This is a genomic window from Paenibacillus sp. FSL M7-0420 (assembly GCF_038002345.1).
In the GTDB taxonomy this organism is placed as follows: domain Bacteria; phylum Bacillota; class Bacilli; order Paenibacillales; family Paenibacillaceae; genus Paenibacillus_AQ.
In genome coordinates, this window is the sequence record NZ_JBBOCJ010000001.1 from 7,378,269 (window position 1) to 7,493,611 (window position 115,343).

Genomic DNA, 115,343 nt, shown 5'->3' on the forward strand with positions numbered 1-115,343 from the left:
AGCTTTATAGGTTTGTTCCAAAACCCTCTTCCCCCTTTCAAATTAGAAGTCCGCATTCCAATTATACCAAACATTTGTTCGTATGTTAACATAAAGAACTACGGAATCGCTTTTTTAAGGGCTATCATGTAAAAACTACCAGTACATATTATACGAGATTCAGGTTCCAAAAGTTTCTTGATTGTGTTTAATGTTGGAAAAATTTGATCGATATTATTTGAGTTAAAGTAAACTTGACCTTAAACATCTCTTGTATCATTTTCAGTTGGTCTAGTATTACTAGAGGAGCGATCTTTCTCCAATATTTTCAATATTAATGTCATGGTCTTATTAAGTTGCGTCAAGCGCTTATCTAGGGAATCTAGTCTTTTGTTAAAGCTGCCGAGCAGCGTTCTTAACAAGATTAGTGCAATCAAAATCGGAAACCCTATATTGCCAATCAACTCGGTATAATTGGTAACATCTAAAATATCCACGAATCCCCTCTCCTTTCCTTAAATTTACATACTTATATTATATTATATTGCGTTACGATACGCAATATAATATTTGTCTCAACAAAAGCGGCTCCGGGCAAGTATGCCTAGAGCTGCTTTTGACCGATACTTTCGGAATGTGCCTTTAGTATATCTAAATGGAAGAAAGTTGTTTATTTCGGGGGCATGCTGAAATCTAATTCTGTGATATAAGTTCACGAAGATTTTTCCTAGCTCTTTGCAATCTCTTAAAGGTAGCAGCTTCTGTTATATTCACGATGACACCAATTTCTTTAGAACTTTTTTCATCTATATAGAACAGTTCAACCATTTGGCGCTGGTCATTATGTAATTCTTCGATGGCACTATATAATTCCTCACGCATCCATTTTTCTTCTAACAGTGCTTCTATAGTGAAGCAACCATTAGAAGTTTCGTAAAGAGGGCCGAGGGCATTTAAAATTTCAGCTTCTTTATTTGCCTTCCTTATAAAATCAATTGCGGTAGTGATAAATAGAACCATTTATTATCCATCATTGGCGCACTCGCCCCCATTATGTGGTGAATGGTTTTTTATCTTAGTGTTCAGTGAGTAGGATTATTAACTGCAACACATCAAGTATATCTGACATGGAAAATATTTGGAATAAAAGGTCGGGATTCTCCACTTACCATCGTTATATATCATAGGAGCAGTTTAGAAGCTTCTATTTGCTTCCTGTACAGCTGGAAATGAATTTCTTCTGAAGGAGGTTGGGTGTTGAAAATTTTAGGGTTTGGAAACATTTCTCTCGGATGGATCATTTAGAATAATGAGACAATGATCCACTCCATTCCTGTGCAGGTAAACACTCAAAGGAGGATGGGGTTTCTTATGAAGGCTAAGAAAATACGTTTTGGAAAGAGCTTTACAATTGTAACGTTGATGTCAGCTTTTCTCGTATCAACATTTCCGACGCAATCAAGCGCATATCTTACTCACGGTGGTAAATGGAGCAGTCCGGATATGCTAACCTATTGGATTGATAGCTCAGTGGCGTTTATTGGTTTTACAAGTGCCTCTGATCATGGTGGAGTGGCTTGGAACAGCTCGCCATGCGTATGGTTCAGCAAACAAAATAGCGCTACAGGAGCGCATATTAAATTTTATGGTAGTTCAACCGATATTGGGGATGTGTATGCTGACACGTTGAACTATTCTTGGGGAACTCCAAGTTGGACAGGCAATTACTCAAACTCAGTTATTCGCTGGAATGAACCAAGGGCTAAATCCCTGGAGCCAGCACGTGCTAAAGAAACGGCTACCCATGAAATAGGACATTCATTAGGACTCAAACACTCTAATACAACGAATGCCATTATGCGTCAGTCGGGCTGGATTTATGGTACCTATCCTCTGCAAGACGACTTTGATGGTATAAAGGCGATTTATCAATAAATTTTACGGAGGGGAAGCATTGTGCTGAAGGTGTTGAAACCAAAGTTTTTAATTACCGGACTTTCGATCGCATTAGTCGCTACAGTTCTTGTATTGATTCCCGTATTTGCTAAACAAGGGGGAGTAGATACAGCAAGAGCGAAATCGATTCCTTACGCAATTTCCCAAGGTAGTGCTATTAGTTTCGAAACGTTTTCCGAAATGGACTCTCAAACAGACATTGTTGTTAAAGGAATAAAGATCGGGGTTGAAGAAGTGATTATGAAGAAAGATGTGGACGGACTGGCTATTGACTATCGCACATTATCAAACTTTGAACTGAGCGATGTGTTTAAAAATAATACCGATCAAAAGTTGTCCAGTGGGGAAACCATCATAGTCCAAGAGAATGCAGCGGTCGACTCATCAAGAGTTTACAGCACATTAGGATATCAGTTGATGAATGAAAACGAAGAATATTTGTTGTTTCTAAGAGAAAGCCTCACTGATCCTGGTGTATACATTATCCGTGGTGTTGTTTATGGTAAAGTACCGACTACGAATATGGGCATGTTATCTAAAGATGCAACCAATGCACAATTCCAGGGAGACGAAGATACGCGGGAACAATTAGAGGTTATTTTTGAGGTTGCACGCGAAGCATATTTAAATTGAGTTAAAATTAAGGTTGTATAAAATGTGGTTTGGGCTAATGAGAGAAAGCGATGTTGTAAAAGTCGTCTTCTCTATTTTTTGTGTCTCGAAAAGCATGCTTTTACGAACGAAGAAAAACCAATAGAAAATAGTTCGCAAAAGTCTTATTTAATCATTTACGAACGTTCGCCAATGATTTACACTTTTAAGTACACCCATGAAGGGAGAACTTAGAATGGTAGATATAGCTTATGGGCGAGTTTCAGCCAAAGACCAAAACCCAGAACGACAGCTCCAAAAATTTCGGGAGCTGGGCATTGAAGATCGTTTTACTTTTGTAGATAAGCAGAGCGGGAAAGACTTTGACCGAGAACAGTATAAGGCTATGCGTCTTGTGCTGAGAGAAGGAGATTTATTATACCTGGATGCTCTGGATCGGCTGGGCAGAGACTATGACGGCATCCTCCGGGAGTGGAAATATATCACACGGGAATTAAATGCTGATATTGTATGCTTGGAAAACGAAAGCTTATTCGACAGTCGCCGGTTCAAGGCCCTGGGTGATATGGGGAAGCTGCTGGAAGATCAGTTCCTTAGCATGTTAGCCTGGGGAGCTGAACAGGAGAGGAAAAAGAATCGTATTCGTCAAGCTGAAGGTATTCAAGTTGCTCAAACGAAAGGTGTGAAATTTGGTAGACCAAAGCTTGAAATTACAAAAGAGTTTATACAAACGTATTCAAAATGGAAGGCTGGGAGTATTCCCGCAATCGTTGCCATGGACGAACTAAAGATTTCAAAAACCAGTTTTTATAAGCTGGTCAAAATTTACGAGTCTGATCTTTCGGGAAAAATTGAATATGCACAGTAAGCATCTGATCCTAAGTCTATATAGCAAAAGGCATGACTCTTTATTAATTGAGTCATGCCTTTTTTGGTTGTCAAAATGATTAGCTCATAAGTTCAATTTTCACGCTGTTTGCTCCAGACGGTTTACCAATGCCTACCCATGCACGATACGTCAATTCCACTCCACGATTGGCAGGCGCGGTATCGGTTACCCGAACAACGATAGACTGGTTGTTGGAAAGGTTTGTGACTTTAATATACTTATTACGGTATGTGCTGCTCCAACTATTAGTCGATGTCATGGCACACGTTAAATCGACAGGGTGAAGCACTTCTCCGTTACCTACAGTGGTATTTGAAATATTCTGATATGCACTCAGGTCGCTGTATCCTGAACATGATGGAGAGGTTGTGCCTGCCGCAGTACCTTGGCAAGGGTGTCCGTAAAAATCACAACGAGCACTGGAAGAAATGACGCTCTGCACGGAAGCACCTGTATTTGTCGGAGCGACGAGCGCTTTAAGTGGATTGTCACCGGCTGCGCTGGCAAAGTTCGGATTAACTGCCGCACGAATTTGGTTGGCAGTCAAAAGGGCATTATGCCAAGGCATAGGGCCAGATGCTGTCATGATTGCCGTTTGGGTGGTACTTGCTCCTGAGTTGCTCCAGTGGGTCGGTTCATAGAGTTTAGACGGATGCTGTTTCCAACCATCACTGCCGTTTGTGTCGTACAGATAAGTGACCTGGCCTACATTTCGGCGTACACGTGGACAGCTAATGACATATTGTCCGTTCTCATATGATGGAGTAATAAAGTCAAGATCCCGGTTAGGATCGGCAAAAATGTAATTCAAACGCTGTTTAACGGCATCTACACGAGAAAACGTATCACCAACAATATATTTTCCGTTAATGTACAAACCATATACGTCACCAGTAATTAGATTAACAGTAGCAGTATTAGCCATGAGAAAATCCCTCATTTCATTTTAGTATGAAAGAGGTGGGACATTTAAAATAAGAAGGGTCCCGTCCTTCTCATTTCAAATTCTCTTTCTGTTTATATATTATCATGTTGCGTAACGTTACGCAATGTAAAATTACAAAAAAAGCCCAAAGGCTTTTTAATAACTGGGAACTAGAAGGTTATTTTCAATCTTCCATTCTGAAACCTCGCCTTTGGTTACTTCTGCTTTGAAAGTGTTAGATTCCTGGTCATACATCACTACTGCGGCATTCATGGCTTCATTAAGATTTACGCTTACCAGGGAATCCTTCTCTATTTTATAGATGGACGTTTCCGCTGCTGTACCCACGGTAGCAACGATTTCTTTAATTCCGTCTTGGTCCACATCAGCCTCAACGGTATTGGCTTCTATATGCAACACTGTTGGGGTCGAAGTGCTGAGTGACACATAATTAGAAATTGGGGCACTAGCTCCAACAGATCCGGTCACTTTAACGTAAGATTGACCCAAAACATCAACTGTACTTGTCGAATAGTTGCTGGCCCCTTCATAGCCGATCTGTCCCATATCATAAGTTCCGTCTTTGGATTGAAGTGCAGCATAAATTTTCTCTACATCATCCTTCTTTTTATAAGTTATAACCTTGGATTCATCAACTGCTTGACTCTTCAATTGTTTAGTTTGCTCTACTGTATTAATTTTGGTCAGTGGCTCGGCAGTTAAAGACGTTGTATACTTCAACTGAAACTGCTTTGCTTCAGGTGCTACTACATTGGTAGCAGGCTGCTCCGTTGCACTGGTAGTGCTATTGGTTGTTGAAGGAGCATCTGAAGACGGGGTGCTGCATCCTGTAACCACTCCTAATAAGATTAATGCTGCTACTGTTTTTTTCATTTGAAAACCAACTTTCTTTAGTATTTGCTTGGATCTTTGACACAGATTTCAAGCAGTATAGTTTCACCTTTATAGACGATAACATTCGCATATTTGTTGTGAAAATATCCAATTTTTTTAAAAAACATCTCGAAAATATACATAGTTGAGAACAGAGGTTTAAAATTGAAAGGAAGTGTAGTGTATATGGATTTACAGTATATCGGTGTGAATAGTAGATCCGGTCGGAAAGAATGGATTGAACGCGAGCTTGCGCGTCCTTACCGGCCAGATGGTATGGTCATGAAGAAATGGAAAATGGAACAGTACGTACCATTCATGGAAACCATTCAGGATTGTATCGGACGATGCCCTACAAAAGAAGAGCATGATACGATTGCATGGTTATCCAGCCTTGATCCGAGTACAATTGATAGTATTCTGAGCATAATCAAAGCTGCAAAAGGTGGCTGTATGTAAATTGCTTCGATGAACCAATCAAGCAGATAGTTCCCAGAGCTAAGGGAAATGAGTTAGGGGCGTTATTTTTCTTGCTTCATTTCATGCAACTTAATAAAGACGGCATACTCTTGAAGAGTGGAAAACCCGCAACTATATCTGATATCGCTGATAGATTGGGCAAAAAAGAAAGGCGAACCAAGGAAATTATAGGTAAGCTAGTTGACCTTGGTTTGATAAATAAAGGCGGAAATAACACAAGAAATACTACCTATAGCATAAGCGAGGACTATTTCATTATGGGCGGATTTGAAGGGGGAAGGGATGGTAAAGGTATGTTCTCAAGGTTATATCAATTACAATCCAGGGGACAGTTAAAGAATATCACCTTAGAGGATGCGGATATCTTACTAAGAATACTCCCGTATTTTCATTTTCAAAAGTATTATTTGTGCAGTAATCCGTATGAAATGGATGCGGACGAAATCCATCATCTAAATGAAACTGCACTTGCCGAATTAATTGGAGTGCATCGAAACACGCTAATCAATCGTATGAAGTGCCTTGTGAGGGCGGGGTATATCTTCAAGGGTGTAGGTATTGGAAACGCTTATTTCTTTCAAGTAAATCCAGATATTATGACAAGAGAAGTAGACCCAGATTCACCTGATGCCCGAGTATTAAGACAGCACTTTGCAGAATTAGCAAAGATAGACGAGAAGGAACAAATGTTAAAGGAATTGAACTTGAATTAAGCCCTATCCATATTGCACAAAATACTGCACTAATGTTACACAAAATACTGCACTAATTGAAAGTGCTACAAACCCTTGTGGCTGTAAGGCGGAAACCAGTTTTTAAGCAATTTGGATTATATATTATATATGTTGTTGTATAGGATTTCTCCTGTATTCGATTGGCAGAGACAATAGGGTATGAATCAAATCAAATGTTTTCGTCAGGAAGCGAAGCAAGTAATCGTCAACCTTTAAGAGTATATTCACTGACTTAGATTGACGATTCAAATTATAGGCATTAGCAAAGAATATATAGCTGATAGAACCTAATATATGATTGAAGTACCCTGCCATCTGAAATGAATGGTTAGGGTACTTGCCGCCTGAACTGGAATGACATATATGCGGCATGTATAGAATCAAATTTACATTAGCAGAGCAGTAGACAATATGACGTATTAATATCAAAACTATACTCTGCTTGCCAATGGATAAAATATATCTTATGCAAGTCGCCGTCTAAATCTAAGCGCTTACCTAATCACTCCTATTGGTGGTGGGCGCTAAGATTCAAATAGAAGAATGTTATGAGCTTATCAAAATATTGCCAACCAGAATAATGCCAACCAATATGTTGCTTAGCAGAATATTGCTTAGCAGAATGTTGCCGCTGGAACCAATGGATTCATAACAATGATTTTACTTTACTCAACTAAAGTGTTCGTAGTAAACCAGAGTTTTTTTGTGTGACCCTGCGTAGCCCTAACTTCCTCGTTCTCATTCCGTTCCGGCGAATATCCCCCTCCCCCACTTCAGATAAGGTATACTATCAGTAATTAAAGTTCGTATAGGATTTTCCTTCGACCTCAGCACCGTAAACTTGAAATTGTGTACTGTATAAGTGAATTTGTATATTATATCGGTTTTAGCTAATTCCTTTACCCAACAGCAGGAATACGGCATTTACTGTCGAACTATTGAAAGAAATATGTTTTTCCAATTTTTGCTGTGAAAAAAAATAATTGCTAATGGTGAGATAATGACAAAGAATGAAAAGTATATCGCTAGGGTTATGTTTAAGCTAAAATTATATGAATCAGATGGTCAAAAGTTTGAGGACTTGTTTGTAAAGGTTATGTGCAAGGCAAATCCAAACTTCAAGCCTGTGAAAGCATATGGTCAGATAGGAGACATGAAGAACGATGGGTTTGACAGAACTACAGGAACTTACTATCAAGTGTTCGCTCCAGAGGATGTAAAAAAGGGTAGCACTATCTACGATGCAGTAGCAAAGGTTAAAGAAGACTTTCAGGGTTTAAAAATAAAATGGAATGATATTTGTCCCATTAAAGAATTTTTCTATGTGGTTAATGATAAATATAAGGGTATACCAGCACCTATAACACAGGAACTCATCAAACTAAACAATACGAACGCAGAAACAAAATGTGATACATTTGCTTCCAAGAATTTAGAAGATAGTTTTATTTTACTTAATGACGACGATATTATTGATGTTATAAGCTTTATACCTGACGAAAATATCGGCGCTCTTGACTATTCTGTACTTAATGAAGCAATTATCTATATCAGAGATTATACAGGTTCAAATGGACCGGAGGATAAGTTAGTCGTTCCCGATTTCGAAGAGAAAATTGAGTTCAATCAATTAAGTGATAGGGTTAATCACTTTTTGACTTTTGCAAGTTACCAGATTGGTGATTTGGAAGAGTTTTTTAAGGTCAATAGTGATTTTGTAAAAGCTGAGCTTCAGGCAAGTTTTAAAGAGATTTATGAAGAATCAAAATCTATAATACCTGATACTATTCCGAACTTTAGTGATGAAAGATTTTTTTATATTTTAAAACAGGCTAGTGCACGTAAAGAAAAGGCATACAGAGATGCTGTACTGGTACTTATGGCATACTATTTTGAATCCTGCGACATCTTTGAAGAGCCAGTAAAGGTAGGCGCGGTATGATACTTCCACAGAAGCATGTTTCCATCTCTGAATCAATGTTCGGATGACAATAAGCCTGGTGGAATTAGAATTACTAATAATGAAGGTGAAAATACCTTAAGATACAATATTACTGCCAAGATTCAAGATGATTCCTCTGACGGTGTAAACGAAGTGAAAATCTTTTGTTTCGATATGACATTATTACTGCTTCAGTTAAATCATAATGTAAAATTTATTTTTCACGACAGTAGATTATTTAGTAATATGGACTCACGGCAGAGGTATACTCTTTTTAAATTGGCATATAGAAAGTCACAAGAACATGATTTGCAATACATTGCACTGTGAATGAGGATACAATAGAATCGTTTAGGGATTTAATGAGTGAAGAAGAATATAAGGAAATTGTTACAGACAATATAATTTTGACCCTGACTGATGAATCAGAAAGTAGTAAACTTTTAGGAGTAAAAGTTGATATGGAATACGGGAAATAAGGTTTAAATTGAATAAATTAAGCATATCCGAGCTTAACGTGTATTTTAATGAAAGGTTTTTTATTTTGGAAGTTGATTTCTTGTTTCTACGATAATAAACTGAGCTTACCCAACGGTCACGAACCGAAATCAACGTTTTAACTCAGACCGCTGTAGCGGTTCAACGATAAATTGCCATGAAGTCAATCAGCGTAAGGGATGGCGGGTTTTTACAGCTAGGGGCGGTCTTGAAAACCGTTAGGGTGCAAGCCCACATGGGTTCGAATCCCATCCTCTCCGCCATTCCTTTACATCTAAATAAGTGCAGATAGAAGCCGTTCTCTCAGGAGGGCGGTTTTTTTGTTTGAAATATAAGAATTTATATGTCTCACGCTATAAATTATCCTTCTATTTCTCGCCGAAACGGTACCGTCCTTGTAAAGGACGGCAATGCCGTTTCCACTTGCTAAGGCCTCTTTTTCACAGAAGCTGTTTAAGCGGGAATAAAAAGCCGGCTTTCTCCGCAATGTATTAGAGAAGGAGGCTGATAATAAAGATGGACCGACAATTGCAAGTAGATCAGCAGAGTCTGGTGTCTGCCTGGCAGGAGCGGCTGCCGGAACTGATGGACAATGGGGACAGCTTCAGTGTGCAGGGGGATGCGGCGAACCAGAACAGTCTGCTCATCCATTTCAATGCAGCGGGACGGCAGGGGTATTCTCTGGATTTCCGCTGCACCTATGTGGATAGCCGCGAGGTTGCTGTAGATTTGCTTGACGCCGAACAGGCCGGGGTACACGCGGATGAGCAGTTAGATGCTGTCCAGCTGTTGGCGCAGCAGTATACGAGACAGATTCATGAGTGCGCACAGGCCCTTCAGGGCTTAACTAATCCATAGGAGGTAATCGAAGTGAGCAAACCCAAGAGCATGCCTGTACCCGGCGTACAGCAGGATAATCAGGAGCCCCGCAAGGAGCATCATTCATCGGGTCCTGAGCCGTTGTCCGGGTCTAAAAAGGTGAAACAGGCCAACCATGTGGACCACAATAATCCTCAGGGCTGATAGGCTAATGGAACGAAATTACTGAGAAATGTTTCTCATAATTGCCAAATGGTTTATCATTAGGGAGGGGAAAAAGTTTTTTACATGGGAGAGGAGAAAAATAATGAACAAAAAGTGGGGGTTATCCGCTGCCGCGTTACTGTTAACTGCTGCAGTAATTCTGCCGGGATGTGCAAAGAAAGAGGAGCCGAAGGAGGCTCTGACTTCAGCTGCAGCCAAAGCTACAGCTATGACATCTTACGAAATGAAGACCAAATTAGTTATTAATGATCTGTCGATAGACACAGGCACCAATGAAGCGGATGCTTCAACGGGACAGATGCTCAGCATGCTTAAGAACGCCGAGCTTACCATCGATGGAGTCTACCAGGCAGAGCCAATGCAGACAGAAATGACAACCGTTCTGAATCTGAAGGGGGACATGGCCATGTCCTTCACGGTTCCAATGGTAATGACCGGACAGAAGCTGTATGTCAAAGTACCTTCAATTCCGTTCCTGCCGATTCCTGAGACGATCGTGAACAAATTCGTAGAGCTGGATCTGAAGCAGCTGGCGGAAGAGCAGGGTGCTGAATTCAATCCTGCACAGATGGATGCACAGAAGGTGCAGAAGCTGTCGAATGAAGTGATGAATACCTTGCTGGGTGAATATGATGAAGCCAAGTACTTCAATAATATCAAACCGAAGGATGCCGGCCTGCCTGAAGGCGTAGAAGCCAAGCAGGTAGTTCAGTTCCAGGTTACCAACGATAATGTCAAAGAGGCACTCACCATTCTGGTGAACAACGCTATGCCTAAGATTATTGATATTCTGGGCAAAGAAGAATACAAGGATCTGCTGCAGATTGAGCCTGCCAAGCTGGCCGAAGCCAAGGAACAGCTTCAATCCAGTGAAGCCCGTGCAGAGTTCGACAAGAGCCTGGCTGATCTGAATAAGTATCTCACTATTAACCAGTTCCATCTGAATACCGCAGTCAACAAAGATGATTATCCGGTATACCAGGATATGCTCATGAACATCAAGGTTAATGATCCTGACAAGGGTGAGAATGTTACCTTATCTATGAATGCAAGCAACCAATACAGCAAGATCAATGAGAAGCAGACCTTCAAGATCGGCATTCCGCAAGGCGATGATGTCATCACTCTGGAAGAGCTGCAGCAGCAGTTCGGAAGCACAGGTACGGGTACTTATTAATACCATAGTTCCGCAAGCCAAAAACCCGTATGAGCAAATTGCGCTCATACGGGTTTTTGTGTGGACATATGAAGGTTAAGGGGATTCCTGTCCCTCTGGCAGGAACTCCTCAGCCAGAATGGCGTAGGTACGGTGATCCTGCCATTCGCCGTTGATCCGGATGAAACGGCGCGCGAGTCCTTCGGCCTGGAAGCCGTTCTTTTCCAGCACTCTGCGTGAACCGGTATTATGAGGCAGGATGGCAGCCTGTACCCGGTGAAGGCCCAGAGAGCGGAAGGCATACCCGAGGATCAGGTGTACGGCGGCACTGGTATAGCCTTGCCCCTGCTGCTCATGATCGATCATATAGCCGATATCGCAGAATTGTCCGACTCCCCGCACTACATTGGAGATCGTAATCTGGCCGATCAGCTCGCCGCTGAGCAGATAAATCCCGAACATATACGCGCTGTCCTGCTGCGCATCCAGGATACGCTGGTTAATCAGCTGCCGCTGGCTCTCCAAGGTGAAGTAGTCTTCACTGCGCAGGGGTTCGAATTGCTGGTGGGCGATGCGGTTACGCAGACGGAGGCATAGCAGCTCCTCAGCATCCGTAAGCTCCAGCAGCGAGAGATAGATCCCCTGTGCGTTGTTATACAGCTTGTAGGACATCTGGCATTCTCCTTATGAGCATAATAAGTGTTGATGGGCGTTCAGAGCTTCGCAGGCCGCTTCCGCAGCTTGCGGAAGAAGGAGGTTAGCAGCTCCGCGCATTCCTCCTGCAGCACGCCCTGGATGACCTCTGTACGGTGATTAAAGCGAGATTCCTCCAGCAGGTTCATCAAGGTCCCTGCACAGCCGGCCTTGGGGTCTGGAGTGCCATACACGGTGAGCGGCACCCTGGACTGCACCATCGCTCCTGCACACATAGGACAAGGCTCCAAGGTAACATAGAGCTGGCAATCGAGCAAACGCCAGGAGCCCAGGGCTGTACTGGCTTCCCGGATTGCTACCATCTCCGCATGGGCAGTGGAGTCGAGCGTCGTCTCACGCAGATTATATCCGCGGCCTATAATTTGGCCTTCGTGGACGACCACGGCACCAATCGGCACTTCGCCCAAGGCTTCAGCCTTGCGGGCTTCTCCTATCGCTTCTGTCATCCAATGTTCATGAATGGCCCGCTCCTCCGCCGGCAGTTCTTCAAGCCTGGTATTCAAATGCATCTTCCCTTCTTCTATGCCCATTGTACAACGAACAAATATTCGTTCTTAACAAATTGTGGACAACTCTGTGGATAACGACCGACTTATACACAAAATTGTGCACATCGCAATTTGGCGAAATGTTTATATGTGCATAACCTGTGGATGGTTTCTTACCTATTGTAGAGAAACTGCCCCGATAATTCAATATCTGCCAGCACCCGGCTGTGGGGAAAGGCCTTTTCAAATGGGAGGGCAAAAGGTATGATTATGTTGAATGCCCGCTAGGATTTACCAGCGGATAAGAGGTGAACAATACGCTTGTCCATAAAAACGAAATTATCAGCGATTATATTTGGCTCGGTGCTCCTAATCTTGATGCTTAATCTTACACTCAATCTGTATGCTGCCCGGAATAATCTGCGTAATGAGAGTGTAAGCAACATGAAGATCACTGCGAAGCAGGTTGCCGTATCGGTGGAGCAGAGCGGCTACAGCTCGAATTACGTGCAGGATAAAATTGCCCAGAACCTGCGCTTGACCGCCATTCTGGCGTCCTATGAGCTGGACCCGGATATCAGGAATATTACCAATCAACAATTGAAGGCGCTATCCACCAAGCTGGGGGTGTCGAATATCTCGCTGCTGGTGAAGACTGCGGATGATATTATCGTAGCCAAATCTTCAGATCCTGCAGAGATTGGACTTTCGACCAGAGGCATGGGTTTTTGGTATGTGGCTTTTCTGGAGCTGTTTGCAGGCCAGCGGGTATCTGTCGATCAGGGGCAGTCCCTGGAGAATTTCTGGTCCGGGCCGTTTGAATATTCAACCTCCAATCCGGAGTATATTGATAAATGGGGCTATTATTATGACGGGGCCCGCAATTATATCATAGATCCGTTCGTCCGGAGCACAGCGGTAAGCGATTATGTCAAAATTATGAGTCCCGATGAGATCATCCAGGAATCCAAAGCTGTAAATCCCGGAATTCTGGAGATTACGGGAATCAATCCGAAGACCTTCGGGGCCTCAAGCATGCTGCCTGACGGTGCAGATCCCAAGAACACGAAGCTGCGGAACCGCCCTATTCAGTACGGTACTTATTCCTACGGCAATATTGCAGAGGACAAGGCGGCAATCCGTGAAGCATTGAACAAGGGCGAGCCGGTAACGCTGGATACGAAGGCATTGGGTAAAAGAGTGCTCAAAAGCTTCATTCCGATTGAGCGGCCGGGAGCCGCAGATTATGTGATCAGTGTAGTCATGGACTATCAGGCGATCTCCTCAGTCATCCGCGAGCAGCTGTTCAATAATATCACCACCTCGGTGCTGCTGCTTATTATCTTTCTTCTGGCCAGTTATGTGCTGGCCGGTGTAGTTACACGTCCGATTCAGGATATACTGGCTAAGGTCAATGATGTGGCCAAGGGCAAGTTCGAGCCCCCGCTTAATGTATCCAGCCGCGATGAGCTTGGGCAGCTGGCCCAGCGCATCAATGCGATGACCTCACATCTGCTGCAGCACACGAACAGGCTGGGGCAGACACTGGAGGAGAACCGTGCGGTTAAGGAGCATCTGGAGTCGGTCATTAACGGCACTTCGGATGCCATCCACACGGTGGATATGGAGGGGCGGATCATCAGTACGAACAGAGCGTTCGAGGATCTCTATGGATGGGGCGCTGCGGATGCTCTGGTCAAGCCGCCTTATCTGGTTCCGGCCACTGTGCAGGAGCAGGAGAGTATACGATTGCAGCAGCTTAAGGATGGGGCATCTCTGCCGCCTGTGGAGACCGTCAGGCTGAAGCGTGACGGCTCCCTGGTAGAGGTCAGCGTCAGCAGCTCGGTTATCCGGGATGAAGAGGGCCAGCCGCAGTCGGTTGTCCATGTATCCCGTGACATGACCGAGCGGAACCGGATCGAGGAGCTGCTCAGACGCTCGGAGAAGCTGACTACAGTCGGCCAGCTAGCCGCAGGCGTTGCCCATGAGATCCGTAATCCCTTGACCACCCTGCGGGGCTTCCTGCAGCTTCAGCAGGAGAAGAAGGTTCTCGTTCCGCTGCATATTGATCTGATGCTCTCGGAGCTGGACCGGATCAATATGATTGTCAGTGAGTTCCTGATTCTGGCGAAGCCGCAGGCTGTTCATTTCCAGCAAAGGGATCTGCGGCATATTGTCGGCGATGTCATCTCCCTGCTGGACAGTCAGGCCCACCTGTTCGGCATTGAATTCACAACGCATTTCTCGGGAGTACCTGCCATGGTGCATTGTGAGGAGAATCAGCTGAAGCAGGTATTTATCAATGTAATCAAAAATGCGATCGAAGCGATGCCGGACGGGGGAACGATTACCGTGGAGCAGCAGGAGCAGGATGATTCTGTGGTTGTTGTGATCACGGATGAGGGCGGAGGCGTCCCTGAGGATATGCTGCCCAAGCTGGGAGAGCCGTTCTTTACGAACAAAGAGTCCGGAACCGGTCTCGGCTTGATGGTCAGCCAGCGGATTATTCAAGCCCATAAGGGCAGCCTGGAGATAAGAAGCGAGTATGGCCGGGGGGCACAGGTAATTATCAAGCTGCCTGAAGCGAAGGAGCCAGTGCCACCGGCCGTTATGAATATAGAACGGAGTGAAGACGAACATGAGAATCAATAAATTCATCAGTGAGACAGGCTATTGTTCACGCCGTGAAGCAGACAAGCTGGTCGAGGGAGGGCGGGTCACCATCAACGGTGAGCCTGCTATGCTGGGCAGCCAAGCCGAGGCCGGGGACATTGTACTGATTGACGGCCAGCCCCTTCAGACGGGCAGCAGGATCGTGTATATCGCGCTTCATAAGCCGGTTGGCATTACCTCTACTACAGAAGCGCATATTCAAGGCAATATTGTCGATTTCATAGGGCATGAGGAGCGGATATTCCCGATCGGGCGGCTCGACAAGGATTCAGAGGGATTGATTCTGCTGACCAATGACGGTGACATTGTTAACAAAATATTACGCGCAGAAGGCAAGCATGAGAAGGAATATGTGGTCACAGTAGATCGACCCGTCACGCCTTCTTTTCTGACCGGTATGTCCACCGGCGTGAAAATCCTGGGCAGCAAGACACTTCCCTGTGAAATTACGCGTATTAGTGAGCGTGTATTCCGTATCGTGCTGACTGAGGGCAAGAACCGGCAAATTCGCCGCATGTGCAGCGCCTTCGGTTATGAAGTCCGGCGGCTGCAGCGCATCCGGGTCATGAATATCCGACTTGGCGCACTGAAGACCGGAGAATGGCGGGAGCTGTCCCAGGAAGAGAAGCAAGAGCTGGGGGCTATGCTGAACTATCAGCTGCAATAAGCTTATAATGCCCATACCTATAATAAGAGCTGCTCCGATAGACCCTGGTAGGGCCGTTCGAAGCAGCTCTTATTTGTTTCATTACTATTCAGGGAGCTGTTACATTAGAGACAGCCGTTGTCTCCGCAGCAGCGTCCTTATATTTACGCAGGATGGATACTTCTACCCGGCGGTTCTTGGCCCGCCCGGCAGCCGTAGCATTGGTAGCGATAGGGTGGTATTCGCCGGAGCCGGTCGGGCTGAACTTCGTCGGGTCCAGGTTGGGATTGAGCAGCAGAATCTTCATGAACTCAAGAGCGCGATCTACGCTAAGATCCCAGTTCGAGGAGTATGTGCTGTTGGAGATCGGAACATTATCGGTATGCCCCTGCACCAATACTTCATAATCGGGAAATTGCTGCAGCATGTTAGAGATCGACTTGGCCAGCTGGCGGGATTCGTCCTTCACTATAGCCTGTCCCGAAGCGAACAGGGCATTGTCACTAATCGTGATCATCAGCTGGGACTGATTCAGCTTCGTGCTAAGCAAGTCAGTCATCCCGTTGTTCTTGATGTACTGGTCGAACTGCTTCTTCAGCTTCTCCAGATCCTCCTGCTCCTTGGCACGGAGCTTGGACAGATCGGAGGTGCCGGTGTTCTTGGCAATCACACTGTTCATCTTATCCTGCTTGCCCTGGTCCAGCTGGGAGCTGGTTGGGGAATCCGACCGGTACTCCAGGACGCCGCCGCCGCCGCTGAGCGCTGAATTGAAGGCTTCAGCCATTTGCTGGAACTTCACGGCGTCCGTTGCGCTCATGGCGTACATAACCAGGAACAGAGCAACAAGCAGGGTCATCAGATCAGAATAGGGAAGCAGCCAGGATTCATCGGCATGCTCTTCATGTTCCTCATGCCTAGTCTTTTTGCTCACTGGAAGCCCCCTCCTTCTCGCTAAGCTTGGCACGCTCGGACGGAGTCAGGAAGACGGACAGCTTCTGGTTAATGGCAATGGTAGACACCCCGGACTGAATGGAGAGCAGACCCTCGACCATCATCAGGCGGACTTCAATCTCGCGTTTGGATATCCGCTTCAGCTTGTTCGCCATAGGATGCCACATGACATAACCGGTGAATATCCCGAGCAGGGTTGCAATGAAGGCACCGGCAATCGCGTGGGCCAGGACGTCCATGTTACTCATATCCCCCAAGGCGGCGATCAGCCCGATAACAGCCCCGAGTACCCCTAGTGTAGGGGCATACATCCCGGCCTGGGAGAAGATCAAGGCTCCGGCTTTATGTCTGTCTTCAGTGGCATGAATATCTTCCATTAATACATCACGGACGAACTCCTGATCATTGCCGTCAATAATCATCCGCATGCCGTTACGGAGGAAGTTATCTTCAATTTCATCGACATTGGACTCCAGAGCGAGCAGCCCTTCGCGGCGGGTAATGGATGCCCATTCCATGAACATGGTAATCAGTTCGGGCTTACCGACCATCTTTTTCTTCGTAAACAGGATCTTCAACAGCTTAGGGAAATTCTTGACTTCCGACATCGGAAAGGCCATGAAGATAGAGGCAGCCGTGCCAAGAAAAATAATGACATAGGCAGCGGGGTTGTTCAAGCTTGCAAGCGGAGCATGCTTGAGTATCATCCCCCAGATTACTGCGATCAGACCAAACACCAGGCCTAGAATTGTTGAGATTTCCATTTATGCACCTCGTCCATGAGAATTAAGAAGTGATCGACTAACCGCTAATTCGTCCTTGAACCGCGGGAGAACACTCTGTTCGTAACCAAATCACGTATATTCTTCTTTATCGACATCATTCCCTTTTTTGTGAAGTGATTTTTTCGGCTATAATAGATAAGGTAGGTTATTATTCATCAGCGAAGAAAACGGAGTGATTGATGTGGGAGTTAAGCATGGCAGGGATTACGGTGAAATTCTGGTTGAACTGACAGGAGCCGTTGGACGGATTGCAGACGGGTACATTTTTTTTGAAATGGAGCCTGAAGAGTGGACGAATCTGCCGGAGGAATCGAGGCAGGAGGTGTGGGAGGCGCTTGCGGAAGACCTGTTCTACGCGCTGGGCAACGAGCCGGTCATTCAGGTGGGCAGCGGAGTTGTGATGTACGATAAAGAAACACACCGCATTAATATTCTGCTGGGTGATGAGGATCTGGCTTCGGTCGTTCTTGTATAAAGCAGGGGGAAAATGCGGCAGCGGGTTTGTCCCGGGCATCCGGCCATGTTAAAATTGGAAGTGGAGTACTAATTTCCGGGATGTCAGAATACATTTAATCAAAAATCTTTGGCCTGGCACATCCCTTGGACTTTCAGAAGCTGAGGGATGTTTTATTTGAAGAAGAAGAGCAGGCTGAAGGAACCGTTAACTTAGCAAGGGAGGAAACGAATTGCAATTAACTGAGGAACAACTGCAGGAGCAGATCGGCAAGCTTGAGGGCTGGAAGCTGGAGAGGGATAGGCTGGTGCGCAAATATATGTTCAGTGAATATATGAAGGGAATTGCCTTTGTGGATGAGGTAGCGGCAATTTCGGAGGCCTTTGACCATCACCCGCATATCACCATTGATTACAAGACGGTTGTTCTGCGGCTGGCTGCAGATGTGGAGAAGCTTGATCTCCGCCAGGCGCATGAATTTAATGAGGCATTCGAGAAGACCCGCTAGAGGACAAGGCCCCTATGGAGACAACAGGAATATCTGATCAATAGAAAATGCCCGTGCAAGGATCATTCGTTATCCTCGTCACGGGCATTATACATTTAGAATAAGGAGCATGGTGTGAGTACAGGTTGCGGATTATTTCTTCTCGGCCAGCCATAGGGCTACATTCGCAATCTCTTCAGGGGCCAGCCTGTCTTTGAAGGGGGGCATCTGTCCGCGGCCCTTGGTGACTATGCTGTAGATCTGAGCTGCGTCATGCGAAGCGCCTTCCTGCTGCAGGCTGGGCCCCGCCCCGCCCTGAAGCTGGTCACCGTGGCAGGAGATACAATTGGCCTTCACTGTGGCTTCTGCGCCCGCAGCGTCCAGCACAACCTCCGGCATGGTCGGTTTGTTCTGTTCCGCCACCTCGGATTTCCCGGGTAAGGTAAACATTAAGATTACTGCAAAGGCACAGGCGGCAAAAAACAAACCGCTCATGATCCATTTCTGCATCTGCATCCGTCCCTCCATGTAAGCTGCTGACTCCATTATAGCGGATGGTGAAGCGTTATCATAGTATGTGTGTCAAAAAAATGAACACAAATGATCCATTTTTTTGAAAACACCTCATTCTCCGGTGCTATTCCTCATAGACCATGCAATAAAAAGGCTTATTGCCCGTCGGGGTACGGCGCTCATAGGTATCTGTTATGGTGAACCCGCATTTCTGATAGGCGCGGATGGCGCGCTGGTTCCAGGTCAGCACCTCCAGATCGATCTCGCGTTCCGGGTAACGGGTCTGTGCTGCCTGCACAATAGCCTTCATGAACAGATGCCCCATTCCATGACCGCACAGATCGGGCCGCATTCCGACTCCAAGCCGGACTATCCCCTCCATCGGAAAGAGCTGGGCGAAGCCGCACAGAACGCCTTGTCCGTTCACTACCGACACATATTGCTCGCTGCGCAGCTGCGGGTCTCCGAACTCCACGCCCAGCGCCTGCATCTGCTCCCAGGACATCCAGCCGTAAATATTATACGGAGGCTTGTAGCTCCACTCACAGATCTCAGCGGCATGCTGCGGCTCCATAGGCACCACGTAAAAGGTTAGCGGGGAGCTAATCATTAGGGGAGGCCTCCTTCCAGGGGAAATCAATTTATACTTATCATTCTTTATATTAATTATATACAAAAACAGCGAGTTTCGACGCAAATTCCTTGCGGAAATACAGAAACTTGACAAACGCCAAAATATATTTTCCGAAAGTGCAGAATCGGTGTTTTACAAATATAGAGACGGGTAAGTAATTTTATAGACAAAAAAAGCCCTTCTCCAAGATTTCGGCAAAAATCTCGGAAAAGAGCGTTAGGTTACAAAGGATTATTGTACATCATCGTTGTCTTGGGAATCCGAAGCTACAGTCTTGTAGGCATCTGTACTCATGATTCGCTTGGCGCCAACGTAGCGGTTGACGTAATAGCTGTCACTCAGCGAACTGATGGTTACACCACGTGAGGAAGAGGCATGGGCGAATTCGCCGTCACCAACATAAATACCGACATGGGATACGCCCTTACCGCTTGTATTGAAGAATACAAGATCGCCCGGTCTCATCTCGTCACGGGATACAGCAGAGCCCATCTGATATTGGGAGCCGGATTGATGGGGCAGGTTAATGCCGATCTTATCAAAAACATACATTGTAAATCCGGAGCAATCAAACCCGTTAGTTGATGTACCGCCGGACACGTATTTGGTTCCGATGGCTTTGTCGATCACTTTATCCATTTTGGAATCCGCGAAAGCGCTTCCTGCTCCGATGGTGAAGATAATGGACAAGCTTAGTACTGCGGCTGCTAGCTTCTTCTTCAAAAGTAAATACCCCTTCCAATGCCTACGAGGTTAGCTTAAGGGTTCGGTTGAAGGTCCCCTATGACCCCTCTTAGAATAGGAGGTCAATTCACCCAAAGTGGTTCCCCCGTTTCCCTAATTCATTAGGGAACTCGGCACGACTGTTGATTAGGATTAGCGGTTCATTCAATACATGACAAAACCTTTGTTAAAAGCGATTCAATAATTACAAAAATGTTACTAAAAGATCACTGCGATAATTGTAACAAAGACTAAGGCGCTTGGCAATCACTTATAACATATTAATGCATCTTTTTTGCTGTTTTTTAGAGTTATAGCCCTTTCGAAAGACTCATATCTATGCGCAGGGGTTAATTTATATGATAATTTCTTTATTTTTGCAAGAAAATGCTGTTTCAAGGCTGCGAATTCGGTGTAAAAGGTAGAATAAGGAAAAGGAAAAACCCGGAAATGATTACGGCAATAATCATCCCGGGCTCGTATAAGTTACATTTAGTTGTTAGAGGCTGAAATATTCGGGGTATGCTTCAAGGGTTCAATCGTAAGCGACAGCTTGGTAGGCTGTTGTGCTCATTACTCGTTTGGCGCCAACGTAGCGGTTGGCCCAGTAGGACTGGCTCATCGAACTGATGGTTACACCACGTGAACTTGAGGACTGTGCGAACTTCCCGTTTCCAACATAAATACCGACATGGGACACTCCGTTACCCAGAGTATTGAAGAACACGAGATCACCTGAACGCAGGTTGCTCTTGGATACACTTGTTCCAACTTTGTACTGTGCTTTGGAGGTGCGGGGCAAGGTAAGCCCGACATTCTTGAACACATACTTGGTAAATCCGGAACAGTCGAAGCCGCTGGTGGTTGTGCCTCCGGTTTTATACGACGTTCCAATGGTTTTTGAAATCACAGTATCCATTTTGGAATCTGCGAAGGCACTGCCCGCTCCGAGTGTGAATACCATCACAAGACCCAGCGCTGCCGCGGTGCATTTTTTCTTGAAATTCTGACTAATCAAAAGATGTACTCCTTCCAGGGCCTGCGAGGTTAGCTTAAGGATTCGGTAGAAGGTTCCCCTATGACCCCTCTAAAGCGAGATCAATTCACCCAAAATATGGTTCCCCCACTTCCCGGTGCAGGGAATTCGGCGTTTTGTGCACCAGAACAGTGACTTATCGGCATAGCTTAAATTGCAATAGTTACGGAAGATTTTGCTTGAAAGATTACAACTTTGTTACTACTGATACAGCCATCATTGTATCAGAGGATTTAGCCTTTTGCAAATGCTTTTGTCCTCCGTTCAAGCAAAAAAGAGTCCTGCTCCCGGATAGAGGGGCTGTGACTCTCTTTAGTATGCCGCTTCAGCAGCTTATTATTGTGGAAATGATTTACTGGACCAGAGGTGGTACTGGGCAGCGATCCCCCACATATTGAACAGCGTGGAGGGCAGCGGAGCTGCCTGGCGGAGCATAAGGGCCGGCAACCCGGGATAGAACAGAGCAGAGGCGCTGCAGAGCAGAATGACGGCCAGGCTTCCCGCCCCCAGAACGATGGATATACCAATGGAAGGCAGCAGCACCTTCAGGCAGATCAGCAGCGAGGAGAACATACCGGTACCTGCGGTGTAGCCGAACTGCATATAGAGCAGAAGCTTGCGGACAAGGAAGAGATAGAGCAGCCAGCCCAGTACATAAGGCACCAGCTTGAGCAGGAGCTGTACATCGAGAACGCCGCTGAGCAGATGACGGTACATACGCGGAAGCAGCCAATAGAGCGGCAGGAGGGTTAGCGCCCATTCAACGAGGCTGAACACCAGCACCGGCAGCCCATATTTTCTCATTCCGGGAAAAAAGAACAGTCCCCGCGCTCCGGCGCGCTCCTGGTGAAGCTCGTGCAGCAGCCCTGCACGGATAAAGGGAGTCACCAGCAGCCTTAGCACTGTCAGCGCAAGCAGCATCCACAGCCAGTGCTGGACGGCGGGGTCGGTGCGCAGCGCGGTCTGCCCCTCGATATAATACAGCAGCCTGCCTATTCCGCTGCCGCCGGCGTTCGCATCCGGGTAGCGGAGCAGGACGGGGACAACCGCGCTTTTAATGAATTTGTACAGGAAATATCCCCAGAACAGCCGGTAGATAAATAGCAGGATCAATATATAGAACTGCTCTTTCATGCTGATCCAACCGCGGGCAATTGAGCTTTTCACCATTCCTTCACCTCACCAGACAAGAGTTCCGAGCAGGGTTTCAAGCAGAGTTGATGCACTAAGCGTCCAGCGGGAGAGTGTACGCGGCTCAAGCTCCGCCATTCTGAAATTATTAAGATGCCTGCTCTCCAGCAGAATGGAATGCCCCGGATCAATCTCTGCGGAGACCAGCGGCGTTTTATACGTTAATTCAAAGGAGGTAGCCTTACCCTCGCCATTCCAGTATTGCTGCACCGTGTACCCGTCTGCGAAGGTGAATTTCACGGGAACATCGGGGTACAGGCTGCCCTTATTGCTTACATCGACCACAGCGCTATAGCGGCTCCCCCCGCTGTCGCTGTTGTCCTGTTTAACCGTAAGCCTGATATCGTCAACTGCGAAGTCGGGTGCCCCCCCGCTATAGACATACCGCTCAAAATACGTCTGCCAGGATTGCTTGGTCACTTTCTCCACAACCTTCTGGAAGTCGGCAGTGGTCGGATGCTGGAAGCGGTATTTGCGGGCATAGGCGGCGAGGATGGCGTCCATATTCTTGGTCCCGGCGATGCGTTCGATATCCTTCAGCACCAGCTTGCCCCGGATGTATACATTGCGCGTGTAGGCATCATCTCCGGTGTATTTCCAGGTCTCCAGCTTAAGCGGCTGTGAAGAGGAGACCAGGCTGGACTGCAGCGGGAGGCTGGAGACCACACCGTATTCCTGTTCCATCAGCCGGTCTTCGGCATAAGAGGTGAAGCTCTCATCCAGCCAGGCTTCTTCGAATTCATTGCTGGCCACCAGGCCGTAGAAATATTGGTGCCCGATCTCGTGGATGATCGTGCGCTCCAGGGAGGTGCCCGGTGAAGTGTCCGTGGCGCCGAAGGCGGTAATCAGGGTCGGATACTCCATGCCTCCGGCCCCGTTGCCGGACTCCGGCGGGACAACAATCGATAAGGTGGAGTAGGGATAAGGGCCATACCACTTGCTGAATGCCATCAGTGCAGCCTCAGCCGCCTGGAAGTAACGCTCCTGGAGATGCTTATGCAGCGGGTCCAGATAGAGCTTAATCTTCACTCCGGGCACCTGCGGCGCGGAGAAGGCCTTCTCGGCAACCACGAAATCAGGCGATGCCGCCCAGGCGAAGTCGTGGACGTCATCTGCATAGAACTGATAGATCTTGCGCCCCTTCACAACCTTGGCGTCTCTCACCGGAAACCCGGTTGCGGCGACCTTATACTCGGGCGGGACAGAAATCGATACATTGTAAATTCCAAAATCACTGTAGAACTCGGAGTTGCCGTGATATTGATGCAGGTTCCAGCCTTCTTCCTTGAGTCCTCTTCTGCCGGCAGGCTCATAGACGCTAATCTTCGGAAACCACTGTCCGGCCATCACGAAGTCGCCAGCGGTTCCCATCCGGGCGAAAATTTTCGGCAGCTTGACCTCGAATTTAAGCCGTACCGTAACGCTCTCACCGCCGTTCACCGGCTGCGGCAGATGGACCTTGAGCAGTGTTCTGTCATTGACATTGCCGTCGTCCGGCTGCACATATTGGGTGCGCTGCATCAGCGAAATACCCTCGGAGGTCCGCAAATCTGTCAGGGTAATGCTCCCGTAACCCCCTGCAGGCATGGTATCACCGCGAAGCGTGCCCCCGGATTCCTTCATGAAGGTGGTGCCGGCGGATGAGAATGCATTGGGATACAGATGAAAGTAGAGCTCCTGGACCGGCTTTGCGCCCGGATGGGTCCAGGTCAGCGTCTCGGAGGCGACCAGAGTCTCCGCACCCGGCAGGAGCTCCACATCCATGTGATATTCAACCACGCGCTGGCTTAAAGCCTCTGTCTCCGATGTGTAGATCGTATCTGAAAGATCGGACTGCACGGGCTGCTGCCGGGGGATAATGGCGGGGGACTTGGCCTCTTTTGGAACAGAGGCAGTCCATACGGCAGGGCTATGCCCTGACAGAAACCATATTCCGCCTCCAAGCAAGGTGAGGACAGCCAGGACTGCGAAGATGAGGGTATACCTTAATGAATGTGGCTTCATACTATGATTCCTCCCGTGACAAGCATCTACGGGATGTATATGTTTGCAATCGCCGCATTATTAGCTAAAATTAAATAATTAGTGAATGGAAAGGATGTGCACATGTGGATAACGTACAACCGGAGGGCAAAAAACAAATTGCCTTGAATATTGTGAACGCCAGAGCCAAGCATAAGGGCTTCGGTGCAGGCTCGATTGATCTGAACAATGTATCGCCTGTCATTATTGATCAGGGTATCGCCGTTATCGATATCGGTGCCATGCATGCCAAGAGCAAAGTGGAGAAGGGAATCAAGTTCTCTATGAACCGTGAGGATGTTCCGGCGGGAAGACAGGTATGGGTCGTATGGGTGGCTGTGGACCGTACCCCGGAGGGACAGTTCTACGGCGGGATTACCGCCTGTGAGATGTGGATTGACACCGAAGCGCGCCGCGGCTGGAAGATTCTTGCGGATCATGTCAATAAGCTGGATGCGGCCTTGAAGCGCAAGCTTATTCTGGATGGACTTGGAAGCACTGAGCGGGCAGCGCTGAAATCACTGCTGATGGCCCATAATGAAGAGTGGTGGGCCGCTTCGCCTGAGGAGCTGAAAGCTGCGCTATCGGAATAGAAGATCAGGTTATAGGCTTCGCCCAAAAATTAAGGCTTGGCCCCAACGGGGCCAAGCCTTATCTGATGTCTAAGCAGGGATGAATGGATAACGGTTACTGCGGATCTGTTCTGCCGGGAGTGTTCAGCTTGCGCTTGAGTTGGCTGACTCTGGCTTGGCTGATGCCGAGAACCTCGGCAAGCTCCTTCTGGTTGGCATAGGGATGATCTTCGATCGCTTTCATAAGACGCAGACTCATTTCTTCGGTCTTGCTTCTCCGGCCCCCGCGGGCTGGCTCGGGATGCTCTTCTGCTGAACTTGGGGAGACATGGATGGGTTCTGATCCGCGGTCGGGGTCACTAAGCTCCTTCAGACAGGTGTTGCAAATGAACTGATCCTTATAGTAGGTCACATGATCAAGACTTCTGCAAAAGGTGCATTCTGTGGAGGTGTACTTTCGGAGGACGATGATATCCTCATCCAGTATAAAAAATTCGATAGGATCCCCAATGTCAATATTACGTGTCATGCGGATTTCTACGGGAACCACAATTCTTCCGAGACTGTCTAAGCTTCGGATCATGCCTGTATCTTTCATCCCATGTCCCTCATTTACATCTTTATATTTTTTGTAGATATATATGATTATAACAGTAATTGTAAGCTAAGAGAACGGGGGAAGCGTATACAAATTGGGCTATTTATTGTCATTTTATGGGAGGTTTTATCATTTTATGGCGTTTTAAAATATAGAGGACAAGATCACACAAAAAACCTCTCCGCCTGGAAAGTCCAAGGGAGAGGCTGATTAGGGTTCTCTTATTAATACCCAATATACCACAGCCGAAACAGCGGTATAGGCCTTTAGACCAGCCTGTGGGGCTGCGCCTGCGGATCGCTGACCGATACATAAGGATTGCCCCGGAGATAGAAGCGCCAGGGGAGCCCGGCATACTCTTCCGCATAAGGAATATTGATGCGCGGGGCCTCGACAATATCCAGGGACTCCGGGTCATCCCCCTGCTCGATGCTCAGCGGACCTTCCGGCAGATCGAACCTGGTATTGTTAAGACTCTTGTCAATCCGCAGCGCCCGGCACAGCTTGCCCGGCCCGCCGGAGAGGTCCGAGGGCTTCCTCACGGCAACTCCCCTGTATGCCGTCATAAGCTCGGCATCCCTCTCCGTAAGCGGCTCTACTGCCCGGATCAGAACGGCATGAGGCTCGTCCTGTGCAGCAGTTACGACATTCAGGCAATGGTACATGCCGTAGATCAGGTATACATACACTGCGCCTCCGGCGCTGAACATGACCTCTGTACGGGCGGTCCGGCGGCTGCCATACGCATGGCTGCCTTTATCCTCAGCGCCTCCATAGCTCTCTGTCTCCACAATACGGCAGCGGATGTCCCCGTCTTCTGTGCGGCGGACCAGATGCTGGCCAAGAAGGCGCGGCGCTGCTTCAACTGCCGCGAGCTTATAGAGCTCAGGCTGCAGCAGCTGTGGCGCGTCCGGCTCAAGGCTGCCGGAATGATTCGGCTTCATGAATGGATGACACACCTTCCTGCGGCGGAGTTAGGCGGGCGTACGCCTCTGCCAGTCTCCCCATCGTAACGCAGACAACGGGGAGCGGCAATCCCTGGTTAGTTAGTTCATCCACCAGCGCTTGATATTGTTCCATAGGGAATGCTCTTCCTTGACCGGATCGGCAGGGACGGAAGGATCGGTGCTTCCGGAAGCACTGGGTTCACCGGAGCTATGCTGGTCACAATATCCGGTAGGCTCTGTGCCGCTGATGAAGGTCTCCAGCTTTTTCTCCGGACAGTCTGCTGTAGCCAGCATGCCGGACAGCGGATCGACATATACGCTGACTACGCCATCGGGAATGGGAAAAATCTTCGGCGGCACATTCTCCAGTGCTTTTTCCGTGAATCCGGCGAAGATAGGTGCTGCCCGTCTGCCGTCGGTGGTCGCAATATCGCGGCCCTTATCGTATCCGACCCAGACGGCGGTTGAGAGCTCAGGCGTGAAGCCGACCATCCATCCGTCGGTATCTGTAGTACCGGTCTTGCCGGCCACCGGACGCTTGATCATCGAGGCCACCCGGTTCCCGGTGCCTCCGCTCTCGAAGACCCCCTCCATCAGCCGGGTTAACACATAAGCAGCGGCCGGCTCAACCACGGGCTGACCTTCTGGCTGCGGAGCTTCATATAGAAGATGTCCGCCCGCATCGGTGATCTTCAGGACCGCCGTGACCGGCTGCTTCACTCCGCCACTGGCAATCACTGCGAAGGCTGAGGCCATCTCCAGCGGGCTGACAGGGGAGGTTCCCAGCGCCAGCGAAGGAACGCTCTGCAGCGGGCTGTTAATCCCCATGGCGGCCGCCATAGCGGCGACCTTATCTGCCCCGATCTTCATAATGGTATTGACTGCATAGATATTGTCGGACGCGGCAATGGCCTGCCGCATATTAATCTCTCCCAGATATTTATCCCCGAAATTCCGGGGCTGGTACGTCTTGCGGTTGTTATCATAATGGAACAGCGTGGGCTGGCTGTTGAAGACGGACAAGCCGGTCATTTCTTTGGTCGACAGCGCCGCCAAATACATAATCGGCTTAAAGGAAGAGCCGGGCTGGCGCGTCTTCGCCAGCGCATGGTTGAAGGAGCTGGTCCGGTAATTCGTGCCCCCGACCATAGCCTTCACATAGCCGGTGCGGGGATCAACGGAGACCAGGGCCGTCTCCAGCTCGCTGCTGTGGTCCATCCCCTGATCCACCGCCGCTTCCGCAGCCTGCTGCATATCCGGGTCAAGCGTTGTATAGACATTCAGCCCGCCCCGGTCCAGCTCGTCACTGCTGATATGCAGGCTGTCGATCACAAGACTGCGCACATAATCGCGGAAATAGGGTGCAGCCACCGTGGTATCCTTTTGACCCTGAGGACTCAGCTTCAGCTGCTCCTTAGCAGCCTCCTGTGCCTGCGACTCGGTAATATCCCCCGTATCAACCATGGCGGCCAGGATAATGCCTTGACGCTTCAAGGCGCTGTCCAGATGATTATAAGGAGAATAATAGGTGGGTCCCTTGGGCACTCCGGCCAGCAGGGCGCTCTCCGCCAAATCCAGATCTGCGGCAGCTTTACCGAAATACATCCGGGCCGCAGCCTCGATTCCGTAAGCCCCGTGTCCGTAGTAGATTTCATTTAAATACATATTCAGAATTTCATCCTTAGAATATTTCATTTCCAGCTGCAGAGTATATAGCGCTTCCTTGGCCTTGCGGGTCCAGGTCTTCTCATGGGTCAGGTACAGATTGCGGGCGAGCTGCTGGGTTAAGGTGCTGGCCCCTTGCGTGCGTCTGCCCGCCTCCAGATTGGCGAGTACCGCTCTCCCCATGCCTTTCAGGTCAAAGCCGATATGATTATAGAATTTCCGGTCCTCCACAGCCAGCGTGGCTTTGATGAGCAGCGGGGAGATCCGGTTAAGCTCAACAGGCTCGCGGCTGCGGCCGTCTGTAGTGAAGGTGGTCATCACATTGCCCCTGGCGTCAAGCAGTCTGGAGCGGACATCATCCCCGAGCGGGGGGAGCGGCTTCTGATATAGGTATCCAAGCAGAGCGCCGGCTGCCAGCAGGAACAGCAGGGCGGAGACAGCCAGCAGCCGAAAGAGCAGGCGGAAGCGGCGTTTGCGGACTTTGGGTGTGGCAGAATCGCGCGTCATGGTATCAGGCTCCTTCGAATTCAAGCAATAACACAGGCTGTCCCCATGAGGGCTGCCGCGGCTTGTATTCCTCATTATGGGAAAGGATGAGAGGAGATATTCACCATTGGCAGAGAAAGCGGAACTAGCCCGACCCGGCGGGATACCGGGGAGTATGCGCCCGCTGCGACTTGTGTGATTTTGTGAACGGTTATGGTAAAATTTTAGATACTTATGAAAATGCATGTAACTATCATGCCCGGGAGGACTGCCGCCATGGCTTTTCGCGTATCTGCTGTACAATATCATCTGTACACCATCTCTTCCTTCGGGGAGTTTGCTGCCGAGTGTGAGCACTATATCAAGACGGCCGGAGAGTACGGGGCCGAATTTATCCTCTTCCCTGAATTTCTTACGACACAGCTGATGTCGATTGGAGGCGAGGACGGGGAGGCGCTGGGGATAGAGGATCTGCCGCAGTTCACCGACCGTTACCTGGAGATGTTCTCCGGGTACGCGGGGAAGTATGCGGTACATATTATTGGGGGGACCCATGTGCTGCGGCGCGGCGGCAAGCTGTATAATGTAGCCCATCTATTTTATCCGGACGGAAGAATTGCCGAGCAGGCCAAGCTGCATATTACCCCTGCCGAGGTAGAGGGCTGGAATATGGGAGCCGGTGAGGAGCTTCAGGTATTCCAGACAGATCATGGGACCATTGCCATGCTGACCTGCTATGACATTGAATTCCCTGAGATTGTGCGCATGGCCCGGGCCAAGGGTGCAGATGTGATCTTCTGCCCGTCCTGCACGGATGACCGCCACGGCTTCCACCGGGTAAGGTATACGAGCCACGCCCGGGCTATCGAGAATCAAGTCTACGTGGTGCTGACCGGCACCGTAGGCTCACTGCCTACTGTTGATCTGATGCGGGCCAACTTCGGCCAGGCGGCGATTATCACACCCAATGACATTCCGTTTCCTCCACAGGGTCTGCTGGCCGAGGGGGAGATCAACAATGATATGATTATTACGGCCGATCTGGATCTGGAGCTGCTGTACCGCGTCCGGGAACACGGGTCTGTAACCACGTGGCGTGACCGCCGCACCGATCTGTACACCGACTGGACGTAAGGGGGGGACTAACCGATGTATTATAAGAAGTTCTACGCTCTGGACGGCAAGACGCCGGTGCCTGCGGTGATCCGTTCCTATACGGAAGCTGACTTCACCGAGCTGATCACGATTCAGTCCGAGGCGTTCCCGCCGCCTTATCCCGCGGAGCTGTGGTGGAACCGGGAGCAGCTGCTGAATCATGTGACACTTTTTCCGGAAGGGGCCTTATGTGTAGAGGTGGCCGGGGAGCTGGCCGGATCGGTTACCGGATTCCTGATGAATTTCGACCCGGAGGCGCAGGCGCATCATCATACGTGGTCAGAGGTTACGGCAGACGGTTATCTCACTACGCATCAGCCGGGCGGGAACACGCTGTATATCGCGGATTTGTGTGTCCGTCCCGGATACCGCAAGCTGGGTCTGGGCAAGGAGCTGGTCCAGTCGTTATACCATGTGGTCGTGGAACAGAAGCTGGAGCGGCTGCTGGGAGCGGGCCGGATGCCGGGCTATCACCGGGTGGCCGGGCAGATGACAGCGGAAGAGTATCTGGCCGGGGTTATCGCCGGAAGCTGGTCTGATCCGGTGATTACTTTTCTGCTGCGGTGCGGCCGGTCTCCGGTTCGTGTGGTCGCGGGTTATCTGGAGGACGAGGAATCAGGGAATTACGCAGCGCTGATGGAATGGCGGAATCCTTTTAAATAAATGAATACAGCCTATCACTTGGAGGAGATCCCTTGACTATGGAATATAGAAGAATTACAGATATTGCCGACCCGTTGTTCAGAGAGGTGCATCAGCTGTTGTCGGATGTATTTCCGCCCGAGGAAGTGCTGGAGTACAGCTTGTGGAAGGAGCCGCTTGCCGATCCGGGAATACGCGTGTTCGCTGCGGTGCATGAAGGGAAGGTTGTAGGCACTACGGAATACCGTTACTATGCCGACTGGAATGTAGCGATGACCGATTTCACCATCATTGGACGGGAAGGGCTGGGCATTGGCCGTTTTCTGGCGCGTCAACGCTTGAAGGACCTGGAGAAGCTGGCGGCTGAGAATCATACGGAGCTGCTGGGGATGTTCGCTGAGATCTATGATCCGTACCGTGTGGGGTATGATTTTGGCGGAATTAAGCCGATGGACCCGTACGTCCGCCGTGAAGTTCTGTCGCATTTGGGCTATAAAAGGATAGATATTCCCTACGTCCACCCTTCCTGGCAGGGAGATGGCGAGGCGGTGTCCGGTCTGGACCTCTGTTTCATGCCCGGAGATGAGGAGCAGGAGAGCATCGCGGCGCCGCTGGTGGCCGATTTCCTGACCCGTTATTACGCCGTGCTGGAGGGCAAGCCGGAAGCCTGGACATCGATGATCAGCCAGCTTCGCAGCAGGGAGCGTGTGGCGTTATTGCCGCTGTGAGGGCCAAGGCAGATGAAAAAGCGATTGAAATGCCCTCCTGATCTGGATATAGTGTACAATGGGAAAGCGAATATGACCTCTATGATTACAAGTACGAATAAGCGGGGAACGTGTGATGACTGAAGGACCGCAAGGCAAATACGGCGTTTCGGTAACGCTGGAGAGTGTGCAGGGCACAGAGCGCAGTGTGGTACATGCTGCAGGAGAGGCTATTGCCAAGGGGCAGTCGCTGTACATCATTTATGAAGAGCAGCAGACCGCACCCGAAGGCGCAGCAGTTGTGGTACGCAACACACTGAAGATTTCAGAGGGCAGAATCAAGCTGATCCGCCATGGCGCTGTCCAGTCGGAGCAGTCCTTTGAGCCGGGGCAACCGCTGCCCGGATTCTACCGCTCGCCTTATACACAGTTCAATCTCACCACAGACACGAAGACACTGGACATCAAGCGCGAAGGAAGATCGCTTGCCGTTTCATGGGAATATGATCTCTACGTATACGGGGAATTATCAGGACAGTTCGCTATAAGTTTGAATATACAGGAGGAACCACAATCATGACACAATCTTTAAATCCGCTCCAGCTTGCCCATGAACGGGTGAAGGAGGCCATCGCCGATGCGGTAGTAGCCGCAGGTCTGGTGTCCCGCGAAGAGCTGCCCGCCATTGTGCTGGAAGTACCGAAGGACAAGGCCCATGGAGATATGGCCACCAATGCTGCTATGCAGCTGACCAAGATTGCTAAGCGTAACCCCCGGCAGATCGCCGAGGCGATTATAGAGCATCTGGATACGGGCCGCGCTTCTATTGAGAAGGCGGAGATTGCCGGACCGGGCTTCATTAACTTCACTTTGTCCAAAAGCTATCTCTACCCCGTGATCGCACTTGTGGCCGAGCAGGGTGAAGGTTATGGCCGTGTGAACATAGGCCAGGGCAAGCGTGTAGAAATGGAGTTCGTCAGCGCGAACCCTACCGGCAGCCTTCATCTGGGACATGCCCGCGGCGCTGCGGTCGGCGATGCCCTGTGCAACGTGCTGGATTATGCCGGCTACAACGTGACCCGGGAGTACTACATTAACGATGCCGGCAACCAGGTCGCCAATCTGTGCTTATCCATCGAGACCCGGTACCTGCAGGAGCTGGGCCAGCCGGCCGAGATGCCGGAGGACGGTTATCATGGAGAGGATATCAAGGGCTTCGCCAAGGAGCTGGTGGCGGAGAAGGGCGACTCTCTGCTGGCTATGACACCGGGCGACCGGGCGGCATTCTTCCGTACCTACGGGCTTGCCAAGGAGCTCGACAAAATCAAACGTGACCTCAGCCGGTTCCGGGTCAACTTCGATATCTGGTTCAGTGAAACCTCCCTCTATGAGAACGGAGAAGTGCTGCGTTCGCTGGATGAGCTCCGCGAGCGCGGAGAAGTCTATGAGAAGGAAGGCGCCACCTGGCTTGCGACCACCAAATACGGCGATGATAAAGACCGCGTGCTGATCAAGAACGACGGCACGTATACGTACCTCACACCGGACATCGCCTATCACAGCGACAAATACGGCCGCGGCTACGACACGATGATCAACATCTGGGGAGCCGACCACCACGGCTATATTCCACGGATGAAGGCGGCTATGGCGGCGCTCGGCAATGATCCCGAGAAGCTCGTGGTGCTGATCGCCCAGATGGTCAGCCTGTTCCAGGACGGCGAGAAGGTCAAGATGTCCAAGCGTACCGGCAAAGCCGTGACGATGGAAGACCTGATGGAGGAAGTCGGAATCGACGCGATCCGTTACTTCTTCACCATGCGCAGCATGGATTCGCATCTGGACTTTGACATGGATCTGGCGATTTCGACATCCAATGAGAACCCTGTATTCTATGTACAGTACGCACATGCGCGGATTTGCAGCATATTCCGCCAAGCGGAGGAGCAGGGGATTGTAGTGCCGGATGCAGCCCAGATTGATTACAGCAAGCTGACTGCCGCACATGAATATGATCTGCTCCGCAAAATCGGTGAACTGCCTGCGGAGATTACCATTGCCGCCGAGGGCTATGCGCCGCACCGGCTGGTCCGCTATGTATACGACCTGGCTTCGCTGTTCCACAGCTACTACAAGGCAGAGCGCGTAATCACTGAGGATGCTGCTCAGACGGTAGCCCGCCTTGCCCTGCTGGGCGCTGCACGGACGGCCATTGCCAATGTCCTGCGGCTGGTTGGTGTTACCGCACCGGACCGGATGTAACTATACTTGGAAAGCGCCGCCCCTATTTTCTGGGGGCGGCGTTTTTTGGTCTTGCCATGCCGCTGTACCTTACGCCTTTGCCGCCGCAGCGGCCTTCGCCCCGCTGCTGCTTCCGCTGCCAGCGCCGCTGCCACCGGCTGCGCTGCCGCCAGCCCCGCTGCTGGCGCTGCCGCTGGCGCGCCGGGCCCGGATGCCTGCGCGCAGCAGCCGCAGCGCATCGGCCGCGCCGCCGCCCAGCGATGCGCGGCGCTGGCCCTTGCGCAGCCGTACCGGCGAGGCGGTGCGGCGCAAGAGCAGCTTCAGCTCGCGGGGCGACAGCCCCGGCCGCAGCGCGAGCAGCAGGGCCGCGGCACCGGTGACATGCGAGGTCGCCATAGAGGTGCCGCTCATTTCCTTGTACCCCTCCCGCAGCCAGCAGGAGGGGATGCCCTCGCCCGGACCGTACACATCGATGTACGGTCCGCGGTTGCTGAAGGCCGCGACGCGCTGCCTTCTGTCAAGAGCGCCTACGGCAATCGTCTCCGGATAGCGCGCGGGGTAATCCCCGCCGCGCTTGCCGTCGTTGCCGGCGGAAGCGATGATGGCAATCCCGGCCCGGTAGGCCTTGATTACCACATCATGCAGAGCCTTGCTCCGGTTCCTCATCCCGAAGCTCATGTTAATGATATCGATTTTGTTCTGCACGCACCAATCGATGCCAAGGACAATATCCGACACATAAGCGGAGCCGTTGTGGTCGAAGGCCTTGACCGGATAGAGCAGCGCTCGGGGAGCTACGCCCATCATGTTGCGCGCGCCCCCGGCCGCCGCCAGGGTGCCGGCAATATGCGTGCCGTGGCCGTTGTCATCCAGCGGCATCATGCCGCGGTTCAGCAGGTTGACTCCGGAGGCCAGGGAATGCCTGAGATCAGGATGGCGGAAATCAACGCCCGTATCGATGACGCCGATCTTCACATGAACGCCGGTCGATCTGGACCAGGCCTGCGGAGCGCGGATGGCCCTGATCCCCCAGGGCATCAGGGCGGAACCGCTTTTGTCCGCCAGGGGCGAGTGAACCTTAATCCGGTGGTCTTCTTCTATACAGAGGGAATCCGCATAACGGTCCATCAGCCGCTCTGCTCCGGCGGCGGGCACGAAAAAAGCCCGGATCAGCGTAGAGACCTGAACCTGCCTCAGGCCAGGCTTTTTACTCTTCAGAGATTTCCACTGCGACAATGCGCCGGCATACATGCGGGGGTCGTTGAAGGTCACAATGTGCCGTGGTGCACTTTTGGAGGCAGCCTTCATTTCTTCAAGCAGCATCTGCCAAAATCCGTAATAATCCATAGGTTACGCCGTCCCCTCCTCGGTGCCGTGCTGCCATATTGTATGAAAGGGGGATGGCGTCCGAATGGGAACTTGCCCTTTTTTAACGAAATAGGCTGCCCATCGTGTCAAAAGGCTGGAGTTTACATAAAATAAACAGAGGGAACCGCGAGGCGCCCTGCAACATCCCGTAAGGAGCCGATCCTTGGCGTGGATACAGTCATGCGCGGAGGGGTAACCCCTCCGCCTTTTTGGAATGAAAAGCCCGCCCATGCTCATCCCATTTATTGCCCTGTCCAGGTGGACAAGCCTTCTTCATGCGGAAGCACCGCCAATCCTGTTTCCCTGATCTTGCTGCAATAGACTTGCAATTTACCCGCAAATAGGTTTTACTTAGTTTTGTTAATGGATATCATGAATGAAGCATGATTGAATGTGAACAATGCGTGAGAGGAAGTGTCCTTTAGTGAGTACGCCACTCAATTTAAAGCTGGACCCTGAGAAAGTAAAAGAAATGCCGATGGTAGACCTGGCCTTCCTGGTGCTTAAGGCAGCCAATACGCCTTACTACTACCGTGATCTGATGGTGGAGGTTGCCAAGCTGCGCGGGTTGACCGATCAAGAGAGCCAAGATACGATCGCCCAGCTATATACCGAGATTAATATTGACGGACGTTTTGCCTGTGTCGGAACCAACCTGTGGGGGTTGAAGCGCTGGTACCCGCTCGAACGCTCCGATGACCCTGTCGGCAACACCAAGCGTGTGCGGATCATCAACGACGAAGACGACGATCTGGAAGATGACGACTTCACCGATGAAGAAGAGAATTATGCTGCCGAGGAAGAGGATTTCGATGCGATTGACGAAGATCGCGACGACCTCTATTCCGACGACGACAGCGAAGAGGAAGTTGACGAAGATGTAGTCATCGATGAAGACGACATTGACGAAGACGAATCGGATGATGAAGATTCCGAAGACGGCGAAGAAGACGATGCCGACGATGAGGACGAGGAAGATAAATATTAGAACAGTCTTTGCAGCGCGCAATTCCTCCCTTGACAGGGGCGGGACGCTCAGAGTAAACTATTGCATGGGCTTATAATGAAAGTTAATATTGTTTTCGAAAATAAAAAGTGCCCCGGGTCTACGGGTGTCACTTTTTTGTTTTTTTACAAGATAAGAAGGAATAGGCTTCGCTTCATTTGTATGCCAAGAAGCTGCGGTTTTCCGCGATTCCCAGGCTGCCGGCCTTGAATTTTGGCGGGTGGAAGCAACTTTCGGGTTCCCCGGTTGGATGATGGAAAAAAGGGATACGATAAGCATCAAGCGTCCCCTGAATTTCTGGACTTTATTTAGGAGGGTTTTAGAGTGACAAAGTATATTTTCGTAACGGGTGGCGTTGTGTCTTCCCTTGGCAAAGGCATTACCGCTGCTTCGCTGGGCAGACTGCTCAAGAACAGAGGTCTCAAGGTAACGATCCAGAAATTCGATCCTTACATTAACGTGGACCCGGGAACAATGAGTCCTTATCAGCACGGGGAAGTATTCGTAACCGATGACGGTGCGGAGACCGACCTCGATCTTGGGCATTACGAGCGGTTTATTGACATTAACCTGTCCAAGAACAGCAACGTAACCACAGGCAAAATCTATTCCTCGGTCATCAGCAAAGAACGCCGCGGGGAATACTTAGGGGGAACCGTACAGGTTATCCCGCATATTACGAACGAAATCAAGGAACGCGTCTTCCGTGCAGGCCGTGAGACCGGCTCCGATGTAGTCATTACCGAAATCGGCGGCACCGTGGGCGACATCGAGAGTCTGCCGTTCATGGAAGCCATCCGCCAGATCAAGAGCGACATCGGCCGGGAGAATGTCATGTACATTCACGTAACCCTGATTCCTTATATCAAAGCAGCCGGAGAAGTGAAAACAAAGCCGACCCAGCACAGTGTCAAGGAGCTGCGCAGCATCGGGATTCAGCCCAATGTGATCGTATGCCGTACGGAATATCCGCTCACCGACGATATGAAAGCCAAGCTGGCTCTGTTCTGTGATATTGATGCGAACGCCGTTGTGGAATGCCGCGATGCCGCGACGCTCTATGAAGTGCCGCTGAATCTGCGCGACGAAGGTCTGGATGAGATTGTTGTTAATCATTTGAAGCTGACCACTCCTGCACCGGATATGCGCGAATGGGAGAGCATGCTGGAGCGGATTCAGAAGCTGGAGCGTACCGTTGAGATTGCCATCGTCGGCAAGTATGTGGCGCTGCACGATGCTTACCTGAGCGTGGTCGAATCCTTGTCCCATGCCGGATTTGCTTCCAATGCCGAAGTGAAGCTCCGGTGGGTCGATGCAGAGCTGGTGACGGATGAGAATGTGGATGAGCTGCTGGGCGGCATCGGGGGCATTCTGGTTCCAGGCGGTTTCGGTGACCGGGGAATCGAAGGCAAGATCTCGGCCATCCGCTATGCGCGGGAGCAGTCCATTCCGTTCTTCGGCATTTGCCTGGGAATGCAGGTGTCTGTCATCGAGTACGGCCGTTCCATGCTGGGACTGGCAGGAGCGAACAGCTCCGAGATCGATCCTGCGACTCCGCATCCGCTGATTGACCTTCTGCCAGAGCAGAAGGATATCGAAGATATGGGCGGCACGATGCGCCTCGGCCTGTATCCTTGCAAGCTTTTGCCGGATTCCCTGGCTATGTCCTGCTATGACGATGAGCTGGTCTATGAGCGTCACCGTCACCGGTATGAGTTCAACAATGCTTACCGTGATGAGATGGAGAAGGCAGGTCTGGTTATTTCCGGTACCTCCCCTGACGGACGTCTGGTGGAGATTGTCGAGCTGCCGGGTCACCCGTGGTTCCTGTCCGTGCAATTTCACCCGGAATTCACCTCCCGTCCGAACCGTCCGCAGCCGCTGTTCCGTGAATTTGTCAAAGCCTCGCTTACACATTCCGAGCAAATGTAACTATAGAATGAATAGGCCAGACAGGCCTGTGGGAGCTCCCGGTTCGGGGGCTTTCTTTTTGACAAAACCTCCTTTGCACAATAGCTCCCGGAATGCAAGGGGACTGTATTCCCGCTTTTTCACCGGAATTCCTCCTTTATATGGCATAGATTTACGCATTTTAGCCAATTAGCAGGATTTTGGCTGCAAAGCACGAATAATAGGTTTCGTATAGACTAAGTTGAAGCGGGGCCGTTAGCTGTTGAGAGGGCGCGGTATGGACAATCTGCCTTAAACTCTGGGAGGGTAACGTATGGAAAAGAAAAAAGTGTTAATCGTCGACGATCAGAATGGAATCCGGATTCTTCTCATGGAAGTATTCAATAGTGAAGGTTATGCCACCTTTCAGGCAGCTAACGGGAAATTGGCGCTGGACATTGTCAGGAACGAATCGCCGGATATGGTTTTGCTGGATATGAAAATTCCGGGGATGGACGGACTCGAGATTCTCAAGCATCTGAAGGAGCTTAATCCGGCGATCAAGGTCATTATGATGACGGCCTACGGAGAGCTGGACATGATTAAGGAAGCGACCAAGCTGGGGGCCCTGATGCATTTTACCAAGCCGTTTGATATTGATGAGATGCGCGTTGCCGTCAATATGCATCTGCACAACAAGTCGATTGACCAATGCAGCTAGCTTAGAAGTTTATAGTTTGGGGACGTCCTGTTATGGATACGCTAAATGAGAAAATAGTCCGCCGGCAAAGGGTTGGCTGAATATCGTCCCACCGGGACATTTTTTTGTGTATCCTATTTAGTATTTAACACAGGATGTGCTATAATAGGCCTGTATGTGATGTCGGCTTATATAAGCAACCCAATATTTTAGGAGGATTGAAACCATGCCATTAGTATCTATGACAGACATGTTGACCAAAGCACTTGAAGGAAAATATGCAGTTGGCCAGTTCAACATCAATAACCTGGAGTGGACGCAAGCGATTCTTGGTGCAGCAGAAGAAGAGAAGTCACCGGTAATCCTTGGCGTATCCGAAGGCGCAGCCCGTCACATGGGCGGCTTTTACACAGTAGTTAAGATGGTTGAAGGTCTTATTCATGACATGAAAATCACCGTTCCTGTAGCCATCCACTTGGACCACGGTTCAAGCTTTGACAAATGTAAAGAAGCTATCGATGCCGGATTTACTTCCGTAATGATCGACGGCTCCCACCACCCGATTGATCATAACATTGAGATGACCAAGAAGGTTGTTGACTATGCTCACGCTAAAGGTGTTTCTGTAGAAGCAGAAGTTGGTACTGTAGGCGGACAGGAAGATGACGTTATCGGCGGCATCCAATACGCTGACCTTAACGAATGTGTACGCATTGTTAAAGAAACAGGCATTGACACTCTGGCTCCTGCACTGGGTTCCGTACACGGTCCTTACCTGGGCGAACCAAACCTTGGATTCAAGGAAATGGAAGAAATCCGCGATGCAGTTAACCTTCCGCTTGTACTTCACGGCGGTACTGGTATCCCGGTACATGACATTCAGAAATCCATCTCCCTGGGTACTTCCAAGATCAACGTTAACACTGAGAACCAAATCGCGTTCGCTAAGGTTGTCCGCGAAGTTCTTGCTGCTAAGCCGGATGCTTACGATCCGCGTACATTCATCGCACCAGGCCGCGATGCTATCAAGCAGACTGTTATCGGCAAAATCCGCGAATTCGGATCCAGCAACAAAGCCTAATTATTACCCTGCCGCATAACGTTTTTTCCGCACAAGCTATTTCGTTTTCCTCAGAAACGGGTGCCGTCCTTCAGGTAAGGACGGCGCAGCCGTTTCTTCTTCTAATCACCAATCACAAGCAGTCCTTATGTCACCTTAAGCCACAACTGGTATTGCCACAACAAGCTGCAATACACGTAGGGGGAACCAGATAAATTTATGGAAAAATTAATGATTGGCGGCGGACGTCCGCTAGAGGGCGTTGTTACCATCAGCGGAGCAAAGAATAGCGCCATTGCGCTTATTCCTGCAGCAATTTTGGCGGAGTCTGAAGTTGTGCTGGATAATTTGCCTGCGCTTAGTGATGTTGCCGTTTACTCCGAAATTCTGGAGGAGCTTGGCGCGAGCGTGTCTTGGACAGGCAGCCAAATGAGAATTAATCCCTCCCGTATCGTATCCATTCCCATGCCTAACGGACCGGTGAAGAAGCTCCGGGCCTCTTATTATATGATGGGCGCACTTTTGGGCCGGTTTAAGGAAGCGACCATTGGATTACCCGGCGGCTGTAATTTTGAGCCCCGTCCGATTGACCAGCATATCAAAGGCTTTGAGGCGCTTGGTGCGACTGTTACCAATGACCATGGCTCGATTCACCTGTATGCCAAAGAACTGCGCGGTGCCAAGATCTATCTGGATGTATCCAGTGTCGGCGCCACTATTAACATTATGCTCGCGGCCTCCCGTGCCAAAGGCTCTACAATTATTGAAAATGCGGCTAAAGAGCCTGAGATTATAGATGTAGCTACCCTGCTCAACTCCATGGGCGCTGTTATTAAGGGTGCCGGAACCGAAACAATCCGGATTGAAGGCGTAGACGAAATGCACGGCTGCCGCCATTCGATCATTCCTGACCGTATTCAGGCTGGAACTTACATGATTGCCGCAGCGGCTACGCGTGGCAATGTCTTAATTGATAACGTGATTCCCAAGCATCTGGAGGCGCTCACTGCCAAGCTGCTGGAAATGGGAGTTGACATAGAAGAACTGGATGAGAGTATCCGGGTGATCGGCAAGGCCAAGTACCAGCACGCGGATGTCAAGGCGCTGATCTATCCCGGTTTCGCGACTGATCTGCAATCTCCAATGACGAGCATGCTGACTCAGGCTGAAGGCGTTAGCGTCCTGAGCGATTTCGTCTACAGCAACCGGTTCAAGCATGTTCCTGAATTGGTCCGCATGGGCGCTAAGATTCGTGTAGAGGGACGTTCCGCAATTATTGAAGGCGGCCCGCTCAATGCAGCTAAGGTGAAGGCTGCCGACCTCCGTGCAGGCGCAGCGCTGGTGATTGCCGGTCTGACTGTTGAAGAAGGCATCACCGAAGTGACAGGTGTAGAGTATATTGACCGCGGTTATGACAACCTCGTAAGTAATCTTCGCAGTTTGGGAGCCGATGTCTGGCGCGAGAACGAATAATGAGAATACCCGGATTGGCAAGGGCAGAAATTGGCTGTTAAATGCATATCTCCTTCCAATTCGGGTAATCCTATCCTAATAAGCATTTTCATAGACTCATAGTTTAGAACTCATCATACACAAATTGAATAGGTGGTTATAGCACATGGATCTTCAAATTTCCGATCTGGAAGAAATGAAGCTTACCGATCTGTATAAGCTTGCCAAGAAATACCAGATTCCTTATTACGGAACGCTTAAGAAGCGGGAGTTAATCTTCGCTATTCTTAGAGCACAGGCAGAGCAGAGCGGTCTAATGTTTATGGAAGGCGTGCTTGAGATTCTGCCGGAAGGCTATGGCTTCCTTCGGCCGATTAACTACTTGCCTAGTGCAGAGGATATCTATATCTCCGCATCGCAGATCCGCAAGTTCGACCTTAGAAGCGGTGACCTGGTCTCCGGGAAATGCCGGACGCCGAAGGAGAACGAACGCTATTTCGGACTCTTGCAGGTGAATGCCGTCAACGGCGAGAATCCGGCAACTGCAGCTGAACGGTTACATTTTCCGGCGCTTACGCCGCTTTATCCGCAAGATAAGCTGCCGCTCGAAACATCCCCAACCCATTTATCGACCCGTATCATGGATTTGCTTGCTCCTGTAGGACTGGGGCAGCGCGGTTTGATTGTAGCACCTCCCAAAGCAGGGAAGACGCTCCTCCTCAAAGAAATTGCCAACAGTATCTCTACGAACAATCCCGAGATTGCACTGTTTGTTCTGCTGATCGATGAACGTCCCGAGGAAGTAACGGATATGCAGCGTTCGGTTAAAGGTGAGGTAGTGGCTTCGACATTTGACGAGCTGCCGGAGAACCATATTAAAGTGGCAGAGCTTGTCTTGCAGCGCGCGCTACGTCTGGTAGAGCACAAGAAGGATGTCGTTATTCTGCTGGACAGCATCACCCGTCTTGCCCGCGCCTACAATCTCGTAGTTCCGCCATCCGGCCGGACACTTAGCGGAGGGATTGACCCTGCCGCGTTCCATCGGCCTAAGCGTTTCTTCGGTTCCGCACGTAACGTGGAGGAGGGCGGCAGCTTAACGATTCTTGCTACCGCACTGATTGATACCGGATCACGGATGGATGATATTATTTATGAGGAATTCAAGGGTACAGGGAACATGGAGCTCCATCTGGACCGTAAGCTGGCTGAACGCCGGATCTTCCCGGCAATTGATATCCGCCGTTCGGGTACACGCCGTGAAGAAGTATTGCTTAGTAAGGAAGAGCTGGATACCATCTGGTCGATCCGTAAAAATATGAATGAATCCTATGACTTCGTCGAAGGATTCCTGAAGAAGCTGCGTGACAGCAAGACGAATGCGGAGTTCCTGGCCTCCTTCGATGTAGCCGGAGGCAAGGATTCCTCGTCAGCAAGCGGTACGGCCAGCAAAGGCGGCACCTCGAACAGCGGCTCGTCCGCCCGCCGCACCACGCGTCCCAAGGCGCCTTCTGTGCCGACTACCTGAGAATAGATAACAAGAGGAGAATAACATGTATTTGGTATATGCCGACGAACAAGGAAACGTATATGATCATCCCGAGCTGTATGCCCTGGCCCGCAGTGGCGATATGATCGTTGAGATACTGGAGGAAGAGCTGGTTCCGCTGCCTGAGGGGGCCACGCTGGTCGGGCTCCCGAACACCCGGGCGATTGGGATGAATCCGGAGACCGGCGAGATGCTGCCCCTGCCGGCAGGTTCGCAGGCTGTCGGAGCCTTGCTGCCGCAGGGATACACCCGCCTGTGCCTTCCCGGTTACGTCAAGACAGACAAGACCTACAAGCTTCCGCTCTTCGGATATTCCGCTGTAGTATGGAAGGACGGCGGATTCTATGTGGCGGCTGATCTTACGGATGATCCGGAGCAGTGGAACCCGCTTAACTGTGACCGGGACGATGTGAAGACCGGTGTGGGCGAACTGACTGCCAAGTACCCGGAGAACCGTCTGTATAATCACTTGTCCAACTGCGCGCTGGAGTATGAATGCTTAACCTCGTCCAATACCTTCCTCGGCCGCTGGGAAGGCGCTGTTCCTGTCTCCTACTCCTGCAACGCCGGTTGCTTCGGTTGTATCTCTGAACAGCCCGATGACAGCGGGTTTGTGTCCCCGCAGACACGGATGAACTTCCGTCCGGCAGTGAACGAAGTATCGCAAGTGATGCTGGAGCACCTGAAGACGCCGGAATCCATTGTCAGCTTTGGACAGGGCTGTGAAGGTGAGCCTTCTACGCAGGCGAAGCTGATTATTGAATCTATCCGTGAAGTCCGGTCCATTACCGATATGGGCTATATCAATATCAACACCAATGCCGGCTTAAGCGATCATATCCGCGGCATTGTCGATGCCGGTCTTGATCTGATGCGGGTTAGTACCATCAGCGCACTGGATGACCATTATAACGCCTATTACAAGCCTCGCGGGTATACGCTGGCTAACGTGGAGAAGTCGCTGAAGTACGCTGCCTCACAAGGCGTATACACCTCCATTAACTATTTGATTTTCCCGGGGGTTACAGACCGTGAGGAAGAGATCGAAGCAATGGTGGAGTTCGTGAGACGTACAGATCTTAAGCTCATTCAGATGCGTAATCTCAATATTGACCCGGAGAGCTATCTAGAGCTTATTCCCCCTGCACGGGGAGAGATCCTTGGCATGAAGACCATGCTGGAGATCTTCCGTGAGGAGCTTCCGGAGGTTGTGATCGGCTCCTTCACCCATGTTCCCCCTGCTGAGCTTGCCCGTGCCAAGCGGCGCGGAGTGCAGCTCTAGGCCTTAGGTTTTTTAAGAACGGCTGGCCTATTGCAGAGCCTGGGCTTCACATGCTAGAATGTAGCTTGCGTAATCATATAACTCTAGGCCCGCATGAGGCTTAGGGCGTGAGAGGTGAGATTTCATATGCAAACAACCATTCAACCCAAGTACAATGTAACGAAGGTAACCTGCGCTTGCGGCAACACGTTTGAAGCCGGTTCGACAGTTCAGGAGCTTCGCGTCGAAATTTGCTCAAGCTGTCACCCGTTCTTCACCGGTAAGCAGAAGTTCCTGGATGCCGGCGGCCGCGTGGACAGATTCAAGAAGAAATACGGTGTCTAATATTGCATAGTTGATTTTTGCCTGTCCGTAAGCTATACTTATCTTCGCCGTGCTAGACGGGGAGGTAGCGGTGCCCTGTAACTCGCAATCCGCTGTAGCGAGGTTGAATTCCTGTTAGAGGTGCTGTCGATGTGAGGCCTTGGTTCCTATGGGCTGTGTTGACGGTTGGGTCCTCCGCAATGAGTGCTTGTGAACCTGGTCAGGTCCGGAAGGAAGCAGCCATAAGCGAGTTTGCTCTTGTGCCGGAGGGTGGCCTAGCCCGAGCAGTTTTGTAGGGTTACCGCTTGGATCGCAGCCATCAATAACAGGTGCACGGTTTAAATAAGGATGATGATAGCGTCTTTGCTACAAGCAAAGATGCTTTTTGTTTTTCTGCGTATCCCAGGCAATGAGATATTATTCCCGCTCTGGCTCATATCCTTACCTTTCGGACGGTGAGCCGCTTCTGCTTGGTCAAAGACTTGGGAATATAGTATAATAAATTAGCGACAAATGCCGGAAAGCGGCAGCCTGAGAGAGGGTAATGCATAGTGGAACATATCGCGCTGTACCGTGCCTGGCGGCCGCAGTCGTTTCAAGATATGGTAGGGCAGCAGCATATTATCCAGACGCTGCAGAATGCGATCCGTGAACAGCGGGTTTCGCATGCCTATCTGTTCAGCGGACCGCGGGGAACCGGTAAGACGAGTGCGGCCAAGGTATTGGCCAAGGCAGTCAACTGCGAGCGGGGCCCGGGTCCTGAGCCCTGCAATGAGTGTCCGTCCTGCCTGCGGATTACGGCAGGCAACATCATGGACGTTCAGGAGATAGATGCGGCATCCAACCGGGGCGTTGAAGAGATTCGCGATCTGCGGGATAAGGTGAAATATGCACCTACCGAAGTACGCCGTAAAGTGTATATTATTGATGAAGTGCATATGCTGACAACAGAGGCTTTCAATGCCCTGCTGAAGACGCTCGAAGAGCCTCCGCAGCATGTGATGTTTATACTGGCGACTACCGAGCCGCACAAGCTGCCGGCTACGATTATCTCGCGTTGCCAGCGGTTTGACTTCCGCCGGGTCTCACTGGAGGAACAGACGGGCCGCCTGACCGAGATTTGCCAGAAGGAAGGCATTACAGCAGATGCAGATGCTCTCCAGTATATCGCCCGCCTGTCTGACGGGGGAATGCGGGATGCGCTCAGCATCCTGGACCAGATCTCATCCTTTACAGATGGGAATGTGACCTATCAGCAGGTGCTGGGAATGACCGGGGGCATCCCCTCCGAGCAGTTCGCGCGTCTGGCGAACGCTATTCTTGAGAGTGACATGGGGCAGCTGCTGGAGCTTGTGGAGCAGATGATGCATGAGGGTAAGAGCGCAGATAAGTGCCTTGAGAATCTTTTGTATTACTTCCGCGATTTACTGATGATCAAGATGGTGCCTGGAGCGGATCAGCTAACGGACCGCGTGCTGAATCCGGCAGATTTCCGCGATATGGCTAAGGCCTTTACCCGCGACCGCTTATTCCTGATTGTGGAGACGCTGAGCCGTTATCTGGGAGAGATGAAGTATGCTACACATCCGCAGACCATATTCGAGGTAGCGCTGATGAAGCTGTGCAGCGGTCCGCAGGAGGCTGCTGCTCCGTCTGTAGGCGATCCGGCAGTGAATGCAGCCGCGCCTGCAGCTGCGAATGGTTCTCCGCAGGTACAGTCCGGTGAGCTGGATCAGCTCAGAGCGCAGATTGCCGCGCTGGAGAAGAAGCTGGAGCAGGCTATTCAAGCCGGCGGGGTTGCCGGCGGCGGGCGGGAGCAGGCGCCGCAGCGCACTGCCCCGCCAAGCGCTCCGCGCGTATCCTCGGCCTCTAAGCTTCCCCCGCAGCTGGATAAGTTTATTGCGGGTAAGGACAGTCCTGATTTTAACGCGGTCTATAAGCAGTGGAGTCTTGTTCTTCAGGGTGTGAAGGAAGAGAAGGTCACGGTACACGCGTGGTTTGTGGACGGTGAGCCGGTGGCGGTGATGGAAGATGCCGTGCTGGTTGCCTTCAAGAATACCATTCACCGGGATACTACCGAGAAGCCTGCAAACCGGCAGGTCATCGAGAACGTAATGAATGCCAAGCTGGGTAAGCCATTCCGGCTGGTAACGATGATGATGCGCGACTGGAATGAAGCTGCGACGAAATCCGCGGCTTCGGCCGGAACAGAGGAGCTGCGTCTGGAGCATGAGCACGAGAGCGGCGAAGGCAAGTCCGAACCATGGATTGATGAGGCGATCCAGCTCTTTGGAGAAGACCTTGTTGTCATAAAAGAATAAGGATTCAGCTATCAGCGCGAACAAGCGCATCCCAAAGGAGAGATGATCTATGAATAATATGAACCAAATGATGAAGCAGGTTAAAAAAATGCAGGAGCAGATGCTCAAAGCCCAGGAAGAGCTGGGCAGCAAGACGATTGAAGGTTCTTCCGGCGGCGGCGTGGTTACCGTTCAGGTGAACGGACACAAGAAATTGCTGTCCATTCAGATCAAACCGGAGGTAGTTGATCCGGAGGATATCGAAATGCTGCAGGATCTGGTGATCACTGCTGTTAATGATGCTCTTACCCAGGCAGAAGAGTTGGCGAACAACGATATGGGTAAATTCACAGGCGGAATGAAGATTCCTGGCTTGTTCTAGGCTTACTCCACTCCCTGCCAAAGGAGAACCGATACTTTGTATTATCCAGAACCGCTAGCCAAGCTAATAGAAGCTTTTACACGTTTGCCCGGGATTGGTCCGAAGACAGCTGCCCGGCTGGCCTTTCATGTATTGAACATGAAGGAGGACGAGGTGATTGATTTCGCCAAAGCCCTGGTCAGCGTCAAGCGTAATCTTCATTATTGCTCGGTCTGCTGCAATATTACGGATACCGACCCGTGCCGGATCTGCCAGGACAAAACCCGCGATGCTTCGGTAATCTGTGTGGTTCAGGACTCGAAGGATCTGGTGGCTATCGAACGAACCAAGGAATTTGACGGCTATTATCATGTGCTCCAGGGTGCAATTTCGCCTATGGAAGGCATAGGGCCGGATGATATAAGGCTGAAGGAGCTGCTGACCAGACTCAGCGATGAGCGGGTGAAGGAGCTGATTATGGCTACCAACCCCAACATTGAAGGGGAAGCCACCGCCATGTATATCTCGCGTCTTGTCCGTCCCTTTGAGATCAAGATCACCAGGATAGCCCATGGCTTGCCTGTAGGCGGCGATCTTGAGTATGCGGATGAGGTAACCCTGTCGAAGGCGCTGGAAGGCCGTCGTGAGCTGTTCTGAGTGTTGTGCTGTTGTATTATAAGTGTATGGAGCCTTCGGGCTCCTTTTTTGTTTCCCGGAGAGCCGCTGATATTCTGCTAAAAGTTGTGCTAAGTCCCCTCTCCCGGTTCTAAGTTTGTCCCTATTCCGATATGTATGAGATTAACGGGTGTGAATCACCGGTTGCATCTGCAGTTATTCATATCTCTTGGGAGGGATTGCAATGGGTTGGTGGAGTGCCAAATGGCTGAGCGGAAATACGGGGAAGGAAAAGGCAGTGGAGATGGAAGAGGAATGGGGCGCGGTGTACCATGAGGTGCGTAAAGCCCAGTCTGAATGGGAGCGGGCCTATCTGATGTTTGATGAGGCTCTCGGCCAGGATCAGATTGACTATGCGATCTATATCCTGGAGGCGGCTGAGCGTAAATATCAGATACACCTTAAGGATGCCAAGCGGCTGGGGCTTAACCGGAGCCAGCTGCAAGTATGAACAGACTGAGTCAGCGAGGAGGAGAACGATGCTAAGAACTGTTGCAATGGGTGTGCTGATTATATCTGCAGCGCTGCTGGTCCTGATTGTATTCAGGAAAAGACTGGGCTGGGCATGGCTGAGCGTATTTGGAACCCATCTTATATTAGCGGCGCTCGGGATTTATATCGTTAATTTCTCAGGAGTTGTAAGTGATCTGCACATTCCGCTTAACCCTACAACCATAGGTGCTGTAACCATTCTTGGACTGCCGGGAGTGGCGCTGTTATTGGGATTAAAATTAACTTTGTTTTAGAGGTTGACGAAGGCTCCTGATTCATGATACATTAAGTCTCGGCCCTTTGGACAGGAGATCTTCGGATCACTTGCTGGAAGCTAAAGCGAAAAAAGAAATTAAAAAAACGCTTGACTGAAACAAGGGTGCTGTGATATATTATAAAGGTCGCTGCTGAGACAAACATCAACGACAAAAGATGAGACATTGATCTTTGAAAACTGAACAACGAGTGAGTGGGAAATCACTTCGGTGAGATCCAAAATTAGAGAATGTAATCATTCTCGTCAGATGTTTCAAAATGAGCAATCGCTCTTTCTAAATACCAATTTGGAGAGTTTGATCCTGGCTCAGGACGAACGCTGGCGGCGTGCCTAATACATGCAAGTCGAGCGGAGTTTGAGAGGAAGCTTGCTTCCTTTCAAACTTAGCGGCGGACGGGTGAGTAACACGTAGGCAACCTGCCCTCAAGCCTGGGATAACTACCGGAAACGGTAGCTAATACCGGATAATTTCTTTTTTCTCCTGAGGAGAGAATGAAAGGCGGAGCAATCTGCTGCTTGGGGATGGGCCTGCGGCGCATTAGCTAGTTGGTGGGGTAACGGCCCACCAAGGCGACGATGCGTAGCCGACCTGAGAGGGTGAACGGCCACACTGGGACTGAGACACGGCCCAGACTCCTACGGGAGGCAGCAGTAGGGAATCTTCCGCAATGGGCGCAAGCCTGACGGAGCAACGCCGCGTGAGTGATGAAGGTTTTCGGATCGTAAAGCTCTGTTGCCAGGGAAGAACGTCCGGTAGAGTAACTGCTGCCGGAGTGACGGTACCTGAGAAGAAAGCCCCGGCTAACTACGTGCCAGCAGCCGCGGTAATACGTAGGGGGCAAGCGTTGTCCGGAATTATTGGGCGTAAAGCGCGCGCAGGCGGTTATTTAAGTCTGGTGTTTAAACCTTGGGCTCAACCTGAGGTCGCACTGGAAACTGGGTGACTTGAGTACAGAAGAGGAAAGTGGAATTCCACGTGTAGCGGTGAAATGCGTAGATATGTGGAGGAACACCAGTGGCGAAGGCGACTTTCTGGGCTGTAACTGACGCTGAGGCGCGAAAGCGTGGGGAGCAAACAGGATTAGATACCCTGGTAGTCCACGCCGTAAACGATGAGTGCTAGGTGTTAGGGGTTTCGATACCCTTGGTGCCGAAGTTAACACAGTAAGCACTCCGCCTGGGGAGTACGGTCGCAAGACTGAAACTCAAAGGAATTGACGGGGACCCGCACAAGCAGTGGAGTATGTGGTTTAATTCGAAGCAACGCGAAGAACCTTACCAGGTCTTGACATCCAACTAACGAAGCAGAGATGCATCAGGTGCCCTTCGGGGAAAGTTGAGACAGGTGGTGCATGGTTGTCGTCAGCTCGTGTCGTGAGATGTTGGGTTAAGTCCCGCAACGAGCGCAACCCTTGACTTTAGTTGCCAGCAGGTGAAGCTGGGCACTCTAGAGTGACTGCCGGTGACAAACCGGAGGAAGGTGGGGATGACGTCAAATCATCATGCCCCTTATGACCTGGGCTACACACGTACTACAATGGCCGGTACAACGGGAAGCGAAGCCGCGAGGTGGAGCCAATCCCAGCAAAGCCGGTCTCAGTTCGGATTGCAGGCTGCAACTCGCCTGCATGAAGTCGGAATTGCTAGTAATCGCGGATCAGCATGCCGCGGTGAATACGTTCCCGGGTCTTGTACACACCGCCCGTCACACCACGAGAGTTTACAACACCCGAAGTCGGTGGGGTAACCCGCAAGGGAGCCAGCCGCCGAAGGTGGGGTAGATGATTGGGGTGAAGTCGTAACAAGGTAGCCGTATCGGAAGGTGCGGCTGGATCACCTCCTTTCTATGGAGAATCGTTTCCTGCAACGGAAACATTCAAATCGGAAGCTTCGCTTCCACAATAGAACCTTCGGGTTCGGACACTCACTCGTGTTCAGTTTTGAAAGAGCAAGTCTCTTTCGTATGCGTTTGGTGGCGATAGCGGAGGGGTTCCACACGTACCCATCCCGAACACGACCGTTAAGCCCTCCAGCGCCGATGGTACTTGGACCGAAGGGTCCTGGGAGAGTAGGACGCCGCCAAGCGGACAATCAATTCATTGATTGCTTCACTACTGTAAGTTTTGTTATATGGGCTTTTAGCTCAGTTGGTTAGAGCGCACCTCTGATAAGGGTGAGGTCGGTGGTTCGAGTCCACCAAGGCCCACCATATAACAATCTGAAATTGAATAGTAAGTACCGGGGTCCCCGAAAAGTAATCGGAATTAACCTCGAAGCTACACCTCACTTTTTGGGGTGATTATATGGGGCCATAGCTCAGCTGGGAGAGCGCCTGCCTTGCAAGCAGGAGGTCAGCGGTTCGATCCCGCTTGGCTCCACCAAAACTTCTTTACAACAGTATATGCACATCATCTGTTATTCCGAACATCACAGTCGTGATTGTTTCATAATAACAGCAACTTGATCCTTGAAAACTGGATACCGAAACGAATTTGCGTTTTAGAACATTCCTTTAAGCTGAACTTGTGTAAACAAGTTTTGAATTAATGGCGATGCTAAGCGGTTTTCCTAACGGAAAACGCATTGGTTAAGCTACTAAGAGCACACGGAGGATGCCTAGGCGCCAGGAGCCGACGAAGGACGTGGCGAACAACGAAACTGCCTCGGGGAGCTGTAAGCAAGCTTTGATCCGGGGGTGTCCGAATGGGGAAACCCAGCTGTGGTAATTCGCAGTTACTCGTATCTGAATACATAGGATACGCAGAGGCAGACCAGGGGAACTGAAACATCTAAGTACCCTGAGGAAGAGAAAACAATAGTGATTCCGTCAGTAGCGGCGAGCGAACGCGGAACAGCCTAAACCAAGGGGCTTGCCTCTTGGGGTTGTGGGACGTCTCACATGGAGTTACAAAGGAATAGAGTAGGCGAAGAGGTCTGGAAAGGCCCGCGATAGAGGTAAAAGCCCTGTAGCCCAAACTGTGTTCTCTCCGAGACGGATCCCGAGTAGTGCGGGGCACGTGAAACCCCGTATGAATCCAGCAGGACCATCTGCTAAGGCTAAATACTACCTGGCGACCGATAGTGAAACAGTACCGTGAGGGAAAGGTGAAAAGCACCCCGGAAGGGGAGTGAAATAGAACCTGAAACCGTGTGCTTACAAAAAGTCAGAGCCCTTTCTATGGGTGATGGCGTGCCTTTTGTAGAATGAACCGGCGAGTTACGTTTAACATGCAAGGTTAAGGTGAGAAGCCGGAGCCGCAGCGAAAGCGAGTCTGAATAGGGCGACTGAGTATGTGGACGTAGACCCGAAACCGTGTGATCTACCCCTGTCCAGGGTGAAGGTGCGGTAACACGCACTGGAGGCCCGAACCCACGCATGTTGAAAAATGCGGGGATGAGGTGGGGGTAGCGGAGAAATTCCAATCGAACTCGGAGATAGCTGGTTCTCCCCGAAATAGCTTTAGGGCTAGCCTCGGTGAATGGAGTGGTGGAGGTAGAGCACTGATTGGGTGCGGGGCCCGCAAGGGTTACCAAGCTCAGTCAAACTCCGAATGCCATTTACTTCTTGCCGGGAGTCAGACAGTGAGTGCTAAGATCCATTGTCAAAAGGGAAACAGCCCAGACCATCAGCTAAGGTCCCCAAGTGTGTGTTAAGTGGGAAAGGATGTGGAGTTGCACAGACAACCAGGATGTTGGCTTAGAAGCAGCCACCATTGAAAGAGTGCGTAATAGCTCACTGGTCGAGTGACTCTGCGCCGAAAATGTAACGGGGCTAAACACACCACCGAAGCTATGGCTAGATACGTATGTATCTGGGGTAGGGGAGCGTTGTATATACGTTGAAGGTGTACCGTAAGGAGCGCTGGAGAGTATACAAGTGAGAATGCCGGTATGAGTAACGAAAAGATCAGTGAGAATCTGATCCGCCGAAAGCCCAAGGTTTCCTGAGGAAGGCTCGTCCGCTCAGGGTAAGTCGGGACCTAAGGCGAGGCCGACAGGCGTAGTCGAAGGACAACAGTTTGAAATTACTGTACCACCGTAATCCGCTATGAGCGATGGGGTGACGCAGGAGGGTAGTGACGCGGACTGATGGATGTCCGTCTAAGCAGTGAGGCTGGTGTGTAGGCAAATCCGCACATCGTAAGGCTGGGCTGTGATGGGGAGCGAAAATTATAGTAGCGAAGGTCATGATCTCACACTGCCAAGAAAAGCCTCTAGTCAGGAGAAGGTGCCCGTACCGCAAACCGACACAGGTAGGCGAGAAGAGAATTCTAAGGCGCGCGGAAGAACTCTCGTTAAGGAACTCGGCAAAATGACCCCGTAACTTCGGGAGAAGGGGTGCCTCGGTAGGGTGAATAGCCCGAGGGGGCCGCAGTGAAAAGGCCCAAGCGACTGTTTAGCAAAAACACAGGTCTGTGCGAAGCCGCAAGGCGAAGTATACGGGCTGACGCCTGCCCGGTGCTGGAAGGTTAAGGGGAGCGGTTAGGGGTAACCCGAAGCTGTGAACCGAAGCCCCAGTAAACGGCGGCCGTAACTATAACGGTCCTAAGGTAGCGAAATTCCTTGTCAGGTAAATTCTGACCCGCACGAATGGCGTAACGACTTGGGCGCTGTCTCAACGAGAGATCCGGTGAAATTTTAATACCTGTGAAGATGCAGGTTACCCGCGACAAGACGGAAAGACCCCATGGAGCTTTACTGCAGCTTGATATTGAATTTGGGTACGATCTGTACAGGATAGGTGGGAGCCGGTGAGGCAGGAGCGCAAGCTTCTGCGGAGGCGCCGTTGGGATACCACCCTGATCGTATCTAGGTTCTAACCTAGTACCCTTAGCGGGTATGGGGACCGTGTCAGGCGGGCAGTTTGACTGGGGCGGTCGCCTCCTAAAGAGTAACGGAGGCGTTCAAAGGTTCCCTCAGAATGGTTGGAAATCATTCGCAGAGTGCAAAGGCATAAGGGAGCTTGACTGCGAGACCTACAAGTCGAGCAGGGACGAAAGTCGGACTTAGTGATCCGGTGGTACCGCATGGAAGGGCCATCGCTCAACGGATAAAAGCTACCCTGGGGATAACAGGCTTATCTCCCCCAAGAGTCCACATCGACGGGGAGGTTTGGCACCTCGATGTCGGCTCATCGCATCCTGGGGCTGAAGTAGGTCCCAAGGGTTGGGCTGTTCGCCCATTAAAGCGGTACGCGAGCTGGGTTCAGAACGTCGTGAGACAGTTCGGTCCCTATCTGTCGTGGGCGCAGGAAATTTGAGAGGAGCTGTCCTTAGTACGAGAGGACCGGGATGGACGTACCGCTGGTGCATCAGTTGTTCCGCCAGGAGCATGGCTGAGTAGCTACGTACGGACGGGATAAGCGCTGAAAGCATCTAAGCGTGAAGCCCCCCTCAAGATGAGATTTCCCAGTATGTAAGACCCCTTGAAGACGACGAGGTAGATAGGTTGGAGGTGGAAGTGCAGCAATGCATGGAGCTGACCAATACTAATCGGTCGAGGGCTTATCCAAAAAATAATTCGCAGATTCGTTTCGGATTCAGTTTTCAGGAATCAATTTCCTGTGCGGATTTACATGGCTACCATTAATTTGGAGAGATACCCAAGTGGCTATAAGGGGACCCTCTGCTAAGGGGTTAGACTGCGTAAGCGGTGCGAGGGTTCGAATCCCTCTCTCTCCGCCATTATAAATCCAATACTTGTAGTGTGGCGGCGTAGCTCAGCTGGCTAGAGCGTACGGTTCATACCCGTGAGGTCGGGGGTTCGATCCCCTCTGCCGCTACCATACATACCCGGAGGCTTAGCTCAGCTGGGAGAGCATCTGCCTTACAAGCAGAGGGTCGGGGGTTCGAACCCCTCAGCCTCCACCATTTTTATGTTCGAATTGTATTGCCTTACACCGTGCCGGTGTAGCTCAACTGGTAGAGCAACTGACTTGTAATCAGTAGGTTGGGGGTTCAAGTCCTCTCGCCGGCACCATTTTTTACAATAAATTGTGGAACCGTGGTGTAGTTGGCCTAACATGCCTGCCTGTCACGCAGGAGATCGCGGGTTCGAATCCCGTCGGTTCCGCCATTTTTAATGGCTTAAGGGATGAGAATTCCCTGGGTTCGTTGAAGCATAGGCATCGTAAGGAATACTTCGCAATCTCGTAACGGAGTGAAGAGTATCCCGTCGGTTCCGCCATTTTTTTGTTTTTAGGTTTTTTTTATGGCTCGGTAGCTCAGTCGGTAGAGCAAAGGACTGAAAATCCTTGTGTCGGGGGTTCGATTCCCTCCCGCGCCACCATCATGGAGGCTTAGCGAAGTGGCCAAACGCATCAGACTGTAAATCTGCTCACGTACGTGTTCGGTGGTTCGAATCCATCAGCCTCCATCCCTTTTTAGGAGCCATTAGCTCAGTTGGTAGAGCACCTGACTTTTAATCAGGGTGTCGAAGGTTCGAGTCCTTCATGGCTCATCTTAAGTCAAACGGTCATCACTTTAGGGTGGTGGCCTTTTTTGTATTTTGATACATGATACAAGTCTGCTCGTAAGCGCAAATTCCGCATTTTACAGCAAAATATGATAAAATAAGCGAAAAAAGCAAAAGTGGTGGAGAATGGTGATGATGGATAGTGAGGGTTTGCGTCAAAAATTGGAGCAACTCACCGGAAAGAGGACCGGAATCAAGCAGCTGGGGAGACAGCATTCCGCTTCACTTTTTGGCATAGGAACGGATAAGGATCAGGAACTGCCGGTCATTCATGAGGGTTATCTCTGGCTTCCCCTCTATGAGAATGATGGCCGTGTTACAGCAGTGTGGGTGGAGACAGAGGGGCTGTCGCCGCTGGAGCTGGAGCTGGTGAATTATGCCGGACGCAATTTTGCGGTAGCGCTGAAGGCAACCGGGTTCAAGGAAGAAGGGGAGATGGAGGCGCGGCAGCTTAGCGGCTGGCTGAATGCCCAACTGGAGCAGGAGAAGGACGATGCGGAGATCCCGGATGAAATCTCGCTGAAGGGCCGGCTGTTCGGAGATATGATTCCGTTCATGCTGGTAAGCGAGAATGTTCATAATCCGCAGATGACGTATCGCTCCTTAATGAAGCTGCTGCGCAGTTATTTCGAGAATGATGTATTGCTGGTTCCCCTGCAGGATAAGGAATGGTTAATTTTAGCCCGTAAGGAACTCCTCACAGGCGGAGATGATAAAGAGGATGAGGAAGAGAGTGCTGAGGATCTGCTGTCACAGACTTCTATGGGGCTGCATGAACTGATTGCCAGCGAGTGGGTTGGCGTCTTCCATCTGGCGGTCTCTCCAGCCATTATCCCGGTTAAAGGTCTGACAGGAGCAGTCGCCTTGCTGCGGGAGACCATTATTCTTGGCCGTATCTTCCAGGTAGGCGATTATATTCATCTGCCGTGGGAGCTGCACATGGAGCGGCTGGTTAACAGTATTCCGGATGACCGGCGGAGACAGCTGCTGGGCCAGATCGGTGATTACACGGCGGTACTGGCGGATAAGGAAATGCTGCTGACGCTGGAGAGTTTTTTTGAAATGGACTGCAATGTCAGTGAAACCGCCAAGAAGCTGTACATTCACCGCAACACGCTACTCTACAGGCTGGACAAGATCAAACAGGAGACGGGGGCCGATGTCCGCAGCTTTGGGGATGCCGCTATTGTGAAGCTTGCCATGTTATTGTATAAAGTGACGAAAAGAAAATAGGTTTTTTGTGAACCTTGCAAATAGCCATGAGGCCGGCTCTGGGGTAAGATAAGTGTACAAGAAAGCGTTTGATTTTCTAATCCAATACTAGACTCGAGGGGGAAATACAATGGCAGGCGTACGTTTAGAGCATATTTTCAAAAAATACCCGGGTTCCGATAAAGCAACAGTAATCGATATCAATCTTGATATTAAAGATAAGGAATTCCTCGTACTGGTTGGTCCTTCCGGTTGCGGTAAATCCACAACCCTGCGTATGATCGCTGGTCTGGAAGAAATCTCTGAAGGTAAAATGTACATTGGTGACCGTGTAGTGAATGACGTTGCTCCTAAAGACCGTGATATCGCGATGGTATTCCAATCCTACGCCTTGTACCCGCACATGAGTGTATATCAGAACATGGCTTTCGGTCTGAAATTGCGCAAAGTGAAGAAAGAAGAAATCGACAAGAAAGTGCGCGAAGCAGCGAAAATCCTGGATATCGAGCACTTGCTGGAACGCAAACCTAAGGCACTGTCCGGTGGTCAACGTCAACGTGTCGCTTTAGGCCGCGCAATCGTCCGTGATCCACAAGTCTTCTTGATGGATGAGCCTCTTTCCAACTTGGATGCTAAGCTTCGTGGTCAAATGCGTGCTGAAATCACTAAGCTGGTGAAACGCCTTGAAACTACTTGTATCTATGTAACGCATGACCAGACAGAAGCAATGACGATGGGTGACCGTATCGTAGTTATGTACGATGGTATCATCCAGCAGGCAGCTTCCCCTGAAGAACTGTACAATGAGCCTACGAACCTGTTCGTAGCCGGATTTATCGGTTCCCCTACCATGAACTTTATCAACGGTACTCTTTCCGAAGTGAACGGCGCTGTCCGTTTCCGTGCAGAGAACCTTGATGTTGAAGTTCCAGGCGGCAAAGCTACAATCCTGCGTAACAAAGGCTTCATCGGTAAAGATGTAATCATGGGCGTTCGTCCAGAAGACATTCATGAAGAGCCAGTGTTCCTGGAAGCTTCCCCTAACACAATCTTCACTTCGATGGTTGATGTTACGGAAAACCTGGGTCATGAAATGCTCCTCTACTTGAGCGGTCTTGGCAATAACACTGTAATTGCGCGTGTAGATGGACGTTCCACTACCCGTGAAGGCAGCAAGCCTAGATTGGCCATCGACATGAACAAAGTCCACATCTTCGACAAAGAATCCGAACTTAACGTTCTGCTGGGATAAGATCTCTGCAGGGTGAACATAGTTTATAATGAAGAAAGCCGCCTGGTTAGGCGGCTTTTTCTTGTAATGATCATGGTGGAATGGAACGATAACCGCTGGGGTTAAGATTGCATTCACTGGCATAATCCATTAAGATAGCAGGAGAATTACCTGTAGCTGGAATGGATAAAGATGTAACCGGTATGCGGGGAAGCGGCATAAGCCGCGGGTGACGAAAGGACGGACATATATGGCTAAGAAGGTAAAAGTATCGGAATTGGTGCAGCATTTTCAATTAGAGGTAGTATCCGGACATGAAGGTCTGAAGAGACCGATCACAGTGGATGATTTGAACCGTCCCGGGCTGGAAATGGCCGGTTATTTCGAATATTATCCGGAAGAACGTGTGCAGCTATTAGGCAAAACAGAGCTGGCTTTCTTCTCTATGCTCTCAGAGGAAGAACGGAAAAGCCGGGTACGCGGAATCTGTAACGACAATACCCCTTGTATTGTCATTACTCGTGCGCTGGATGTACCCCAGGAGCTTGTAGACATCAGCAACGAGAAGGGACTTCCCGTGCTTCGCAGCTCGATGGCGACCACGATTTTCTCAAGCAGACTGACCAGCTTCCTTGAGGGCAGACTGGCACCGACAGCAACAATTCACGGTGTTCTCTGTGATGTATATGGGGTAGGGATGCTGATTACAGGCACCAGCGGCATTGGTAAAAGTGAAACGGCACTGGAACTCGTTAAACGCGGTCATCGCCTGATTGCCGATGATGCGGTGGAGATCCGTCAGACCTCGGATAATCAGCTTCATGGTACCGCACCGGAATTAATCCGTCACCTGCTGGAGATCCGCGGTGTCGGGATTATTAATGTTATGACGCTCTTTGGGGCAGGTGCTATCCGTAATCACAAGCGGATTACCCTGGTCGTCAGACTGGAAGCCTGGCAGCAGGACAAGCAGTATGACCGTCTGGGACTGGATGAGGAGACGACACGGATTATTGATACCGATGTGCCGCTGGTTACCATCCCTGTCCGTCCGGGACGTAACCTCGCTGTCATTATCGAGGTGGCTGCGATGAATTACCGGCTCAAGCAAATGGGCTTCAATGCCGCGCTGCAATTTACGAATAAACTTACCGCCACCATCTCAGAAGATATGGATGATCTCGATTAGGAGTGTGAGAGCATGTTTTATTCACTAGCGATTGACCCGATTGTCTTCTCGATTGGATCACTGCCGGTGCACTGGTATGGCCTGATTCTGGGTCTTGGTGCGCTTATCGGGCTATTCCTATGTATTCAAGAAGGCAAACGCTTCAACATTCCTCAGGAGTTCTTCATGGATATGTTGCTGTTGGGCTTGCCATCGGCTATTATTGGCGCGCGGCTATACTTCGTAGCCTTCAAGTGGGAAGACTATAAGGATAACCTGCTCGATATCTTCAAGGTCTGGAATGGCGGTATTGCGATTTATGGCGCCCTGATCGGCGCGATTATCTGCGGGATTATTTATTTCCGCTATAAAGGCTATCCGTTCTGGCGCATCGTGGATATCTGTGCTCCCGGACTGCTTGCCGGCCAGATGATCGGCCGTTGGGGTAATTTCATCAACCAGGAAGCCTATGGCGGCGTGGTAGAGGAATCGTTCCTGCGGGATAAGCTGCATTTGCCGGATTTTATCGTTAATCAAATGTACATAGGGGATGCTTTTCACCATCCGACCTTCCTGTACGAATCACTCTGGAGTCTGCTGGGCATTCTGCTCCTCATGGTGTTGCGCCGCCAGAAGTTCGTACGTGCCGGAGAAATCTTCATGTCCTACTTCATCTGGTACTCCATCGGCCGCTTCTTCATTGAAGCTCTGCGTACGGACAGTCTTGCCTTTGACGGCAGCAGCGGTGTGGCAGCCTTCATTAACGGGCTGTGGAGTCCAATGAAGTGGATGGGCTTCGAGCAGGGCTATCTTGACCCGGCTTACGGGAATATCCGTATCTCTCAGCTGCTCGCACTGCTCATTATTGTTGCCGCTATTGTACTGATTATTGTACGGCGGGTTAGCGGACAGCCGAAGGCACATTACCTGGACCCGATCATCAGCACCAAACCGGCAGCGGCGGATGCTGTAGTTCCAGAGAGTGCCGCTAATACGCCACAGAAGCCTGTTCAGCCGGTGGAAGATCCCTCTGAAGATAAGGAAACAAAGGAGTAATACAATCAATGATAGAATGCGTGTTATTTGATCTGGACGGAACGATTGTGAATACAAATGAGCTGATCATTAATTCGTTCATGCATGCGCTGAAGGAGAATAATCTGCCGGCTCTGACCCGGGAACAGATCATTCCCCTGATGGGAACTACACTTCAGCAGCAGCTAGGCGCATTCTCCGGCCTGGAGCCGAAGGATATAGGGGTGCTGGAACGGTCCTACCGTTCGTACAACAATGCGCATCACGATGAGCTGGTCCGCGCTTTTCCCCATGTGAATGAGACGATGGAGGAGCTGCAGCGCCGGGGAATCAAGCTTGGGGTGGTGACCACGAAGATCCGGCCAACCACGCTCAAGGCACTGGAGATGTTCGATCTGCTGAAATATATGGAGACGATTGTTACGGTGAATGATGTGACTCATCCGAAGCCGCATCCGGAGCCGGTGCTCACGGCTGTTGCCAATCTGGGTGTTGATCCAGCCAAGACACTGATGGTTGGCGACAGTGCTGTCGATATTCAGTCTGCGAAGGCAGCAGGGGTTCGTGTAGCAGGGGTGGCCTGGTCGCTTAAGGGTGAGGCTGTGCTGCGCACCTATGAACCGGATTACATCATCCAGGAGATGAAGGATTTGTACTCTATTGTGGAGCAGGAGACTATGCAGCCGTGAGAAAGATAACCCGTTATCCCGTGGAGGGGCATAATTCGCTCTGGCATATATACCGCACGGTCAGCCCGTGGAAAGGTGTGCGCAATTTTATTTTTATCCAGATTGCCCGCTATTGCCCGATTCTGCCGCTCAAGAACTGGATTTACCGCCGGGTGCTCGGGATGAAGGTAGGCAAGCATACTGCGTTTGGACTTATGGCGATGGTGGATGTTTTTTTTCCGGAGAAGATCTCTATTGGGGAGAACACGGTTATCGGCTATAACACTACGATCCTGGCTCATGAGTATCTCATCAAGGAGTACCGGCTGGGTGAGGTTGTGATCGGCGAGAATGTAATGATTGGGGCTAACACGACTATTCTCCCTGGGGTTACGATTGGGGATGGGGCTACGGTTGCGGCGGGATCGGTGGTTCACAAAGATGTTGCTGCCGGTTCGTTCGTCGGGGGGAATCCGCTCCGTGAGCTGCGTAAACAGGAGGAATCATAATGGCTCAAAAGGAAAGAATACCACAGCTTGATATTTTTCGGGCAATCGCTATTTTTGCGGTGATCGCCATTCATGCCACTTCACGCACGTTGGCTGAGACACTGGGCACGTCCATGTTCCCTCCGTTTCTGTTTATTAACAAGTTCAGCCAGTTTGCGGTGCCTTCCTTTATATTCTTAAGCGGGTTCGTCCTGTTCTACAATTATATTGACCGTCCGCTGGGCGGGAAGGTACTGGCCAAATTCTACAGCCGCAGGCTGATCTATATTATTGTGCCTTATCTTGTGTTTACGGTGCTGTATTTTGGACTGAAAATGACGGCCGGTCATACCTGGGGGATGCCTCTTCAGGAGATGGGCGGGAAGTTCTTCAAGTATCTATGGACGGGTACGGCGTATACACATCTCTACTATATCATCATCATTATCCAGTTCTATCTGCTGTTCCCGTTGATACTCTGGTGTCTGCAAAAAGTCCGGCATCTCGCGGCATGGGCACCGGTGATCGGGCTTGCTCTACAGTGGGGCTTCGTGCTGCTTAACAAATATATGGTGAACCACGGGTACTGGAAGCTGTCCAAGGGTAGTCTGGCCATTACGTATTTCTCGTATTTCCTGCTAGGTGCGGCAATTGCCATCTACTACAGCTCGTTGAAAAAGTGGCTCGTTCCCTCCCGCGAAGGCTGGCGCTCCGGTAAAGGTATGAGTTGGGTAGTACTATGGCTCTTATGGGCCGCCGCCGGGATTGGGCACGTGGTATTGTGGTACAACAACTATACGAAGAAAACAGTGATCAACAGTCTGTGGTATGAAGGCTTCTCGAACCTGCATGCCTTGCTCTCTTGTCTGGTACTGTTCCAGCTGTCCTTCCTGCTGTACGGGGCAGGACGAAGCGTGCTGAGCAGACTGCTGCTCTCGGCCGGGGCATGCTCCTTCGGTATCTATCTGCTCCATCCGCTGCTGCTGTTCATGTACCGGAAGCTGCCGTTCCACGGCGGATCGCTGGCCTATACGGCAGCAATAGCGGGCGGCTGGCTGGTGGCCCTCCTGGGCTCCTGGCTGGTGGTTGCGCTTGCCTTCCGTTATGTGAAGCCAGCCTGGATGGTGTTCGGCTCTGCACCGCAGAAGCCGGCAGCAGCGCCAAAGGCGACAGTGTAGACTTAGGCTAAGTATAATATATTGAAAGCGCCGGCTGGCCGCATCTGCGGCTGTCCGGCGCTTTGCTGTAAGCAGGCGGTTCTGGAAAGCACGTTAGCCGGGCTGTTCCCCCGCCTGCTCGCGCTGGAAGTCGGCGATAGCCTGATATTGATCCTCCAGACTGCGGGATACCGAGATGAAGATGGGCAGCAGCTGTTTGTAGGCTTTGGCGTGGGCAGTAACCGGCTCATGCCGGTGAGTGGAGCCAATCATGCTGAAGACAGCATCCAAGGAATCGATCCGGCGGATGGCGTATAATCCCAGTACGACTGCGCCGAGGCAAGAGCTCTCGAAGCTCTCAGGGACGACTACCTCCTGATCGAAAATATCCGCCATCATCTGCCGCCATAGCTCCGAGCGGGCGAAGCCGCCGGTAGCCAGGATTCTAACGGGCTCGCCGATACATTCCTCCATGGCCAGCAATACGGTATACATATTGAAGATGACACCTTCCAGCACCGCACGGATCATATGCTCCTTACGGTGATTCATGCTTAACCCGAAGAAGGAGCCGCGGGCATCGGGATTCCACAGCGGTGCACGTTCTCCGGTCAGATACGGATGGAAGAGCAGTCCGTTACTGCCGGGCGGCACCTGCTCGGCGATCCGGGTTAATACTTCGTAGGGATCAATGCCCAGGCGCTTCGCGGTCTCCACTTCAGATGCGGCGAACTCATCACGCACCCAGCGGAAGAGCATCCCGCCATTATTCACGGGGCCGCCAATCACCCAATGCTTGTCTGTCAGGGCGTAGCAGAAGATCCGTCCTTTGGGATCGGTAAGCGGATGGTCAACTACAGTACGTATTGCACCGCTTGTGCCTATCGTTGCAGCGATTACCCCCGGCTCCATGGCCCCTACGCCCAGATTGGACAGAACGCCGTCACTGGCACCCACTACAAACGGAGTGTCTGTGAGCAGACCGAGCTTTCCGGTAAGCTCCGGAAGCAGTCCCTGCAGGATATGGGTGGTGGGGACCAGACGGGATAGCCGCTCTGGAGTAACACCGGCAATCTGGAGCGCCTCCTCGTCCCAGTCGAGCTTCTCCAGATTGAACATGCCGGTGGCAGAGGCGATGGAATGGTCAATCACATATTCTCCGAACAACCGGAAGAAGATATATTCTTTGATGGAGATGAATTTGTAGGTCTGCCGGAACAGCTCGGGCTGCTCTTCGCCCAGCCACATCAGCTTGGTGATTGGAGACATAGGGTGTATAGGCGTTCCTGTCCGCAGATACAGCTCATGTCCATTCAATTCATCCTTCAACCGCCGGGCATAGCGGCTGCTCCGGTTATCAGCCCAGGTGATACAGGCGGTGAGCGGCTTACCCGCAGGGTCTACAGCGATGACGCTATGCATAGCGGAGCTGAAGGAGACCAGCAGAATGGATTCAGGGGTTGCAAGGCTCTCCTGCATGACCGATGCTATGGTATGAATTACGGCTTCCAGAATCTGCTCCGGGTCCTGTTCTGCGACAGAGGGGGAGGGCTGATGCAGCGGATAGCCCTGATTGCTCTGAGCGACAATTGTTCCGTTCTCCTCAAAGAGGACAGCCTTCGTGCTGGTGGTTCCAATATCAACGCCAATCATATAGGATGTACTCAAGCCGTCAGTCCTTCTTTCTGCTTCTGAATTAGATACCGGGAATACTTAATGGAGGAAATAAAGTACAATCATATTAACTTATTATATTCGCCGCTTATCCCGGTGGCAAAAGGAACTCTGTAATTCAAGCGAATTGTTGACGCAAAAGGATGGTCCGTGATACGATATTGCCACTACTTTACTTTGCTACCACTTTACCATGATAAAGCATTTGATGATACCCTTTAACATATCCGATGAGGTGAACAATGAAGATGGCCAAACCAAAGGGATTTGAAAAGCCTGCCGGCGTAAGAGATTATCTCCCGCGTGCGGTAACGAAGCTGCGCAAGATCGAGAAGGATGTACTTCACTGTATGAGCCGCTGGGGCTACCGGCAGATGATTACGCCTACTCTTGAATATTACGATACGGTCGGTGTAGCCAGCTCTACATCGGATCAGAAGCTGTATAAATTGCTGAACAACCGTGGGCAGGCGCTGGTACTGCGTTCAGAAATGACGGCACCTGTAGCCCGTGTGGTCTCCTCTCTATTGAAGGATGAGCCGCTGCCGCTGCGATTGTCCTACCATGCCAACGTCTTCCGGGCCATTGAAGAAGAGGCCGGGCGGGAGGCAGAATTCTTTCAGACCGGTGTAGAGCTTGTCGGTGACGATTCGCCGGAGGCTGACGCGGAGGTAGTCGCGCTGGCAATTGCTTCACTGCAGGCGGCGGGCGTAAAGTCTTTTAAAATAGCAATTGGACATGTGGGCTTCCTCGACGGCCTCTTTCAGGAGGCGGTCTCCGGCCTGCCCCAGGCTCAGGAGGAGCTGAAGAGCCATCTGCTCAGCCGCGATTATGTAGCCTTCCGCGAGACGCTGCGGCGTCTTGAGCTGTCTGCTGCCCAGAAGCAGGAGCTGGACGGACTGCTGCGGCTGCGCGGCGGGAAGGAGATCTGCGGTCAGGCGCTGGAGCTGAGCAACCATCCGGTGGCGCGCGCATCGATCGAGCATCTGTGCAAGGTATGGGAGGTGCTGGTTGCTTACGGTGTCTCGGAGCATGTGCTGATTGATCTGACGATGATCGGTGATTTCTCTTACTATACAGGCATGACCTTCGAGGGATATGCTTCCGAGCTGGGCTTCCCGGTATGCAGCGGCGGCCGGTATGACAACCTGCTGCAGCAATTCGGGCGTCCGATTCCCTCCACCGGCTTCTCCCTGAAGACCAACCGTATTCTGGATGGAGTCTCCGGGCTGCTGGAAGAGGAAGAGCTGCCGATTCTGGTCCAGTACGATGCACTGCGGCGCCAAGAGGGTCTTGCCGAGGCTGCGAGGCTGCGCTCGGAAGGGCATGCTGTGGTTACACGGCTGGCAACCGGCCCGGAGGAGCTGAAGACCGTGAAGCGGCTGGATGCGGATACTATTCAGGCAGAGGGCGAGCTGTACGGAGAGATATACACGTTCGTATCGTTTGTCAGCGAGCACGGGTGAGCGGAGCAAGATTAAGAAATGGAACCATGAAGTCATATAGATGCAGATGTTAAAGAAGCGGAAACACGAAACGGGGGCGGGTATTGATGGCACAGATTCTTAAGGTAGCCATGCCGAAAGGCCGGATTTACAATAAAGCGGCAGAGCTGTTCCGTCAGGCGGGACTGCCGATTCCTCCCGATGGAGAAGAGTCGCGCAAGCTGGTGATTTCCTTGCCGGAGGCCGGAATGGAGTTCATTCTGGCCAAGCCGGTGGATGTGCCCACTTATGTAGAGTATGGAGTGGCGGATATCGGCATTGTCGGCAAAGATGTATTGCTGGAGGAGAGCCGCGATGTGTACGAGCTGCTGGATCTCGGGATCGCCCGCTGCCGGATGTCGATTATCGGGCTTCCGAACTGGCAGCCGGGCATTCAGCAGCGGGTAGCTACCAAGTACCCGAACGTGGCTTCACGGTATTTCCGTGAGCAAGGCCAGCAGGTGGAGGTGGTGAAGCTGAACGGCTCCATCGAGCTGGCACCGCTGATCGGGCTGGCTGACCGGATTGTGGATATGGTAGAAACCGGCCAGACGCTGAAGGATAACGGTCTGGTGGAGATGACGAGCATCTTCGAGATTACCAGCCGCCTGGTGGCGAACCGGGTAAGCTACCGGATGAAGAATGAGGAGATTCAGCAGCTGTGCGACCGGCTGCAGGCTGTTATTGCAGAACCGGGGTTGCAGGTAAAATAATATAAGCAAAACTATAAGCTCAAGGGGGAAGCGGCGGTGAAGATCCAGTCCAGTAAGGAATTTAAACTGCAGCGTGAGGTGGAATACGGCACGCCGGAGCAGAACAAGGCCGTACGTGAAATCGTGGCCGATATCAAGCGGGAAGGCGACGCGGCACTGCTCCGTTATACGGAGCGCTTCGACGGCGCTGTACTGACGCCAGCGCAGCTGCGCGTAACGCCGGAGGAGCTTGAGGCCGCCTACGGCCGGGTAGAGGAGTCCTTCGTGACGGCGATCCGCGCAGCAGCCGTGAACATCCGTGCGTTCCATGCGCGGCAGAAACGCAATTCCTGGATGGATCTGCAGCCGGACGGCACGATCCTCGGCCAGATCATCCGCCCGCTGAAGCGCGTGGGCGTCTATGTTCCCGGCGGCAAGGCGGCCTACCCGTCCTCGGTGCTGATGAACGTGATTCCGGCACAGATCGCCGGGGTGCCGGAGATCGTGATGGTGACGCCGCCTTCGACGGGCGGCTCTGAAGGTATTGATCCCTATATTCTCGTGGCCGCCGCTGAAGCGGGCGTACACGAGATCTACCGCGTAGGCGGCGCGCAGGCCATCGCCGCCCTCGCCTTCGGCACGGAATCAATCGTGCCGGTCGACAAGATCTGCGGGCCAGGGAACATCTACGTGGCCCTGGCCAAGCGCGAGGTCTACGGCGCTGTCGACATCGACAGCATCGCCGGACCGAGCGAGATCGTCGTGCTCGCCGACGATACCGCCGAGGCCGCCTACATCGCGGCCGACCTGCTCTCGCAGGCCGAGCACGACGAGATGGCGTCGGCGATCCTCGTGACGCCGTCGCAGCGTCTCGCGGAGGCGGTGGCTGCCGAGGTCGAGCGGCAGCTGCAGGCCTTGCCGCGCGAGCAAATCGCGCGGGCATCGGTAGAGAACTACGGCGCGATTATCGTCGTAGACTCGCTTGAGGAGGGCATCTCCGTGGTGAACCGGCTGGCGCCGGAGCATCTGGAGATTGTGGTGAACGACCCGATGGGGCTGACCGGCGCAATTGAGAACGCCGGAGCGATCTTCCTCGGGCCGTACAGCTCGGAGCCGGTCGGCGACTACTTCGCCGGACCGAACCATATTATACCGACGAATGGCACAGCGCGGTTCTCCTCGCCTGTAGATGTGGATGACTTCATCAAGAAGTCCAGCCTGATCTATTACAGCAAGGAAGCGCTGATGCGGGACGGGGCGGCGATTATGGAGCTTGCCCGGCGCGAGGGGCTGGAAGGCCATGCACGCGCCATCGAAATCCGGCTAACGAACGAAGCGAAAGGTGGAGACACAAATGGAGAACAATAACAACGAACTGGCGCTGCGTAAGGCCGGACTTAGCCGTACAACCAATGAAACGGACATCAAGCTAACCTTTGCCGTAGACGGCAGCGGGGTTTCGGAACTGGAGACCGATGTGCCTTTCTTGAATCATATGCTGGACTTGTTCACGAAGCATGGACAGTTTGACCTGAACGTGCAGGCACGGGGCGACATTGATATTGATGACCATCACACGGTAGAGGACATCGGCATCTGTCTGGGACAGGCTCTGCGCGAAGCGCTGGGCGACAAAAAAGGGATCAAGCGGTACGCCAGTGTCTTCGTCCCTATGGACGAAGCGCTGGCTCAGGTAGTGATTGATATCAGCAACCGTCCGCATTTTGAATACCGGGCGGAGTATCCTTCCCAGCAGGTGGGCAGCTTCTCCACGGAGCTCGTTCATGAATTCCTCTGGAAATTCGCGCTGGAAGCCAGAATTACGCTGCATGTCATCGTACATTACGGCTCCAACACCCACCATATGATAGAAGCAGTATTCAAGGCATTGGGACGGGCACTGGACGAAGCGACTATCGTAGATCCGCGTGTGAAGGGCGTACCTTCGACGAAGGGAGTGCTGTAGCATGGCTGTTGCAATCGTCGATTATGGCATGGGCAACCTGCACAGTGTCAGTAAGGCGGTAGAGCGGCTGGGGTATACGAGTCTTGTAACCTCGGATGCCGCCGAGATTCTGGCGGCAGACAGTGTCATTCTGCCGGGTGTCGGTGCCTTTGGCGATGCGATGGAACACCTCCGCGAGAGCGGAATGGATGTGGTAGTCCGGGCCGCAGCAGAAGCGGGACAGCCTGTGCTGGGCATCTGCCTCGGGATGCAGCTGCTGTTCAGCAGTAGCGAGGAGCATGGCGAGCATCAGGGGCTGGAGCTTCTGCCCGGCGCAGTGGTGCGCTTCGCCCCCCGGGACGGCTACAAGGTGCCACATATGGGCTGGAACAAGCTGAGCTTCCGCCAGCCAGAGAGTCCGCTGCTAACCGGTCTGACGGAGGGCCATGTGTACTTCGTGCACTCTTATCATGCACTTGCGGCGGACAGCGAGCTGCTGGCCGTTACAGACTACGGACATCCGGTAACGGCTATTGTGGGCCGCGGCAATGTCTACGGTATGCAGTTCCACCCGGAGAAGAGCGGGGAGCTTGGCATCAAGCTGCTGGGTAATTTCCTGAGGCTCCAGGCACAGCAGGCCTAGCCTGCCTGAATCACTAATTTGCAATGAAAGCGGGGAGTATTCATGTCTTCTTTTATCCTATATCCGGCGATTGATATCCGGGACGGCAAGTGTGTCCGGCTGCAGCAGGGTGATTATGCCCAAGAGACGATCTATAACGACAGTCCGGTAGAGGTAGCTAAGTCATGGGAAGAGCAGGGCGGGCAGTATATCCATCTGGTGGATCTGGACGGAGCCAAAGCAGGCTGCCCCGTGAATGATGCCATCATTGGAGCCATTGCGAAGCATGCGAATGTTCCTGTACAGGTCGGCGGGGGTCTCCGTACTCTTGCCGATGTCGAGAAGCTGCTGGGCCTTGGCGTCAGCCGGGTGATTATCGGAACGGCGGCCATTAATGATCAGGCTTTTACAGAAGCAGTTCTTGCCAAATACGGCGACAAAGTTGCCATCGGCATCGATGCCCGCAACGGCTATGTGGCTACGCACGGCTGGCTTAATACGTCTGAGGTCCGCGCGGAAGATCTGGCCAGAGAGCTGGCCGCCAAAGGTGCCGAGACCTTCATCTATACCGATATCTCCCGTGACGGGATGATGCAGGGGCCGAACGTGGAAGGCATTCTGTCTATGGCCAAGGCAAGCGGCCGCAGCGTAATCGCCTCCGGCGGAGTGACCAGCCTTAATGATCTGCAGCGCCTGAACGTACATAGCGGCAGCGGAATCGGCGGGGCGATTGTGGGCAAGGCGCTGTATACCGGCAATATTGTTCTGGCTGAAGCGCTGCAGGCCCTGGGCCAGTCCTCCGGATTGCGGTAAGTCTATACTAGGGAGGGGTCTTGGGATGTTGGCGAAACGGATTATTCCCTGTCTGGATGTGAAGGACGGGCGTGTGGTAAAAGGCGTGAATTTTGTGAATCTGCGCGATGCCGGAGATCCGGTGGAGCTTGCGGCGCTGTACGACCGCGAGGGCGCGGATGAGCTGGTATTCCTGGATATTTCCGCTTCTGTGGAAGGCAGGGCGACCATGATTGAAGTGGTGCGGCAGACGGCGGGTGAGATTGCCATTCCCTTCACGGTGGGCGGGGGCATCTCGACCCCGGAGGATATGAAGCGGATTCTGCGTGCCGGAGCGGACAAGATCGGCATTAACACGGCCGCTGTCAATAATCCCCGGCTGATTCTGGAAGGGGCCCGTCACTTCGGCTCCCAGTGCATTGTAGTGGCGATGGATGCCAAATATAATGAGGCTTGGGGCGAATGGGAAGTGTATACGCACGGCGGACGTACGCCCACGGGCATCCGGGCCTTGAACTGGGCCAAGGAAGCTGAGCGGCTGGGGGCCGGCGAGATTCTGCTTACAAGTATGGATGCGGACGGGACCAAGGACGGCTTCGACCTGAAGCTGACGGCGGCAGTCAGTGATCTGCTGAGTATTCCAGTGATTGCTTCCGGCGGGGCCGGGAGAATTGAACATTTCTATGATGTATTTACGGAAGGCCGGGCAGATGCCGGACTTGCGGCAACCATTTTTCACTATAAAGAGATTGCTATTCATGATCTGAAGGCTGATCTGAAGCAAAGAGGAGTAGAGATCCGATGAGCGAGGATAAAAAGACTATTGCACAGAGCCAGCAAGAGGCAGTGTCCGGCATCCGCTGGAATGAATCAGGCCTGCTGCCTGCTGTCATTCAGGATGCGCGCACCCTGGAGGTATTAATGTTCGCCTATATGAATCCTGAGTCGCTGCAGCGCTCCCTTGCGAGCGGCCAGACCTGGTTCTGGAGCCGTTCACGCAGCGAGCTGTGGCATAAGGGGGGGACGTCTGGCAATACGCAGGCGATCACCTCGATCCATTACGATTGTGACAGCGATACGCTGCTGGTGAAGGTAGTGCCGGAGGGACCGGCCTGCCATACCGGGGAGAACAGCTGCTTCTTCCGCGAGGTTCCGCTTGATTCACCGGCAAACGTAACTGACACTGCCGGGGCTGCCGTGAACGCTGCTGAAGCAGAGAGCGGCCGGTTTGCAGTACTCGGGGAGCTGGAGCGTGTTATTGCCGAGCGTGAGGTGAACCGTCCTGAGGGGGCGTATACGACCTATCTGTTCGACAAGGGCGTGGACAAGATCCTGAAGAAGGTCGGTGAGGAAGCCTCCGAGACGATCATTGCCGCCAAAAACAAGGATAATGCCGAGCTGCGCCTGGAGGTCAGCGATCTGATCTATCACCTGCTGGTGCTGCTGCAGGAGCGCAAGCTTCCGCTGGATGAGATTCTGGAAGAGCTGAGCGCCCGCCATGAACGGCCTCGCCGCGATTAGGAGGAACTTTCAGCATGCACATCGATTATCATACCCATCATGAACGCTGCGGTCATGCGGTCGGGAAGCTGGAGGAGTATGTGCAGCGGGGCATCGCTCTGGGGCTTGAGCAGCTCGGGCTGTCGGATCATCTGCCGCTTATCCATGTCGACCCGGACCACTACTATCCCGAGATGGCTATGCCTCTTGCGGAGCTTCCGCGATATGTGGAGGAATGCCTTACGCTGAAGGAGCGCTACCGGGGCACGATTGAGCTGCGGGTCGGGCTGGAGGCGGATTATATTGAGGGATATGAGGAACAGATCCGCGAGCTTTTGGCACCGTATCCCTGGGATTATCTGATTGGTTCGGTGCATTTCCTGGGAGAATGGGATATTACCGACCACCGGCAGACCCATGGCTGGGAAGGCCAGGATATAATGGCGGTATACCGCAGGTATTATGATGCTGTACAGAAGTCGGCGTTATCGGGATTATATGATATTATAGGACATATGGACGTCATCAAAAGGTTCGGTTACGGACCCCGGACGCCGGAGGACCTGGCGGAGGCCAGAGCGCTTGAGCTGGATACGCTGAAGATCATCGCCCGCAGCGGAACCGCCATGGAGCTGAATGCTTCCGGGCTGACCAAGCCGTGCGCCGAGATGTTTCCGGCAGAGCATGTGCTGGTCCAGGCGCTGGCGCTAGGCATTCCGCTCACGGTTGGCTCTGATGCGCATGATCCCATGAAGCTGGGAGACGGCTTAACAGAGGCCCGGGACATGCTCTGGCGCACCGGCTTCCGCGAACTGGCCGTCTTTGAAGGACGCCGCCGTACATCCGTTCCGTTCAATATATAAATTTATAATCCCAGGAGGGTACTATGCATCATCAATTACGGATTTTTTCCGGTTCGTCGAATCCGAAGCTTGCCGCTGATATTGCGGAGCGCCTTGGTGCGCCGCTTGGCCAGATCAAGTTGACCCGTTTCAAAAGCGGCGAGATTTATGTGCATTATGAAGAGAGCATCCGGAACTGCGACGTATTTTTGGTGCAATCCCTGGCTCATCCGATTAACGAGCTGTTTGTAGAGCTGCTGGTCATGATTGATGCCGCCAAGCGCGCATCGGCCAGAACGGTGAACATTATCGTTCCCTATTACGGGTACGCCCGGCAGGAGCGTAAGTCCGCACCACGTGAGCCGATCTCGGCCAAAATGGTCGCCGATGTGCTGACCACCGCCGGCGCAACGCGCGTCATTACGATTGATCTGCATGCTGCAGCCATACAGGGATTCTTCAATATTCCGGTGGATCATCTGACTGCGCTTGATCTGATCAGCGGTTATCTGAAGGTGAAGGGGCTTACCGATCTGGTCGTGGTCTCCCCGGATGCGGGACGCGCGTCTATGGCGGAGAAGCTGGCCAGCCGGCTGGATTCGCCGTTCGCCATCATGATCAAGAAGCGTCCGGCGCATAATGAATCGGTGATTACGCATGTCATTGGTGATGTGGAAGGCAGGACGCCGATCATTATCGAGGATCTTATTGATACCGGAACGACTATCGTCAATGTGGTGGAGGGCCTGAAGGAGCGGGGCGCCCGGAACAGTATCGTCTGTGCTACGCACGGACTGTTCTCCGGGGATGCGCTTGAGCGGATGGATCATCCCAATATCGACGAGATTGTCATTACCGATTCGATTGCCCTGCCGGACGAGCATTCCAGCAGATTCGCAGTGCTCTCGGTAGCTCCCATGCTGGCTGAGGCCACTCGTATTATCATCGAGGGCGGTTCCATAGATAAGCTGTTCAGAGACGCGGGGATTTAACTCCCGCGTCTTTTTTATTGTGAATGAGGCACAAGATAACCTATCCTTCTATTTCTCGCTGAAACGGGTGCCGTCCCTGAAAGGACGGCAAAGCCGTTTCCACTTGAGCTTTTCCCTCCCGTCAGCTCTCTCCCTGAGACTTGAGAATCTCGTTGCCACATGTGGTATACTGTGTGAAGAAGACAGCCGAGACCATAAATGGAAACGAACAGGTAAGGCTAGGGAAGCTGAAACAAGGGAGGTGCCTTGCTTCCATGATAGAGAGAACTTCAGAGAATGTCGCGGAGCACAGTAATGTCATTCCGGTCACTCTGGATGCCAATTTTTTCTTTGAAAGAGCCGTTCGGTCGCTGGACCGCTTTCAATATGATAAGGCATTAAGAAATTTTCGCAAAGCTGTTGAATATGAGCCGGATAATCCGGTGAATCATTGCAATATGGCGGGTATATTATCTGAGATGGGCAATTATACCGCATCTAACGAGATTCTTATCCATGTTCTGGAGAAAATCGACCCCGCTATGACGGAATGCCATTTCTACATGGCTAATAACTTCGCCAATATGGAAAGCTTTGAAGAGGCGGAGCGTTCGCTGGTCACTTATTTGGAAGAGGATGCTAACGGCGAGTTCATGACCGAATCCGAAGAACTGATGGAGCTGCTGCAATATGAGCTGAACCGGCCTGCTCCGCTGGTGCGTATCCGCAGCCGTGAGGGAGTCGTAGAGCATGATCGGGCGCGGAGTCTGCTGGAGGAGGGTAAGTTCCCTCAGGCTGTAGAACTGCTGGAGGAGATCACTGCGGGCACCCCGGATTTTTTGGCTGCGCATAATAATCTGGCACTGGCTCATTTCTATATGGGCCGGTTCGCCAAGGCGAAGGAATGTCTGAATGAGGTGCTGAAGCAAGACCCCGGCAATCTGCACGCTCTGTGCAATATGGCCATCTTCCTGCAGTATGCAGGAGATAAGGAACAGCTTGCGACGCTGCTGGGTATGCTTGAAGCAACGGTGCCGTTCCATCAGGAGCATGTATTCAAAATGGCTACAACCATGGGTATCCTGGGCCGGCACGCTGCCGCTTACAGCCATTTCCGCCGTCTGCTGAAGGACGAGGAGGTCGCCGGAGACGCCGGGCTGTATCATTACTGTGCCGCGGCGGCAAGCAATAGCGGAAGACATGATGAGGCACTGCGCTGCTGGAGACAGGCAGCCAAGCTGGACCCTGCTTCCGCTGTCCCGGCGTTCTTCCTGTCCCAGCTCCAGCAGGCCCGGGCAGAAGGACAGCCTATGCCTGCAGTCAGCTATAACTATCAGCTTCCCTTCCAGGAGCAGCTGAAGCAGTGGAAGGGCAATACGGGCAGATTCACTGAAGAAGTGCGGAATAATCCGCTGCTGCGCGCCTCGTTCTTCTGGGCGCTGCGCTACGGCGATTCCGCTACGAAGCTTCAGGTGACCGAGGCTCTCCGCTGGATTGAGGACGAGGAGATGTCCGAGGTACTGCGCGGAGTTCTGGAGCAGGAGCCGCTGAAGGAGGACCGCCTGCAGGAGGCGGCATTGTTCAGCCTTCAGCGGCTGATCGGGGAGAACCTGAATGAAGCCGGCGGCTCGCCCGGCGAAGAGCAGGAGCCTGCGGCTGCTCCCGGACCCAAGGGGATGCTGCCCGGAACCGGCGGCTTATCGCCGTCCACTACCCGTATTTGAAGCAATTGCTGTTGTAAGAACACCTACTTGTAAGGAGGCCAATGTAATGTACAAAACGATTGTAATCGGAACAGGCCCGGCCGGGCTGACTGCCGCGATTTATCTGGCGCGTGCGAACCTGAGCCCGCTGGTCATTGAAGGCTTGCAGCCGGGTGGACAACTGACAACGACGACAGAAGTGGAGAACTTTCCAGGCTTCCCTGAAGGGATTCTGGGTCCGGACCTGATGGACAATATGCGCAAGCAGGCGGAACGCTTCGGCGCTGAATTCAAGAACGGCTGGGTGGAGTCGGTGGACTTCTCACAGCGCCCGTTCAAGGTGACCGTGGACGGGATGGGTGTACTGGAAGCAGAATCAGTTATTATTTCAACCGGGGCCTCTGCAAGATATCTGGGCATCCCGGGCGAGCAGGAGAATGTGGGACGCGGGGTCAGCACCTGTGCGACCTGTGACGGCTTCTTTTTCCGTAATAAAAAGATTGTCGTCGTCGGCGGCGGAGACTCCGCCATGGAGGAAGCCAGCTTCCTGACCCGCTTTGCGTCCAGCGTAACGCTGGTTCACCGCCGTCCCGAGCTGCGGGCCTCGAAGATCATGCAGGACCGGGCGCGTGACAACAGTAAGGTAACCTGGGCCTTGAACCGCACACCGGTTGAAGTAACGGTAGGAGAGACCGGAGTGAAGGGCCTTACGGTGCTTAATAATGAGACAGGTCTGACAGAGCTGGTAGAAGCAGACGGCGTGTTCGTAGCGATTGGACACACACCGAACACAGCCTTCTTGGGCGGGCAAATCAACACGGATGCTAATGGCTATATCGTGGTGAACCCGGGTACCACCGAGACCAACATCCCAGGCGTATTCGCCTGCGGCGATGTGCAGGATACGCGTTACCGTCAAGCGATATCGGCAGCAGGGACCGGCTGTATGGCCGCCATGGATGCCGAGAAGTTCCTGGAAGGCACGATGGTGCACGACTGGAGCGAATCGCTGGACAAATAACGGGTTTACAACAATTACCCAAACTGGTAAAATGCATTTAATTAGATAAGATACCCACTAGGGGAGCCTGAATAGGCTGAGACGGGAAAATTGAATTTCCGGACCCTTGAACCTGATCTGGATCATACCAGCGTAGGAAAGTGGAGTCGGACCTTTTTTGAATACAGTCTTATTTGGCTGTTCCTTTAATAAAGCCGCTCCAGGTGGAGCGGCTTTTTGACTTGCAGGAATCTATAGATTCTTCAGCTCAATCTGCTGCGTGACCTCTTATCTGATGAGTGTACAGAGCGAAGAGGAGGAGATTGAAATGACAGGAATGCTCAAGAACGAAGAGGTGAATCTTTCCGGATTCCCCGCGAGCCGTAAAGTGTATGTGGAGGGCTCACGCCCGGATATCCGGGTTCCGATGCGGGAGATCAGCCTCAGCAGAACCGAAGGCGTTGCCGGGGAAGAGGACAATGCTCCGCTGCGGGTCTATGACACAAGCGGTATGTACACGGATGCTGCGGAGGAGACGGACATTCGGAGGGGACTGCCGCCGCACCGTTCATGCTGGATTGAGGAACGCGGCGATTCGGAGGAATACACCGGAAGAGCCGTCCGGCCGGAGGATAACGGAATCCGCAGAGAAGGGGCTGCCGCAGAAGCTCATCCAGGACTGTGCAGGAATCCCCGGCGGGCCTATGCAGGCGGCAATGTGACTCAGCTGTATTATGCAAGGCAAGGGATCATAACACCGGAAATGGAATATATTGCGATCCGTGAGAATATCCGGCCGGAGTTCGTAAGGGATGAGGTGGCCGCTGGCCGCGCCATCATTCCGGCCAATATCAATCACCCGGAGAGTGAGCCGATGATTATCGGCCGTAACTTCCTCGTGAAGATCAATGCGAATATCGGAAATTCTGCGGTCACTTCTTCTATTGAAGAAGAGGTGGAGAAGATGCGGTGGGCAACCCGCTGGGGGGCAGATACCATCATGGATCTCTCCACCGGCTCTAAGATCCATACCACCCGGGAGTGGATAATCCGCAATTCTCCTGTGCCGGTCGGGACAGTGCCCTTATACCAGGCGCTGGAGAAGGTGAACGGCATAGCCGAGGACTTAACCTGGGAGCTCTACCGTGACACGCTGATTGAGCAGGCGGAGCAGGGAGTGGATTACTTCACCATTCATGCCGGGGTACTGCGGCGCTATATTCCGCTGACTGCCCGGAGAATGACCGGCATCGTATCCCGGGGCGGATCGATTATGGCCGCCTGGTGCCTGGCTCATCAGCAGGAGAACTTCCTGTACACACACTTCGAGGATATATGTGAGATTATGAAGACGTATGATGTGGCCTTCTCGCTGGGGGATGGCCTGCGTCCCGGCTCTATCGCCGATGCCAATGATGAAGCTCAGTTCGCCGAGCTGGAGACACTGGGAGAACTGACGCTACTAGCCTGGAAGCACGATGTTCAGGTCATGGTCGAAGGTCCGGGCCATGTGCCGCTGCACAAGATTAAGGAGAATATGGACAAGCAGCTTGAGATCTGCCACGAAGCCCCTTTCTATACCCTCGGCCCGCTGACTACGGATATTGCACCCGGTTATGATCACATCACTTCGGCCATCGGGGCAGCGATAATCGGGGGGCTCGGGACGGCGATGCTGTGTTACGTTACACCTAAGGAGCATTTAGGCCTGCCTGACAAGAATGATGTGCGCGAAGGCGTCATTACCTATAAAATCGCTGCACATGCCGCAGACCTCGCCAAGGGACATCCGGGGGCGCAGGACCGGGATGATGCGCTGTCCAAGGCGCGGTTCGAGTTCCGCTGGCGCGACCAGTTCCATCTCTCCCTCGACCCGGAACGGGCGCTCGCGTATCATGACGAGACCCTTCCGGCAGAGGGGGCGAAGCAGGCGCATTTCTGTTCGATGTGCGGTCCTAAATTCTGCAGCATGCGGATTTCGCATGATATCCGTAATTCTCATAGATGGAGCAAATCACTGTAATTTAGCTGCTAATATAGCGGAATCGCAACATTCTTAGGCTATCCCCCAAGCTGAAAGGCTTGCGGGGATAGTCTTTTTATAGTTAGTGATTACAATCACAATTCACCTCTGTGACCTATGCTAAGCTGTTGCTTGAGAAGAGTTCTCATTAGTGAGGTGTGCAAAAGGATGAGCAAAGCGTTGAAGCTGGATGAATCGGTCTTTGAGCTGGTAACCAGGCACCCGGAAGTGGTGGAGATCATGGTGGAGCTGGGATTCCGTGATATTGCGAAGCCTGGAATGCTGCAGACCGCAGGACGGTTCATGACCCTGTCTAAAGGAATGAAGTTAAAGAAAATAGAGCTGGAAACCGTTCGGCTGGCCTTTTGGCAGCATGGTTTCGAGATTATAGAATAGAAGGAGAGATTGCGATGAGCGAACTGATTAATAACCGCGAGGTCGATGTGCCGGAACAGACACGCCGCCAGGCTATGCTGAGAGAGATCATCAAGGAGCTGCATGCGGGCAAAAGCGTGGAGGAGGTTAAGGCGCGATTTGAAGAGGCGGTAGGCGATGTTACGGTGGAGGAAATCTCCGCCATGGAGCACTCCCTGATGACCGAGGAAGGCATTCCGGTAGAGGAAGTACAGCGCCTCTGCTCTGTGCATACGGCGATTTTCAAAGGCTCGATTGAACAGATTCACCGTTCTTCTAAGCCCGAGGAGCAGCCCGGTCATCCCGTGCATACGTTCAAGCTGGAGAACCGCGAGATCGAGCGTCTGGTCAACTTCCGGCTGGAGCTGCATGCAGATAAGTTCAAGAAGAACGCCAGCGAGGAGATTATTTTCAAGCTGCTGGAGGACCTTAGTCTGCTGCTGGATCTCGACAAGCACTACAGCCGTAAGGAGAATCTGCTGTTCCCTTACCTGGAGAAGTACGGCATATACGGTCCTACGAAGGTAATGTGGGGAGTGGATGACGGAATCCGCAATATGATCAAGGAAGCCAAGAAGGCGCTTAGCGCCTATAACGGGGACAGCGGGCAGATTACAGCCGCACTGGAGGAGATCATTAAGGAAGTCAATGAGATGATCTTCAAGGAAGAGAATATTCTGCTCCCGATGGCGCTGGATAAGCTGACTGAGGATGAGTGGGTCCGGATCGCCCGCGAAAGCGATGAAATCGGCTTCTGCCTGACTGCGCCCGACCAGGAATGGATACCGGAACGTGCAGCGGAGCCTGAGGGTGCTGATGTTCCAGCGGAAGAAGGGGAAGGCCTGTCCCCGCAGGGCTTCATCCGGTTCGAGACCGGACTGCTGTCGCTCCACCAGCTCGAGACGCTGATGAATCATCTGCCGGTGGACCTCACCTTTATCGATGAGAACGATGTTGTCCGCTACTTCTCGCATGGCAAGGAAAGGATCTTCGCCCGGACGAAGGCCGTTATCGGCCGCACCGTACAGAACTGCCATCCGCCGCAAAGCGTGCATGTTGTCGAGAAGCTGCTCGCTGATTTTAAGGCGGGAGTGAAGGATGCCGAGGATTTCTGGATTAACATCAAGGATAAATTCATCTATATCCGTTATTTCGCTGTACGGGATGCAGACGGCCGTTATATGGGGACGCTGGAATTCACCCAGAATATTGCACCGATCCGTGCCCTGGAGGGCCAGAAGCGAATTTTGTCCGAATAGCATTAAGGCATCTGGCACCCTACAATAGAAGAGAATGAACGGACTTTCTTGCCTGCCTGGTGAGAAAGTCTTTTTGTTAACAATAAGAACTGAAGCCCATTGCCCCGGGTGTATCGCCTTTCCTTGACCGCAGGGGAGGCTTCTATTATAGTGGGTACGTAGGATTAACTATTTTAGCATAGAAAAAGGTGGCTTGTAACATGTCTGAACATATCTACGTTGGCGTGGATTTAGGTGGTACCACGATTAAGGTTGGAATCTGTAATGCCGAGGGAAGCCTGCTGCACACTTACGAAGGTCCGACAGGGACTGCGGATGGCGTCGATGCTGTCATCGATAATATCGAGAAGTATGTACGCCAGATTGTGGAGGACTCTCCGTACTCCTGGGACCAGCTGGCTGGTGTGGGTGCGGGACTGGCCGGATTTACGAATATTCGTGAAGGTATCATCATCCTTGCGCCCAACATAGGATTTAGAGATGTGCCGATCCGCTCCATTCTGGAGGGTCGTCTGAACAAGCCAGTCAAAATAGACAATGATGCCAACGTGGCTGCACTGGGCGAAGCCTGGAGCGGTGCAGGGCGCGGCATAGAGAATTGTGTCTGCTATACGCTCGGTACGGGTGTCGGCGGCGGTATTATTATTAATGGTAAGGTGTATCAGGGCTTTGCCGGTCTGGCCGGCGAGCTTGGACATATCTCCGTGGTCCCCGATCTGGAAGCGATCCAGTGCGGCTGCGGGAACATGGGCTGTTTGGAAACCGTTTCCTCAGCGACAGGCATTATCCGCATGGCGAACGATGCTGTAGCACGCGGGGACCGGACCTCCTTGTCCACCGTTGAAAAAATCGCTGCGAAGGAAGTATTCGATGCCGCCAAGGCAGGCGATGAGGCTGCGCTGCGGATTGTGAACCGGGCGGCCTTCTACCTGGGTAAATCGATGGCCTCCGTTGCAGCGGTTCTGAACCCTGAAGTATTCATCGTCGGCGGCGGAGTCTCCAAGGCAGGCGATATTCTGTTCGATGAAGTCCGCCGGGTATTCGCCAAGCTGGCGCCTGCCCCTCTGCAGACCGGTGTTACGATTGTACCTGCAGCGCTTGGCAATGACGCCGGTATTATTGGTGCGGCAGGTCTGCTGCTGCGTTCTTAAAAGACCGGAATTATTCATATACTAATCATAGGGAGGGATGCTGTAATGACCGACCTCGAGCAAACCCTGCCCGCCCATGCCACCCTGATTATCATTACAGGCATGTCGGGTGCGGGCAAGACGATTGCCGTGCAGAGCCTGGAGGATCTGGGGTTCTTCTGCGTGGATAATCTTCCGCCTGTGCTAATCCCGAAATTCGCTGAGCTGATTGAGCAGTCCAAGGGTAAAATCGCCAAGGTGGCGCTGGTCATCGACCTCAGGGGGCGGGAATTCTTCACCGCCCTGTCGGAGTCTCTGGCCTACATCAAGGACGAGTCAACGATCGGGTGTGAGATCCTTTTCCTGGACGCCACAGATTCAGTGCTTGTACAGCGTTACAAGGAGAGCCGGAGGCATCATCCGCTTGCTCCGAAGGGCATGCCGCTGGACGGCATCCGCATGGAGCGCCAGATGCTGGAGGAGCTGAAGAATTCAGCTACCCTGTGTCTGGATACCAGCAGCATGAAGCCGGTTCAGCTCAAAGAAAAAATAGTGTCACGCTTCTCCCACCTCGGGAAAAGCACCCTCTCGGTTAACATTACTTCGTTCGGATTCAAGTATGGGATTCCGATTGATGCTGACCTGGTGTTCGACGTCCGCTTCCTGCCTAATCCGCATTATGTGGATCAGCTGCGGCCCAAGACAGGCCAAGACAACGAGGTGTACGACTACGTAATGAAATGGCCTGAAACGCAAGAATTCCTGACCAAGCTGCTAGATATGCTTCAATTCCTTATTCCGCAATACCGCAAGGAAGGCAAATCCCAGATTATTATCGGCATCGGCTGTACGGGCGGCAAACACCGTTCGGTAGCCATCGCCGAATACCTGGGCAAAATGCTGGGGGTTAGCGAGACGGAAGCGGTAGCAGTCAGCCATCGGGACTCCGAACGCGACCGGCATTGATGAGAGAAGGGATGAATAGTGGCTGAAGAACAAGGACAGCGTCCGAAGATCGTCGTGATGGGTGGCGGGACCGGGCTCTCGGTGATGCTCCGGGGGCTGAAGGAGAAGCCGCTGGATATCACGGCGATCGTAACTGTCGCAGATGACGGGGGAAGCTCCGGGATTCTGCGCAGTGAGCTGCAGATGCCGCCGCCCGGGGATATCCGCAACGTACTTACGGCTATGGCTGACGTTGAGCCTCTGATGGCACAGATTATGAAGTACCGCTTCAGCAGCGGAGAAGGCTTAGCCGGGCATAGCCTGGGCAATCTGATTCTGGCTGCACTGACTGACATCTCCGGGGACTTCGTTACAGCAGTCCGGGAGCTTAGCCGGCTGTTCGCCGTTCGCGGCCGGGTGCTGCCTGCGGCCGGAGAGGCGGTAATCCTGCATGCCGAGATGGCGGATGGAACCCTGATTACCGGTGAATCCAAAATCCCGGAGGCGGGCGGCGTCATCAAGCGCGTATTTCTGGAGCCGGTGGATGTTGAGCCGCTGCCGGAGGCGCTGGAGGCTATCCGCAACGCAGATGCTATTCTGCTCGGTCCGGGCAGTCTGTATACCAGCATTCTGCCGAATCTGCTGGTGCCGAAGCTGGCAGAAGCCGTGGTAGCTTCCGAGGCTATTAAGATTTTTGTATGCAATGTAATGACCCAGCCGGGTGAGACGGATAATTACACGGTTAATGACCATCTACAGGCCGTATATGACCATATCGGGCTGCATCTGTTCGATTATGTGATCGTCAATGACGGGGAGATCCCGGAGCAGGTGCAGATCAAATACGCCGAGAAGGGTGCCCGTCCGGTACAGCTTGACCGCGAGGCCGTGGATGGCAACGGGTATAAGGTGATTGCTGACAAGCTGGTATTATTCAAAACCTATTTGCGGCATGATACAGATAAGCTCAGTCACCATATTTTCCAGCTGGTGAAGGATTGGATTGACAGAAAGAGTTAAATGAAAGAGGTGAGCCCCTTGTCTTTTGCGGCCCTTACCAAAAAAGAGCTGACGATGGTCGAGAGCCAGCCCTGCTGCGAGAAAGCGGAAATGTCAGCGCTGATCCGAATGAATGGTTCGGTGCAGCTTTCGAGCAAAAAGGTGGTTCTCGACATTTCGACGGAGAACGCCGCGATTGCAAGGCGGGTATATTCTTTGCTTAAGAAATATTACCAGGTCCATATCGAGCTGCTCGTGCGTAAAAAAATGCGTTTGAAGAAGAATAACGTCTATATTGTAAGAATCCCGAACCAGGTCCAGGAGATCCTGAAGGATCTGCGGATTGTCTCTGAGGGCTTTATTTTCACGGATGGGATTGATGAAGAGATTGTCGGCAAGAACTGCTGCAAGCGTGCCTATCTGCGGGGTGCCTTCATGGCTGGCGGTTCGGTCAATAACCCGGAGGGCTCTTCGTACCACTTGGAAATCGCTTCCATGTATGAGGAGCACTGCAAGGCGCTCGTGGAGCTGGCTGGTGAATTTCACCTGAATGCCCGCTGCATAGAACGCAAAAAAGGCTTCATCCTATACATCAAGGAAGGCGAGAAGATCATTGAGTTCCTCAGTCTGATCGGCGCCCATCAGGCGCTGTTCAAATTCGAGGATGTGCGGATCATGCGCGATATGCGCAACTCGGTCAACCGGATTGTGAACTGCGAAACGGCCAATCTGAACAAGACGATCAGTGCGGCGGTACGCCAGATTGAGAACATCAAGCTGCTGCAGCGCGAGGTGGGTCTGGAAAGCTTGCCGGATAAGCTGCGGGAGGTTGCCGAGATCAGACTGGCACACCCGGATATTAACCTCAAGGAAGTCGGGGATATGCTGGGCGGGACAGTCAGTAAATCGGGTGTGAACCACCGTTTGCGCAAAATTGATGAGCTGGCGGACAAGGTCCGCGGCGGCTGATTATTTTTTTTCTAGTGCGGTATGCGTTATAATGATATAATATTATAAAATTAATGTGAAATTTTTGGGCAGATCTCAAATAGGGGGTAAGCGTTTCATGACAAAGCACCCGGTAGTTGTTCGGTTGAAGACGGGGCTCCATGCTCGGCCGGCAGCATTGTTTGTGCAAGAAGCTAATAAGTTTTCGTCGGAGATTTTCGTGGAAAAAGACGATAAAAAAGTGAACGCCAAGAGTATCATGGGCATTATGAGCCTCGCGATCAGTTCCGGTACGGAGATCCACATCAGCGCAGACGGTGCAGACGCGGAACAGGCTGTAACCGCTTTGACCAGTCTGGTAAGCAAGGAAGAGCTTGAGAATCAATAAATGCTACATGGTCTAACCAAAAGCCCTTAGGGGCTTTTTTTCATATCGGAAATGTCATCCGCCTGTTCTGGACCGGGACGGGGAACAAATAAAAAATAAATATCGTACATTGCTCATGCAACTTTTACCATGCTGTCCCGTCTAGAGGGTAATAACACTTAAACGAATCGAAAGGGGATGGCAAGCATGAGAAAATGGGGTAAATCGATTGGATCAGTTCTGCTGGCAGCTAGCTTGATGATTGGAGGAATGGGGTTGAGCGGAGTGCTGAAGGGTCCTGAAAAGGCTTACGCCGACGAAGTACAGAAGAATATTGTGAACGTGGTGGGCAAAGGCGAGCTATCGATCAAACCGGATATTGCGTATCTCTCCATCGGGGTAACGACAACTGCCGAAACTGCGCAGGAAGCACAGAAAGGCACTGCCGCGAAGGTCTCCAAGCTGACCGCTTTGTTCAAGACCACCTGGGGTATTGCGGACAAAGACATTCAGAGCACACAGTTCTACGTACAGCCTAACTACACTTACAGCGAGAAGGACGGCCAGAAGGTAAAAGGCTATAACGCCCAGCACACGCTGGAGGTCTCTTACCGCGATCTGACAAAGGTTGGACAATTGCTGGACGCTGCTTCTGCGGCCGGAGCGAACAACATCGGTAACGTGCGGTTTGCGATTGAAGATCCGTCCGCCTTTGAAGCACAGGCTATCGAGAAGGCTATGCAGAATGCAGATGTCAAAGCTGCGGCCATTGCCAAAGCAGCGAAACGCGGATTGGGCATGGTAGTCACTGTCGTTCAGAGCGATGACGGGAATCATCCGATAATCTTCGCTCAAGCAGAAGCGATGCAGAAATCCGCAATGGATAACGCTGCCGGAAGCTCCGTTGAACCCGGGCAGGTTAAGGTCACTACCCAATTGAGTGTAACGTATGAACTGAAATAAACGTTTCGCAAGAGGCGCTTGCTCTGCTGTTATAAGCAGGGCAGGCGCTTTTTATAATCATATAAATGAATGTATATGCACATATGCGCTTTTGAAATCTCTCAGTTTGTTTAAATTAAGGTAACAGGATCTTTAGATAATCATGGCAAACCTTAAGAAACTGTAAAGCGGATTGTAACATCCCCCGCTAGTTCTTTTACTATAATAGGAACAGTGATACGGAAGAACACACATCATGACTAATCATACCACCAGGTGGAAGGGGAAATAACAATGAATTCGAACTCTAAGAAATACATCCGCAGATGGGGTGCGGGAATGCTCGCAGCAGGAATTCTGCTGGGCGGAACAGGAATCCTTCAGGCAGACATTACGGAGGCCGCTCCGGCAGCCGCTTCGGCCAAAGTCAAATCCTCATCTGTAGTGCTGAAGGTTAACGGTAAAAATGCAGCCCAGGCGGGCCTGCTCCAGGAAGGAAAGGTATGGGTGCCGGTAACCTTCCTGCGCGATGCGCTGGGGATGCCGCTCTCTTATGATAAAGCGGAGAAGACTTATTCTATAGGAACAGGTACTGCGCAATTGAAGCTGGCAATTATGGATTACGGCATTATGATCCGAGTGAACAACTATTATATTGGTGAATATGAGGGCAAACAACTGAACAACCGGCTGTACGTCCCGTTCCAGCTGATTAACGATTACATGGGCTATAAAGGGGACTGGAACGCTGCTGCAGGACAGCTGAATCTGACGAAAAGGACGCAGAATGCCGTAACAATCAAGACAGCGAGCTATACGAAGGACTATAAGGATGCGCCAATCAAGCTGGATTATCCGCAGGTCAGCGGTCTGGCGAACGCCGGGGCAGAGAAGGCGATCAATGATCTGATCAAGCAGACCGTTCTGAACTATGCGAAGGATGCTGAAGATCAAATCTCCAAGCGGTCGAAGGATGACCGGCCGTATGAATTCGAAGGCGGTTATGTGGTCACGTACAACCAGGATGGTGTGCTCAGCCTAATCACTAATCAATACGGGTATACCGGCGGTGCCCATGGGATGACTTACCGCAATGCGTTCACCTTCTCGCTCAAAGACGGGAAACGTCTGTTGCTGGGCGACCTGTTCGGTGCCAATCCTAATTACAAGAAACAGCTCAATGCCAAGCTGGCCACCGAGATCAAAGCTAACGGGGGTTATCTGGGCGGGTTCAACGGTCTGGATACAGAGAAGTATTTCTATTTAAAAGATGGCAAAGCGGTGCTCTTCTTCCAGTTATACGAATACACCGCATATGCCGAGGGTTTCCCGGAATTCAACTTCAGCTTCAAGGAACTCCTGCCGGACGGAAGCAGTCCGTTCGCAGCGCTGAAATAATACAGCCTAATACTGACCCTTGTGCTCTATGACGAGCACAAGGGTTGTTTGCGTTTTAATGGACTAATCGGGCGGCCCTGCCGTTACCACTTCACCCGGCCTTTCATAAATTAAAGAAGGCAAGCAGCTTATAACGGGGAGGGAAAGAGTATGGTCTATCAGTATACGGCCATTGGGGATTCACTCACAACCGGCTTCGGGGCGCTTCCCGGGAACGGCTTCGTCCCCGTCTACCGGCGGATGGCGGAAGGGAGACTCGGCACGCCGGTGGTGCCGGCGAATCTTGGCGTCAACGGTCTGACCACCGGGGGGCTGAAGCAACGGCTGAGGAGCTCGAACGTCTACCGGGCGGCGGTGAAGGATGCGCAGATCATTACGCTGTCCATTGGCGGCAATGACTTGATTAAGGCAGCCCGGGCAGCCGGGCCCCGGCCCGGTGAATTCCAGGGCTTGCTGAAGCAGGCGCTTAGGGACTGCAAGCGTAACTACAGCGACATCATGGGTAGCCTGACACAGCTCAAAGCGGGCTCCCGCAGCCCCTACATCCTCCGGATGGTAGGGCTCTATAACCCATATCCCCAGGTGGATGAAGCAACAGAGTGGGTGCGCGAGTTCAACCGCTATGCATCAGGCTACAGCAGCAGTAACGTAGGGTTTGCTTCGATCTACCATGAGTTTGCCGGTAATGAGCGGGGGCTGCTGTTCCTGGACCATATTCACCCGAACAGCAGAGGCTACCGCGTAATTGCAGGCAAGCTGGACGCTTTGGGTTACGGGGGCTTAAGGTAGGGTGTGGAACGGTGCAGGAACAATCAAAGAGGCTGCTACGGACCAGATGGTCTGTAACAGCCTCTTAGTAAATTCATGAAATTAAGTACTTATACGCCTGTCGGCAGAGTCTTCTCAATTACCTTGTCCACGATACCATATTCGGCAGCGTCTGCAGCGCTCATGAAGTAGTCGCGGTCGGTATCCTTCTCGATCTTCTCCAGCGGCTGGCCCGTACGTTCGGAGAGGATGCGGTTCAGCTTCTCACGCAGCTTGATGATGCGGCGGGCACGGATCTCGATATCCGAAGCCTGGCCCTGGGCACCGCCTAGCGGCTGGTGAATCATGATCTCGCTGTTCGGCAGGGCGAAGCGCTTGCCCTTGGCGCCGGCGTTCAGCAGGAACGCCCCCATGGAAGCGGCCATACCTACACAGATGGTGGATACATCCGGCTTAATGTATTGCATTGTATCGAAGATGGCCATACCCGCTGTGATGGAACCGCCTGGGCTGTTCACATACAGGTGAATATCCTTATCCGGGTCCTCGGCAGCCAGGAAGAGCATTTGTGCGATGATGGAATTGGCAACCACGTCATTAACCTCCGTTCCAAGGAAAATGATGCGGTCCTTCAGCAGGCGGGAATAGATGTCATAAGCGCGCTCACCGCGGTTGCTCTGTTCTACTACCATAGGAATATAACTCACGTGGAAAACCTCCTTGAAATTGGTGCTTCGAATGTGTTCATTTTTTACTGTTACCGTATTAACCACATGATAAACAAATTCAAACAAAAAGTCAAAGAAAGTCAAACTTACTTTCAAAAAAAAGAGCCCTCAAGCGGCTCTTTGGTTAAATATAATATAATCGTCACTAAATTATGTACAAGCTTGAAAATAATGGCGCGCCCGCCAAGAATCGAACTTGGATCTCAGGCTTCGGAGGCCTACGTCATATCCATTGGACCACGGGCGCAACAGAAATTATTATAATATACTTCTCGGATAAAAGCAATGCGTATTAGGCATCCTGCGCAAAAATAGTTTTCTCTGCCTCCATTAATAGAGCCGGAGATGCGTCTCCTGCCTGCGGCCTGCCGGACAAGCCCATGTATAAGATGAAAGCGGGCTGAGAATTATAGTCTCGGAACACTTGCACTCGGCGTCAGTTTTGGGTAGAATATGGGTGGGACTTAAAAAGTTAACCCGGGACATTTTGAGACCACGAACAAGGGATAAGAGAAAGACGAAGTTGCAGGAGTGAAAGCATGCGTAATCTATTGGAAATCCAAAAGCAGCTTCTGCCTGATCTCATGGAAACCCTTAAGAGACGGTATACGATTCTACATCAGATCATGCTGTCCGATATTATTGGGCGCAGGACGCTAGCCGCATCGCTTGATATGACCGAGCGGGTGCTGCGTGCCGAGACGGATCTTCTGAAATCGCAGGGGCTCATTGAGATCGAGAGCGTCGGTATGCGCATTAGCGATGCCGGTCGCAGACTGCTTGACCTGCTGGAGCCGGTCGCCAAGAGCCTATTCGGCCTGGATGATCTGGAAGAGAAAATTCGTACTACGTACGGTCTCACCAAAGTAATTGTGGTTCCTGGCGATTGTGAGACATCGCCGTTCACCAAGCGTGAACTGGGGCGCGCAGGCTCCAAGGCACTGCTCAGTGTACTGCGAAGTGACGATACGATTGCCGTCACAGGCGGATCAACCCTGGCCGAAATGGCCGATCAGCTGACCCCGCCGCTATCCCTTTCCTATAAGAACGCCTGGGTTGTTCCGGCGCGCGGAGGACTGGGAGAGAGCATGGAGATACAGGCCAACACTATTGCTTCAACCATGGCCAAACGGATTGGCGCCAATTACCGTCTGCTGCATGTGCCCGATCTGCTTAGCGGAGACGCTTATCAGTCGCTTGCACAGGACTCCAATATTGGAGAGATTGTACAAATTATCCGCAGATCGCGTATTATTGTACATGGAATAGGTGATGCCATTGAAATGACCCACCGCCGCAAGCTGGACTCCGGGACGATCTCAGAGATTCAAGGCGAGGGTGCTGTAGCCGAATCCTTCGGATACTATTTCAATGAGGACGGCGAAGTGGTTCACACTATGCTGACCATGGGGCTGCGCCTGGAAGACATTATCCGTACAGAAGTCGTTATCGGTATTGCCGGAGGCAAACGCAAGGCGAAGGCCATTCATGCGATGCTGCGGTTCGGACAAGAGGATATTCTCGTCATCGACGAGGCGGCGGCTGCCGAAATCGGCAAGGAAATCGACACACAGCTACAAAAGGTCCTATAGATTCCATTAAATGGGACGCGCGCAAAGGGTTTATGCATTATACTTAACATTGTTGTCTTGACGAGCCTCACGGCCTGTCTTGAATAAATAAAACGAACTCTAGGAGGAACTATTCAATGAGTGTAAAAGTTGGTATTAACGGTTTTGGACGTATTGGACGCCTTGCATTCCGCCGTATTCAAAATGTAGAAGGTATCGAAGTGGTAGCAATCAATGACTTGACTGACGCTAAGATGCTTGCTCATTTGCTTAAATATGATACAACTCAAGGTAAATTCCAAGGCGATGTTGAAGTGCATGACGGCTTCTTCAAAGTGAACGGTAAAGATGTTAAGGTTTTGGCTAACCGCAACCCTGAAGAGCTTCCTTGGGGAGAGCTTGGCGTTGATATCGTTCTGGAATGTACTGGTTTCTTCACAACTAAAGAAGCCGCTGAGAAGCACCTGAAAGGCGGAGCTAAGAAAGTAGTTATTTCCGCTCCAGCTACAGGCGACATGAAAACTGTTGTGTACAACGTTAACGATGACATCCTTGACGGTTCCGAAACAGTAATCTCCGGTGCATCTTGCACAACGAACTGCCTGGCTCCTATGGCCAAAGTTCTGAACGACAAGTTCGGTATCATCGAAGGCCTGATGACTACAATCCACGCTTACACAGGTGACCAGAATACGCTTGATGCTCCACACGCAAAAGGCGACTTCAGACGCGCCCGCGCTGCTGCTGAGAACATCATCCCTAACACTACCGGTGCTGCTAAAGCCATCGGCCTGGTTATTCCAGAACTGAAGGGCAAGCTTGACGGTGCAGCACAACGTGTGCCTGTAGCTACAGGTTCCCTGACTGAGCTGGTTACTGTTCTGGATAAGAGCGTAACCGTTGAAGAAATCAATGCAGCCATGAAGGAAGCTTCTGACCCAGAAACTTACGGCTACACTGAAGACGAAATCGTATCTTCCGACATCAAGGGTATGACTTTCGGTTCCCTGTTCGATGCAACTCAGACTAAAGTACTGACTGTTGGCGACAAACAGCTGGTTAAAACTGTTGCTTGGTATGACAACGAAATGTCCTACACTGCACAGCTGGTTCGTACTTTGGAGAAATTCGCTAAGCTTGCTAAATAAGACCGATTTCATATAAGCAGTACAATAGAGCGGAAACAAGGAAAGTCTGTTTCCGCTCTTTCTAAATGCAATGGCTACGTGATGAAATGGCTTCGTGAAGGAACCAATTTTGGGTGTGGAGGAAATGTTAATCATGAACAAAAAAAGTGTCCGTGATGTAGAAGTAAAAGGCAAACGCGTATTCGTGCGTGTAGATTTCAATGTGCCAGTGGAAGACGGCAAGATCACTGATGATACCCGTATCCGCGAAACCCTTCCAACAATTAAATACCTGATTGAGAACGGTGCAAAGGTCATTCTGGCCAGCCATATGGGCCGTCCTAAAGGCGAATTCGTCGATTCCATGCGGTTGACTTCCGCTGCAGTCCGTCTGTCTGAATTGCTCGGCAAACCGGTAGCCAAGGCTGATGAGGCCATTGGTGAAGCGGTGAAAGCGAAAATCGCTGAACTGAACGATGGCGATGTGCTTGTGCTTGAGAATGTCCGTTTCTACAAAGGTGAAGAGAAGAATGATCCTGAACTGGCTAAGCAGTTCGCTGAACTGGCTGACCTGTTCGTCAATGACGCATTCGGCGCAGCTCACCGTGCCCATGCTTCGACAGAAGGAATCGCTCACTTCCTGCCGGCAGTATCCGGTCTTCTGATGGAGAAGGAATTGTCCGTTCTCGGCAAGGCGCTCTCTAACCCGGAACGTCCTTTCACGGCCATCATCGGCGGTTCCAAGGTTAAAGACAAGATTGATGTTATCGACAACCTGCTGAATCTGGCTGACAATGTACTGATTGGCGGCGGCCTCTCTTACACGTTCACCAAGGCTCAAGGCTACGAAATCGGTAAATCCCTGGTAGACAACGACAAGATTGATGCAGCGCTTGGATTCATCGAGAAGGCCAAGAAGCTGGGCAAGAACTTCGTGCTTCCGGTTGACGTTGTAGTCGCTGACAAGTTCGGTGCAGATGCCAACACCAAGATTGTAGATGCAACAGAGATTCCTGCAGACTGGGAAGGTCTGGACATCGGTCCTAAGACTCGTGAAATCTATGCCGATATTATCAAAAACTCCAAGCTGGTTGTATGGAATGGACCGATGGGCGTATTTGAAATCGACATCTTCGCTGAAGGTACAAAGGCTGTGGCTCAGGCTTGCGCTACTACCGAAGGCTACACTGTTATTGGCGGCGGCGATTCCGCTGCGGCTGCTGAGAAATTCCACCTCGCAGACCAGATGGACCACATCTCCACTGGCGGCGGCGCATCGCTCGAGTTCATGGAAGGTAAAGCTCTTCCAGGTGTAGAAGCACTGAACGACAAGTAATACCGAAGAGGGAGGCAATACATCACTATGAGTAGAACACCTATTATTGCAGGCAACTGGAAAATGTTCAAAACCGTTCCGGAAGCCGAAGGCTTCATCGCTGAAATCAAAGGCCAGGCGGAAGTGGCAGGCGTAGAGACTGTAATCTGCGCGCCATTCACGAACCTGCCTGCACTGGTTGCAGCGGTACAAGGCACCACCATCAAAATTGGTGCACAGAACCTGCACTTCGAAGATAACGGCGCTTATACAGGTGAGATCAGCGGCGTAATGCTGAAGGATCTTGGTGTAGAGTACGTTATTATCGGCCACTCCGAACGCCGTGCTTATTTCGGTGAGACGGACGAAATCGTCAACAAGAAGATGCATGCGGCATTCCGTCACGGCATTACTCCGATTGTCTGTGTAGGCGAAAAGCTTGAAGAGCGCGAAGCTGACCAGACTAAGGACGTATGCAAGGTGCAGACTGAAGCGGCATTTGCCGGTCTTAGCGCAGAGCAGGCAGCAAGCGTAGTTATCGCTTACGAACCCATCTGGGCGATCGGTACAGGTAAATCCTCCACTTCCCAGGATGCCAACGAAGTTATTGCTTATATCCGTACCCTTGTTAAAGGCCTGTACGATGAAGCAACAGCTGAAGCTGTACGTATCCAATACGGCGGCAGCGTGAAGCCTGAGAATGTAACGGAGTACATGAGTCAAAGCGACATCGACGGCGCTCTAGTCGGCGGTGCCAGCCTGCAGCCTGCTTCCTTCGTTTCACTCGTTGAGGGGGCGAAGTAAGAATGTCAGCTCCAAGACCTGTAGCACTGATTATCATGGACGGCTTCGGACTGCGGAACACGGATGAAGGCAACGCTGTTGCCCAAGCCAACAAGCCGAACTACGACCGTTACCTGAAGCAATATCCGAATACTACGCTTACCGCTTGCGGCGAAGCTGTAGGTCTGCCGGAAGGTCAAATGGGTAACTCTGAAGTAGGGCACCTTAACATTGGTGCCGGCCGGATTGTATATCAAGACCTGACCCGTATCGACAAGTCGATCCGTGATGGAGAATTCTTCGATAACGAGACGCTGGTGGCTGCCGTAAGAAGCGCTAAGTCAACCGGCAAAAAGCTTCACCTCTATGCACTGGTATCCGATGGCGGCGTACACAGCCACATCAATCATCTGTTCGCCATGCTCGATCTGGCCAAAAAAGAAGATCTGCATGAAGTCTATATTCATGCCTTCATGGATGGCCGTGACGTACCACCCGACAGTGGACAGAAGTTCATTCAGGATCTGGTCGCCAAGATTGAAGAGGTTGGCGTAGGTACGATTGCTACGGTATCCGGACGCTACTTCGCGATGGACCGTGACAAGCGCTGGGAACGTGTAGAGAAGGCTTACCGTGCAATGGTATATGGCGAAGGCCCTAAATATACCGATGCTCTTCAGGCCATCACTGCATCCTACCAGAATTCTGTGTTCGATGAATTCGTGGAGCCAAGTGTAATTGTGGACAGCCAGAACAACCCGGTAGCGACAGTGGAGAGCGGCGATTCGGTCATTTTCCTTAACTTCCGTCCTGACCGTGCCATTCAGCTGTCACAAGTGTTCACGAACTCGGATTTCCGCGGCTTCGACCGTGGTCCTAAGTTCCCGCAAGGCCTGCACTTCGTATGCCTGACTACCTTCAGTGAGACAGTTCAAGGCTTCGTGGCTTACTCCCCGAAGAACCTGGACAATACGCTCGGTGAGGTGCTGGTTCAGCAGAACAAGAAGCAGCTGCGTATTGCAGAGACCGAGAAGTATCCGCATGTGACCTTCTTCTTCAGCGGCGGACGCGATGAGGAGCTTCCGGGCGAGACCCGTATCCTGATCAACTCGCCGAAGGTGGCAACCTATGATATGAAGCCAGAGATGAGCGCTTACGAAGTGGCGGCGGCCTGCGTAGCGGAGATCGAGGCGGACAGACAGGATGCCATTATCCTGAACTTTGCCAACCCTGATATGGTAGGACACTCCGGCATGCTGGAGCCTACAATCAAGGCAGTTGAAGTAACGGACGAATGCGTAGGCAAGGTTGTGGATGCTGTAGTTGCCAAGGGCGGCGTTGCGATTATCATTGCCGACCACGGAAATGCGGATATGGTATTCGATGAGAACGGACGTCCGTTCACAGCCCATACCACCAACCCGGTACCGTTCATCGTTACCACTGAAGATGTAGTTCTGCGCGAAGCTGGTATTCTCGCAGATGTGGCACCGACGATCCTTGATCTGATGGGACTTCCGCAGCCTGCGGAAATGACCGGACAATCCATGATTGCCAGCCGCAAATAAGCAAGACACCTGTTTGTGTAAACCCAAAACCATTGTATAAAAGGAGATTAAACTTACATGACTATTATTTCTGATGTGTATGCACGCGAAGTCCTTGACTCCCGTGGTAACCCTACTGTAGAGGTTGACGTATATCTGGAGTCCGGCGCAAAAGGCCGCGCTATCGTTCCTTCCGGCGCTTCCACTGGCGCTCATGAAGCTGTAGAGCTTCGTGACGGCGACAAATCCCGTTACATGGGTAAAGGCGTTCTGAAGGCTGTTGAGAACGTAAATGAAATTATCGCTCCAGAAGTTATCGGTATGGACGCTCTTGACCAAGTGGGCATCGACAAGCTGATGATCACTTTGGACGGAACTCCTAACAAAGGCAAGCTGGGCGCTAACGCAATCCTGGCAGTATCCATGGCCGTAGCCCGTGCAGCTGCAACAGCTCTGGATATTCCTTTGTACGTATACCTGGGCGGATTCAACGCCAAGACTCTTCCAGTACCAATGATGAACATCATCAACGGTGGTGAGCATGCTGACAACAACATCGACGTTCAAGAGTTCATGGTTCTTCCTGTAGGCGCTCCAAGCTTCAAGGAAGCACTGCGTACTGGTGCAGAAATCTTCCACAACCTGAAATCCGTACTGCAATCCAAAGGCCTGAACACAGCTGTTGGCGACGAAGGCGGCTTCGCACCGAACCTGGGTTCCAATGAAGAAGCGATCACTACAATCATTGAAGCCATCGAAAAAGCCGGTTACAAACCAGGCGTTGACGTATTCCTCGGTATGGACGTTGCTTCCACTGAGTTCTACAAAGATGGTAAGTACACACTTGCCGGCGAAGGTAAATCTTACACTTCCGCTGAGTATGTTGACCTGCTGGCTTCATGGGTTGAGAAGTACCCAATCATCACAATCGAAGACGGTATGTCCGAAGATGACTGGGATGGCTGGAAATTGCTGACTGAAAAATTGGGCGACAAAGTCCAATTGGTGGGTGACGACCTGTTCGTTACAAACACTGAGCGTCTGGCAACAGGTATCGAAAAGGGTATCGGTAACTCCATCCTGGTTAAGGTTAACCAGATTGGTACACTGACTGAAACCTTCGATGCGATCGAAATGGCGAAACGTGCCGGTTACACAGCTGTTATCTCCCACCGTTCCGGTGAGTCTGAAGACAGCACCATCGCTGACATCGCTGTAGCGACTAACGCTGGCCAGATCAAGACTGGTGCTCCTTCCCGTACAGACCGTGTGGCTAAATACAACCAACTCCTTCGCATCGAAGACGAGCTGGGCGAATTGGCTCAATACAACGGCCTGAAATCCTTCTACAACCTCAAAAGATAATTGCTTTTGAACCTATATTGAAGACCTGCCGCACTTTGGCAGGTCTTTTTTTGCTCTTATTGTGTCTCCTGGCCGCCTGTAGGAGATAAATATGCGATTTTAATAGGAAGATCGGGGTCGATCGCGGTGTGGATGGTTGTTTTCATTCTGTGGCTATGATAAAATAAGAATGCTGTTTATGAAACGGAAATTCTAATTTAGCATAGATAGTGATGCTTGGACGTAGGAGGTGGAAGTGAATGGATATCTTTTTGAAAGTGGTGCTTCTGATTTTTGCCGTAGGTCTGATTGCGGTCGTTCTTCTGCAAAAAGGGAAAAGTGCAGGTCTTTCCGGTGCCATCTCCGGCGGTGCTGAGCATCTCTTCGGTAAAACAAAAGCACGCGGTATGGAGCTTGTGCTACAGCGTGTAACAGTTGGCCTGGCGGCCGGATTCTTCATCATGTCAATTGTTGTTGCCATTGTTGTTGAATAGTATGCCTACAGTAAACCTTCGCTCTGTTCTGAAATGGAATAGGCGGAGGTTTTTTTGTATGCAGATTTAATATTGTGAACATCATAACAGGGATGCCCGGGATTAAATTCGTGTATACTAGGGTATGAAGTATAGAAAGGTAAATTTTACTTGAAATGATTAGCTGTTCAATAGGACAAGGCATACATATATGCCAGCGGCATAGGAATGCTGCGGAGCGGAGAAGAGAAGGTGACGAACATGATAACACAGGAAATTTTACTTGATTTCATGCGGGAGACCGCTTATAAACCACTAACTTATGAAGAACTGGTGAGCCATTTCGCAATTGAGGATAGTGCTGAATTCAAGGCCTTTGAGGTCTTGCTGATTGACCTGGAAAAGGACGGCCGGATCATATTGACCCGGGGTAGCCGTTATGGTGTGCCTGAGCGGATGGATCTGCTGCGCGGACGGCTGCAGGTTCATGCCAAGGGCTTTGCTTTTCTGATTCCCGATAACCGGGAGCACCCGGATGTGTATATCCACGCGAACGATCTGAAGGGTGCTATGAACGGCGATATCGTCTTGATCCGTATTACCTCGAAGAGCCCGTCCGGCGGGCGAATGGAAGGCGAAGTGGAACGGATTCTGATCAGAGGCGTGTCGCAGACGGTGGGGGTCTTCCAGAGCCTGGAGACCTATGGCTTCGTGCTGCCTGATGATAAGCGGATTAACCGGGATATTTTCATTCCCAGGGAGTCTTTCAAGGGTGCGGTTGACGGGGAAAAGGTGGTTGTCCGCATTGTGAACTATCCGGAGGGCCGTGCTGCGGCTGAGGGTGAGATCATTGAGATCCTTGGCCATAAGGATGATCCGGGCGTGGATATTCTGTCGGTCATCCGTAAGCATCAGCTTCCGGAGGCTTTTCCGGCTGAGGTGATGACGGAAGCGGAGCAGGCGCCGGATTCCATCACGGATGAAGAGATTATCGAGCAGGGGCGGCGTGATCTGCGCGGGCTCAATATCGTAACCATTGACGGCGCAGATGCCAAGGATCTGGATGATGCGGTCAACGTAGAGCGTCTGGAGAATGGCCATTATAAGCTGGGCGTTCATATTGCTGACGTAGGCTATTATGTGCGTGAAGGCTCTGAGCTGGACAAGGAAGCCTATGACCGCGGATGCAGTGTATACCTGGTGGACCGTGTCATTCCAATGCTTCCGCACCGGCTGTCGAACGGGATCTGCAGCTTGAACCCGCAGGTTGACCGTCTGACGATGTCCTGTGAAATGGAATTCGACGAGCAGATGAAGGTCGTGAACCACGATGTCTTCACCAGTGTCATCCGTACGAAGGAGAGAATGACCTACTCTGATGTACGGAAGATTGTCGAGGATGAAGATCCTGAGCTGCTGGAGCGGTATGCTCCGCTGATCGGGGATTTCCGGCTGATGAAGGAGCTGGCGATGAAGCTGCGCGGTGCACGGATGCGGCGCGGTGCGGTGGATTTCGATTTTGAAGAGAGCAAGATTATTGTAGATGAGGCCGGTAAGGCTATCGATATTGTAAAACGTGAACGCTCTGTGGCGGAGCAGATTATTGAAGAGTTCATGCTGGTCGCCAATGAGACGGTGGCGGAGCACTTCCACTGGCTGAAGGTTCCGTTCCTGTACCGGATTCATGAGGACCCGGACCCGGAGAAGCTGCAGAACTTCATGGCTTTTGCGGCTAACTTCGGCTACCACGTGAAGGGCCGGGGGAATTCGGTTCACCCGCGCGCGCTCCAGGATCTGCTGGAGCAGATTCAGGGAACGAAGGAGCAGACCGTCATCAGTACGATGATGCTGCGCTCCATGAAGCAGGCGAAGTACGATGCCGAGAGCACCGGGCACTTCGGGCTGGCCGCAGAGTTCTATTCCCACTTCACCTCACCGATCCGCCGTTATCCCGATCTGGTGATTCACCGCGTCATGCGCGAGGTGCTTGAGAATGGCGGAGCGCTGACCGAGAAGCGCCACGAATATCTGGCCTCCCGGATGCCGGATATTGCCCAGCAGTCCTCGGAGCGTGAGCGTGTGGCTGTTGAAGCCGAGCGCGATACCGAGCAACTGAAGAAAGCAGAGTTCATGCAGGACAAGGTTGGCGAGGAATTCGACGCCATGATCAGCAGCGTGACCAGCTTCGGGATGTTCATCGAGCTGGATAATACGGTCGAGGGTCTTATTCGCCTTAGTGCGCTGACGGATGATTACTACCACTTCGATGAAGCTCATATGGCGCTGATCGGCGAGCGTACCTCCAAGGTCTTCCGCATCGGCGATGAAGTGAAGATCCGCGTAGCCAAGGTCAACATGGACGACCACACCATCGACTTCGAGCTGGTCGATATGAAGCCGCGCGCAGCCGGAGACCACCGGAGCTACGGCGGACGCGGCGGCAAAGGCGGCCGTCCGGGCGCAGGAGGCTTCAGCAAGCCGTTCGCCGGTAAGGCCGGAGGCGGCAAAGGACGCGGTGGGAAGGGCAAGCCCGGCAGCGCTGCTGCCGGAGGCAAGAGTGGTGTTGCCAAGGGCAAGAACGGCGCCATCTTCGGGGCTGGCGGTAAGGGGAAGAACGGCGGCGCAGGTGCCGCTGGTAAGAGCAAGAACGCTTCTGCCGCGGGCGGCGGGGAAGCGGCTGGTGGCTTCGGCGGCGCTGAGTCTGGCGCCGGGAACGGGCCGCGCGAGGGCGGAGCGGCGGCGTGGGACATCGCCGGCGCAGCAGGCAGCGGCCGCAAGCGCGGGCGCGGGCCGGAAGCGGCAGCGCGGCGCGGTCTTGCCGCCGCAGGCGCAGCGGGCGGCGGCAAGGCGGACCGCCGGGGCGAAGCCGGCGGGTCTGGCGCTCCGCGCGAGGGCGGCAGAGGCCGCGGCGCGGAGGCCGGTGGCGGTGCCGGGGGACGCGGCATCGCCTTCGGCTTCGGCTCGGGCAAGGGCGGCTACGGCGCGCCGGGCGGTGGCGGGTCTGAGCAGGCGGGCGATGAGCTGCGCGGCGTAGACGCGGGCACACGGTTCCGCAGCCGCGAGGACCTGGGAGCCGAAGGGCGCGGCGCAGCGCCGGAGGGCAAGGGCCGCCGCAAGAAGAAGGGCGGCGTGTTCATTAGCCCCTCCGTGACGCCAGGCAACGGGGATTCTGCAGGCCAGGCCGGTGCTGACACTGGCGAGAAGAGCGGGCGTCGTAAGCGTAAGAAGAAACCTAAGGCGTAGGCTGAATGATATGAGGCACTGTTCCTTTAGGGGGACAGTGCCCTTTTAATGAGGAATTGGCATCATAAGACCAGAGTATAGGGCGATCCTTCCTTGCGCTGACAGCTCCGCTTTTGATACAATATAGACCTGGTGTCCGTGAAGGATTGCCGGGAATTCGATTCAAGGAGTGACGCTCATGGGTAAAAAAGCAGACGGGAAAGTGCTCGCCCAGAACAAAAAAGCTTCCCATGACTATTTTATTGAGGACACCTACGAAGCGGGTTTGGTTCTTACAGGAACAGAGATCAAATCGCTGCGTAATGGCCGCGCTAACATTGGGGATGCGTTCGCAACGATCCGTAATGGCGAGATTCATATCCACAACATGCATATCAGTCCTTTTGAACAGGGAAACCGTGCCAATCCTACCGACCCTACGCGCACGCGTAAGCTGCTGATGCATAAGGAGCAGATACACAAGCTGCTGGGCTCTTCCAAACGGGATGGCTTCACCATTGTGCCGCTTAAGATTTATGTGCGTAATGGCTACGCCAAGCTGCTGATTGGTCTGGGTAAGGGGAAGAAGGAATACGACAAACGGGATTCCGCCGCGAAGCGTGACGCCCAGCGTGATATCCAGCGTGTGCTGCGCGACAAACAGAAGGTAGCCAGATAGACTGACTTCTGCACCCGGCGACAGGTAGTTCCAGATTCAACCTTCAATTCCTTTAACCTGCGTGTTAAAGTGTTGATAAATGTGCTATACTGGGTAAGTAGATTTTTTGCTTCTGAACAGCCATCTTAAGTCAGATCGCTGTGTACCGGATCAGCATTTGTGCTTGTCATTGATCCGTTAATCCGAAGCGCCCTTTCTAATGAGGGGCCGTTCTTGGATTCGACGGGGATAGTTCGAGCATGAGTAGCGAGTAGTGGGGACGCGTCCGCTTCATCAACGCTAAAGCCTATTAAACGGCAAACAACAAAACAACTACGCTTTCGCAGCCTAAGAAACTGTGTGCGTGCTTCTACTCTGCATCGTCCATGTGACAGGGCTAGGGGCTAACAAATAGTGGAATACGCTGTCTCATCTCCGCCTGGGGTGAGCTGAAGAAGATAATCAGGCTGACCCGAAGGGGACCCGGTTACGGGGGGCTTCTAGGGTGACATCAAAACTGTAACTACACTCGTAGAAGCTTATGTGCCGTTATCTTCGGACAGGGGTTCGACTCCCCTCGGCTCCATCCAAAAAACCCGCTGAAATCGCGGGTTTTTTGCTGTCTTTAGGTTGAGTTGTAGACCAATGTAGACATGGGAATATTGAGGAGCTATTTGTTCCCTTAATTGTAGACATGCTGTCTACATCTTAAATAAGATCATTCGTTCTGTTAAAATTACTCCACGTGTGTGGAGTAATTACTGTTGCTAGTAAAGAAATACTCATTTTTAATCCATATTTATCCTAAGGATTATTGATCATAGTGGTATAATCTGTATAGATTAAACTTCTTTGATGTTTAAGAATACAAGCAATAACCAAAGCTAAATAAGACAATTTATAAGGAGGACTACTTCTGTGAACACACTGAAAAAAAACTTAGTTGAATTGCAACAACTGGCTAAAGAGCGGACTGTTAAAACGCAAAGCATTGAATATGATTTAGAGACTTTGGTGAAAAAAGTTAATAGGAAGACAATTAAGCTTGACCCAGAGTACCAAAGGAATCATAGATGGAATGCAGAAACATCTTCAAAGTTAATTGAAAGCTTAATTCTAAATATTCCAGTCCCATTGGTATATTTATCTCAAGATGTGGATGTTGATGATGAGGCAGATGACCTGGCTAGATACTCAGTAATTGATGGTCAACAACGGTTAACAGCTATTTTTAACTTCATGACAAACGAGTTAGTTTTAGAAGGGATGGAAGTATTAAAACCACTAAACGGGTCAAGGTATAAGGATTTACCACCGTTTCTAATAAGAAGATTAGAGGAGAGAACAATTAAGTGTTTAAGAATCGATTCAACTCTCGACCCACAAGTGAAATACGATATATTCGAGAGATTGAACTCCGGGTCTGTTAAGCTTGAAGCACAAGAATTAAGAAATGCGATTTATAGAGGGCCGTTTAATAAGCTAATAAAGGATCTTGCTAAGCATGAAGATTTCAGAGTTTTGAACCAAATCAACATGGATAATCCAGATGAAAGTAAGAAGGTTCAAAAAATGGAAGATGTAGAACTGGTTCTTCGTTTTTTCGCTTTACAGAATAACAACTATAAAAATTTAAAAAAGGGATTTAAATTGTTTCTTTCTGAATCGATGGAGGAATTTAATAAGTTATCAGAAGATGAAATACAAGGACTTAGAGATAAATTTCTAAAAACAATGAAAGTAATAAGAGAAAACTTTGGGGATCAGGCATTTGCAAAGTATAGATTCGAAAATGAAGAATTTATCAAGATGTCTAAATTTAATGCTGCAGTATTTGATGCATTAGCAATAGCTATCGTAGATAGTCTTGACTTAGATTCTCCTGTCTTTTCAAAACTAAATAAGGTTAGTTTTCAAGAGTTATTCAAAAAAGAGAAATTTTTTGATACAGTATCAGGAAGTGTAAATGATAGAGAAAAGGTTTCTACACGAATTGATACTGTCAAGGAGCTGCTCAAATGAGTTCTTCACACAATCCTTTCAACACTGATATTACGGAATTCAGCACTTTTGCTTCTCTTTTTATTGAAGAGTTAGAGGAGCGATGGACTGAGATAGAGATACTTATAGAGCAAATAAAAATACAAAGTAACGATGAGGTGAAAAATGTACTTTGTAGATCTGCTGTAGTCCTATTGGTGGCTCATCTGGAAGGATTCATGAAAGAAGCTGCTTCCACCTTTATTAAGGACTTAAACCACCATTGTGAGTTTATAGAATTGCCAAAACGTATTCAAAAAACTTATTGCACATTATTTTTATCAACTGTAAATGATAGCGGAGGTATTGATAATAGAATACAAGGTAGATTACTAGAAAAATTTGGGGAGTTAAATGCTCGACTTACGGTAGAACCATTTTTATATGATCGCAACAAAAATCCTTCTCCTACAGTAATTGAAACTATTCTTAATAACTTTGGAGTAAAGGATTTCTTTAAACTGTTACATATGTCTTCACTAGATATTGTATTTGAAAATAATAGCTCAGAGACATTGATATTTCTAGAAGAGTTAAGAGAATATACAATACAAGCAGTTGAAAAATTTCCATATAACATAAATTTAGAAAATTATGCGATTTCGATTAAAGATGGAAGATTAGCAAGGGAAAATTCTTTATGGATATTATTTATAGACGAATTGTTAAGGAAAAGGCACTCTATTGCGCATGGTTCGAATTTTCGAAATGAGATATCTATAAATGAACTTGAGGATGCAAAAATAAAGGTCCAGATACTACAATATTCAATTGCACTGGTATTATTTAGTTCAGGTATTACAATTCCATCTCCAATGCTAAACGATTCTTTGCTTTAAAGTAACACTGATATTCTAAGAGTAATCTTGAAAGAAATAGATATATATTATAATAATGATACCTAGTCGATAGGTAGTCCTAAATGAAGGCCATACACATTTACGTGTATGGCCTTCATTTTTCTCTTGCAATAAGCGGACTAGAGCAAGATTAGTGGGATGCAATCGATGATCTAAAACTAAGATAACGGAGGTTTCATTAATGCTAACACAACGAAATATTGAGCTGAAGTCACTACTAACTAATTCTTTGCGTGAAAAACAAGGAAGTTATTTAATTGAAGAATTAATGAATTCGTTTCCCTTCCATCACAGACCTTATAGAGGTTACTGAGCAGGAGCTAATCTCAATTAGTGGTATAGGGCCACACAAGGCCCGACAGATTGAAACAATACTAAAGTTGGCAAGGACACTTATCGTGCCGGATATAGATTTTCCGGCTATTCGCAAACCTGAGGATGCATATCATTTACTTGAGCCGGAGCATCGATATAACACCAAAAAACATTTTATATGCCTGTATCTCAATACAAAGAATCGTGTAATACACAAGGAAACGATCTCTATAGGCTCTCTTAACGCTTCTATCGTCCATCCGCGAAGTGTCAAAGTTGAAATCAAAGCTCCTGTGCCTCAATCATTTGTTCTCATTCACATCCGAGTGGCGATCCTACTCCTTCGAATGAAGATCTGATTATTACCCATCGTCTTATTGAAGCCGGAGAAATTATTGGTATCGATGTATTGGATCATCTGATTATTGCCGGACAAAGATATGTGAGTTTAAAGGAACAAGGATTAATGGCTCGTGCTTAGGCATCTTTTAAGATATGAAACGCACTGATCATTACTTTATATACTAATAAGAGACTTGGCTAGATAGGTAGATAAACCAGCAAAATTAACAGATAAGTAAAGATGCGCTAATAATGTAGAAAGAGATAAACTACCAGCAGGTGAAAAGGAGTTTTCTGGCGAATATTGTAATAACTGAATCTAAGTTAATTGTATTGTTCGAATCATGAAATAGTAACTAAAGGGGAAATTAACTTGAGCATACTAAGTGAAAAGGCAATCTTAAATACCGAAGATGTTTTAATGAAAATCGAAGAATACTCCTCTCAAGAAGCAGTATCTCCGTTTGCTAAATTAAATTTAAAGCTACTAAAGAATAGTATTCAAAATAAACACGGACTTAACATGGAAACAAAACATGACTTAGTCTTTATTGGAAAGACGAGAGTCGGGAAAAGCACAAACTTGTGCAGTATATTTAATTTTTATTATTACGAGGGTAATAAGAAACTACAGATGCTACCTGCCGATACCGGAGGTACAACTACGCCTTGTACTGTTGAGATTGATAATTTTGAGGGAGCAACTTACATTGAAGTAACTAATATAGATAATCAAATGCTTCAAAAATATCTTAAAGTGTTTATTCAAAAAAAAATTGATAAGGATAGTGTAGAATCATTGCCTGAAGAAATTCAAGCTATAATTAAAAGGAAGATAGGGAAAGAAACGATAAGTCAGATTGAAAGTATTGAGAATCCTGTTCAAGCTGTTGATTATATTTTTGAAAATACGAAGATAGAATATACTAATGAATTAGTTTGTTTATCCCCTGAGGATGAATGTGGAGATATTAATTCTACATTCAAATGGGTTAAAGAAACGTTAGATAACATAAGGCATGGAAAGGTTGAAGATGTATTCATACCGTTAAAAATAGTTATTCATATATCCAAGAAGGTTAGGCAACTTCCAGAATGGGCAAATAAAATAGTTGACACTCGAGGAATTATTGGGGCAGATCTCAGCGAAGATAATAATGGAAGTAATTCAATTATGAATAGGGATGACTTAAAAGAATATATTAATAATAAAAACAGCTATGTAGTTTTTATTACGGAATTTGCGGATATGGATAATAGTATTAAAGAATACTATAAAGAACTTCTAACTTCTACAGATTCGGATATTTCAAGCACTTCGCGACATATGATTTTGATCAGCACGAAACCTGATATGGTAGATTCTAAGATAAGTGACGAGTATGAAAATGAAAGTGAGAAGGAAGGACTAAGAAGGATTGTGATAGCGGAGAAGGTAGAATCATTTGAGGGATCTGTCCTTGATTTTGTCAGCAAGCTTAAGGATAGTAATCTGGAAAGGGATATAAAATCTCTCGAGATCTACACAAACTTAGTTGAAAAAGTTGATAGCTTTCAAGAAACAAAAATTAAATTGGTGAATCTTGTTTTGTTTGAGGCCAAAAAGTATTATCAGGAGGGTGAACTTGAAGAGGAACACTCTCGACAAATTCAAGGGGTTATATCCGATAAAATAAAAGTTATCCATAGTATTTTGGACAATGAAATTAGAGATGCTTGCGAATTAGCAGTCTCAATTATTAAATCTAAAACAGGAAAGGACAGACCCAGTACAAGGCTTGAAAATGAATTAGAGACTTTTAAAAAATAGTATTATAAGTGAAACTGAAAAATCTATAGAAGTTTATATTGAGAAATATACATCAAGTTTTATTAACAATTCCTCTCTCTTTTCGGGGATGACTTGGAGAGCTTACACATACAGCTCAGGTTTTGTAATTTCAAGAGATGGCGATATAGTAGGAGATACTGCAGTAATAAGGAATGAAATTATTGAAGATCTATCCAGAGAAATAACACTTATCTTAAAGAAATCAACACAAGTTTTAGAATCAGACATGAAAGAATTAGTGTCGGATGAAGAACTTGTAATTTTTCTGGAATCTCTTAAAATTGATTTAATTGGTAGAGCAAAAGTAAACTTAATGAATGAACTTAAAATGCAGTTCGAAATAGAATTGAAGAAGCGTATTTTAAATCATGATTCTTTATGGGATCAAGTTCATCAAAAGCGTGAGAAATACGGTGATAAATATAGCGATATTGGAAAAAAATTGATTCGGGAATATTTAGATAGAGCTTTTGAAAGCAAGGAAATTAGTTATGATAGATATTATACTGACAACCTTGAGAAAGCTAAAAATGAAATTAGTGATAAACTGTTAGGTTCCCTGAATGGTAACGTTATAGCATAACATGTATTTTTCTATAAAAATTGGAGTGCTTTCAGGTGGAGATGCTATAACACCAATTAATATATAGTAGTATTGCCTTGCAACTCCTGTCCGATTATTGTAGACCCGATGTAGACGTAAGCTATAAATCAAGCTAAGTAATTATAATTAGAAATACACAGATTAATAAGTAAATCTCAGTGAAGCCTTACCTGATAAGGCTTTGTGGGATTGATTAAGTCGTTATGGGGCTAGTTAAAATTGAAAGACAGCAGTTCGACTCCCCTCGGCTCCATATGACGTAGCGAAACGACAGCAAAAGACGCTGTCGTTTCGCTTTTTTGTGTAAATGGCGGTTTTGCTGTTACCCAAGGTCCCCTCGTAATCGGCTTCGCGCTGGGTCAGTTAATTGTTTTTTTCTTTGCCTTTTACGGAGAACGTCGCTAAATTATCCTAAAGGATTATACAGGGTGAAGCCATCGCTCAAAAATTCTTGGGTTCCATTCTGTATAATTTATTGTATGGACAACAATTTTAGCTTTCGTTTAATACAACGAGTGCTGTACAGTGTATAATGGAGATGGAGGTAATATATGTATTTCAAAAATTGGCAAGCGTGGATTTAGAATTAGTTCTGGAGATTCAAAATGTGCTGCGGGAGCAGTTTGGTGAGCGGGCGTCGGATATGCTGGTGAAGTCAGACTTTTTGAATATGTTGAAGAAGAACAGGGAGTACGTGTATCACTGCGATACTTTGTGCTGGGCCGAGGCCATTTCGGATAATTACAATATCAAACATTCGTGATAATAGCCAGCCTGCTTATGAGGTCGGCTTCTGTTATTTCAGGTGGGCTCGCAAGAAATCTTTTTTAACGGAAGATCATCATCGATGGTTTCAACCTTAACACATAGATATGGTAGAATAATCATAGTTATCATTGAATGATACTTAAGGAGGGGAAAATGGTTTTATCAGAAATTAATCATTTGAATTTACCTGAAAAATATTTTGAAAATTGTATTACATATAATATTTTGAATTACTTTAACAACAAATTAGGATTTAAACTCTTCCCTTTTTCAATATCACAAAATATGGAACACAAATATGGATTTGATTTTGGTTACAAATATATAGATGACTTTTTCGCGATACAGTACAAAAAACCTATATACGTAAATAATATAGCAAAATGGGCTATTAACATCGATCAATTAAAGACAATCTTATCTATGGGGCTAGGTAAGAAAGTATATTATTGCTTTCCTGATTTTAATCGTGTGGATCTTTGGTATTTAGGTTTAGACTATTCTTTTTTCACAAGGGCTGACAGACTTTATACTTACTTAAACAATACTAGAAAAAAAAGTGTCAAAAAAGATGATCCCATTGTTCAAAATTGGAGTGAAACTGTTAATGACGGTTTGCTAGGGCTAAAAAAGGAACATCAAACTATACTATCGATGCTAGATGAACTTAAAGATAATAATTTATACAATATTTTAAGCCAAATTGCAGGGGCGAAGGAAGAACTAATTATTTTTTCAGTGTTGGAGGAACGGGATGAAAGAAAATGAAATATTGGGTTATTTCTCCGCCAGAGACGACATAAACCTGAATTTAAGTAGTAATATGTATTATAATTTAGGGCTTCCCACCCTCATTCATGAGGCAAGTCATAAATTATTATGCTCAATAACTACATTAGGTTTTGTTGAATTCATCTTGTCAAAAGAATACGAGGTGTCTAAGGATGATTGTCACAAAAATCACTTGATTGAAATACTAAACCTGATATCGAAGTACTCAAATTCAGTACATGAAATTTTTGCGAACAATCTAGAATTACTGCATATGCAATCAATATTAAATGATGATGAAGCACCACAGAAGTTATATCAGCTAAAACCATCCCACTATAAAGAATATGTTGATAAGATGTCATTAATTACAAGTGATACGGGATTAACAATAGATGAAAAGAAACAAGTTATATTAAAAATGTGTGCTGGAGCGTTAAATATTGATATTTGTTGTGATGAATTTTTTGATGGGCTTCATGATGTCGAAAAGCTAAAACAATATTTAGATAGCAACGATCCGTTAGCTGTACTTAATGATAATATTATTAATTATGCACAAAAAAGTAAATATACAAGTACAATTAGATCAATTGAAGAGTCCCTCCTTTTTTTAGATAAATCAACTGAAAAAGGTATTATTCATAGTGCTATAGATTTTGTGAATTTCATAAAAAATATTGATTTTGATGAACTTATTAATCACTTTGAGAAACTTGATTTTGAATTTATGCATATTTCCAATACTAAAGTATATAGTTTTTCCAATTTTCAACCTTTAAGAGTACCTTCGAGCAGATTTAAAAAAGAGTCTTATGACCTTGTTTTTTTAGTAAAGAATTTTAAGATAAAAGGATATAAAAATATAGATGGTGATTACTATTTAGTTGCTCAGAACAAGCAACATAAGTATATATCAACTATTGTAAGTGAGAAATACATTAATAGGTTAATTAAAGAAAGTAAAATATATGGCTTATTGATTGATGGCAATGAGTTTTTGTTTGAAGATCATCAGCATATTACTTTTGAAGTGCCCGAAAACAAGCCAACATTCGTTATATTAGAAAATTATTTCATGGCGGAATATGCTCTCTCTCAAATGCTTAAGAAAAATAAAATCCTTTTAACCACGATTAATGATGATAGGATTGGCTCGATATTTAGTTTTATTGCGTTTAGATTAGAAGATAATCCAAATATAATATTTTTATTCCCTACAATAAAAAAAATCGCAGATAAACTAATCTTCAAAGAAGACCCTAATCTAAAAGTTTTGGGGGCAAAAAATGATGAATACTTACAAGTAATACCTTGGATTCTCGAGTTTGGAATGACATTAGTTTTTTTGTTTTTATCCAGAAATAAGTGGAATTAGAAATGAAAGATTAACAACCAACTCTGGCCACCTAATAACGGTTACCAGACTCTTACTCTCTATTGCCCCTGTAATGGGATAAGGGCTCAACTTTAGTAAGATACGTTGTCTGGTCTCCGCCTGGGGTCAGCAAAAGAATATAATCAGGCTGACCCGAAGGGGACCCGGTTACGGGGGAGCTTCTAGGGTGACATCAAAACTGTAACTACACTCGTAGATGCTTATGTGCCGTTATCTTCGGACAGGGGGGCGGACTCCCCTCGGCTCCATATGGAGTACAAGTAGAAGACACCTCATCAGGTGTCTTTTTCATTCCTGAGGATATTTAATTAATTCCCTAGTACATAACAAGCCACTTCCCTTGGATGGCTAAGCGGAAAATGATGACCATACGGAACAACATCAACCTTACCAAGCTGCACTGGAGCAGAATAGCGCCGATCTTGATCTCCCCAAATAATATGAAGATTAGACCCCGGTACTTTGGTGGAATCCCTCTGATAGTTTCTCGACAGGAAACGGTTGAGCTGAAGAGTTGTATTTAAAATTCTAGGCGAAGTGAAGCTGCTGCGTACTTTGGCAATATAATGTTTCGGAATGCTCTCTGTATTTTCAAACAGACCGTTACCAATTAAATAACGTTCTAATGAACTAGCCGTTGCTAACTTTAATGCCCATTTGTTCAACATTTGAGGAGCAGTGAACGATTTGGAATTTTTTTTCGCAACAGGTGGCTGAAGTAAAGTAATCTTATTATTAGTATCCAGGTACTCTCGTGCTAACGCTTCCAGCAGAATAACCGCTCCAAAGGAATGGCCAATCCAGTGTGCGCCATGAACAGCTCGTCCTGATAACTCCTTCACTACATTCAAATAGAGATCCAGCAGATTCTTCTCCCGCTTAAAAGGGGACCGCCCTAAACCCGGAAGATCCGGAATCCATACCGGTTGACCCGTTTGTTCATGAAGCTCTAGTCCTAAAGGAAATAAATCGGCTCCATCACTGAGCAAACCGTGGAATAAAATAAAGGGCCTGCCCTCTCCCTGTATTTGATACATCACAGTGTCTCCGATTAAGGTTCGTTCAAATGCATGATGATGCTGGTTATTGGGATACATCAAGCGATAATCCAAGTCTGCGACTACGGCCGGGAAAAAATTCATAACACTCGTCTTAGTAAACCAATCGGCTCCCATGATTTTTTTCGGTAAATCATTTGAAAAGGTTCTATTTGTAATAAAGTTCAGTCCATCCGATGGAATTTGTGTGATTTTACTGATTCCACTGTTCATAAGTGCCTTCATGAGGCGAAGCGGCACAGAGATTGTAGGTGCGGCCATATTCATACTCTCTGACATAATGCCTAATAATTCAGATATATCCGGGTCCAGCGGTTGGTCTGGAACAAGTGTATAGGTTTGAATAGACGATGGCTCCTGCTTAACAACCTGAACGATAAACTTCGCCAGCGCATCGTTTGCAATTAGCGGTAATTTATACCCTTTGCCTCCCGGAATAACTGGCATCAGCCCTCTGCGCATACTCTCCACAAGCAAGCCTAAGCCTGCAACCTGCTCCGTACTCCCTGTTGTACTGCTGCCGATTACAGTTGGGGGATTAATCACAGACAGCGGATAGCCTATTGCCGATGCCTGCTGGCGAATATACAGATCTGCTAGAAATTTTGTTCTTTCGTAAGGGTTTTTTATTTTCAAATAGTCGTGCCCTTCTTGGAACACATCAATCGCAACCTTGCTATTAGTATCATCAAAGGGGGACATATATCCAACTACATGAATAAATTGCTGCAAACCTTTCAATTGGTGGATACGTTTAGCGAATTCACTGATATGCTTGGCACCGTTTAAAAATACAGAGGTTGCTTCTTGCGTTGTCGCTTGAATATCCATTTGTCCGCCGGCGTGAATAATAACATCTGTGCGTAGTACCCTCTCCTTATCTTCATCACTTAAACCTAAATCTGGTTTCGTCAAATCACCTTCAATAAAGTGCATCGCTGCCTCGTTAAAAATACCTTTTTCCTGAAAAGCACGTGTTGCTTTACTTTTCGACCTCACTAAAAGAAAAATCATAACCTCCTCTGTAAGAAGCTCCTCAACGAGTTGCCTCCCGATAAAACCTGTTCCACCTGTTAATAATATTGTTCTCACTTCATCTGCTCTCCTTTTTAGTGCTGAATGGTACTAATTATGTGTAAAAAAAATGCTTCTCTATCGAAGCAAGTTGAAAAAGTGGATAGCTGTTCTCGTGATCACCGTTGCATCCTTCAATGTCTCTGCAAGAAACAGCGCTCCTTCAAGATTCGTGATAAAAAGTGCCGCTACCTCATCAATATGAATCGTATCTCTAAACTCGCCTTTTTCTGCTCCTTGCTTAAGTAATAGAGAGATTTTCATTTGTAATCCTGTGAAAAAGAGACCTATTTTTTCTTTGATGTGCGTAGCTTGTGCCGGAGTTTGAATATAGAGCGTAATAAACGGACAGCTCCCCTTATACTCTCTGGACTGAACTCCCTGCGATAAATGCTCTAAAAACATCTGGACACGCTCTTCAACGGATAATTGGTTCCGGGAAAGGATTTCATCCATTGCCCGCTCATACGTTTCAATCCAATAATCCACGACCCCTGCTAACAACTCTTCCTTATCAGCGAAGTGATAATAGACATTAGATTTGGACACTTTGCTTACACGTACTAATTCATCCATGCTGGTATAAGCAAATCCCTTTTCTAAAAATAAGGCTGCCGCGACTTCAAGCACACGTTTTTGATTCATTACTTTTACCTTTGTCATGACTAGAACTATACAGTACTAAATTGAGCGTTGCAAGTATTTTTATTTTTGCATAACCCCTAATTATCCTCTATAATTGTAGGCTACTATGCACCCAGTCAGGAGGAAATGATGAATTTTATACAAGAGCACCTAGCAGGATATGGAATGAGCGAGCAGATGGTTGTGTATCTCTCGAACATCATTATGGTTTTATGTATTGCTTTACTCTCTATAGTGGCTAATCTTGTAGCCAAAAAAATTGTGCTGAGGATCATCATCCATTTTATTAATAACAACCGGTATACGTGGGATAATATCTTTTTGGAGAAAAAAGTATTTCACAAGCTGTCGCATCTCGCTCCGGCCTTTATCATTTATTACGCCGCGCCTATTTTTCCGCTGTATCAGTCTTTCATTGTAAAGTTCGCCTTAGCTTATATGATTATTGTAACGATCACGGTGTTTAATGCCCTGCTTGATGCTATCGATGCTATTTATCGTACGTATGAAGTGTCCAAGATGAGACCGATCAGAGGCTACATTCAGGTTGCGAAGATTATACTGTATATTATTGGTGCGATTGTGGTGATTTCTAACCTCATGGGTCAGAATCCGCTGATTCTGCTTAGTGGACTGGGCGCGTTATCCGCTGTTCTGATGCTAGTCTTCAAAGATTCGATATTGGGCCTCGTGGCAGGTATTCAATTATCTTCTAATGATATGGTTCGTGTAGGCGACTGGATTGAAATGCCTAAATATAATGCCGACGGCAATGTAATTGATATTACGCTAAATACGGTAAAGGTGATGAATTTCGATAAAACCATTACCATGATTCCGAGCTATGCCCTGATCTCAGACTCTTTTAAAAATTGGCGGGGGATGGAAGCCGCCGGGGGCAGAAGGATTAAACGAAGTGTCTGTATTGATACAAGCAGCATATGTTTCTGTACCAAAGAAATGATTGAGGAGTTCCAAAAGGTTCACTATCTTAGCGATTATGTCCTGACCAGAGTAGATGAAATTAACGCCTATAATATGGAACATCATATCAATAGGGAGAGCAAAGTGAATGGGCGACAGCTAACGAATATCGGGGTGTTCCGGGAATATGTCCAAGAATATCTGCGCAATCATCCCAAAATTCATAAGGATATGACGCTCATTGTCAGGCAGTTAGCACCAGGAGACAGCGGACTGCCTTTAGAAATTTATGCGTTCAGCAATGAGACTACCTGGGGTGTGTATGAGTCCGTCCAGTCAGATATCTTTGATCACATTTTTGCGATTATCCCTCTGTTTGGACTTCGCGTTTTCCAGAACCCGACGGGCCAGGATATTGTTAATTTAAAAGAAAGGGTAATTACTTCGCATTATTTGGCATGATATAATATGGGGGAATGGAGTTGATGCTGATGCAGGATTTACTTGACCCTCGCGTTGATTTGATCTTCAAACGTATCTTTGGAAGTGAACATAACAAGGATGTATTGTTGGCATTTCTAAATAGTACATTCCGGGAAGCCGGAGAGCCGGCACTGACTGAGATTGTGCTGTTGAATCCTTACACAGAGGCTGACAGTCCTGATGATAAGCAGTCCATTATGGATATTAAAGCGAAGACCGCAGACGGCCAACTCATTAATATTGAAATGCAATTGTTTAACCCTTACCATATGGAGAAGCGGACGTTGTTCTATTGGAGTGAGATGTATTACCATCAGATTCCTAAGGCAGCAACTATAATACACTGAAGAAATGTGTAACCATCAATATTCTGAACTACTCTTGCCTCAAAAATGATCGCTACCATAGCGTTTTTCACCTACGGGAAGATCATACCGGAATTTCTTTGTTGGACGATATTGAGATACATGTCATTGAGTTGACGAAACTAGATGAACATTCGGTGTCGCTTGAGGAAGGCGGGCTGGTCAATTGGCTGCTGTTCCTAAAAGGTGTGGACAAATCAAACTGGGAGGTGTTGGCGATGAATGAACCAATGTTAAAGAAAGCAATGGATACGTTGGAATTCTTGAGTCAAGATACCTTAGCCAGAATGGAGTATCAAGCTCGTATGAAAGCCCTGAGCGATGAGAAGACGCGTATTGAGGGGGCTAGAGCGGAGGGGGAGCGTAAGAAAGCTGAGGAAATTGCCGGGAAATTACTGGCGATGGGGTTAGAGGTTGAAACTATTGCAAAAGCAGCGGGTCTCTCAGTACAGGAAGTAAAGGCATTAAGTCCACTGCAATAGTACAGTTTTCAGATAAGAGTAAAGCCAGCCTGATTGTGTGGGCTGGCTTTTTCTCTCCTATCCTACAACTCCGCCCCCCGATACCCCACCTTCCGGTAACCCTGCACCCGTTTCTTGAACATCCCCATCAGCATGGGGACCTGGAGGTCGATATAATCGTATATTCTAACTTCTTCTTTGTTGGCATGGCTCCGGTGCAGGCGGCCGCATATTGCTGTAGGGTTGAATAGACGATGTCTCCCGCTTAACTACCTGAACAATAAACTTCGCCAGCGCATCGTTTGCAATAAGCGGTAAAATAAAGAATAAAGCAGTCTCCCTGTAGTGTATAATAAAGCAAATTAAAGCCCCTATCCCTGGATCGGAACGGACAGGAAGCTGAGGAGGAATCGTTGTGGCCAGCATCAGACAGAGAATTGTCCCGCATCTATGGTATGACAAGGAGGCGGCAGAAGCCGCCCGCTTTTATGCTTCTGTGTTCCCGGAGTCCAAGGTAACGAGTGTGACCACCCTTCAGGATACGCCGTCCGGCGATGCGGATCAGGTCTCTTTTGAGGTCTGGGGGCAGCCATTCATGGCGATTAGCGGGGGTCCGTATTTCAAGCTGAATCCGGCTGTATCTTTCTTTGTGAATTTTGATCCTTCACGCGAACAGGATGCAACAGGCAGACTGGATGAGGTATGGGACAAGCTGTCCGAAGATGGTACCGCCTTGATGCCGCTCGGCAAGTATCCATTCAGTGAGCGGTACGGCTGGATTCAGGATAAGTTCGGAGTGTCCTGGCAGCTGATTCTCACGAACCCGGCAGGGGAGGAGCGGCCTGCAATTATTCCATCCCTGCTGTTCGTCGGGGATCAATGCGGGAGGGCGGAGGAGGCGATGTCCTTCTATCTGTCTGTATTCAAGGATTCACGGCAAGGTCTTCTTACCCGCTACCCTGCGGGCTCTGCGCCGGATCAGGAAGGGACGGTAATGTTCGCGGACTTCATGCTGGAGAATCTGTGGTTCACGGTCATGGACAGTGCACATAATCATCAGTTCAGCTTCAATGAAGCTGTCTCCTTCATGGTGTCATGCGATTCTCAGGAAGAGATTGACTACTACTGGGACAAGCTGTCCGCAGTTCCTGAAGCCGAGCAATGCGGCTGGCTGAAGGATGCCTTCGGCATCTCCTGGCAGATTGTTCCCGCAGAGATGAACGAGATGATGGAGAAGGGCACACCGGAGCAGCTGGCGCGTGTGACGAAGGCTTTTCTGCAGATGAAGAAGTTCGAGCTTGCGGAGCTGCGTAAGGCCTATAAGGGAGAATAAGAGCGGCAACTTGCTGGAATACCAACACAAGCGATAAGGAACACATCCTTATCGCTTCTTTGCGCGCAAATATAAGAATGTATAGGTTTCACTTGCCCTACACCTTTCCCCCGCCCTCCCCCGCCCGGTACTTCTTCCGGTACTGGGCCGGTGTCATGCCGTACACCTTCTTGAAGCTGGAATAGAAGGTGTTCAGGGACGAGAAGCCGAAATGCTGGACGATGGGCTCGATCGGGGAGTCGGAGGCAATGAGCTCCTGGCAGATGAAGGTCAGCCGCTTCTCCGATATTTTGTCGGTGATGGACTGGTTGGTCTCTGCTTTATATAGGCTGCGGAAATAATTGACCGACAAGCCCAGGTGATCAGCCAGCATGGTGGCAGACAGATTCGGATCGGTGAGATGACTCTCCATGAACTGGTCCACCTGTGAGATCAGGGCGATATTCTTGGATTGGCTGCGGGCGGTTGCAATGTCTTCGAGCGTCTTGGTAATTAAGGCCTCCATCCAAGGCGTTACGTTATCTATTGTCTCCTGCTGGATGATCTGCTTCTCGATGGACGTTAGCCCCCACGAGCTGGGCAGCGGCTGAGCCGAATGCTCCTGGATGAGCCGGCGGATGTTCATGAACAAGGTGATGAGGGACATTTTGCATTCAAAATATGGCAGTTCCCGCAGCTTCACTACCGCGGAGCGCAGGACCTCCAGAATGACGGGGGCCTCCCCCTTGAGAATGGCCTGGGCGATCTGCCGCTCCTGGCTCACAGGCAAATGATACAATTCCCCGGGTGCATCCGGCAGCCATGCCTTGACGATAAGCGAGCGGTGTCCGAAGCGGAACCGTTCTTGCGTCAGCTCATATGTCTCCAGATATACCTCGTGCATGTCGGTTAAGCCCGGCAAGGTCCGGCCCCAGGCAATGGTGGTGCCCACGGACAAATATTGCTGGATTAATTGCTGGGAGCCTTGCAGCTCCTTCACGAATTCCTCGGATAAGGGAGCCGATAAGATGACAGCCACGTGGTCGTCTCCCATATCCACCGTTTGCAGCTTGTGCCTGGACGCTTGCAGCGACTCTTGAATGATATTGGACATGGCGAACCGCAGCAGACGCCGGTCCTTCTCCGGGTATACTCCCGAGAATTCTGCGAAGTGGTCGATCCGGAAGATCGCTACGGATAGCTGATCTGTCGGCAGATCAATCCCCCATTCCAGGAATTGAGCGCTGATCTCCTCTGCCGAGTGATAAGTCTCCCCCAGAAAATCCCTTAGGAACCGCTCTCGGCCCAGAAATTTATTATG

Annotated in this window: 106 protein-coding genes, 11 tRNA genes, 3 rRNA genes, 2 other RNA genes, 2 pseudogenes and 3 riboswitches (2 of these 127 cut by a window edge); of the genes and pseudogenes, 97 read left to right on the top strand and 27 right to left on the bottom strand. The window is 50.1% G+C overall.

All coding sequences use genetic code 11. The annotated features are described in order from the left end of the window. The 3 genes from MKX51_RS31830 to MKX51_RS31840 all read right to left on the bottom strand — a co-directional run. On the bottom strand, nucleotides 1–21 hold the beginning of the coding sequence (locus MKX51_RS31830; RefSeq protein WP_340995225.1) for a hypothetical protein. The gene continues 291 nt to the left of window position 1, outside the view; the window shows 21 of its 312 coding nt (coding positions 1–21); the start codon lies at nucleotides 19–21; the stop codon falls past the left edge of the window. A gap of 218 nt (nucleotides 22–239) precedes the next feature. Further along, on the bottom strand, nucleotides 240–476 hold the full coding sequence (locus MKX51_RS31835; protein ID WP_340995227.1) for a hypothetical protein: 237 nt from the start codon (nucleotides 474–476) through the stop codon (nucleotides 240–242). Nucleotides 477–672: 196 nt separating this feature from the next. After that, nucleotides 673–999: an RNA polymerase sigma factor gene (locus MKX51_RS31840; RefSeq protein WP_340995229.1), complete on the bottom strand. Its 327-nt coding sequence runs from the start codon at nucleotides 997–999 to the stop codon at nucleotides 673–675. 351 nt (nucleotides 1,000–1,350) lie between these two features. Between MKX51_RS31840 and MKX51_RS31845 the strand changes: the two genes are divergently transcribed. The 3 genes from MKX51_RS31845 to MKX51_RS31855 all read left to right on the top strand — a co-directional run bounded on the left by MKX51_RS31845 (nucleotide 1,351) and on the right by MKX51_RS31855 (nucleotide 3,415). Beyond that, nucleotides 1,351–1,914 carry a matrixin family metalloprotease gene (locus MKX51_RS31845; protein ID WP_340995231.1) on the top strand — a complete coding sequence of 188 codons (564 nt, stop codon included), beginning with the start codon at nucleotides 1,351–1,353 and terminating at the stop codon, nucleotides 1,912–1,914. 21 nt (nucleotides 1,915–1,935) lie between these two features. Continuing rightward, a complete protein-coding gene (locus MKX51_RS31850) occupies nucleotides 1,936–2,568 on the top strand; it encodes a hypothetical protein (RefSeq protein WP_340995232.1) in 633 nt (210 codons plus the stop codon). A 214-nt stretch (nucleotides 2,569–2,782) separates the two neighbouring features. Beyond that, on the top strand, nucleotides 2,783–3,415 hold the full coding sequence (locus MKX51_RS31855) for a recombinase family protein (protein ID WP_340995233.1): 633 nt from the start codon (nucleotides 2,783–2,785) through the stop codon (nucleotides 3,413–3,415). A 79-nt stretch (nucleotides 3,416–3,494) separates the two neighbouring features. Here MKX51_RS31855 and MKX51_RS31860 read toward each other — a convergent pair whose 3' ends face one another. Together MKX51_RS31860 and MKX51_RS31865 are read right to left on the bottom strand one after the other, a co-directional pair. Then, entirely contained in the window at nucleotides 3,495–4,361 is an 867-nt protein-coding gene (locus MKX51_RS31860; protein WP_235218517.1) for a septal ring lytic transglycosylase RlpA family protein, read from the bottom strand. A gap of 156 nt (nucleotides 4,362–4,517) precedes the next feature. Further along, on the bottom strand, nucleotides 4,518–5,255 hold the full coding sequence (locus MKX51_RS31865) for a hypothetical protein (protein ID WP_340995234.1): 738 nt from the start codon (nucleotides 5,253–5,255) through the stop codon (nucleotides 4,518–4,520). Nucleotides 5,256–5,441: 186 nt separating this feature from the next. Between MKX51_RS31865 and MKX51_RS31870 the strand changes: the two genes are divergently transcribed. The 7 genes from MKX51_RS31870 (at nucleotide 5,442) to MKX51_RS31895 (ending at nucleotide 11,130) form a co-directional block, all read left to right on the top strand. Next, nucleotides 5,442–5,714, top strand: coding sequence for a hypothetical protein (locus MKX51_RS31870; protein ID WP_340995235.1), 273 nt, complete (start codon nucleotides 5,442–5,444; stop codon nucleotides 5,712–5,714). A gap of 71 nt (nucleotides 5,715–5,785) precedes the next feature. Beyond that, nucleotides 5,786–6,448 (top strand): hypothetical protein, encoded by a 663-nt coding sequence (locus tag MKX51_RS31875; protein WP_340995236.1) that lies wholly within the window; start codon nucleotides 5,786–5,788, stop codon nucleotides 6,446–6,448. A gap of 1,021 nt (nucleotides 6,449–7,469) precedes the next feature. Then, on the top strand, nucleotides 7,470–8,411 hold the full coding sequence (locus MKX51_RS31880; RefSeq protein WP_340995237.1) for an ABC-three component system protein: 942 nt from the start codon (nucleotides 7,470–7,472) through the stop codon (nucleotides 8,409–8,411). A gap of 15 nt (nucleotides 8,412–8,426) precedes the next feature. Then, nucleotides 8,427–8,741: a DUF2326 domain-containing protein gene (locus MKX51_RS33290; protein WP_445322044.1), complete on the top strand. Its 315-nt coding sequence runs from the start codon at nucleotides 8,427–8,429 to the stop codon at nucleotides 8,739–8,741. Between the two features lie 684 nt (nucleotides 8,742–9,425). After that, nucleotides 9,426–9,767, top strand: coding sequence for a hypothetical protein (locus tag MKX51_RS31885; protein WP_036698930.1), 342 nt, complete (start codon nucleotides 9,426–9,428; stop codon nucleotides 9,765–9,767). A gap of 12 nt (nucleotides 9,768–9,779) precedes the next feature. Further along, nucleotides 9,780–9,932: a small acid-soluble spore protein P gene (locus tag MKX51_RS31890; RefSeq protein WP_076084811.1), complete on the top strand. Its 153-nt coding sequence runs from the start codon at nucleotides 9,780–9,782 to the stop codon at nucleotides 9,930–9,932. A 103-nt stretch (nucleotides 9,933–10,035) separates the two neighbouring features. Beyond that, a complete protein-coding gene (locus MKX51_RS31895) occupies nucleotides 10,036–11,130 on the top strand; it encodes a DUF6612 family protein (RefSeq protein ID WP_340945707.1) in 1,095 nt (364 codons plus the stop codon). A gap of 75 nt (nucleotides 11,131–11,205) precedes the next feature. On the opposite strand, the gene MKX51_RS31900 is transcribed toward MKX51_RS31895, so the two are convergent. Together MKX51_RS31900 and tadA are read right to left on the bottom strand one after the other, a co-directional pair. Continuing rightward, the gene (locus MKX51_RS31900; protein ID WP_340945706.1) at nucleotides 11,206–11,781 is read right to left on the bottom strand and encodes a GNAT family N-acetyltransferase; all 576 of its coding nucleotides are present in this window, start codon (nucleotides 11,779–11,781) and stop codon (nucleotides 11,206–11,208) included. 41 nt (nucleotides 11,782–11,822) lie between these two features. Next, on the bottom strand, nucleotides 11,823–12,326 hold the full coding sequence (gene tadA, locus MKX51_RS31905) for a tRNA adenosine(34) deaminase TadA (protein ID WP_268748444.1): 504 nt from the start codon (nucleotides 12,324–12,326) through the stop codon (nucleotides 11,823–11,825). A 363-nt stretch (nucleotides 12,327–12,689) separates the two neighbouring features. Between tadA and MKX51_RS31910 the strand changes: the two genes are divergently transcribed. Both MKX51_RS31910 and MKX51_RS31915 read left to right on the top strand, forming a co-directional pair. Beyond that, nucleotides 12,690–14,963, top strand: coding sequence for an ATP-binding protein (locus MKX51_RS31910; protein ID WP_340995771.1), 2,274 nt, complete (start codon nucleotides 12,690–12,692; stop codon nucleotides 14,961–14,963). Further along, nucleotides 14,950–15,651 (top strand): pseudouridine synthase, encoded by a 702-nt coding sequence (locus tag MKX51_RS31915; protein WP_209879523.1) that lies wholly within the window; start codon nucleotides 14,950–14,952, stop codon nucleotides 15,649–15,651. The genes MKX51_RS31910 and MKX51_RS31915 overlap by 14 nt, the downstream gene beginning before the upstream one ends. An 88-nt stretch (nucleotides 15,652–15,739) precedes the next feature. On the opposite strand, the gene motB is transcribed toward MKX51_RS31915, so the two are convergent. Further along, on the bottom strand, nucleotides 15,740–16,561 hold the full coding sequence (motB, locus tag MKX51_RS31920) for a flagellar motor protein MotB (protein ID WP_340995238.1): 822 nt from the start codon (nucleotides 16,559–16,561) through the stop codon (nucleotides 15,740–15,742). Beyond that, complete coding sequence (motA, locus tag MKX51_RS31925; RefSeq protein ID WP_036724422.1) at nucleotides 16,545–17,345, bottom strand: flagellar motor stator protein MotA; 801 nt, start codon at nucleotides 17,343–17,345, stop codon at nucleotides 16,545–16,547. The genes motB and motA overlap by 17 nt, the downstream gene beginning before the upstream one ends. A 202-nt stretch (nucleotides 17,346–17,547) precedes the next feature. Here motA and MKX51_RS31930 point away from each other — a divergent pair, with 202 nt between their 5' ends. Together MKX51_RS31930 and MKX51_RS31935 are read left to right on the top strand one after the other, a co-directional pair. Next, nucleotides 17,548–17,841 carry a hypothetical protein gene (locus MKX51_RS31930; protein ID WP_036698940.1) on the top strand — a complete coding sequence of 98 codons (294 nt, stop codon included), beginning with the start codon at nucleotides 17,548–17,550 and terminating at the stop codon, nucleotides 17,839–17,841. Between the two features lie 211 nt (nucleotides 17,842–18,052). Beyond that, nucleotides 18,053–18,328: a 4a-hydroxytetrahydrobiopterin dehydratase gene (locus MKX51_RS31935; RefSeq protein WP_036698917.1), complete on the top strand. Its 276-nt coding sequence runs from the start codon at nucleotides 18,053–18,055 to the stop codon at nucleotides 18,326–18,328. Nucleotides 18,329–18,460: 132 nt separating this feature from the next. Here MKX51_RS31935 and MKX51_RS31940 read toward each other — a convergent pair whose 3' ends face one another. From MKX51_RS31940 to MKX51_RS31965, 6 genes are all read right to left on the bottom strand, one after another. Next, nucleotides 18,461–18,817, bottom strand: a complete 357-nt coding sequence (locus tag MKX51_RS31940; RefSeq protein WP_076084861.1) for a c-type cytochrome — start codon at nucleotides 18,815–18,817, stop codon at nucleotides 18,461–18,463. Nucleotides 18,818–18,944: 127 nt separating this feature from the next. Beyond that, the gene (locus tag MKX51_RS31945) at nucleotides 18,945–19,430 is read right to left on the bottom strand and encodes a GNAT family N-acetyltransferase (protein WP_340995240.1); all 486 of its coding nucleotides are present in this window, start codon (nucleotides 19,428–19,430) and stop codon (nucleotides 18,945–18,947) included. Nucleotides 19,431–19,685: 255 nt separating this feature from the next. Then, nucleotides 19,686–20,177: a C40 family peptidase gene (locus MKX51_RS31950; RefSeq protein ID WP_340945692.1), complete on the bottom strand. Its 492-nt coding sequence runs from the start codon at nucleotides 20,175–20,177 to the stop codon at nucleotides 19,686–19,688. Between the two features lie 4 nt (nucleotides 20,178–20,181). Further along, a riboswitch (cyclic di-AMP (ydaO/yuaA leader) is annotated at nucleotides 20,182–20,324 on the bottom strand. Nucleotides 20,325–20,712: 388 nt separating this feature from the next. Then, on the bottom strand, nucleotides 20,713–21,141 hold the full coding sequence (locus MKX51_RS31955) for a C40 family peptidase (protein ID WP_340946785.1): 429 nt from the start codon (nucleotides 21,139–21,141) through the stop codon (nucleotides 20,713–20,715). A gap of 57 nt (nucleotides 21,142–21,198) precedes the next feature. Beyond that, a riboswitch (cyclic di-AMP (ydaO/yuaA leader) is annotated at nucleotides 21,199–21,337 on the bottom strand. A 212-nt stretch (nucleotides 21,338–21,549) separates the two neighbouring features. Continuing rightward, entirely contained in the window at nucleotides 21,550–22,383 is an 834-nt protein-coding gene (locus MKX51_RS31960) for a hypothetical protein (RefSeq protein WP_340945690.1), read from the bottom strand. Nucleotides 22,384–22,392: 9 nt separating this feature from the next. Beyond that, on the bottom strand, nucleotides 22,393–24,408 hold the full coding sequence (locus MKX51_RS31965) for a M1 family aminopeptidase (RefSeq protein WP_340995242.1): 2,016 nt from the start codon (nucleotides 24,406–24,408) through the stop codon (nucleotides 22,393–22,395). A gap of 104 nt (nucleotides 24,409–24,512) precedes the next feature. On the opposite strand from MKX51_RS31965, the gene MKX51_RS31970 reads away from it, so the two are divergent. Beyond that, a complete protein-coding gene (locus MKX51_RS31970) occupies nucleotides 24,513–25,019 on the top strand; it encodes a YwhD family protein (protein WP_340945686.1) in 507 nt (168 codons plus the stop codon). A 94-nt stretch (nucleotides 25,020–25,113) separates the two neighbouring features. On the opposite strand, the gene MKX51_RS31975 is transcribed toward MKX51_RS31970, so the two are convergent. The 4 genes from MKX51_RS31975 to MKX51_RS31990 all read right to left on the bottom strand — a co-directional run bounded on the left by MKX51_RS31975 (nucleotide 25,114) and on the right by MKX51_RS31990 (nucleotide 28,715). Continuing rightward, nucleotides 25,114–25,596, bottom strand: a complete 483-nt coding sequence (locus MKX51_RS31975) for an AbrB/MazE/SpoVT family DNA-binding domain-containing protein (RefSeq protein WP_340945684.1) — start codon at nucleotides 25,594–25,596, stop codon at nucleotides 25,114–25,116. Between the two features lie 266 nt (nucleotides 25,597–25,862). After that, a complete protein-coding gene (locus MKX51_RS31980) occupies nucleotides 25,863–26,540 on the bottom strand; it encodes a DNA-3-methyladenine glycosylase (RefSeq protein ID WP_340995244.1) in 678 nt (225 codons plus the stop codon). Continuing rightward, nucleotides 26,512–26,676, bottom strand: coding sequence for a hypothetical protein (locus MKX51_RS31985; RefSeq protein ID WP_340995246.1), 165 nt, complete (start codon nucleotides 26,674–26,676; stop codon nucleotides 26,512–26,514). Before MKX51_RS31985 ends, MKX51_RS31980 begins: the two co-directional genes overlap by 29 nt. After that, the gene (locus MKX51_RS31990; RefSeq protein ID WP_340995247.1) at nucleotides 26,643–28,715 is read right to left on the bottom strand and encodes a transglycosylase domain-containing protein; all 2,073 of its coding nucleotides are present in this window, start codon (nucleotides 28,713–28,715) and stop codon (nucleotides 26,643–26,645) included. Before MKX51_RS31990 ends, MKX51_RS31985 begins: the two co-directional genes overlap by 34 nt. Before the next feature lie 255 nt (nucleotides 28,716–28,970). Between MKX51_RS31990 and MKX51_RS31995 the strand changes: the two genes are divergently transcribed. The 5 genes from MKX51_RS31995 to argS all read left to right on the top strand — a co-directional run bounded on the left by MKX51_RS31995 (nucleotide 28,971) and on the right by argS (nucleotide 33,460). Then, nucleotides 28,971–29,828 carry a carbon-nitrogen hydrolase family protein gene (locus MKX51_RS31995; RefSeq protein WP_340995249.1) on the top strand — a complete coding sequence of 286 codons (858 nt, stop codon included), beginning with the start codon at nucleotides 28,971–28,973 and terminating at the stop codon, nucleotides 29,826–29,828. A gap of 15 nt (nucleotides 29,829–29,843) precedes the next feature. Continuing rightward, nucleotides 29,844–30,512 carry a GNAT family N-acetyltransferase gene (locus tag MKX51_RS32000; protein ID WP_340995250.1) on the top strand — a complete coding sequence of 223 codons (669 nt, stop codon included), beginning with the start codon at nucleotides 29,844–29,846 and terminating at the stop codon, nucleotides 30,510–30,512. A 38-nt stretch (nucleotides 30,513–30,550) separates the two neighbouring features. Then, complete coding sequence (locus MKX51_RS32005; protein WP_340945668.1) at nucleotides 30,551–31,219, top strand: GNAT family N-acetyltransferase; 669 nt, start codon at nucleotides 30,551–30,553, stop codon at nucleotides 31,217–31,219. A 115-nt stretch (nucleotides 31,220–31,334) separates the two neighbouring features. Continuing rightward, nucleotides 31,335–31,778: a DUF1934 domain-containing protein gene (locus tag MKX51_RS32010; RefSeq protein ID WP_340995252.1), complete on the top strand. Its 444-nt coding sequence runs from the start codon at nucleotides 31,335–31,337 to the stop codon at nucleotides 31,776–31,778. After that, nucleotides 31,775–33,460, top strand: a complete 1,686-nt coding sequence (gene argS / locus MKX51_RS32015; RefSeq protein WP_340945665.1) for an arginine--tRNA ligase — start codon at nucleotides 31,775–31,777, stop codon at nucleotides 33,458–33,460. The genes MKX51_RS32010 and argS overlap by 4 nt, the downstream gene beginning before the upstream one ends. 69 nt (nucleotides 33,461–33,529) lie before the next feature. Here the strand turns inward: argS and MKX51_RS32020 are convergent, their stop codons facing one another. Beyond that, nucleotides 33,530–34,786, bottom strand: coding sequence for a S8 family peptidase (locus MKX51_RS32020; RefSeq protein WP_340995254.1), 1,257 nt, complete (start codon nucleotides 34,784–34,786; stop codon nucleotides 33,530–33,532). Between the two features lie 445 nt (nucleotides 34,787–35,231). On the opposite strand from MKX51_RS32020, the gene rpoE reads away from it, so the two are divergent. After that, complete coding sequence (gene rpoE, locus MKX51_RS32025) at nucleotides 35,232–35,795, top strand: DNA-directed RNA polymerase subunit delta (RefSeq protein ID WP_339312211.1); 564 nt, start codon at nucleotides 35,232–35,234, stop codon at nucleotides 35,793–35,795. Between the two features lie 57 nt (nucleotides 35,796–35,852). On the opposite strand, the gene MKX51_RS32030 is transcribed toward rpoE, so the two are convergent. Further along, nucleotides 35,853–36,092: a hypothetical protein gene (locus MKX51_RS32030; RefSeq protein WP_340995256.1), complete on the bottom strand. Its 240-nt coding sequence runs from the start codon at nucleotides 36,090–36,092 to the stop codon at nucleotides 35,853–35,855. Nucleotides 36,093–36,137: 45 nt separating this feature from the next. Here MKX51_RS32030 and MKX51_RS32035 point away from each other — a divergent pair, with 45 nt between their 5' ends. The 33 genes from MKX51_RS32035 (at nucleotide 36,138) to MKX51_RS32195 (ending at nucleotide 61,605) form a co-directional block, all read left to right on the top strand. Next, nucleotides 36,138–37,745: a CTP synthase gene (locus MKX51_RS32035; RefSeq protein WP_340945661.1), complete on the top strand. Its 1,608-nt coding sequence runs from the start codon at nucleotides 36,138–36,140 to the stop codon at nucleotides 37,743–37,745. A 292-nt stretch (nucleotides 37,746–38,037) separates the two neighbouring features. Next, a complete protein-coding gene (locus tag MKX51_RS32040; RefSeq protein WP_340945658.1) occupies nucleotides 38,038–38,424 on the top strand; it encodes a response regulator in 387 nt (128 codons plus the stop codon). Between the two features lie 205 nt (nucleotides 38,425–38,629). After that, nucleotides 38,630–39,484, top strand: a complete 855-nt coding sequence (gene fba, locus MKX51_RS32045) for a class II fructose-1,6-bisphosphate aldolase (RefSeq protein WP_036724454.1) — start codon at nucleotides 38,630–38,632, stop codon at nucleotides 39,482–39,484. A gap of 198 nt (nucleotides 39,485–39,682) precedes the next feature. Then, a complete protein-coding gene (locus tag MKX51_RS32050) occupies nucleotides 39,683–40,936 on the top strand; it encodes a UDP-N-acetylglucosamine 1-carboxyvinyltransferase (protein ID WP_340945656.1) in 1,254 nt (417 codons plus the stop codon). A 145-nt stretch (nucleotides 40,937–41,081) separates the two neighbouring features. Next, a complete protein-coding gene (rho, locus tag MKX51_RS32055; protein ID WP_076162080.1) occupies nucleotides 41,082–42,440 on the top strand; it encodes a transcription termination factor Rho in 1,359 nt (452 codons plus the stop codon). Between the two features lie 25 nt (nucleotides 42,441–42,465). Further along, nucleotides 42,466–43,743, top strand: coding sequence for a radical SAM protein (locus MKX51_RS32060; RefSeq protein ID WP_340995259.1), 1,278 nt, complete (start codon nucleotides 42,466–42,468; stop codon nucleotides 43,741–43,743). A gap of 126 nt (nucleotides 43,744–43,869) precedes the next feature. Continuing rightward, nucleotides 43,870–44,067: a 50S ribosomal protein L31 gene (gene rpmE, locus MKX51_RS32065; protein WP_036724459.1), complete on the top strand. Its 198-nt coding sequence runs from the start codon at nucleotides 43,870–43,872 to the stop codon at nucleotides 44,065–44,067. A 47-nt stretch (nucleotides 44,068–44,114) separates the two neighbouring features. Further along, nucleotides 44,115–44,383, top strand: an RNA gene (ffs, locus tag MKX51_RS32070) — signal recognition particle sRNA large type. A 265-nt stretch (nucleotides 44,384–44,648) separates the two neighbouring features. Further along, nucleotides 44,649–46,367 carry a DNA polymerase III subunit gamma/tau gene (dnaX, locus tag MKX51_RS32075; protein WP_445322092.1) on the top strand — a complete coding sequence of 573 codons (1,719 nt, stop codon included), beginning with the start codon at nucleotides 44,649–44,651 and terminating at the stop codon, nucleotides 46,365–46,367. A gap of 49 nt (nucleotides 46,368–46,416) precedes the next feature. Continuing rightward, entirely contained in the window at nucleotides 46,417–46,728 is a 312-nt protein-coding gene (locus MKX51_RS32080) for a YbaB/EbfC family nucleoid-associated protein (RefSeq protein WP_036698884.1), read from the top strand. A 36-nt stretch (nucleotides 46,729–46,764) separates the two neighbouring features. After that, nucleotides 46,765–47,364 carry a recombination mediator RecR gene (recR, locus tag MKX51_RS32085; RefSeq protein ID WP_036698882.1) on the top strand — a complete coding sequence of 200 codons (600 nt, stop codon included), beginning with the start codon at nucleotides 46,765–46,767 and terminating at the stop codon, nucleotides 47,362–47,364. A gap of 262 nt (nucleotides 47,365–47,626) precedes the next feature. Further along, the gene (locus tag MKX51_RS32090) at nucleotides 47,627–47,833 is read left to right on the top strand and encodes a DUF2508 family protein (protein ID WP_445322093.1); all 207 of its coding nucleotides are present in this window, start codon (nucleotides 47,627–47,629) and stop codon (nucleotides 47,831–47,833) included. Between the two features lie 28 nt (nucleotides 47,834–47,861). Continuing rightward, complete coding sequence (locus MKX51_RS32095) at nucleotides 47,862–48,128, top strand: pro-sigmaK processing inhibitor BofA family protein (RefSeq protein ID WP_076084856.1); 267 nt, start codon at nucleotides 47,862–47,864, stop codon at nucleotides 48,126–48,128. A 306-nt stretch (nucleotides 48,129–48,434) separates the two neighbouring features. After that, nucleotides 48,435–49,995: ribosomal RNA gene (locus tag MKX51_RS32100) — 16S ribosomal RNA — on the top strand. A gap of 124 nt (nucleotides 49,996–50,119) precedes the next feature. After that, a 5S ribosomal RNA gene (gene rrf, locus MKX51_RS32105) occupies nucleotides 50,120–50,236 on the top strand. 47 nt (nucleotides 50,237–50,283) lie between these two features. Next, a tRNA-Ile gene (locus MKX51_RS32110) sits at nucleotides 50,284–50,360 on the top strand. 96 nt (nucleotides 50,361–50,456) lie between these two features. After that, nucleotides 50,457–50,532: transfer RNA gene (locus MKX51_RS32115), tRNA-Ala, on the top strand. Nucleotides 50,533–50,736: 204 nt separating this feature from the next. Then, nucleotides 50,737–53,663: ribosomal RNA gene (locus MKX51_RS32120) — 23S ribosomal RNA — on the top strand. Together the 16S, 23S and 5S rRNA genes with 10 tRNA genes alongside form the textbook arrangement of a ribosomal RNA operon. A gap of 80 nt (nucleotides 53,664–53,743) precedes the next feature. Then, nucleotides 53,744–53,835 (top strand) — tRNA-Ser (locus MKX51_RS32125). Nucleotides 53,836–53,859: 24 nt separating this feature from the next. Then, a tRNA-Met gene (locus MKX51_RS32130) sits at nucleotides 53,860–53,936 on the top strand. A 9-nt stretch (nucleotides 53,937–53,945) separates the two neighbouring features. Then, a tRNA-Val gene (locus MKX51_RS32135) sits at nucleotides 53,946–54,021 on the top strand. A 33-nt stretch (nucleotides 54,022–54,054) separates the two neighbouring features. After that, nucleotides 54,055–54,130: transfer RNA gene (locus MKX51_RS32140), tRNA-Thr, on the top strand. Between the two features lie 18 nt (nucleotides 54,131–54,148). After that, a tRNA-Asp gene (locus MKX51_RS32145) sits at nucleotides 54,149–54,226 on the top strand. A 137-nt stretch (nucleotides 54,227–54,363) separates the two neighbouring features. Next, nucleotides 54,364–54,439, top strand: a tRNA-Phe gene (locus MKX51_RS32150). A gap of 4 nt (nucleotides 54,440–54,443) precedes the next feature. Next, a tRNA-Tyr gene (locus MKX51_RS32155) sits at nucleotides 54,444–54,526 on the top strand. 11 nt (nucleotides 54,527–54,537) lie between these two features. Next, nucleotides 54,538–54,610 (top strand) — tRNA-Lys (locus MKX51_RS32160). 165 nt (nucleotides 54,611–54,775) lie between these two features. Next, entirely contained in the window at nucleotides 54,776–55,858 is a 1,083-nt protein-coding gene (locus MKX51_RS32165; RefSeq protein WP_340945648.1) for a PucR family transcriptional regulator, read from the top strand. A 109-nt stretch (nucleotides 55,859–55,967) separates the two neighbouring features. Next, nucleotides 55,968–57,089 carry an ABC transporter ATP-binding protein gene (locus MKX51_RS32170; RefSeq protein ID WP_036726231.1) on the top strand — a complete coding sequence of 374 codons (1,122 nt, stop codon included), beginning with the start codon at nucleotides 55,968–55,970 and terminating at the stop codon, nucleotides 57,087–57,089. Between the two features lie 229 nt (nucleotides 57,090–57,318). After that, entirely contained in the window at nucleotides 57,319–58,257 is a 939-nt protein-coding gene (gene hprK / locus MKX51_RS32175; protein ID WP_036726232.1) for an HPr(Ser) kinase/phosphatase, read from the top strand. Nucleotides 58,258–58,269: 12 nt separating this feature from the next. Further along, the gene (gene lgt / locus MKX51_RS32180; RefSeq protein ID WP_340945646.1) at nucleotides 58,270–59,292 is read left to right on the top strand and encodes a prolipoprotein diacylglyceryl transferase; all 1,023 of its coding nucleotides are present in this window, start codon (nucleotides 58,270–58,272) and stop codon (nucleotides 59,290–59,292) included. Nucleotides 59,293–59,300: 8 nt separating this feature from the next. Then, the gene (ppaX, locus tag MKX51_RS32185) at nucleotides 59,301–59,960 is read left to right on the top strand and encodes a pyrophosphatase PpaX (RefSeq protein ID WP_340995263.1); all 660 of its coding nucleotides are present in this window, start codon (nucleotides 59,301–59,303) and stop codon (nucleotides 59,958–59,960) included. Further along, nucleotides 59,957–60,448, top strand: a complete 492-nt coding sequence (locus MKX51_RS32190) for an acyltransferase (RefSeq protein WP_340995264.1) — start codon at nucleotides 59,957–59,959, stop codon at nucleotides 60,446–60,448. The genes ppaX and MKX51_RS32190 overlap by 4 nt, the downstream gene beginning before the upstream one ends. Next, nucleotides 60,448–61,605: an acyltransferase gene (locus MKX51_RS32195; protein WP_340995266.1), complete on the top strand. Its 1,158-nt coding sequence runs from the start codon at nucleotides 60,448–60,450 to the stop codon at nucleotides 61,603–61,605. The genes MKX51_RS32190 and MKX51_RS32195 overlap by 1 nt, the downstream gene beginning before the upstream one ends. 93 nt (nucleotides 61,606–61,698) lie before the next feature. On the opposite strand, the gene gntK is transcribed toward MKX51_RS32195, so the two are convergent. Continuing rightward, the gene (gntK, locus tag MKX51_RS32200; protein WP_445322094.1) at nucleotides 61,699–63,237 is read right to left on the bottom strand and encodes a gluconokinase; all 1,539 of its coding nucleotides are present in this window, start codon (nucleotides 63,235–63,237) and stop codon (nucleotides 61,699–61,701) included. 269 nt (nucleotides 63,238–63,506) lie between these two features. Here gntK and MKX51_RS32205 point away from each other — a divergent pair, with 269 nt between their 5' ends. The 23 genes from MKX51_RS32205 (at nucleotide 63,507) to MKX51_RS32315 (ending at nucleotide 86,023) form a co-directional block, all read left to right on the top strand. Then, entirely contained in the window at nucleotides 63,507–64,724 is a 1,218-nt protein-coding gene (locus tag MKX51_RS32205) for an ATP phosphoribosyltransferase regulatory subunit (RefSeq protein WP_340995270.1), read from the top strand. An 86-nt stretch (nucleotides 64,725–64,810) separates the two neighbouring features. After that, the gene (gene hisG, locus MKX51_RS32210; protein ID WP_036726240.1) at nucleotides 64,811–65,455 is read left to right on the top strand and encodes an ATP phosphoribosyltransferase; all 645 of its coding nucleotides are present in this window, start codon (nucleotides 64,811–64,813) and stop codon (nucleotides 65,453–65,455) included. 36 nt (nucleotides 65,456–65,491) lie between these two features. Then, nucleotides 65,492–66,802, top strand: a complete 1,311-nt coding sequence (gene hisD / locus MKX51_RS32215; RefSeq protein WP_340995272.1) for a histidinol dehydrogenase — start codon at nucleotides 65,492–65,494, stop codon at nucleotides 66,800–66,802. Continuing rightward, a complete protein-coding gene (hisB, locus tag MKX51_RS32220) occupies nucleotides 66,789–67,400 on the top strand; it encodes an imidazoleglycerol-phosphate dehydratase HisB (RefSeq protein WP_340995274.1) in 612 nt (203 codons plus the stop codon). Before hisD ends, hisB begins: the two co-directional genes overlap by 14 nt. Nucleotide 67,401: 1 nt before the next feature. After that, a complete protein-coding gene (gene hisH / locus MKX51_RS32225; RefSeq protein ID WP_340945625.1) occupies nucleotides 67,402–68,022 on the top strand; it encodes an imidazole glycerol phosphate synthase subunit HisH in 621 nt (206 codons plus the stop codon). Between the two features lie 42 nt (nucleotides 68,023–68,064). Beyond that, a complete protein-coding gene (gene hisA, locus MKX51_RS32230) occupies nucleotides 68,065–68,814 on the top strand; it encodes a 1-(5-phosphoribosyl)-5-[(5-phosphoribosylamino)methylideneamino]imidazole-4-carboxamide isomerase (RefSeq protein ID WP_340995277.1) in 750 nt (249 codons plus the stop codon). A gap of 25 nt (nucleotides 68,815–68,839) precedes the next feature. Next, entirely contained in the window at nucleotides 68,840–69,598 is a 759-nt protein-coding gene (gene hisF, locus MKX51_RS32235) for an imidazole glycerol phosphate synthase subunit HisF (RefSeq protein ID WP_340945622.1), read from the top strand. Then, a complete protein-coding gene (hisIE, locus tag MKX51_RS32240) occupies nucleotides 69,595–70,314 on the top strand; it encodes a bifunctional phosphoribosyl-AMP cyclohydrolase/phosphoribosyl-ATP diphosphatase HisIE (protein ID WP_340995278.1) in 720 nt (239 codons plus the stop codon). The genes hisF and hisIE overlap by 4 nt, the downstream gene beginning before the upstream one ends. Before the next feature lie 14 nt (nucleotides 70,315–70,328). Next, nucleotides 70,329–71,156: a histidinol-phosphatase HisJ gene (hisJ, locus tag MKX51_RS32245; protein WP_340995279.1), complete on the top strand. Its 828-nt coding sequence runs from the start codon at nucleotides 70,329–70,331 to the stop codon at nucleotides 71,154–71,156. Between the two features lie 23 nt (nucleotides 71,157–71,179). Further along, nucleotides 71,180–72,127 (top strand): ribose-phosphate diphosphokinase, encoded by a 948-nt coding sequence (locus MKX51_RS32250; RefSeq protein WP_036726251.1) that lies wholly within the window; start codon nucleotides 71,180–71,182, stop codon nucleotides 72,125–72,127. A 254-nt stretch (nucleotides 72,128–72,381) separates the two neighbouring features. Next, nucleotides 72,382–73,830 (top strand): tetratricopeptide repeat protein, encoded by a 1,449-nt coding sequence (locus MKX51_RS32255; RefSeq protein WP_340945618.1) that lies wholly within the window; start codon nucleotides 72,382–72,384, stop codon nucleotides 73,828–73,830. 46 nt (nucleotides 73,831–73,876) lie between these two features. Continuing rightward, nucleotides 73,877–74,830: a thioredoxin-disulfide reductase gene (gene trxB, locus MKX51_RS32260; protein WP_076077056.1), complete on the top strand. Its 954-nt coding sequence runs from the start codon at nucleotides 73,877–73,879 to the stop codon at nucleotides 74,828–74,830. 49 nt (nucleotides 74,831–74,879) lie between these two features. Then, nucleotides 74,880–74,986, top strand: a riboswitch (TPP riboswitch). A 151-nt stretch (nucleotides 74,987–75,137) separates the two neighbouring features. After that, complete coding sequence (gene thiC, locus MKX51_RS32265; RefSeq protein WP_340945616.1) at nucleotides 75,138–76,832, top strand: phosphomethylpyrimidine synthase ThiC; 1,695 nt, start codon at nucleotides 75,138–75,140, stop codon at nucleotides 76,830–76,832. Between the two features lie 168 nt (nucleotides 76,833–77,000). Next, entirely contained in the window at nucleotides 77,001–77,228 is a 228-nt protein-coding gene (locus MKX51_RS32270; RefSeq protein WP_340995280.1) for a DUF1858 domain-containing protein, read from the top strand. Nucleotides 77,229–77,242: 14 nt separating this feature from the next. Then, nucleotides 77,243–78,505, top strand: a complete 1,263-nt coding sequence (locus MKX51_RS32275) for a DUF438 domain-containing protein (RefSeq protein ID WP_340945612.1) — start codon at nucleotides 77,243–77,245, stop codon at nucleotides 78,503–78,505. A 200-nt stretch (nucleotides 78,506–78,705) separates the two neighbouring features. Then, the gene (locus MKX51_RS32280) at nucleotides 78,706–79,656 is read left to right on the top strand and encodes an ROK family glucokinase (RefSeq protein ID WP_036690067.1); all 951 of its coding nucleotides are present in this window, start codon (nucleotides 78,706–78,708) and stop codon (nucleotides 79,654–79,656) included. Nucleotides 79,657–79,701: 45 nt separating this feature from the next. Beyond that, nucleotides 79,702–80,601 (top strand): RNase adapter RapZ, encoded by a 900-nt coding sequence (gene rapZ / locus MKX51_RS32285; RefSeq protein WP_036690069.1) that lies wholly within the window; start codon nucleotides 79,702–79,704, stop codon nucleotides 80,599–80,601. A 57-nt stretch (nucleotides 80,602–80,658) separates the two neighbouring features. Beyond that, nucleotides 80,659–81,600 (top strand): gluconeogenesis factor YvcK family protein, encoded by a 942-nt coding sequence (locus MKX51_RS32290; protein WP_200869550.1) that lies wholly within the window; start codon nucleotides 80,659–80,661, stop codon nucleotides 81,598–81,600. 18 nt (nucleotides 81,601–81,618) lie between these two features. Further along, on the top strand, nucleotides 81,619–82,548 hold the full coding sequence (whiA, locus tag MKX51_RS32295) for a DNA-binding protein WhiA (protein ID WP_036726258.1): 930 nt from the start codon (nucleotides 81,619–81,621) through the stop codon (nucleotides 82,546–82,548). Between the two features lie 97 nt (nucleotides 82,549–82,645). Then, a complete protein-coding gene (locus tag MKX51_RS32300; RefSeq protein ID WP_036690075.1) occupies nucleotides 82,646–82,915 on the top strand; it encodes an HPr family phosphocarrier protein in 270 nt (89 codons plus the stop codon). A 186-nt stretch (nucleotides 82,916–83,101) separates the two neighbouring features. Beyond that, nucleotides 83,102–83,857, top strand: a complete 756-nt coding sequence (locus tag MKX51_RS32305) for an SIMPL domain-containing protein (protein ID WP_340995281.1) — start codon at nucleotides 83,102–83,104, stop codon at nucleotides 83,855–83,857. 273 nt (nucleotides 83,858–84,130) lie between these two features. Beyond that, nucleotides 84,131–85,234: a PdaC/SigV domain-containing protein gene (locus MKX51_RS32310; RefSeq protein WP_340995283.1), complete on the top strand. Its 1,104-nt coding sequence runs from the start codon at nucleotides 84,131–84,133 to the stop codon at nucleotides 85,232–85,234. A 150-nt stretch (nucleotides 85,235–85,384) separates the two neighbouring features. Next, entirely contained in the window at nucleotides 85,385–86,023 is a 639-nt protein-coding gene (locus tag MKX51_RS32315; protein ID WP_340945607.1) for a GDSL-type esterase/lipase family protein, read from the top strand. 89 nt (nucleotides 86,024–86,112) lie between these two features. On the opposite strand, the gene clpP is transcribed toward MKX51_RS32315, so the two are convergent. Further along, a complete protein-coding gene (clpP, locus tag MKX51_RS32320; RefSeq protein WP_036690083.1) occupies nucleotides 86,113–86,709 on the bottom strand; it encodes an ATP-dependent Clp endopeptidase proteolytic subunit ClpP in 597 nt (198 codons plus the stop codon). Nucleotides 86,710–86,902: 193 nt separating this feature from the next. Next, nucleotides 86,903–86,977 (bottom strand) — tRNA-Arg (locus MKX51_RS32325). Nucleotides 86,978–87,269: 292 nt separating this feature from the next. On the opposite strand from MKX51_RS32325, the gene MKX51_RS32330 reads away from it, so the two are divergent. From MKX51_RS32330 to MKX51_RS32410, 17 genes and pseudogenes are all read left to right on the top strand, one after another. Further along, a complete protein-coding gene (locus tag MKX51_RS32330) occupies nucleotides 87,270–88,322 on the top strand; it encodes a sugar-binding transcriptional regulator (protein ID WP_340995285.1) in 1,053 nt (350 codons plus the stop codon). A gap of 116 nt (nucleotides 88,323–88,438) precedes the next feature. Continuing rightward, nucleotides 88,439–89,449: a type I glyceraldehyde-3-phosphate dehydrogenase gene (gap, locus tag MKX51_RS32335; RefSeq protein ID WP_036690087.1), complete on the top strand. Its 1,011-nt coding sequence runs from the start codon at nucleotides 88,439–88,441 to the stop codon at nucleotides 89,447–89,449. A 133-nt stretch (nucleotides 89,450–89,582) separates the two neighbouring features. Further along, nucleotides 89,583–90,764, top strand: coding sequence for a phosphoglycerate kinase (locus tag MKX51_RS32340; protein ID WP_036726266.1), 1,182 nt, complete (start codon nucleotides 89,583–89,585; stop codon nucleotides 90,762–90,764). A 27-nt stretch (nucleotides 90,765–90,791) separates the two neighbouring features. Continuing rightward, nucleotides 90,792–91,547, top strand: coding sequence for a triose-phosphate isomerase (gene tpiA, locus MKX51_RS32345; protein ID WP_036690091.1), 756 nt, complete (start codon nucleotides 90,792–90,794; stop codon nucleotides 91,545–91,547). A 2-nt stretch (nucleotides 91,548–91,549) separates the two neighbouring features. Then, entirely contained in the window at nucleotides 91,550–93,094 is a 1,545-nt protein-coding gene (gene gpmI / locus MKX51_RS32350; RefSeq protein ID WP_036726269.1) for a 2,3-bisphosphoglycerate-independent phosphoglycerate mutase, read from the top strand. Between the two features lie 57 nt (nucleotides 93,095–93,151). After that, nucleotides 93,152–94,438, top strand: a complete 1,287-nt coding sequence (gene eno, locus MKX51_RS32355; RefSeq protein WP_036726271.1) for a phosphopyruvate hydratase — start codon at nucleotides 93,152–93,154, stop codon at nucleotides 94,436–94,438. Between the two features lie 239 nt (nucleotides 94,439–94,677). Further along, nucleotides 94,678–94,911 (top strand): preprotein translocase subunit SecG, encoded by a 234-nt coding sequence (gene secG / locus MKX51_RS32360; RefSeq protein ID WP_036690096.1) that lies wholly within the window; start codon nucleotides 94,678–94,680, stop codon nucleotides 94,909–94,911. 240 nt (nucleotides 94,912–95,151) lie between these two features. Beyond that, nucleotides 95,152–98,133 carry a ribonuclease R gene (gene rnr, locus MKX51_RS32365; protein ID WP_340995286.1) on the top strand — a complete coding sequence of 994 codons (2,982 nt, stop codon included), beginning with the start codon at nucleotides 95,152–95,154 and terminating at the stop codon, nucleotides 98,131–98,133. Nucleotides 98,134–98,311: 178 nt separating this feature from the next. After that, the gene (gene smpB, locus MKX51_RS32370; protein ID WP_036690100.1) at nucleotides 98,312–98,791 is read left to right on the top strand and encodes an SsrA-binding protein SmpB; all 480 of its coding nucleotides are present in this window, start codon (nucleotides 98,312–98,314) and stop codon (nucleotides 98,789–98,791) included. Nucleotides 98,792–98,994: 203 nt separating this feature from the next. Continuing rightward, nucleotides 98,995–99,359: a transfer-messenger RNA gene (ssrA, locus tag MKX51_RS32375) on the top strand. 329 nt (nucleotides 99,360–99,688) lie between these two features. Continuing rightward, nucleotides 99,689–100,792, top strand: coding sequence for a DUF262 domain-containing protein (locus MKX51_RS32380; RefSeq protein WP_054943355.1), 1,104 nt, complete (start codon nucleotides 99,689–99,691; stop codon nucleotides 100,790–100,792). After that, on the top strand, nucleotides 100,789–101,649 hold the full coding sequence (locus MKX51_RS32385) for an MAE_28990/MAE_18760 family HEPN-like nuclease (protein ID WP_340995289.1): 861 nt from the start codon (nucleotides 100,789–100,791) through the stop codon (nucleotides 101,647–101,649). Before MKX51_RS32380 ends, MKX51_RS32385 begins: the two co-directional genes overlap by 4 nt. 419 nt (nucleotides 101,650–102,068) lie before the next feature. Then, nucleotides 102,069–102,466, top strand: a pseudogene (gene radC, locus MKX51_RS32390) (RadC family protein). 234 nt (nucleotides 102,467–102,700) lie between these two features. Next, nucleotides 102,701–104,137, top strand: a complete 1,437-nt coding sequence (locus MKX51_RS32395) for a hypothetical protein (RefSeq protein WP_340995291.1) — start codon at nucleotides 102,701–102,703, stop codon at nucleotides 104,135–104,137. A gap of 88 nt (nucleotides 104,138–104,225) precedes the next feature. Next, nucleotides 104,226–104,741, top strand: a complete 516-nt coding sequence (locus MKX51_RS32400) for a hypothetical protein (protein WP_340995292.1) — start codon at nucleotides 104,226–104,228, stop codon at nucleotides 104,739–104,741. Between the two features lie 942 nt (nucleotides 104,742–105,683). Next, the gene (locus tag MKX51_RS32405; protein WP_340995294.1) at nucleotides 105,684–106,298 is read left to right on the top strand and encodes a hypothetical protein; all 615 of its coding nucleotides are present in this window, start codon (nucleotides 105,684–105,686) and stop codon (nucleotides 106,296–106,298) included. Further along, nucleotides 106,285–107,679, top strand: coding sequence for a hypothetical protein (locus MKX51_RS32410; protein ID WP_340995295.1), 1,395 nt, complete (start codon nucleotides 106,285–106,287; stop codon nucleotides 107,677–107,679). The genes MKX51_RS32405 and MKX51_RS32410 overlap by 14 nt, the downstream gene beginning before the upstream one ends. Before the next feature lie 329 nt (nucleotides 107,680–108,008). On the opposite strand, the gene MKX51_RS32415 is transcribed toward MKX51_RS32410, so the two are convergent. Both MKX51_RS32415 and MKX51_RS32420 read right to left on the bottom strand, forming a co-directional pair. Then, nucleotides 108,009–109,850, bottom strand: coding sequence for an alpha/beta fold hydrolase (locus MKX51_RS32415; RefSeq protein ID WP_340995296.1), 1,842 nt, complete (start codon nucleotides 109,848–109,850; stop codon nucleotides 108,009–108,011). Between the two features lie 60 nt (nucleotides 109,851–109,910). Next, nucleotides 109,911–110,477 carry a TetR/AcrR family transcriptional regulator gene (locus MKX51_RS32420; protein ID WP_340995297.1) on the bottom strand — a complete coding sequence of 189 codons (567 nt, stop codon included), beginning with the start codon at nucleotides 110,475–110,477 and terminating at the stop codon, nucleotides 109,911–109,913. 129 nt (nucleotides 110,478–110,606) lie between these two features. Between MKX51_RS32420 and MKX51_RS32425 the strand changes: the two genes are divergently transcribed. The 3 genes and pseudogenes from MKX51_RS32425 (at nucleotide 110,607) to MKX51_RS32435 (ending at nucleotide 114,043) form a co-directional block, all read left to right on the top strand. Beyond that, nucleotides 110,607–111,863 (top strand): mechanosensitive ion channel family protein, encoded by a 1,257-nt coding sequence (locus MKX51_RS32425; RefSeq protein WP_340995298.1) that lies wholly within the window; start codon nucleotides 110,607–110,609, stop codon nucleotides 111,861–111,863. 29 nt (nucleotides 111,864–111,892) lie between these two features. Then, nucleotides 111,893–112,731: pseudogene (locus tag MKX51_RS32430) on the top strand (Rpn family recombination-promoting nuclease/putative transposase). Nucleotides 112,732–113,125: 394 nt separating this feature from the next. Then, a complete protein-coding gene (locus MKX51_RS32435; protein ID WP_340995299.1) occupies nucleotides 113,126–114,043 on the top strand; it encodes a VOC family protein in 918 nt (305 codons plus the stop codon). A gap of 97 nt (nucleotides 114,044–114,140) precedes the next feature. Here the strand turns inward: MKX51_RS32435 and MKX51_RS32440 are convergent, their stop codons facing one another. Further along, a protein-coding gene (locus tag MKX51_RS32440) for an AraC family transcriptional regulator (RefSeq protein WP_340995300.1) crosses the window boundary here: on the bottom strand, nucleotides 114,141–115,343 show its 3' portion. 1,128 nt of this gene lie beyond the right edge of the window; 1,203 of the gene's 2,331 nt are visible here — the last part of the coding sequence; its start codon lies beyond the right edge, outside the window; the stop codon is at nucleotides 114,141–114,143.

Excerpts from the sequence above, each read along its gene's own strand:
- MKX51_RS31840 (WP_340995229.1), bottom strand. The coding sequence starts at position 999 with ATGGTTCTATTTATCACTACCGCAATTGATTTTATAAGGAAGGCAAAT.
- MKX51_RS31845 (WP_340995231.1), top strand. The coding sequence starts at position 1,351 with ATGAAGGCTAAGAAAATACGTTTTGGAAAGAGCTTTACAATTGTAACG.
- MKX51_RS31855 (WP_340995233.1), top strand. The coding sequence starts at position 2,783 with ATGGTAGATATAGCTTATGGGCGAGTTTCAGCCAAAGACCAAAACCCA.
- MKX51_RS31860 (WP_235218517.1), bottom strand. The coding sequence starts at position 4,361 with ATGGCTAATACTGCTACTGTTAATCTAATTACTGGTGACGTATATGGT.
- MKX51_RS31865 (WP_340995234.1), bottom strand. The coding sequence starts at position 5,255 with ATGAAAAAAACAGTAGCAGCATTAATCTTATTAGGAGTGGTTACAGGA.
- MKX51_RS31870 (WP_340995235.1), top strand. The coding sequence starts at position 5,442 with ATGGATTTACAGTATATCGGTGTGAATAGTAGATCCGGTCGGAAAGAA.
- MKX51_RS31880 (WP_340995237.1), top strand. The coding sequence starts at position 7,470 with ATGACAAAGAATGAAAAGTATATCGCTAGGGTTATGTTTAAGCTAAAA.
- MKX51_RS33290 (WP_445322044.1), top strand. The coding sequence starts at position 8,427 with ATGTTTCCATCTCTGAATCAATGTTCGGATGACAATAAGCCTGGTGGA.
- MKX51_RS31885 (WP_036698930.1), top strand. The coding sequence starts at position 9,426 with ATGGACCGACAATTGCAAGTAGATCAGCAGAGTCTGGTGTCTGCCTGG.
- MKX51_RS31895 (WP_340945707.1), top strand. The coding sequence starts at position 10,036 with ATGAACAAAAAGTGGGGGTTATCCGCTGCCGCGTTACTGTTAACTGCT.
- MKX51_RS31900 (WP_340945706.1), bottom strand. The coding sequence starts at position 11,781 with ATGTCCTACAAGCTGTATAACAACGCACAGGGGATCTATCTCTCGCTG.
- MKX51_RS31910 (WP_340995771.1), top strand. The coding sequence starts at position 12,690 with ATGCTTAATCTTACACTCAATCTGTATGCTGCCCGGAATAATCTGCGT.
- MKX51_RS31915 (WP_209879523.1), top strand. The coding sequence starts at position 14,950 with ATGAGAATCAATAAATTCATCAGTGAGACAGGCTATTGTTCACGCCGT.
- motA (WP_036724422.1), bottom strand. The coding sequence starts at position 17,345 with ATGGAAATCTCAACAATTCTAGGCCTGGTGTTTGGTCTGATCGCAGTA.
- MKX51_RS31940 (WP_076084861.1), bottom strand. The coding sequence starts at position 18,817 with ATGCAGAAATGGATCATGAGCGGTTTGTTTTTTGCCGCCTGTGCCTTT.
- MKX51_RS31945 (WP_340995240.1), bottom strand. The coding sequence starts at position 19,430 with ATGATTAGCTCCCCGCTAACCTTTTACGTGGTGCCTATGGAGCCGCAG.
- MKX51_RS31955 (WP_340946785.1), bottom strand. The coding sequence starts at position 21,141 with ATGGTATTCACACTCGGAGCGGGCAGTGCCTTCGCAGATTCCAAAATG.
- MKX51_RS31960 (WP_340945690.1), bottom strand. The coding sequence starts at position 22,383 with ATGGTGAAAAGCTCAATTGCCCGCGGTTGGATCAGCATGAAAGAGCAG.
- MKX51_RS31965 (WP_340995242.1), bottom strand. The coding sequence starts at position 24,408 with ATGAAGCCACATTCATTAAGGTATACCCTCATCTTCGCAGTCCTGGCT.
- MKX51_RS31975 (WP_340945684.1), bottom strand. The coding sequence starts at position 25,596 with ATGAAAGATACAGGCATGATCCGAAGCTTAGACAGTCTCGGAAGAATT.
- MKX51_RS31980 (WP_340995244.1), bottom strand. The coding sequence starts at position 26,540 with ATGAAGCCGAATCATTCCGGCAGCCTTGAGCCGGACGCGCCACAGCTG.
- MKX51_RS31985 (WP_340995246.1), bottom strand. The coding sequence starts at position 26,676 with ATGGAACAATATCAAGCGCTGGTGGATGAACTAACTAACCAGGGATTG.
- MKX51_RS31990 (WP_340995247.1), bottom strand. The coding sequence starts at position 28,715 with ATGACGCGCGATTCTGCCACACCCAAAGTCCGCAAACGCCGCTTCCGC.
- MKX51_RS31995 (WP_340995249.1), top strand. The coding sequence starts at position 28,971 with ATGGCTTTTCGCGTATCTGCTGTACAATATCATCTGTACACCATCTCT.
- MKX51_RS32000 (WP_340995250.1), top strand. The coding sequence starts at position 29,844 with ATGTATTATAAGAAGTTCTACGCTCTGGACGGCAAGACGCCGGTGCCT.
- MKX51_RS32005 (WP_340945668.1), top strand. The coding sequence starts at position 30,551 with ATGGAATATAGAAGAATTACAGATATTGCCGACCCGTTGTTCAGAGAG.
- MKX51_RS32010 (WP_340995252.1), top strand. The coding sequence starts at position 31,335 with ATGACTGAAGGACCGCAAGGCAAATACGGCGTTTCGGTAACGCTGGAG.
- argS (WP_340945665.1), top strand. The coding sequence starts at position 31,775 with ATGACACAATCTTTAAATCCGCTCCAGCTTGCCCATGAACGGGTGAAG.
- MKX51_RS32020 (WP_340995254.1), bottom strand. The coding sequence starts at position 34,786 with ATGGATTATTACGGATTTTGGCAGATGCTGCTTGAAGAAATGAAGGCT.
- MKX51_RS32030 (WP_340995256.1), bottom strand. The coding sequence starts at position 36,092 with ATGCTTATCGTATCCCTTTTTTCCATCATCCAACCGGGGAACCCGAAA.
- MKX51_RS32040 (WP_340945658.1), top strand. The coding sequence starts at position 38,038 with ATGGAAAAGAAAAAAGTGTTAATCGTCGACGATCAGAATGGAATCCGG.
- fba (WP_036724454.1), top strand. The coding sequence starts at position 38,630 with ATGCCATTAGTATCTATGACAGACATGTTGACCAAAGCACTTGAAGGA.
- MKX51_RS32050 (WP_340945656.1), top strand. The coding sequence starts at position 39,683 with ATGGAAAAATTAATGATTGGCGGCGGACGTCCGCTAGAGGGCGTTGTT.
- rho (WP_076162080.1), top strand. The coding sequence starts at position 41,082 with ATGGATCTTCAAATTTCCGATCTGGAAGAAATGAAGCTTACCGATCTG.
- MKX51_RS32060 (WP_340995259.1), top strand. The coding sequence starts at position 42,466 with ATGTATTTGGTATATGCCGACGAACAAGGAAACGTATATGATCATCCC.
- rpmE (WP_036724459.1), top strand. The coding sequence starts at position 43,870 with ATGCAAACAACCATTCAACCCAAGTACAATGTAACGAAGGTAACCTGC.
- dnaX (WP_445322092.1), top strand. The coding sequence starts at position 44,649 with ATGGTAGGGCAGCAGCATATTATCCAGACGCTGCAGAATGCGATCCGT.
- MKX51_RS32080 (WP_036698884.1), top strand. The coding sequence starts at position 46,417 with ATGAATAATATGAACCAAATGATGAAGCAGGTTAAAAAAATGCAGGAG.
- MKX51_RS32090 (WP_445322093.1), top strand. The coding sequence starts at position 47,627 with ATGGAAGAGGAATGGGGCGCGGTGTACCATGAGGTGCGTAAAGCCCAG.
- MKX51_RS32095 (WP_076084856.1), top strand. The coding sequence starts at position 47,862 with ATGCTAAGAACTGTTGCAATGGGTGTGCTGATTATATCTGCAGCGCTG.
- MKX51_RS32170 (WP_036726231.1), top strand. The coding sequence starts at position 55,968 with ATGGCAGGCGTACGTTTAGAGCATATTTTCAAAAAATACCCGGGTTCC.
- hprK (WP_036726232.1), top strand. The coding sequence starts at position 57,319 with ATGGCTAAGAAGGTAAAAGTATCGGAATTGGTGCAGCATTTTCAATTA.
- lgt (WP_340945646.1), top strand. The coding sequence starts at position 58,270 with ATGTTTTATTCACTAGCGATTGACCCGATTGTCTTCTCGATTGGATCA.
- ppaX (WP_340995263.1), top strand. The coding sequence starts at position 59,301 with ATGATAGAATGCGTGTTATTTGATCTGGACGGAACGATTGTGAATACA.
- MKX51_RS32195 (WP_340995266.1), top strand. The coding sequence starts at position 60,448 with ATGGCTCAAAAGGAAAGAATACCACAGCTTGATATTTTTCGGGCAATC.
- gntK (WP_445322094.1), bottom strand. The coding sequence starts at position 63,237 with ATGATTGGCGTTGATATTGGAACCACCAGCACGAAGGCTGTCCTCTTT.
- MKX51_RS32205 (WP_340995270.1), top strand. The coding sequence starts at position 63,507 with ATGGCCAAACCAAAGGGATTTGAAAAGCCTGCCGGCGTAAGAGATTAT.
- hisG (WP_036726240.1), top strand. The coding sequence starts at position 64,811 with ATGGCACAGATTCTTAAGGTAGCCATGCCGAAAGGCCGGATTTACAAT.
- hisB (WP_340995274.1), top strand. The coding sequence starts at position 66,789 with ATGGAGAACAATAACAACGAACTGGCGCTGCGTAAGGCCGGACTTAGC.
- hisH (WP_340945625.1), top strand. The coding sequence starts at position 67,402 with ATGGCTGTTGCAATCGTCGATTATGGCATGGGCAACCTGCACAGTGTC.
- hisA (WP_340995277.1), top strand. The coding sequence starts at position 68,065 with ATGTCTTCTTTTATCCTATATCCGGCGATTGATATCCGGGACGGCAAG.
- hisF (WP_340945622.1), top strand. The coding sequence starts at position 68,840 with ATGTTGGCGAAACGGATTATTCCCTGTCTGGATGTGAAGGACGGGCGT.
- hisIE (WP_340995278.1), top strand. The coding sequence starts at position 69,595 with ATGAGCGAGGATAAAAAGACTATTGCACAGAGCCAGCAAGAGGCAGTG.
- hisJ (WP_340995279.1), top strand. The coding sequence starts at position 70,329 with ATGCACATCGATTATCATACCCATCATGAACGCTGCGGTCATGCGGTC.
- MKX51_RS32250 (WP_036726251.1), top strand. The coding sequence starts at position 71,180 with ATGCATCATCAATTACGGATTTTTTCCGGTTCGTCGAATCCGAAGCTT.
- MKX51_RS32255 (WP_340945618.1), top strand. The coding sequence starts at position 72,382 with ATGATAGAGAGAACTTCAGAGAATGTCGCGGAGCACAGTAATGTCATT.
- trxB (WP_076077056.1), top strand. The coding sequence starts at position 73,877 with ATGTACAAAACGATTGTAATCGGAACAGGCCCGGCCGGGCTGACTGCC.
- thiC (WP_340945616.1), top strand. The coding sequence starts at position 75,138 with ATGACAGGAATGCTCAAGAACGAAGAGGTGAATCTTTCCGGATTCCCC.
- MKX51_RS32270 (WP_340995280.1), top strand. The coding sequence starts at position 77,001 with ATGAGCAAAGCGTTGAAGCTGGATGAATCGGTCTTTGAGCTGGTAACC.
- MKX51_RS32275 (WP_340945612.1), top strand. The coding sequence starts at position 77,243 with ATGAGCGAACTGATTAATAACCGCGAGGTCGATGTGCCGGAACAGACA.
- MKX51_RS32280 (WP_036690067.1), top strand. The coding sequence starts at position 78,706 with ATGTCTGAACATATCTACGTTGGCGTGGATTTAGGTGGTACCACGATT.
- rapZ (WP_036690069.1), top strand. The coding sequence starts at position 79,702 with ATGACCGACCTCGAGCAAACCCTGCCCGCCCATGCCACCCTGATTATC.
- MKX51_RS32290 (WP_200869550.1), top strand. The coding sequence starts at position 80,659 with ATGGGTGGCGGGACCGGGCTCTCGGTGATGCTCCGGGGGCTGAAGGAG.
- MKX51_RS32300 (WP_036690075.1), top strand. The coding sequence starts at position 82,646 with ATGACAAAGCACCCGGTAGTTGTTCGGTTGAAGACGGGGCTCCATGCT.
- MKX51_RS32305 (WP_340995281.1), top strand. The coding sequence starts at position 83,102 with ATGAGAAAATGGGGTAAATCGATTGGATCAGTTCTGCTGGCAGCTAGC.
- MKX51_RS32310 (WP_340995283.1), top strand. The coding sequence starts at position 84,131 with ATGAATTCGAACTCTAAGAAATACATCCGCAGATGGGGTGCGGGAATG.
- MKX51_RS32315 (WP_340945607.1), top strand. The coding sequence starts at position 85,385 with ATGGTCTATCAGTATACGGCCATTGGGGATTCACTCACAACCGGCTTC.
- MKX51_RS32330 (WP_340995285.1), top strand. The coding sequence starts at position 87,270 with ATGCGTAATCTATTGGAAATCCAAAAGCAGCTTCTGCCTGATCTCATG.
- gap (WP_036690087.1), top strand. The coding sequence starts at position 88,439 with ATGAGTGTAAAAGTTGGTATTAACGGTTTTGGACGTATTGGACGCCTT.
- MKX51_RS32340 (WP_036726266.1), top strand. The coding sequence starts at position 89,583 with ATGAACAAAAAAAGTGTCCGTGATGTAGAAGTAAAAGGCAAACGCGTA.
- tpiA (WP_036690091.1), top strand. The coding sequence starts at position 90,792 with ATGAGTAGAACACCTATTATTGCAGGCAACTGGAAAATGTTCAAAACC.
- gpmI (WP_036726269.1), top strand. The coding sequence starts at position 91,550 with ATGTCAGCTCCAAGACCTGTAGCACTGATTATCATGGACGGCTTCGGA.
- eno (WP_036726271.1), top strand. The coding sequence starts at position 93,152 with ATGACTATTATTTCTGATGTGTATGCACGCGAAGTCCTTGACTCCCGT.
- secG (WP_036690096.1), top strand. The coding sequence starts at position 94,678 with ATGGATATCTTTTTGAAAGTGGTGCTTCTGATTTTTGCCGTAGGTCTG.
- rnr (WP_340995286.1), top strand. The coding sequence starts at position 95,152 with ATGATAACACAGGAAATTTTACTTGATTTCATGCGGGAGACCGCTTAT.
- smpB (WP_036690100.1), top strand. The coding sequence starts at position 98,312 with ATGGGTAAAAAAGCAGACGGGAAAGTGCTCGCCCAGAACAAAAAAGCT.
- MKX51_RS32385 (WP_340995289.1), top strand. The coding sequence starts at position 100,789 with ATGAGTTCTTCACACAATCCTTTCAACACTGATATTACGGAATTCAGC.
- MKX51_RS32400 (WP_340995292.1), top strand. The coding sequence starts at position 104,226 with ATGACTTGGAGAGCTTACACATACAGCTCAGGTTTTGTAATTTCAAGA.
- MKX51_RS32405 (WP_340995294.1), top strand. The coding sequence starts at position 105,684 with ATGGTTTTATCAGAAATTAATCATTTGAATTTACCTGAAAAATATTTT.
- MKX51_RS32410 (WP_340995295.1), top strand. The coding sequence starts at position 106,285 with ATGAAAGAAAATGAAATATTGGGTTATTTCTCCGCCAGAGACGACATA.
- MKX51_RS32420 (WP_340995297.1), bottom strand. The coding sequence starts at position 110,477 with ATGAATCAAAAACGTGTGCTTGAAGTCGCGGCAGCCTTATTTTTAGAA.
- MKX51_RS32425 (WP_340995298.1), top strand. The coding sequence starts at position 110,607 with ATGAATTTTATACAAGAGCACCTAGCAGGATATGGAATGAGCGAGCAG.